This window comes from Nocardia sp. CA-128927 (genome assembly GCF_050955855.1).
Lineage (GTDB): Bacteria > Actinomycetota > Actinomycetes > Mycobacteriales > Mycobacteriaceae > Nocardia.
The window spans coordinates 9820798-9934604 of record NZ_CP192087.1 but is presented as its reverse complement, the minus strand read 5'-3'; the positions used below and the strand labels follow the sequence as shown (position 1 = coordinate 9934604).

General features: G+C 67.1%; 110 protein-coding genes (2 of these 110 only partly in view). 64 read left to right on the top strand and 46 right to left on the bottom strand.

Features of this window, described 5'->3' with window-relative positions; genetic code table 11:
- The 5 genes from ACQPW1_RS46100 to ACQPW1_RS46080 all read left to right on the top strand — a co-directional run.
- Positions 1 to 135, top strand: the end of a protein-coding gene (locus ACQPW1_RS46100) for a CDP-alcohol phosphatidyltransferase family protein (RefSeq protein WP_433660079.1). Its footprint begins 768 nt before the window's first position; 135 of the gene's 903 nt are visible here — the last part of the coding sequence; its start codon lies off the left edge, out of view; its stop codon occupies positions 133 to 135.
- A 63-nt stretch (positions 136 to 198) separates the two neighbouring features.
- On the top strand, positions 199 to 1278 hold the full coding sequence (locus ACQPW1_RS46095) for an RNA polymerase sigma-70 factor (RefSeq protein ID WP_433660078.1): 1080 nt from the start codon (positions 199 to 201) through the stop codon (positions 1276 to 1278).
- Positions 1279 to 1377: 99 nt separating this feature from the next.
- Positions 1378 to 2466, top strand: coding sequence for an NAD(P)/FAD-dependent oxidoreductase (locus ACQPW1_RS46090; RefSeq protein ID WP_433660076.1), 1089 nt, complete (start codon positions 1378 to 1380; stop codon positions 2464 to 2466).
- A 98-nt stretch (positions 2467 to 2564) separates the two neighbouring features.
- The gene (locus ACQPW1_RS46085; RefSeq protein WP_433660074.1) at positions 2565 to 3290 is read left to right on the top strand and encodes a Clp protease N-terminal domain-containing protein; all 726 of its coding nucleotides are present in this window, start codon (positions 2565 to 2567) and stop codon (positions 3288 to 3290) included.
- Between the two features lie 34 nt (positions 3291 to 3324).
- Positions 3325 to 3534, top strand: a complete 210-nt coding sequence (locus ACQPW1_RS46080; protein ID WP_433660072.1) for a hypothetical protein — start codon at positions 3325 to 3327, stop codon at positions 3532 to 3534.
- Between the two features lie 2 nt (positions 3535 to 3536).
- Here ACQPW1_RS46080 and ACQPW1_RS46075 read toward each other — a convergent pair whose 3' ends face one another.
- Both ACQPW1_RS46075 and ACQPW1_RS46070 read right to left on the bottom strand, forming a co-directional pair.
- A complete protein-coding gene (locus tag ACQPW1_RS46075) occupies positions 3537 to 4211 on the bottom strand; it encodes a suppressor of fused domain protein (protein WP_433660070.1) in 675 nt (224 codons plus the stop codon).
- Between the two features lie 92 nt (positions 4212 to 4303).
- Entirely contained in the window at positions 4304 to 6361 is a 2058-nt protein-coding gene (locus ACQPW1_RS46070) for an NAD(+) synthase (RefSeq protein WP_433660068.1), read from the bottom strand.
- An 87-nt stretch (positions 6362 to 6448) separates the two neighbouring features.
- On the opposite strand from ACQPW1_RS46070, the gene ACQPW1_RS46065 reads away from it, so the two are divergent.
- Both ACQPW1_RS46065 and groL read left to right on the top strand, forming a co-directional pair.
- Entirely contained in the window at positions 6449 to 6742 is a 294-nt protein-coding gene (locus tag ACQPW1_RS46065; protein WP_357385170.1) for a hypothetical protein, read from the top strand.
- A gap of 207 nt (positions 6743 to 6949) precedes the next feature.
- Positions 6950 to 8575: a chaperonin GroEL gene (gene groL, locus ACQPW1_RS46060; RefSeq protein ID WP_433660066.1), complete on the top strand. Its 1626-nt coding sequence runs from the start codon at positions 6950 to 6952 to the stop codon at positions 8573 to 8575.
- 153 nt (positions 8576 to 8728) lie between these two features.
- Here groL and ACQPW1_RS46055 read toward each other — a convergent pair whose 3' ends face one another.
- Complete coding sequence (locus ACQPW1_RS46055) at positions 8729 to 9748, bottom strand: SMP-30/gluconolactonase/LRE family protein (RefSeq protein WP_433660064.1); 1020 nt, start codon at positions 9746 to 9748, stop codon at positions 8729 to 8731.
- A gap of 124 nt (positions 9749 to 9872) precedes the next feature.
- Between ACQPW1_RS46055 and ACQPW1_RS46050 the strand changes: the two genes are divergently transcribed.
- The 3 genes from ACQPW1_RS46050 (at position 9873) to ACQPW1_RS46040 (ending at position 12601) form a co-directional block, all read left to right on the top strand.
- On the top strand, positions 9873 to 10337 hold the full coding sequence (locus ACQPW1_RS46050; RefSeq protein ID WP_433660062.1) for a MarR family winged helix-turn-helix transcriptional regulator: 465 nt from the start codon (positions 9873 to 9875) through the stop codon (positions 10335 to 10337).
- A 684-nt stretch (positions 10338 to 11021) separates the two neighbouring features.
- On the top strand, positions 11022 to 11654 hold the full coding sequence (locus ACQPW1_RS46045) for a TetR/AcrR family transcriptional regulator (protein ID WP_379284343.1): 633 nt from the start codon (positions 11022 to 11024) through the stop codon (positions 11652 to 11654).
- A gap of 86 nt (positions 11655 to 11740) precedes the next feature.
- Entirely contained in the window at positions 11741 to 12601 is an 861-nt protein-coding gene (locus ACQPW1_RS46040) for an alpha/beta hydrolase family protein (RefSeq protein WP_433660060.1), read from the top strand.
- Here ACQPW1_RS46040 and ACQPW1_RS46035 read toward each other — a convergent pair.
- The 3 genes from ACQPW1_RS46035 to ACQPW1_RS46025 form a co-directional block, all read right to left on the bottom strand.
- Positions 12598 to 13251: a TetR/AcrR family transcriptional regulator C-terminal domain-containing protein gene (locus ACQPW1_RS46035; RefSeq protein ID WP_433660058.1), complete on the bottom strand. Its 654-nt coding sequence runs from the start codon at positions 13249 to 13251 to the stop codon at positions 12598 to 12600. The two genes, ACQPW1_RS46040 and ACQPW1_RS46035, sit on opposite strands and share 4 nt — an antisense overlap.
- 77 nt (positions 13252 to 13328) lie before the next feature.
- Positions 13329 to 15386 carry a prolyl oligopeptidase family serine peptidase gene (locus ACQPW1_RS46030; protein WP_433660056.1) on the bottom strand — a complete coding sequence of 686 codons (2058 nt, stop codon included), beginning with the start codon at positions 15384 to 15386 and terminating at the stop codon, positions 13329 to 13331.
- A 41-nt stretch (positions 15387 to 15427) separates the two neighbouring features.
- Positions 15428 to 15973 carry an AMIN-like domain-containing (lipo)protein gene (locus tag ACQPW1_RS46025; RefSeq protein WP_433660054.1) on the bottom strand — a complete coding sequence of 182 codons (546 nt, stop codon included), beginning with the start codon at positions 15971 to 15973 and terminating at the stop codon, positions 15428 to 15430.
- A 197-nt stretch (positions 15974 to 16170) separates the two neighbouring features.
- Between ACQPW1_RS46025 and ACQPW1_RS46020 the strand changes: the two genes are divergently transcribed.
- On the top strand, positions 16171 to 17145 hold the full coding sequence (locus tag ACQPW1_RS46020; RefSeq protein ID WP_433660052.1) for a dipeptidase: 975 nt from the start codon (positions 16171 to 16173) through the stop codon (positions 17143 to 17145).
- On the opposite strand, the gene ACQPW1_RS46015 is transcribed toward ACQPW1_RS46020, so the two are convergent.
- The 3 genes from ACQPW1_RS46015 to ACQPW1_RS46005 form a co-directional block, all read right to left on the bottom strand.
- A complete protein-coding gene (locus ACQPW1_RS46015; protein WP_433660050.1) occupies positions 17142 to 17480 on the bottom strand; it encodes an MmcQ/YjbR family DNA-binding protein in 339 nt (112 codons plus the stop codon). The two genes, ACQPW1_RS46020 and ACQPW1_RS46015, sit on opposite strands and share 4 nt — an antisense overlap.
- 103 nt (positions 17481 to 17583) lie before the next feature.
- The gene (locus ACQPW1_RS46010) at positions 17584 to 18639 is read right to left on the bottom strand and encodes an NADP-dependent oxidoreductase (RefSeq protein WP_433660048.1); all 1056 of its coding nucleotides are present in this window, start codon (positions 18637 to 18639) and stop codon (positions 17584 to 17586) included.
- Between the two features lie 167 nt (positions 18640 to 18806).
- Positions 18807 to 19853 (bottom strand): AraC family transcriptional regulator ligand-binding domain-containing protein, encoded by a 1047-nt coding sequence (locus tag ACQPW1_RS46005; protein ID WP_433660046.1) that lies wholly within the window; start codon positions 19851 to 19853, stop codon positions 18807 to 18809.
- Positions 19854 to 19997: 144 nt separating this feature from the next.
- Here ACQPW1_RS46005 and lpdA point away from each other — a divergent pair, with 144 nt between their 5' ends.
- Positions 19998 to 21401, top strand: coding sequence for a dihydrolipoyl dehydrogenase (lpdA, locus tag ACQPW1_RS46000; RefSeq protein ID WP_433660044.1), 1404 nt, complete (start codon positions 19998 to 20000; stop codon positions 21399 to 21401).
- Positions 21402 to 21610: 209 nt separating this feature from the next.
- Entirely contained in the window at positions 21611 to 22315 is a 705-nt protein-coding gene (locus tag ACQPW1_RS45995; protein ID WP_433660042.1) for a polysaccharide deacetylase family protein, read from the top strand.
- Here the strand turns inward: ACQPW1_RS45995 and ACQPW1_RS45990 are convergent, their stop codons facing one another.
- Positions 22316 to 22732, bottom strand: a complete 417-nt coding sequence (locus tag ACQPW1_RS45990) for a PPOX class F420-dependent oxidoreductase (protein ID WP_433660040.1) — start codon at positions 22730 to 22732, stop codon at positions 22316 to 22318.
- A gap of 46 nt (positions 22733 to 22778) precedes the next feature.
- Positions 22779 to 23177 carry a winged helix-turn-helix transcriptional regulator gene (locus ACQPW1_RS45985; RefSeq protein ID WP_433660038.1) on the bottom strand — a complete coding sequence of 133 codons (399 nt, stop codon included), beginning with the start codon at positions 23175 to 23177 and terminating at the stop codon, positions 22779 to 22781.
- 99 nt (positions 23178 to 23276) lie between these two features.
- On the opposite strand from ACQPW1_RS45985, the gene ACQPW1_RS45980 reads away from it, so the two are divergent.
- On the top strand, positions 23277 to 24128 hold the full coding sequence (locus ACQPW1_RS45980; protein ID WP_433660037.1) for an SDR family oxidoreductase: 852 nt from the start codon (positions 23277 to 23279) through the stop codon (positions 24126 to 24128).
- 71 nt (positions 24129 to 24199) lie between these two features.
- On the opposite strand, the gene ACQPW1_RS45975 is transcribed toward ACQPW1_RS45980, so the two are convergent.
- Positions 24200 to 24577: a VOC family protein gene (locus tag ACQPW1_RS45975; RefSeq protein WP_433660035.1), complete on the bottom strand. Its 378-nt coding sequence runs from the start codon at positions 24575 to 24577 to the stop codon at positions 24200 to 24202.
- Between the two features lie 129 nt (positions 24578 to 24706).
- Between ACQPW1_RS45975 and ACQPW1_RS45970 the strand changes: the two genes are divergently transcribed.
- On the top strand, positions 24707 to 25666 hold the full coding sequence (locus ACQPW1_RS45970) for a TetR/AcrR family transcriptional regulator C-terminal domain-containing protein (RefSeq protein WP_433660033.1): 960 nt from the start codon (positions 24707 to 24709) through the stop codon (positions 25664 to 25666).
- Between the two features lie 90 nt (positions 25667 to 25756).
- Here the strand turns inward: ACQPW1_RS45970 and ACQPW1_RS45965 are convergent, their stop codons facing one another.
- Entirely contained in the window at positions 25757 to 26290 is a 534-nt protein-coding gene (locus ACQPW1_RS45965; RefSeq protein WP_433665537.1) for a carboxymuconolactone decarboxylase family protein, read from the bottom strand.
- 317 nt (positions 26291 to 26607) lie between these two features.
- Between ACQPW1_RS45965 and ACQPW1_RS45960 the strand changes: the two genes are divergently transcribed.
- Entirely contained in the window at positions 26608 to 27477 is an 870-nt protein-coding gene (locus ACQPW1_RS45960; RefSeq protein WP_433660031.1) for a nuclease-related domain-containing protein, read from the top strand.
- A gap of 49 nt (positions 27478 to 27526) precedes the next feature.
- Here ACQPW1_RS45960 and ACQPW1_RS45955 read toward each other — a convergent pair whose 3' ends face one another.
- From ACQPW1_RS45955 to urtA, 6 genes are all read right to left on the bottom strand, one after another.
- On the bottom strand, positions 27527 to 28222 hold the full coding sequence (locus ACQPW1_RS45955) for a GntR family transcriptional regulator (protein WP_433660029.1): 696 nt from the start codon (positions 28220 to 28222) through the stop codon (positions 27527 to 27529).
- A gap of 10 nt (positions 28223 to 28232) precedes the next feature.
- On the bottom strand, positions 28233 to 28925 hold the full coding sequence (urtE, locus tag ACQPW1_RS45950) for an urea ABC transporter ATP-binding subunit UrtE (RefSeq protein ID WP_433660028.1): 693 nt from the start codon (positions 28923 to 28925) through the stop codon (positions 28233 to 28235).
- The gene (urtD, locus tag ACQPW1_RS45945; RefSeq protein ID WP_433660026.1) at positions 28925 to 29752 is read right to left on the bottom strand and encodes an urea ABC transporter ATP-binding protein UrtD; all 828 of its coding nucleotides are present in this window, start codon (positions 29750 to 29752) and stop codon (positions 28925 to 28927) included. Before urtD ends, urtE begins: the two co-directional genes overlap by 1 nt.
- Positions 29749 to 30897, bottom strand: coding sequence for an urea ABC transporter permease subunit UrtC (gene urtC, locus ACQPW1_RS45940; protein WP_433660025.1), 1149 nt, complete (start codon positions 30895 to 30897; stop codon positions 29749 to 29751). Before urtC ends, urtD begins: the two co-directional genes overlap by 4 nt.
- Positions 30894 to 31778 carry an urea ABC transporter permease subunit UrtB gene (gene urtB / locus ACQPW1_RS45935; protein ID WP_433660024.1) on the bottom strand — a complete coding sequence of 295 codons (885 nt, stop codon included), beginning with the start codon at positions 31776 to 31778 and terminating at the stop codon, positions 30894 to 30896. The genes urtC and urtB overlap by 4 nt, the downstream gene beginning before the upstream one ends.
- 194 nt (positions 31779 to 31972) lie before the next feature.
- The gene (gene urtA / locus ACQPW1_RS45930; protein ID WP_433665536.1) at positions 31973 to 33211 is read right to left on the bottom strand and encodes an urea ABC transporter substrate-binding protein; all 1239 of its coding nucleotides are present in this window, start codon (positions 33209 to 33211) and stop codon (positions 31973 to 31975) included.
- 369 nt (positions 33212 to 33580) lie between these two features.
- On the opposite strand from urtA, the gene ACQPW1_RS45925 reads away from it, so the two are divergent.
- Positions 33581 to 35407, top strand: a complete 1827-nt coding sequence (locus tag ACQPW1_RS45925) for an acyl-CoA dehydrogenase (RefSeq protein ID WP_433660022.1) — start codon at positions 33581 to 33583, stop codon at positions 35405 to 35407.
- A 67-nt stretch (positions 35408 to 35474) separates the two neighbouring features.
- Here ACQPW1_RS45925 and ACQPW1_RS45920 read toward each other — a convergent pair whose 3' ends face one another.
- A complete protein-coding gene (locus tag ACQPW1_RS45920; protein ID WP_433660021.1) occupies positions 35475 to 36317 on the bottom strand; it encodes a TetR/AcrR family transcriptional regulator in 843 nt (280 codons plus the stop codon).
- A 75-nt stretch (positions 36318 to 36392) separates the two neighbouring features.
- On the opposite strand from ACQPW1_RS45920, the gene ACQPW1_RS45915 reads away from it, so the two are divergent.
- Positions 36393 to 37628, top strand: a complete 1236-nt coding sequence (locus ACQPW1_RS45915; protein ID WP_433660019.1) for an MFS transporter — start codon at positions 36393 to 36395, stop codon at positions 37626 to 37628.
- A gap of 174 nt (positions 37629 to 37802) precedes the next feature.
- Here ACQPW1_RS45915 and ramB read toward each other — a convergent pair whose 3' ends face one another.
- Positions 37803 to 39209 carry an acetate metabolism transcriptional regulator RamB gene (gene ramB, locus ACQPW1_RS45910; RefSeq protein ID WP_357385222.1) on the bottom strand — a complete coding sequence of 469 codons (1407 nt, stop codon included), beginning with the start codon at positions 39207 to 39209 and terminating at the stop codon, positions 37803 to 37805.
- A 93-nt stretch (positions 39210 to 39302) separates the two neighbouring features.
- Between ramB and ACQPW1_RS45905 the strand changes: the two genes are divergently transcribed.
- The 6 genes from ACQPW1_RS45905 to ACQPW1_RS45880 all read left to right on the top strand — a co-directional run bounded on the left by ACQPW1_RS45905 (position 39303) and on the right by ACQPW1_RS45880 (position 44620).
- Positions 39303 to 40814: an ATP-dependent DNA ligase gene (locus ACQPW1_RS45905; protein ID WP_433660016.1), complete on the top strand. Its 1512-nt coding sequence runs from the start codon at positions 39303 to 39305 to the stop codon at positions 40812 to 40814.
- 230 nt (positions 40815 to 41044) lie between these two features.
- Positions 41045 to 42280 (top strand): lipase family protein, encoded by a 1236-nt coding sequence (locus tag ACQPW1_RS45900; protein WP_433665535.1) that lies wholly within the window; start codon positions 41045 to 41047, stop codon positions 42278 to 42280.
- A gap of 113 nt (positions 42281 to 42393) precedes the next feature.
- Entirely contained in the window at positions 42394 to 43653 is a 1260-nt protein-coding gene (locus ACQPW1_RS45895) for an anion permease (RefSeq protein WP_433660014.1), read from the top strand.
- Between the two features lie 11 nt (positions 43654 to 43664).
- A complete protein-coding gene (locus tag ACQPW1_RS45890; protein WP_433660012.1) occupies positions 43665 to 43949 on the top strand; it encodes a hypothetical protein in 285 nt (94 codons plus the stop codon).
- Positions 43950 to 43959: 10 nt separating this feature from the next.
- Positions 43960 to 44295 (top strand): DUF3349 domain-containing protein, encoded by a 336-nt coding sequence (locus tag ACQPW1_RS45885; protein WP_433660011.1) that lies wholly within the window; start codon positions 43960 to 43962, stop codon positions 44293 to 44295.
- Positions 44296 to 44311: 16 nt separating this feature from the next.
- Positions 44312 to 44620 (top strand): DUF3349 domain-containing protein, encoded by a 309-nt coding sequence (locus ACQPW1_RS45880; RefSeq protein ID WP_433660009.1) that lies wholly within the window; start codon positions 44312 to 44314, stop codon positions 44618 to 44620.
- Positions 44621 to 45042: 422 nt separating this feature from the next.
- On the opposite strand, the gene ACQPW1_RS45875 is transcribed toward ACQPW1_RS45880, so the two are convergent.
- Together ACQPW1_RS45875 and ACQPW1_RS45870 are read right to left on the bottom strand one after the other, a co-directional pair.
- The gene (locus tag ACQPW1_RS45875) at positions 45043 to 45423 is read right to left on the bottom strand and encodes a DUF4254 domain-containing protein (RefSeq protein ID WP_433660007.1); all 381 of its coding nucleotides are present in this window, start codon (positions 45421 to 45423) and stop codon (positions 45043 to 45045) included.
- Between the two features lie 128 nt (positions 45424 to 45551).
- Positions 45552 to 45854 (bottom strand): hypothetical protein, encoded by a 303-nt coding sequence (locus tag ACQPW1_RS45870; protein WP_433660006.1) that lies wholly within the window; start codon positions 45852 to 45854, stop codon positions 45552 to 45554.
- A 180-nt stretch (positions 45855 to 46034) separates the two neighbouring features.
- Between ACQPW1_RS45870 and ACQPW1_RS45865 the strand changes: the two genes are divergently transcribed.
- A complete protein-coding gene (locus tag ACQPW1_RS45865) occupies positions 46035 to 46895 on the top strand; it encodes a DUF5753 domain-containing protein (protein ID WP_433660005.1) in 861 nt (286 codons plus the stop codon).
- Between the two features lie 11 nt (positions 46896 to 46906).
- Positions 46907 to 47101, top strand: a complete 195-nt coding sequence (locus tag ACQPW1_RS45860) for a DUF397 domain-containing protein (protein ID WP_433660004.1) — start codon at positions 46907 to 46909, stop codon at positions 47099 to 47101.
- Between the two features lie 329 nt (positions 47102 to 47430).
- Here the strand turns inward: ACQPW1_RS45860 and ACQPW1_RS45855 are convergent, their stop codons facing one another.
- From ACQPW1_RS45855 to ACQPW1_RS45830, 6 genes are all read right to left on the bottom strand, one after another.
- A complete protein-coding gene (locus tag ACQPW1_RS45855) occupies positions 47431 to 48297 on the bottom strand; it encodes a hypothetical protein (RefSeq protein WP_433660002.1) in 867 nt (288 codons plus the stop codon).
- Between the two features lie 260 nt (positions 48298 to 48557).
- Positions 48558 to 49385 (bottom strand): class II fructose-bisphosphate aldolase, encoded by an 828-nt coding sequence (locus ACQPW1_RS45850; protein WP_433660000.1) that lies wholly within the window; start codon positions 49383 to 49385, stop codon positions 48558 to 48560.
- 54 nt (positions 49386 to 49439) lie between these two features.
- Entirely contained in the window at positions 49440 to 50393 is a 954-nt protein-coding gene (locus tag ACQPW1_RS45845; protein ID WP_433659999.1) for a 1-phosphofructokinase, read from the bottom strand.
- Positions 50390 to 51541 (bottom strand): N-acetylglucosamine-6-phosphate deacetylase, encoded by a 1152-nt coding sequence (nagA, locus tag ACQPW1_RS45840; protein ID WP_433659997.1) that lies wholly within the window; start codon positions 51539 to 51541, stop codon positions 50390 to 50392. Before nagA ends, ACQPW1_RS45845 begins: the two co-directional genes overlap by 4 nt.
- Positions 51542 to 51689: 148 nt before the next feature.
- Positions 51690 to 52751: an ROK family protein gene (locus ACQPW1_RS45835; RefSeq protein ID WP_433659995.1), complete on the bottom strand. Its 1062-nt coding sequence runs from the start codon at positions 52749 to 52751 to the stop codon at positions 51690 to 51692.
- A 79-nt stretch (positions 52752 to 52830) separates the two neighbouring features.
- Positions 52831 to 53775: an SIS domain-containing protein gene (locus ACQPW1_RS45830; RefSeq protein WP_433659994.1), complete on the bottom strand. Its 945-nt coding sequence runs from the start codon at positions 53773 to 53775 to the stop codon at positions 52831 to 52833.
- 128 nt (positions 53776 to 53903) lie between these two features.
- Here ACQPW1_RS45830 and ACQPW1_RS45825 point away from each other — a divergent pair, with 128 nt between their 5' ends.
- From ACQPW1_RS45825 to ACQPW1_RS45775, 11 genes are all read left to right on the top strand, one after another.
- Entirely contained in the window at positions 53904 to 55154 is a 1251-nt protein-coding gene (locus ACQPW1_RS45825; protein WP_433659992.1) for an extracellular solute-binding protein, read from the top strand.
- 55 nt (positions 55155 to 55209) lie between these two features.
- The gene (locus ACQPW1_RS45820) at positions 55210 to 56037 is read left to right on the top strand and encodes a carbohydrate ABC transporter permease (protein ID WP_364723854.1); all 828 of its coding nucleotides are present in this window, start codon (positions 55210 to 55212) and stop codon (positions 56035 to 56037) included.
- The gene (locus tag ACQPW1_RS45815; RefSeq protein ID WP_433659989.1) at positions 56034 to 56942 is read left to right on the top strand and encodes a carbohydrate ABC transporter permease; all 909 of its coding nucleotides are present in this window, start codon (positions 56034 to 56036) and stop codon (positions 56940 to 56942) included. The genes ACQPW1_RS45820 and ACQPW1_RS45815 overlap by 4 nt, the downstream gene beginning before the upstream one ends.
- A 143-nt stretch (positions 56943 to 57085) precedes the next feature.
- Positions 57086 to 58483: a lipase family protein gene (locus tag ACQPW1_RS45810; protein WP_433659987.1), complete on the top strand. Its 1398-nt coding sequence runs from the start codon at positions 57086 to 57088 to the stop codon at positions 58481 to 58483.
- 67 nt (positions 58484 to 58550) lie between these two features.
- Entirely contained in the window at positions 58551 to 59204 is a 654-nt protein-coding gene (locus tag ACQPW1_RS45805; RefSeq protein WP_433659986.1) for a TetR/AcrR family transcriptional regulator, read from the top strand.
- A gap of 138 nt (positions 59205 to 59342) precedes the next feature.
- Complete coding sequence (locus ACQPW1_RS45800; RefSeq protein ID WP_433659984.1) at positions 59343 to 60965, top strand: AMP-binding protein; 1623 nt, start codon at positions 59343 to 59345, stop codon at positions 60963 to 60965.
- Between the two features lie 163 nt (positions 60966 to 61128).
- The gene (locus tag ACQPW1_RS45795) at positions 61129 to 63261 is read left to right on the top strand and encodes a CocE/NonD family hydrolase (protein ID WP_433659982.1); all 2133 of its coding nucleotides are present in this window, start codon (positions 61129 to 61131) and stop codon (positions 63259 to 63261) included.
- Positions 63262 to 63448: 187 nt separating this feature from the next.
- Positions 63449 to 64240 (top strand): DeoR/GlpR family DNA-binding transcription regulator, encoded by a 792-nt coding sequence (locus tag ACQPW1_RS45790; protein WP_433659980.1) that lies wholly within the window; start codon positions 63449 to 63451, stop codon positions 64238 to 64240.
- Between the two features lie 81 nt (positions 64241 to 64321).
- Positions 64322 to 64468 carry a hypothetical protein gene (locus ACQPW1_RS45785; protein ID WP_379284390.1) on the top strand — a complete coding sequence of 49 codons (147 nt, stop codon included), beginning with the start codon at positions 64322 to 64324 and terminating at the stop codon, positions 64466 to 64468.
- A gap of 198 nt (positions 64469 to 64666) precedes the next feature.
- The gene (locus ACQPW1_RS45780; protein WP_433659978.1) at positions 64667 to 66208 is read left to right on the top strand and encodes a cytochrome P450; all 1542 of its coding nucleotides are present in this window, start codon (positions 64667 to 64669) and stop codon (positions 66206 to 66208) included.
- An 8-nt stretch (positions 66209 to 66216) separates the two neighbouring features.
- Positions 66217 to 66963, top strand: coding sequence for a TetR/AcrR family transcriptional regulator (locus ACQPW1_RS45775; protein WP_433659976.1), 747 nt, complete (start codon positions 66217 to 66219; stop codon positions 66961 to 66963).
- A 203-nt stretch (positions 66964 to 67166) separates the two neighbouring features.
- On the opposite strand, the gene ACQPW1_RS45770 is transcribed toward ACQPW1_RS45775, so the two are convergent.
- The 3 genes from ACQPW1_RS45770 to ACQPW1_RS45760 all read right to left on the bottom strand — a co-directional run bounded on the left by ACQPW1_RS45770 (position 67167) and on the right by ACQPW1_RS45760 (position 70442).
- Positions 67167 to 68132, bottom strand: a complete 966-nt coding sequence (locus ACQPW1_RS45770; RefSeq protein ID WP_433665534.1) for a sigma-70 family RNA polymerase sigma factor — start codon at positions 68130 to 68132, stop codon at positions 67167 to 67169.
- A gap of 50 nt (positions 68133 to 68182) precedes the next feature.
- Positions 68183 to 69634: an MFS transporter gene (locus ACQPW1_RS45765; protein ID WP_433659974.1), complete on the bottom strand. Its 1452-nt coding sequence runs from the start codon at positions 69632 to 69634 to the stop codon at positions 68183 to 68185.
- 91 nt (positions 69635 to 69725) lie between these two features.
- Positions 69726 to 70442: a nicotinamide mononucleotide transporter family protein gene (locus tag ACQPW1_RS45760; RefSeq protein WP_433659972.1), complete on the bottom strand. Its 717-nt coding sequence runs from the start codon at positions 70440 to 70442 to the stop codon at positions 69726 to 69728.
- Between the two features lie 207 nt (positions 70443 to 70649).
- Here ACQPW1_RS45760 and ACQPW1_RS45755 point away from each other — a divergent pair, with 207 nt between their 5' ends.
- The 4 genes from ACQPW1_RS45755 (at position 70650) to ACQPW1_RS45740 (ending at position 74493) form a co-directional block, all read left to right on the top strand.
- Positions 70650 to 71492, top strand: coding sequence for an ABC transporter ATP-binding protein (locus ACQPW1_RS45755; RefSeq protein ID WP_433659970.1), 843 nt, complete (start codon positions 70650 to 70652; stop codon positions 71490 to 71492).
- A 124-nt stretch (positions 71493 to 71616) separates the two neighbouring features.
- Positions 71617 to 72363: an ABC transporter permease gene (locus ACQPW1_RS45750; protein WP_433659969.1), complete on the top strand. Its 747-nt coding sequence runs from the start codon at positions 71617 to 71619 to the stop codon at positions 72361 to 72363.
- A gap of 58 nt (positions 72364 to 72421) precedes the next feature.
- Complete coding sequence (locus tag ACQPW1_RS45745) at positions 72422 to 73219, top strand: ABC transporter permease (RefSeq protein ID WP_433659967.1); 798 nt, start codon at positions 72422 to 72424, stop codon at positions 73217 to 73219.
- 101 nt (positions 73220 to 73320) lie between these two features.
- Entirely contained in the window at positions 73321 to 74493 is a 1173-nt protein-coding gene (locus tag ACQPW1_RS45740; protein ID WP_433659965.1) for an ABC transporter substrate-binding protein, read from the top strand.
- On the opposite strand, the gene ACQPW1_RS45735 is transcribed toward ACQPW1_RS45740, so the two are convergent.
- Both ACQPW1_RS45735 and ACQPW1_RS45730 read right to left on the bottom strand, forming a co-directional pair.
- On the bottom strand, positions 74490 to 75521 hold the full coding sequence (locus ACQPW1_RS45735) for an XdhC family protein (protein WP_433659963.1): 1032 nt from the start codon (positions 75519 to 75521) through the stop codon (positions 74490 to 74492). The genes ACQPW1_RS45740 and ACQPW1_RS45735 overlap by 4 nt on opposite strands.
- A gap of 13 nt (positions 75522 to 75534) precedes the next feature.
- Positions 75535 to 76134 (bottom strand): nucleotidyltransferase family protein, encoded by a 600-nt coding sequence (locus ACQPW1_RS45730; RefSeq protein ID WP_433659962.1) that lies wholly within the window; start codon positions 76132 to 76134, stop codon positions 75535 to 75537.
- A gap of 150 nt (positions 76135 to 76284) precedes the next feature.
- On the opposite strand from ACQPW1_RS45730, the gene uraD reads away from it, so the two are divergent.
- From uraD to ACQPW1_RS45710, 4 genes are read left to right on the top strand one after another with little or no spacing between them, the layout of a single operon-like run.
- Complete coding sequence (gene uraD, locus ACQPW1_RS45725) at positions 76285 to 76788, top strand: 2-oxo-4-hydroxy-4-carboxy-5-ureidoimidazoline decarboxylase (protein WP_433659960.1); 504 nt, start codon at positions 76285 to 76287, stop codon at positions 76786 to 76788.
- Positions 76785 to 77102, top strand: coding sequence for a hydroxyisourate hydrolase (gene uraH, locus ACQPW1_RS45720; RefSeq protein ID WP_433659958.1), 318 nt, complete (start codon positions 76785 to 76787; stop codon positions 77100 to 77102). The genes uraD and uraH overlap by 4 nt, the downstream gene beginning before the upstream one ends.
- Positions 77103 to 77109: 7 nt before the next feature.
- Positions 77110 to 78015, top strand: coding sequence for a factor-independent urate hydroxylase (gene pucL, locus ACQPW1_RS45715; protein ID WP_433659956.1), 906 nt, complete (start codon positions 77110 to 77112; stop codon positions 78013 to 78015).
- Positions 78003 to 79364, top strand: a complete 1362-nt coding sequence (locus tag ACQPW1_RS45710) for an 8-oxoguanine deaminase (protein WP_433659955.1) — start codon at positions 78003 to 78005, stop codon at positions 79362 to 79364. The genes pucL and ACQPW1_RS45710 overlap by 13 nt, the downstream gene beginning before the upstream one ends.
- Before the next feature lie 48 nt (positions 79365 to 79412).
- On the opposite strand, the gene ACQPW1_RS45705 is transcribed toward ACQPW1_RS45710, so the two are convergent.
- Positions 79413 to 79796: a hypothetical protein gene (locus tag ACQPW1_RS45705; RefSeq protein ID WP_433659953.1), complete on the bottom strand. Its 384-nt coding sequence runs from the start codon at positions 79794 to 79796 to the stop codon at positions 79413 to 79415.
- A 238-nt stretch (positions 79797 to 80034) separates the two neighbouring features.
- Here ACQPW1_RS45705 and ACQPW1_RS45700 point away from each other — a divergent pair, with 238 nt between their 5' ends.
- Positions 80035 to 82920 (top strand): tetratricopeptide repeat protein, encoded by a 2886-nt coding sequence (locus tag ACQPW1_RS45700; protein ID WP_433659951.1) that lies wholly within the window; start codon positions 80035 to 80037, stop codon positions 82918 to 82920.
- 1 nt (position 82921) lies between these two features.
- Here ACQPW1_RS45700 and ACQPW1_RS45695 read toward each other — a convergent pair whose 3' ends face one another.
- Genes ACQPW1_RS45695 through ACQPW1_RS45685 form a run of 3 tightly spaced genes read right to left on the bottom strand, consistent with a single transcriptional unit; the run spans position 82922 to position 84832 of the window.
- Positions 82922 to 83890: a M20/M25/M40 family metallo-hydrolase gene (locus ACQPW1_RS45695; protein WP_433659949.1), complete on the bottom strand. Its 969-nt coding sequence runs from the start codon at positions 83888 to 83890 to the stop codon at positions 82922 to 82924.
- A 14-nt stretch (positions 83891 to 83904) separates the two neighbouring features.
- On the bottom strand, positions 83905 to 84153 hold the full coding sequence (locus ACQPW1_RS45690) for a hypothetical protein (RefSeq protein WP_433659948.1): 249 nt from the start codon (positions 84151 to 84153) through the stop codon (positions 83905 to 83907).
- Positions 84146 to 84832 carry a 2OG-Fe dioxygenase family protein gene (locus tag ACQPW1_RS45685; RefSeq protein WP_433659947.1) on the bottom strand — a complete coding sequence of 229 codons (687 nt, stop codon included), beginning with the start codon at positions 84830 to 84832 and terminating at the stop codon, positions 84146 to 84148. Before ACQPW1_RS45685 ends, ACQPW1_RS45690 begins: the two co-directional genes overlap by 8 nt.
- 615 nt (positions 84833 to 85447) lie before the next feature.
- Between ACQPW1_RS45685 and ACQPW1_RS45680 the strand changes: the two genes are divergently transcribed.
- The 6 genes from ACQPW1_RS45680 (at position 85448) to ACQPW1_RS45655 (ending at position 92970) form a co-directional block, all read left to right on the top strand.
- Complete coding sequence (locus ACQPW1_RS45680) at positions 85448 to 86305, top strand: FAD binding domain-containing protein (RefSeq protein ID WP_433659945.1); 858 nt, start codon at positions 85448 to 85450, stop codon at positions 86303 to 86305.
- Positions 86302 to 89412: a molybdopterin-dependent oxidoreductase gene (locus ACQPW1_RS45675; protein WP_433659943.1), complete on the top strand. Its 3111-nt coding sequence runs from the start codon at positions 86302 to 86304 to the stop codon at positions 89410 to 89412. Before ACQPW1_RS45680 ends, ACQPW1_RS45675 begins: the two co-directional genes overlap by 4 nt.
- A gap of 114 nt (positions 89413 to 89526) precedes the next feature.
- Positions 89527 to 90717 (top strand): DUF6986 family protein, encoded by a 1191-nt coding sequence (locus ACQPW1_RS45670; protein ID WP_433665533.1) that lies wholly within the window; start codon positions 89527 to 89529, stop codon positions 90715 to 90717.
- On the top strand, positions 90714 to 91682 hold the full coding sequence (gene alc / locus ACQPW1_RS45665; RefSeq protein ID WP_433659941.1) for an allantoicase: 969 nt from the start codon (positions 90714 to 90716) through the stop codon (positions 91680 to 91682). The genes ACQPW1_RS45670 and alc overlap by 4 nt, the downstream gene beginning before the upstream one ends.
- A 73-nt stretch (positions 91683 to 91755) precedes the next feature.
- On the top strand, positions 91756 to 92676 hold the full coding sequence (gene puuE, locus ACQPW1_RS45660; protein ID WP_433659940.1) for an allantoinase PuuE: 921 nt from the start codon (positions 91756 to 91758) through the stop codon (positions 92674 to 92676).
- Between the two features lie 102 nt (positions 92677 to 92778).
- A complete protein-coding gene (locus tag ACQPW1_RS45655) occupies positions 92779 to 92970 on the top strand; it encodes a hypothetical protein (protein WP_433659939.1) in 192 nt (63 codons plus the stop codon).
- 54 nt (positions 92971 to 93024) lie between these two features.
- Here ACQPW1_RS45655 and ACQPW1_RS45650 read toward each other — a convergent pair whose 3' ends face one another.
- Positions 93025 to 94158, bottom strand: coding sequence for a lipase family protein (locus tag ACQPW1_RS45650; RefSeq protein ID WP_433659938.1), 1134 nt, complete (start codon positions 94156 to 94158; stop codon positions 93025 to 93027).
- A 490-nt stretch (positions 94159 to 94648) separates the two neighbouring features.
- Between ACQPW1_RS45650 and aceA the strand changes: the two genes are divergently transcribed.
- The 9 genes from aceA (at position 94649) to ACQPW1_RS45605 (ending at position 104568) form a co-directional block, all read left to right on the top strand.
- Positions 94649 to 95938, top strand: a complete 1290-nt coding sequence (gene aceA, locus ACQPW1_RS45645) for an isocitrate lyase (RefSeq protein ID WP_433659937.1) — start codon at positions 94649 to 94651, stop codon at positions 95936 to 95938.
- A 343-nt stretch (positions 95939 to 96281) separates the two neighbouring features.
- Positions 96282 to 97154: a 3-hydroxybutyryl-CoA dehydrogenase gene (locus tag ACQPW1_RS45640; protein ID WP_396991390.1), complete on the top strand. Its 873-nt coding sequence runs from the start codon at positions 96282 to 96284 to the stop codon at positions 97152 to 97154.
- An 89-nt stretch (positions 97155 to 97243) separates the two neighbouring features.
- Positions 97244 to 99547 (top strand): 5-methyltetrahydropteroyltriglutamate--homocysteine S-methyltransferase, encoded by a 2304-nt coding sequence (metE, locus tag ACQPW1_RS45635; protein ID WP_433659936.1) that lies wholly within the window; start codon positions 97244 to 97246, stop codon positions 99545 to 99547.
- Positions 99548 to 99905: 358 nt separating this feature from the next.
- Positions 99906 to 101507, top strand: a complete 1602-nt coding sequence (locus ACQPW1_RS45630; RefSeq protein ID WP_433659935.1) for a DEAD/DEAH box helicase — start codon at positions 99906 to 99908, stop codon at positions 101505 to 101507.
- 190 nt (positions 101508 to 101697) lie between these two features.
- Complete coding sequence (locus tag ACQPW1_RS45625; RefSeq protein ID WP_433659934.1) at positions 101698 to 102033, top strand: WXG100 family type VII secretion target; 336 nt, start codon at positions 101698 to 101700, stop codon at positions 102031 to 102033.
- Positions 102034 to 102069: 36 nt separating this feature from the next.
- Complete coding sequence (locus ACQPW1_RS45620) at positions 102070 to 102381, top strand: WXG100 family type VII secretion target (protein ID WP_433659933.1); 312 nt, start codon at positions 102070 to 102072, stop codon at positions 102379 to 102381.
- Entirely contained in the window at positions 102378 to 103838 is a 1461-nt protein-coding gene (locus ACQPW1_RS45615) for an ADP-ribosyltransferase (RefSeq protein ID WP_433659932.1), read from the top strand. The genes ACQPW1_RS45620 and ACQPW1_RS45615 overlap by 4 nt, the downstream gene beginning before the upstream one ends.
- A 17-nt stretch (positions 103839 to 103855) precedes the next feature.
- Entirely contained in the window at positions 103856 to 104101 is a 246-nt protein-coding gene (locus tag ACQPW1_RS45610; protein WP_433659931.1) for a hypothetical protein, read from the top strand.
- Between the two features lie 44 nt (positions 104102 to 104145).
- A complete protein-coding gene (locus ACQPW1_RS45605) occupies positions 104146 to 104568 on the top strand; it encodes a VOC family protein (RefSeq protein ID WP_433659930.1) in 423 nt (140 codons plus the stop codon).
- A gap of 4 nt (positions 104569 to 104572) precedes the next feature.
- Here ACQPW1_RS45605 and ACQPW1_RS45600 read toward each other — a convergent pair whose 3' ends face one another.
- Entirely contained in the window at positions 104573 to 105304 is a 732-nt protein-coding gene (locus tag ACQPW1_RS45600) for a ZIP family metal transporter (protein ID WP_433659929.1), read from the bottom strand.
- Between the two features lie 79 nt (positions 105305 to 105383).
- Complete coding sequence (locus ACQPW1_RS45595; RefSeq protein WP_433659928.1) at positions 105384 to 105941, bottom strand: TetR/AcrR family transcriptional regulator; 558 nt, start codon at positions 105939 to 105941, stop codon at positions 105384 to 105386.
- Positions 105942 to 106036: 95 nt separating this feature from the next.
- On the opposite strand from ACQPW1_RS45595, the gene ACQPW1_RS45590 reads away from it, so the two are divergent.
- Positions 106037 to 107362, top strand: coding sequence for a phthiocerol/phthiodiolone dimycocerosyl transferase family protein (locus ACQPW1_RS45590; protein WP_433659927.1), 1326 nt, complete (start codon positions 106037 to 106039; stop codon positions 107360 to 107362).
- Here ACQPW1_RS45590 and ACQPW1_RS45585 read toward each other — a convergent pair.
- On the bottom strand, positions 107331 to 108557 hold the full coding sequence (locus tag ACQPW1_RS45585; protein ID WP_433659926.1) for an AI-2E family transporter: 1227 nt from the start codon (positions 108555 to 108557) through the stop codon (positions 107331 to 107333). The two genes, ACQPW1_RS45590 and ACQPW1_RS45585, sit on opposite strands and share 32 nt — an antisense overlap.
- Positions 108558 to 108608: 51 nt before the next feature.
- Positions 108609 to 109661: an NAD(P)-dependent alcohol dehydrogenase gene (locus ACQPW1_RS45580; protein ID WP_433659924.1), complete on the bottom strand. Its 1053-nt coding sequence runs from the start codon at positions 109659 to 109661 to the stop codon at positions 108609 to 108611.
- Between the two features lie 176 nt (positions 109662 to 109837).
- Between ACQPW1_RS45580 and ACQPW1_RS45575 the strand changes: the two genes are divergently transcribed.
- A complete protein-coding gene (locus ACQPW1_RS45575) occupies positions 109838 to 110926 on the top strand; it encodes a S1C family serine protease (protein WP_433659923.1) in 1089 nt (362 codons plus the stop codon).
- Here the strand turns inward: ACQPW1_RS45575 and ACQPW1_RS45570 are convergent.
- The gene (locus tag ACQPW1_RS45570) at positions 110923 to 111489 is read right to left on the bottom strand and encodes a vitamin K epoxide reductase family protein (protein WP_433665532.1); all 567 of its coding nucleotides are present in this window, start codon (positions 111487 to 111489) and stop codon (positions 110923 to 110925) included. The genes ACQPW1_RS45575 and ACQPW1_RS45570 overlap by 4 nt on opposite strands.
- Positions 111489 to 112265, bottom strand: a complete 777-nt coding sequence (locus tag ACQPW1_RS45565) for a DsbA family protein (protein ID WP_433659921.1) — start codon at positions 112263 to 112265, stop codon at positions 111489 to 111491. Before ACQPW1_RS45565 ends, ACQPW1_RS45570 begins: the two co-directional genes overlap by 1 nt.
- Before the next feature lie 215 nt (positions 112266 to 112480).
- On the opposite strand from ACQPW1_RS45565, the gene ACQPW1_RS45560 reads away from it, so the two are divergent.
- Complete coding sequence (locus tag ACQPW1_RS45560; RefSeq protein WP_433659919.1) at positions 112481 to 113341, top strand: LLM class flavin-dependent oxidoreductase; 861 nt, start codon at positions 112481 to 112483, stop codon at positions 113339 to 113341.
- 3 nt (positions 113342 to 113344) lie between these two features.
- On the opposite strand, the gene ACQPW1_RS45555 is transcribed toward ACQPW1_RS45560, so the two are convergent.
- Positions 113345 to 113807: the 3' portion of a polyphosphate kinase 2 family protein gene (locus tag ACQPW1_RS45555; RefSeq protein WP_433659917.1), read on the bottom strand. Its footprint extends 386 nt past the window's final position; the window shows 463 of its 849 coding nt (coding positions 387–849); its start codon lies beyond the right edge, outside the window — the gene reads right to left on this strand; it ends in the stop codon at positions 113345 to 113347.

The window sequence follows — 113807 nt, the reverse complement described above, 5'->3', positions numbered from 1 at the left end:
GCCGAGCGCCGTGCGCAACGCCGGGCCCAGCGTCGGCCGGTGATCCGCCGCCCGGCCATCCGTGGCTCCACCGCCCGTCTGCGTTTGCGCAGGCCAGGCGGCAAACAGCGGGACACCAACGACCTGCCGCGCTGACGCTTGCTTCCTACTGGGATTTCTTAAGGTCTTGGAAAGCCTGGGCGAGAATGCTCTTGCAGCATGGGCACTCTGGCGGCGGTGGGTGGCTTCGGCTTCAGCAGATGGGATGTCGGCGGCTTCGGTGTCGCGCGATTCGGACTGAAGCGGCTGCTCGGTATCTCGGATTCCGCGCGGGGCGAACACGGTCGGTTACCCGCGCGGGCGAGCGGTACGGTCATATCCGGCGGGCGGGCGCGGAAGAAGGTAGCGATGGAGCCGGACGGGTTGAGCGTTTTCGTGACGCATCGTCCCCGGCTGTTCGCGCTCGCGTACCGGATGCTCGGCTCGGCCGGTGAAGCCGAGGACGCCGTGCAGGAGACCTACTTGCGCTGGGATGCCGCCGATCGCAGCAAAATCCGTTCCGCCGAGGCATGGCTGACCACCGTCCTGGTGAATCTGTGCCGCACCTGGCTGGTCTCGGCGCGAGCCCGCCGGGAGACCTACGTCGGGCCGTGGCTGCCCGAGCCGGTGTCCACCGAGCGCGGCGAGCTCGGCCCGCTGGAGACCGTCGAGGAACGCGAGCTGGTTTCGTTCGCGCTGCTCACCGCGCTGGAGCGATTGAGCCCGGTCGAGCGCGCCGTGTTCGTGCTGCGCGAGGCGTTCGGTTACGCCCATCGCGAGATCGCCGACATGCTCACCATCAGCGAGGCCAACTCGCAGCAGATCTACCGCCGGGCCGGGCTGCGCGCGCGGGAAGGCCGGGCGCGCTTCGACATTCCGTCCGAGTACGCGGGCGAGCTGATCAAGCGGTTCCTGAAGGCGGCGCGCACCGGGGACATCGAGTCGCTGGAACGGATGCTGACCGCCGACGTGGTCTCGATCGCGGACGGTGGTGGCCAGCTCAACGCGGCCCGGCGGCCGGTGGTCGGTGCGAAGAAGGTCGCGCGCTACGTGTCCGGGCTGTTCCGGTGGGAGGTCCCCGGTATGGAGATCCTCATCGAGGAGGTCAACGGCGCGCCCGCCGCGGTGGCTCGGGTGAACGAAATGCCGTTGGCGGTGGTCGCGGTGGAGCTGGTCGATGGCGCGGTGGCCACGCTGCGGCTGGTCGTCAATCCCGAGAAGCTGGTCTATTTCGCCAGGTCGGCGGGGTCTTCGAAGTAGGTCGCCGCAAGAGTGACGTGCGTCACGGCGCGTAACTGTCAGGGATGGTGGTGCTGTCCGGTCTGAAGGGTGTCGGCCGATCGAAAAGGAGCCACTCCCATGACTGGACAGCATCGGATCGTCGTCCTCGGCGCGGGATACGCGGGCCTGGCGGCAGCGGGCCGCCTCGCCAGCAAGGCCCGCGGGGCGGAAATCACCGTCGTGGACGCGCGCGACCACTTCGTCGAACGGGTACGGCTGCACCAACAGGCAGCCGGACAACGGATTTCGACATGGGATCTGCGGGAACTCTTGGAGAGCAAGAAGATCCATTTCGTCCGCGCCCGGGCGACGGAGATCGATACCGAGGGCAAGCGGGTATTGCTGCATACCGCAACGGCTCTCGACTACGACACCCTCGTATATGCACTGGGCAGCATCGCGGAATCGAACGGCGTCCCTGGTGTGGCAGAACATGCCTACTCGGTGTCGACGCCCGAGGACGCGGATCGCTTCAAGGCTCCAGCGGGTGCGATCGTTGTTGTCGGCGCCGGGGCGACCGGGATCGAGCTGGCCGCGGAACTGGCTGAGCAGCAACCCGATTCGCGTGTGCTGCTGCTCAGTCCGGAGGAGCCGGGTGCCTGGCTTTCCGCGCGGGCGCAGGCGCATATTCGCCGCGTGCTCGAGCGGCTCGGTGTCGAGATCCGCCCGGATGCCAAGGTGCTCGAGGTGACCGTGGATGGGGTGCGGCTGGCCGACGGCACGCTGATCGAGTGCGCCGCGACCGTGTGGACCGCAGGGTTCGCCGTGCCGGATCTGGCTGCGCGATCAGGCCTTTCAGTCGACGGGACCGGCCGCGTGCTGACCGACTCTTCGCTGCGGTCGATCTCGCATCCTGACGTCTACGCGGCAGGCGACAGCGCCGTGATCGCCGGTCCCGGCGGCCGGGAACTGCGGATGGCCTGCGCGACCGCGCTGCCCACCGGCAAGTACGCAGCCGATGCCGTTGTCGCGCGACTGCGTGGTGCGGAGCCGGAGGAGTTGCGATTCCGGTACATCTTCCAGTGCCTGAGTCTGGGTCGCCGTGATGGCGTGATCCAAGTACTGCACGCGGACGATTCGCCTGCGCGAACCGTGCTGACCGGCCGGACGGCGGCCTGGGTGAAGGAGCTGATCGTGCGTGGCGCGGGTTGGGTGGCGCGGCGCTGAATCACGTTGGCGCCCGGCGGCGGTGGCGTTACCGCACCGCCGTCCGGTTTCGTCAACTCAGGGTTGACGACGGCAAATCGTCAACCTATCGTTGACGCATGACGATTCCTTACCGCCTCGACGATCTGATCGACGGCATCAAGAAAGCTCGCCCCGACAACGTGCTCGACCAACTGTCCGACGCCGTGGTCACCGGCAATCACCTCGGTGAACTTGCCGATCACCTGATCGGCCACTTCGTCGACCAGGCCCGCCGGGCCGGCGCCTCGTGGACCGACATCGGCGCCAGCATGGGCGTCACCAAGCAGGCCGCGCAGAAGCGTTTCGTGCCGAAGGGGCCCGGCGATGTGAGCCAGGCCGCGATGGACCCCAACGCGGGCTTCGCCAGATTCACCGACCGGGCCCGGGCGGTCATCGTGGCGGCGCAGGAAGCCGCGCGCATGTCCGGAAACTCGGAGATCAGTACGTCGCACCTGGTGCTCGGTCTGTTGTCCGAACCCAACGGCATCGGCGCGAAAGAGATCCTCACCAGCGGCGTCACCCTGGAGGCCGTCCGTGCCGCCGCGGCGGCCGCGGTGCCCGCGGGCACCGGCGAGGTGCCGCCACTCATCCCCTTCGACCCGGAGGCCAAGAAGGTGCTCGAGCTGACCTTCCGCGAGGCGCTTCGCCTGGGCCACAACTACGTCGGCACCGAGCACCTCCTGCTCGCCCTGCTCGAGCAGGAGAACGGCGCGGGTCTGCTCACCGGGCTCGGCATGGACAAGGCGAAGACCGAAGCCCACATCGTCGAACTGCTCTCCGCGTTCATCGCCGACAAGCCGTGAGACGCGGGTGGGCGTCGACGGCAGGGGAGGTGCCATGAAGTTCGGTGTGGCCGTCCTCGCGGTGTCCATCCTGGTCGGGTTCACCCGGCTGACATCCCTTCGAGGACGTATTCGACGTGCGCGCAACGGAATCCGTGCGGTGAATGCCGCGCGGGTGCGCAGGCGGCGGCTGGTCCGCTCGCGCGGCGCGTCGAACGGACAGCAGGGCATGCGGCAGTCGCTCGACCTGCCGCAGGCCGCGTGAACTCAGGCCCGTCCGCGCAGCCCGCCACCCCAAGATGGCCACTGCGCTTGGGGTTTCGGCTCGGAAACCAGCGGTGCGCGCTCGATATCGGTGACATACAGCGGCAGCTGAGGCGCCAGTTCCGCCAGTAACGCGAGCGCCTTTCCGCCTTGCGCCGCCCGGTATTCGGGCATGGTCAGCCCGACGAGTTGCAGGAATCGCATGCTGCCATGCGGAGTTTCGATGGTGCCGAGTTCCGGGTCGACCGTGAAGCCGACGGCGTGAATCGTGCAATTCGGCCGGTCGGCGGCGATCGGGCCGTTCGCCTTGATGGTGTGTCCCGGCTCGAACCACTTGCCGGACTGGAAGACATAGCGCGCGAGATTCTGCAGGAAGTTCACCGGCCACACCGGCGGCTCGGTATCGGTGGGCTGGCGAACCAGCCGGAAGGTGAATTCGAAGCCCCAGCCGGACTCGTCGGGGTTGTCCCACTCCTTCTCGTACAGCTCGGTCATGCCGTAACTGATGTAGTGCCAATGCGGTACCGGCTCGGTGCGTGCGTACGCGCTGATCCCGTCGAGTGGCTCGGATCCGCCGAGCGACCAGCGGTGATCGGTCGCCCAATGGAAGGGTTCGATATCGCCGTACAACGGCCGCAGCGCGCCGTCGATGGCATTCCAGCCGGGTGCTTCGCTCACCGATCCACCATATGTGGATCACCTCGGGCCGCGCTGTCCGTGTCGCTCCGGCCATCCCGGGCTCAGCCCGTAATGCCTTGACGGACAGCCGGTTATCCCTCCGGCACGTTCCGGGCGAGCTCGTCCAACCAGGCCGCGGCCGACGCGTCGCTCGGCGCGCGCCAGTCGCCGCGCGGCGACAGCGAACCGCCGGAACCGACCTTCGGCGCATTGGGCAGCGTCGAGCGTTTGAACTGGCTGGTCTGCACGAACCGGCGCAGGAACTCCGCGAGCCACCGCTTGATCGTGGCGAGGTCGTAGGCATTGCGCTGATCGTCGGGAATCAGCTCGGGCCAGCGTCCCAGGCTCGGGTCCGACCACGCGTGCCTGGCCAGGTAGGCGATCCGGCTGGGCAGGTAGCCGAAACGCAGCAGGTAGTAGAGGTGGAAGTCCTGGAGTTCGTACGGACCGACGGTCGCCTCGGAACTCTGACTCGGCGCGGAAGAATCGGTGTCGGGCACCAACTCCGGCGAGATCTCGGTCCGCAGGATCGACGCGAGCACCTCGCCTGCCGCAGGCCCGAACTGCGCGGTGTCGACCGACCAGGCGATCAGATACTTGATCAGCGTCTTCGGCACTGACGCGTTCACGCTGTAGTGCGCCATGTGGTCGCCGACGCCGAAAGTGCACCAACCCAGGGCGAGTTCGCTGAGATCGCCGGTGCCGACGACCAGCGCACCGTGCTGATTCGCCAGCCGGAACAGATGCGACGTGCGTTCGCCTGCCTGCACGTTCTCGTAGGTGATGTCGTACTGCGGCACGCCGTCGGCGGCCGGGTGGCCCAGGTCGCGCAGCATCTGGGTGGCCGACGGGCGGATATCGATTTCCTGCGCGGTCACGCCGAGCGCGTCCATCAGCCGATGCGCGTCGGTGCGGGTTCGGGTGCTGGTCGCGAACCCGGGCATGGTGTAGGCCAACACATTTGCCCGCGGCAGCCCGAGCCGATCCATTGTCTTGGCCGCGACGATCAGCGCGAGGGTGGAGTCCAGCCCGCCGGAAACGCCGATCACCACGCGCTCCGTGCCGGTGGCGCGCAGCCGGGTGCTCAGCCCCTCCACCTGGATGTGCTGCACCTCGGCGCAGCGTTCGTTGCGCACCGCCGGATCGGCCGGAACGTAAGGGAAGCGCTCGATTTCGCGCCGAAGATCGACAGTGCCGGTCGGAATCGGCAGTTCCACCTCGATGCGCCGCAGCCGCGACAGCCGTTCCCGGTGGTCGTGCACATTGTCAGCAAAGCTGGTGGTGCGCAGCCGATCCGCGGCCAGTCGGCGCAGATCGAGATCGGCGGTGACCAGCTGCGGATGATCGGCGAACCGTTCGCCCTCGGCGAGCAGATCACCGTTCTCACACACCAGCGCCTGACCGTCCCACGCCAGATCGGTCGTCGATTCCCCGTGCCCCGCAGCCGAATACAGATACGCGGCCAGGTAGCGCGCCGAATGCGACGTGCACAGCGCCCGGCGGTAGTCGGCCTTGCCGATGACGATATTGCTCGCCGACAGGTTGATCAGCACCGTTGCCCCCGCCAGCGCCGCATAACCGCTGGGCGGCAACGGAACCCACCCGTCCTCGCAGATCTCCAGGTGGAACACGAACCCGTCGAGATCGGCCGCCGTGAACAGCAGATCCGCGCCGAACGGCACCCGCTGCCCCGCGATCGTGACGTGCGTTTCGAGGTTCTCCCTGGCCGCCGCGAACTGCCGCTTCTCGTAGAACTCCCGATAGTTCGGCAGATAGCTCTTCGGCACGGCGCCGAGCACCATGCCGTGGCACACCGCGACGGCGCAGTTGAACAGCCGCCCCTGGGTCCGCACCGGCGCGCCGACCACCAGCACCGTGTCGATGTCGACGCTCTCGGCGACCACCCGCGCCAGCGCCGCCTGCACCGCGTCGTCCAGCGCGTCCTGGTGGAACAGGTCGTCGGCGGTGTAGCAGGACAGCCCGAGCTCGGGGAAAACGGTCAGTACCACCGCGTCGGCGGCCGCCTGCCTGGCCAGCAGCAACGTCTGCTCGACGTTGTACGCGGGATCGGCCACCCGCAGCCGGGGCACGGCCACTGCCACCCGCGCGAAGTCGTGCCGGTAGAGCGATTCGAAGGGCAGTTCGTGCACTGCCGTCCCCCTTCGACGAGGATGCCGGAGATGATCATGATTCCCCTCCGGAACCTACCCTCGATGCTGGCCCGCTAAGCTATAGCAATGGCGGATGAAACGGATTCCGACCTAATCGCGGGGGAACTGCGCGCCGACCTGTTGCGCGCGCTTTCGTATGTGTCCACAGAGTCACAGCCGGACGGCAGCTATGTCGTCAACGGAGACCTTCCCCCCGAGGTGGCGCCCCCGTTTATCAGGGCGATCATGCGGGTCGAAGCGGAGTTGTTGTTGCACGATGCCGAGTTGGTGACCGTGGAGGGCGGCGAGCCCAGGTCCCCGGAGGAACGAAGGACCGACGCGTTCGTCGCGTTGGTGCTGCGCGTCGACGATCGGGCCTAGCCCCCGACCTTGCACTCGGCACTGTCGAGTGCTAGAAATGGCTTTGGCACTCTCTACCCGTGAGTGCCAGGTCGGGACGGTGAGACCGGGTACCATCGACACCCCTGGTCGTCCGTCGCGGGCACCGAGCCTGGCCAGCGTTAATGGGGCGATCCGACGAGCGGTCGTCCTGCGTGTCAGCCTCATTACTTGGAGGATCACCTCGCAATGGCCAAGATGATTGCGTTCGACGAAGAGGCCCGCCGCGGTCTCGAGCGGGGTCTGAACGCCCTCGCCGACGCGGTAAAGGTGACGCTGGGCCCGAAGGGTCGCAACGTCGTTCTGGAGAAGAAGTGGGGCGCTCCCACGATCACCAACGATGGTGTTTCCATCGCCAAGGAGATCGAGCTGGAGGACCCGTACGAGAAGATCGGCGCCGAGCTGGTCAAGGAAGTTGCCAAGAAGACGGATGACGTCGCTGGCGACGGCACCACCACCGCCACCGTGCTCGCCCAGGCGCTGGTGCGCGAGGGCCTGCGCAACGTCGCGGCCGGCGCGAACCCGCTCGGTCTGAAGCGCGGCATCGAGAAGGCTGTCGAGGCCGTCACGGCTCGCCTGCTGGAGTCCGCCAAGGAGATCGATACCAAGGAGCAGATCGCTGCTACCGCCGGTATCTCCGCGGGCGACTCGTCCATCGGCGATCTCATCGCCGAGGCCATGGACAAGGTCGGCAAGGAAGGTGTCATCACCGTCGAGGAGAGCAACACCTTCGGGCTCCAGCTGGAGCTCACCGAGGGCATGCGCTTCGACAAGGGCTACATCTCGGGCTACTTCGTCACCGACCCCGAGCGTCAGGAAGCGGTCCTCGAGGATCCGTACATCCTGCTGGTCGGCTCGAAGATCTCGACCGTCAAGGACCTGCTGCCGCTGCTGGAGAAGGTCATCCAGGCCGGCAAGCCGCTGCTGATCATCGCCGAGGACATCGAGGGCGAAGCCCTGTCGACCCTGGTGGTCAACAAGATCCGTGGCACCTTCAAGTCCGTCGCCGTCAAGGCCCCGGGCTTCGGTGACCGTCGCAAGGCGCAGCTCGCCGACATCGGCATCCTGACCGGTGGCGAGGTCATCACCGAAGAGGTCGGCCTCTCCCTGGAGACCGCAGGCATCGAGCTGCTCGGCCAGGCCCGCAAGGTCGTCATCACCAAGGACGAGACCACCATCGTCGAGGGTGCGGGCGACGCGGAGGCCATCAAGGGCCGCGTGCAGCAGATCCGTGCCGAGATCGAGAACTCGGACTCGGACTACGACCGCGAGAAGCTGCAGGAGCGTCTGGCCAAGCTGGCCGGCGGTGTTGCGGTCATCAAGGCCGGTGCCGCGACCGAGGTCGAGCTCAAGGAGCGCAAGCACCGCATCGAAGATGCCGTGCGTAACGCGAAGGCTGCCGTTGAAGAGGGCATCGTCGCCGGTGGTGGCGTTGCGCTGCTGCAGTCGGCGCCTGCGCTGGACAACCTGAAGCTCGAGGGTGACGAGGCGACCGGTGCCAACATCGTGCGCGTCGCGCTGTCGGCTCCGCTGAAGCAGATCGCCTTCAACGCCGGCCTCGAGCCGGGCGTTGTCGCCGAGAAGGTTTCCAACCTGCCGGCCGGCCACGGCCTCAACGCCGATTCCGGCGTGTACGAGGACCTGCTCGCCGCCGGTGTCGCCGACCCGGTGAAGGTCACCCGCTCCGCGCTGCAGAACGCGGCGTCCATCGCGGCTCTGTTCCTCACCACCGAGGCCGTCGTCGCCGACAAGCCGGAGAAGTCCGCCGCACCTGCCGGCGACCCGACCGGTGGCATGGGCGGCATGGACTTCTGAGTCCAGCCACCCGGCAACACTGTTAGAAACCGAAAGCCGGTCCACCCGCGGGTGGACCGGCTTTCGGCGTCTGCGGAGTCCCTTCCGCTTGCTTCATTGCCGACTGTACAGGTTAGCCTTACCTATCTTCAAGTCGGGTTGCGGAACCGGGGATCAGATTCCGTCGACCGCCAGGATGGTGAAGGGCTTCGGGGTGCCCGGTCCCATCGGTCCACCCTTGTCGAATTGCGAAGCGACGACCAGGGTTTGGTTGTTGCTGCGGACCAATGTGGTTGGCAGGCCCAGGGATTCGTCGGTGACGCGCTGGTTCATGGTCGCGGTCGTGCCGTCGTCGGTGAGGGTCCAGCGGGCGATGGCGTTGTCGGTGTTCTGCACCACCCACAGGGTGTTGTCGTGCAGTTCCAGTCCGTCGCCATGCATCAGGTTGCCGCCGCCCAGGGTGACCTTGCGGATCGGGTCGGCGGCGTTGGGGGCCACGGTGATTCGGTACAGCTCGCCCGCGTTCATGTCGACGACGTAGAGGTAGCGGCCGCTGGTGTCGGCCACGATGCCGTTCAAGGTGAAGCTGTCCGGGGCGTGCGGCGCGACGACCGTGCTCAGATCGAATTGCGCTGTCATTTGGGCCCGTCCGCCGTGCGCTGCGGCATCCGCCACCTGAGCCGCGGTGACGCGGTAGACGACGCTGCGCGAGGAGTCGGTCAGGTACGCGGTGCCGTCCGGTGTGATCGCCAGATCGTTGACGAAGCGCGCCGCCGAGCCCGGCACGTCGAAACGGGCGAGCAGGGCGCGGGTTGCGATGTCGTACACGGCAACTCCGGCGGTCGAGTCGGTCACCCACAGCCGTCCCGCCGGATCGACCTTCAATCCGTTGGCGGTCTTGCGTCCGTCGGCGCCCTCGGGCAGGAAGACCTCCGCCGTCTTCGCCCCCTGCGCCGCCCGGTAGACGGCCCCGGTGCTGAACGAGCCGACATAGGTGTCGCCATTGCGTGCATCGGCGGCGATGCCCTCGGGGTAGGTGCGCTCGCCGGGCAGGTCGTAGGCGGTGCTGATCCGCACGGACTGTGCGGCGGGGGCGGGTTGCGCCGCGTCCTCGGTGGTGCCACAGGCCGCGACGGCGGTGCAGGCCGCCGCGATGGCGAAGGTCGCCATGTGGCGGCGCGTTGCGTGGGACATGGTCATGCCTCTCATCAGGTCTATCTCTCGGATGTACTCACATCTAAGAATGAACTCGAAGATAGATTAGAGTTCTAACATCAGTCAAGAGTCTAATGACAGGTCGGGCAGATACCATGCGGTTATGACGTCCCTGCATTCCACCGAGCGCCTCGGCTCGTACGTGAAGCGCGCCGAGCAGGCACTGCAAACGGCGAAGCATGCGGCGCTGAAGCCCGCGGGCGTCACCGTCGCGCAGTACGCCGCCCTGCTCCACCTCGACGAGAACCCCGGCATCTCGGCCGCCGCGCTGGCCCGCCTGTGCGGCGTGACGCCACCGACGATGAACACCGTGCTGACGAATCTGCAAGACCGCGGCCTCATCGAACGCACGCCGCACGCCTGGCACAAGAACATCCTGGAAACCCGTCTCACGGAAGCGGGTGCCGCCGTCATGAAAGACGCGGATGCCCGCGCGGTCCGGGTGGAACGAGCGGTGGCCGCCGGATTCACCGATGCCGAACGTGCCACGCTGCAGGAGCTGCTGACCCGCTGCGCGGACCTCTTCGACTCCGTCCGCCCCGAAACCCCCACGGCCCCAAAGAAATAGGCCGAATGTCCGGCGAGCAGGTGCTGTCAAGGGCGCGGGATCGTACCGAGAAGTGCTGTCGCGGTAGCTATTTCGATCTACTGGCCACCTTGGCTGACTGCCTCGCCGTCAGTAGGCTTTCGAGGGGTCGCCCGGCCCGCTGACGCCCGCGCCGAGCAGCCGTCCACTGCGGCACCGAGCCTGCGGCTCGCGCAATCGGCATGCGGCTCACCCTAATAGCGCGGCTCGACGAACTCCGTGGTCAGCCGCGGTTGCGCGGGCGCATCCGGGGGTACGCCTATGTCGTCTATTCGACGCACTAAACGGTACTACCGGTACTCCGCGAACTCCCCTGGCGGACAGGACGAATCAGGCATAACCAGTGGTCCAGTTCGGTTGAAGATTATTCTACGAATTCCCGTCAAAATCGCGCACGCACATCTCCGTCCATCGGTATCGTCTGTTTCGGCAAACAGTCAGTGACAATGGATTTGGTCGATGCTTATCACAACTATCGATGTCCCAGAGGACTATCGAGCGTGCATGCGAACCTGCTGTCGATGCAAAGCGCAAACTGCCGAGTGCGCGAACGATGAGTAGGTAAGAACTCTGCCAACTTTCGGCTAACGCCTGGTCAGTTGCGGGTTGATATCAAGGGCCCGATCCATGTCAGGCGCTTCTTGGGCTTCTGTATTGTCTGGCCCAATGTCACAGGATGCGAATACGGGTCGAATGTATGCCGGGCAACCCGTCGAGGACCGGCAGCGTCAGCGGCGTGCGCGTTTTCTGGAATCGGGCCTGACGGTCTTCGCGCGCGACGGCTACGCCAATAGTTCGGTCGGCGCCATCTGTAAGGACGCCGGACTCTCCTCACGACAGTTCTACGAGGAGTTCACCGGACGCGAGTCCCTACTACTCGAGCTCTACGAGCAGATCGATCGCGAGTCGCGCGACGCGGTCGCCAAGTCATTGGAGAGCAAGGCCGACGCGAGCGCGCTCGAGATCATCGACGCGTCCACCCGCGCCTACGTCGAGTCCATCGGATCGGATCCGCGCAAGGCGCGCGTCGCACTGGTCGAGGTGGTCGGTGCGGGCCCCAAGGTGGAGAAGTTCCGGCTCGAATTGCGCCGGGTATGGGGTTCGCTGCTGGCGGGTGCCGCCGAGGACGCGGCCATGCACGGCGAGATCCCGACCGGCGACTACGAGATGCGGGTGCTCGCGATCATCGGCGCGGTCAACTACGTGGTCGATTCCTGGAGCGGGGCGGATCCGCGCCCGCCGCTCGACGACGTGATCCGGGTGCTGAGCCGGGTGATCATGGGAGCGGTCGGCGCGTAACCTTGGAGCGCTTGCGAGTCGCGAATGCGCGAGGCCGCGCGGATCGGCCGAGGCGCGGTGCTCGTGGGACCGGTAGCGTGCGCATGATGGAGACGGTTCCGATCCAAATGCCGGACGGCAGCACGGTTCCGGTGCGGCTGATCCCGGCCGGCGGCGCGCACCGGCACCCGGTCACGCCGGACGCGCCGCGCCCGGTACTGGTGATCGCGCCCGGGCTCGGCGTACCCGCCGGGTACTACGAGGGATTCGCCACGAAGCTGGCGGCGCGCGGGTTCGACGTGGCGATCGGCGAGCTGCGCGGCAATGGCGACAGCACGCCGAAGCCGAGTGCCGCCAGCAGCTACGGCTACCACGAGCTGGTCTCGGTCGACTTCCCGGCGATCTTCGAGGTGGTGCGCGACCGGTTCCCGGCCAGCACGCCATATCTGCTCGGGCACAGCATGGGCGGCCAGTTCGCCGTCATGTACGCCTCGCGGATTCGCGGCAGGCTCGGCGGGCTGATCCTGATCGCCTCCGGAACGCCGTATTACCGTGGCTACCCGGGACTTTCGAGCCCCGGCATCCTGGTCGGCACCGCGGCCGCCTCGCTCACCGCCAGCCTGGCCGGCTTCTGGCCCGGCGACCGGATCCCGGCGGGCGGCTTCGGCCGCCAGTCCAAGGTGCTGATCTCGGATTGGGCGCGGCTGGCCCGCACCGGCCGGTTCCAGCCGGTCGGCGCGGACATCGACTACGAGGAGCGGATCGCCCGCCTGAAGCTGCCGGTGCTGTCCATCACCATGACCGACGACGACCTCACGCCGCCGGGTTCCGCCGAGCATCTGCTGGAGAAGCTGCCCAAGGCCGACGTGACAACGTGGCATCAGCCGGAACCGTTGGGGCACAACGGCTGGATCCGCGAGTACACCACCACCATCGATCAGATCGAGAAGTGGCTGCGCGACCGTTAGAGGTGTCGGCCGAGGTCGAGATGGCGACTGAATCCGTCGAGCATCGCGTCCAACCCGATGTCGAAATGGTCGGTGTCCGTGGCCTGTTCCGGTTGCTCGGCCCGCTGGGCGGCGACCGTGGCGATGGCGTGGCTGAGGATGTGGCCGATCGCGTACTCGCGCAGGCAGCGGGTCAATTGCAGCGCGATCCTCGCCGAAAAGCCGTGACTCTGAAGGTGTTCCACCATCCAGCTACCGGTTTCGACGGCCAGCTCGCTGCGCACCGGACGAGTCGCGAAGACCGGCACCGCATTCGGGTGCCGCCGCAGCGTGGAACGCAGCCGGTGCGCGTAGGCGCGCATCAGGTCGCGCCAAGGTTCCTGCCACGGTAGGGATTCCATGTCCAGTTCGGCGAACATCGCGTCGGCGATACCGTCGAACAGCTCCTGCTGGTCGGTGAAGTGCCGATACGCGGCCATCGGGTCGGCGCCGAGCGCCGACCCGAGTTTGCGCATCGAAAATCCGTCGACACCGGTCTGATCGATGAGGGTCAGCGCGACCGCGGCGATATAGTCGCGGTTCAACGTGGTCCGCGTCGTCGGCGCCGGACTCGCGCGCCGGGTACGGGCCCGTCGCGCGCGAGACACCTCGATGACGTTTTCGGAATCCACGACCGCTCTCCTCCCGGGGCCAGGTCTACGACGTAGACGACATCTACACCGTAAGCCCCGGGCCCCGGATCCTGCGGTTATCCGCGCCGTTCGATCAGCATCTGGGTGAAGAACTCGTAGATCAGGCCCGCCTGGAAGGCCGACTGCTTGTTGTCAGCCGCGCCGCCGTGGCCGCCCTCGATGTTCTCGTGGTACCAGAACTCGTGGCCCTGTTCCTCGAGCAGCGCGGCCATCTTGCGGGCGTGGCCGGGGTGCACGCGGTCGTCGCGGGTGGAGGTGGTGAGCAGGATCGGCGGGTAGGCGACGTCGGCCTTGGCGTTCTGGTACGGCGAGTACTTGCTGAGGTACTCCCATTCCTCGGGCTTGTCCGGGTCGCCGTATTCGGCAATCCACGAGGCGCCCGCGAGCAGCAGGTGGTAGCGCTTCATGTCCAGCAGCGGCACCTGGCAGACGATGGCGCCGAACAGCTCCGGGTAGCGGGTCAGCATCACGCCCATGAGCAGCCCGCCGTTGCTGCCGCCCACCGCGCCGAGTTGATCGGCGGTGGTGATGCCGCGCGCGACAAGGTCTTTCGCGATCGCGGAGAAGTCCTCGTACACCTTGTGCCGGTTGGCCTTCTGCACCGAGGTGTGCCACTGCGGCCCGTATTCGCCGCCGCCGCGGATGTTGGTCATCACCCAGGTGCCGCCGCGTTCCAGCCAGCCCATCCCGGACGCGCCGCTGTAGGCGGGCGTGCGCGAGACCTCGAAGCCGCCGTAGCCGGACATCACCGTCGGGCCGGGCGTGCCCTTGCGGTCACGATGGCGAATCACGAAGTACGGCACCTGCGTTCCGTCGTCCGAGGTCGCGAAGAACTGCTCGGTCTCGATGCCGTCGGCGTCGAAGAAGCCGGGCTCCTGCTTGAGCTGTTCGGTGTCGCCGCCGACCGAGCTGGCCAGCAGCGTGGCGGGGGTGGTGAATCCGCTTGTGGTGAGCATGAATTCGTCGCCGCCCTCGAGCGGGTCGAGATTCAGCACGCTGGTGGTCGCCATCGGCGGGGTGTCGGCCAGCGACTCCTGGCGCCAGCCGTCCGCGCCCGGTGTCACCACGTAGAGCTTGGTCTGCACGTCCTCGAGGGTGATGAGCAGCAGATGGTTCTCGGTCCAGCCGTACCCGTGCAGCGAGGTGTGCGCGTCGGGGGTGAAGATGACCTCGAATTCCCTACTGCCGGAGAGGAACTTGTCGAAGTTCATGGCCAGCAGCGCGCCCGCGGGGTAGGCGTTGCCGCCGACCTCCCACGGCGACTTCAGCCGGACCAGCAGCCAATCCTTGTACCAGGATTCGCTGGCATCGGTGGGGGTCTCCAGATGCCGTAGCGTGCCGTCGTTTTCGAGCAGGTACACGTCTTCGTTGAAGAAGTCGGTGGCGCGACCGATGTAATGCCGCTCGTAGCCCGGGGTTCGGTCGTAGCCCGCCGAGACCGCGACGTCACCGGCTTCGCCCTCGAAAACGGTGACCGCGTCGGCCAACTCGGTGCCACGCTGCCAGCGCTTGGCGATGCGCGGGTAGCCGGAGTCGGTCAGTGAGCCGGGGCCGAAGTCCGTGCCGATGTACACCGAATCGATGTCGATCCAGCGCATCTCGGACTTCGCCTCGGGCAGGAAGAAGCCGCCGTCCGCCGGGTCGATGAATTGCCTTGTCGCCATGTCGAACTCGCGCACCACCTTGGCGTCCGCGCCGCCGCGTGACAGGCTGATCAGCGCGCGCGACTGCTCCGGTCGCAGCACCCCGGCGCCGCCCCACACCCAGTTCTCGTCCTCGGCGGTGGCCAGCGCGTCCAGGTCGATCAGCACGTCCCAGTCCGGCGACTCCTTGGCGTACTCGGCGAAGGTGGTGCGCCGCCACAGGCCGCGCGGATGTTCGGCATCGCGCCAGAAGTTGTAGAGCAAGCTGCCGCGCCGGCCCGGGTAGGCGATCTTGGTGTCGGTGTCGAGCATGTCCAGAATGCGGTGTTCGAGCTCGCTGAACCGGTCCGAGGAGGCGAATCGCTCGACGACCACACTGTTGTGCGCACGGGCCCAGTCGAGGGCCCGCTCATCGGTCACTTCTTCGAGCCAGAGGTAGGGGTCAGTCACATTCTGCTCAACGCCGCTCATGCCCTCATTGTTGCCGACCAGCGCAAATCGGGGCGTCGGGGTCACCAGAAGTGCGCTACGTCCACCACGACGCGCGACCCGCCGCCCGGGCCGTCCAGGGTGAACACCCGCATGGGCAGCCGGGCGCGGACGCCGAGGCCGACCGTGGTCTGCCCCTCGAACGTGCCGCCCCACGCCACCTGGCGGAAGGTCTGGTATCCGGCCACGTCGACCAGTTCGTTCCGGTTCCCTGGCCGGAAGGTCTCCTGGCCTGCGTCGTTGTGCGCGGGCGCGAGGATGACGACATTCAGCACCGCGCCGCCGCGCAGTGGCACTAGCTTCCCCGACCCGTCCAGCGTCATCGCATCGACGTATCCGACGCGATAGCCCGCGCCCGAACCGGCGACATCGACGACCAGCCGATCGAAGCATTCGTGCTGCCCGGACCGGATTCCGGTGATCGGTGCGGCTGTCATGGCCGGACTCGTCTTGTCCAGCGAACCCCACACCAATCCGCAATAGGAGGGAGTCGCGGCGGCCGGTCCGGGAATGATCCAGAGGCCGATCAGAGTCGCGACGGAGGCGATCAGAACAAATATGCGACGCATGCCGCACCCGCCTTCGGGCAGTAAGGATTAAGCATTCAGTGAATCGGGCGAATTGGACACGGCGTTACCAAGCGTCGAAGCCCGAAAAGGTTTGTTGACCTTGGTCGATCGGCTCGACACCGCGCGCGGCGGCGGCCCGTCGGTGGACCGGCTTAGTAGGATCGCGAGTTCGAGGCTGATCCGACCAGGAGGTTTCTTTGCCGCACTTTCTCTGGGAGCAGCATTGCTGTCTACCGTTGGTGCCGTCGGCGCGGATCGCGGACCTCGCGCGCTATCCACTCGGGTCGTATCTGTCGGTGAATGTCGGGTATTCGCCGCATTCGACGGAGGATTCGGTGAAGCTGACCCGTCAGTACCGCGCGGACGCGGCGGCTGACGGGCGATTTCGCTTGGTGCACAGCCACTCCGACATCGGCGATCCGGAAACCATCGCGCTGGCCTTCGATCTGGAGGACTCGGGCCCGCTCGGTGGCGATTTGGACAACGTGGAGCTGTTCTACGAGTTGGGCGTCCGCTCGATGCTGCCGACCTACAACAGCGCCAACAAGGCGGGCTGCGGCTGCCTCGATACCGACGACACCGGACTCACCGCCTTCGGCCAGGACCTCGTGCGCAAACTCAACGAGGTCGGCATGTTCGTCGACGGATCGCACTGCTCGCGGCGCAGCGGGCTAGAGCTGGCCGAGCACACGCAGGTGCCGATGATCTACAGCCACTCCAATTTCGCCGCGCTGCGCGACCATCCGCGCAACATCACCGATGAGCAGGCGAAGGCCTGTGCCGCGACCGGCGGTGTGATCGGACTCAACGGCGTGGGTATCTTCCTGGGCCACAACGGAGTCGAAGATGCCGCCGCACGAGTGGAGGCGATGGCCGACCACGTCGAATACGGCGTCGGATTGGTCGGCATCGAGCACATCGGGATCGGTTCGGACTACTCGTTCGACGCCGAGGACTTCAACGGCATGCTCGCGGACCATCCGGAACTGTTCCCCGAGTCGTACACCAAATGGGGCCCGCTGCAATGGGTTCCGCCCGAAGACCTGCTCGGCACGAGCGGAGTGACCGGCCTCGACGAGGTGCTGGCGCGGCGCGGATTCGGCGAAGCGGATCGCGCGGCGGTGTTCGGCGGCAACTTCTCCCGGGTCGCCGCGCAGGTGTGGCGCGACTAGCCGAGGTGTTCGGCGGCCACTCGCTTGGGCACGCACATCCGCCACGCTTCGACGATGAGCTCGGTCAGTTCCGCCTCATCGATGGCGTCCAGCCGCACCCGGACCCAGTTGTACCGCTCGTCCGACGGGCGCGGCATCATGAACTTGTCCGGCTCGGCCTCGACCAGCGCCACTCGCTCGGCCTTGGGAAACGCGAAGCCCATGCGGGTTTCGTCCGGGGACAGCGCCAGGTAGACGATCCGGCCGATCCGATACTTGACCCGGTCGCGAACCAGCGCCTCGGTTGTCCGCGGCAGGCTCATCGCCACCCGCCGCACGTCATCAGCTGTCACCACCGGCCCAGTATCGCGCCGGGGTACGACATCTCAGCCTGGACCGAATGAAACAGGTGTGGCGCGACCGAATCGGTCGCGCCACACACCCCTGAACAGGGTGAGTTCACCCGAGACGAACCAGCATCTTGCCCGTGTTCGCACCGGAGAGCACGCCGAGGAAGGCGGCCGGTGCCTGCTCGAGCCCCTCGTAGACCGTCTCCGTGGTGCGGATCGTCCCGTCGGCCAGCCAGGCGGCGGCCTTCCCGACGTACTCGCCGAAGATCGGGAAGTAGCTGTTCACCAGCATGCCGCGCAGCGAAACCTCCCGTGTCGCAGCCTTGTACAGGTCGGGGCCCGTCGCGCCGGTGCCACCGTTGTAGCCGCTGATCGCACCGACCAGCGCGACCCGGCCCTTCGGACGGATGGCATCGACGGCGACCCGCAGATGTTCGCCACCGACGCTGTCCAGGTAGACGTCGATGCCGTCGGGCGCGGCCGCGGCGAGCTGCCCGGCCAGGTCACCCGCCCGGTAGTCGATCGCGGCGTCGAAGCCGAACTCGTCGAGCAACAGCCTGGTCTTGGCCGGCCCGCCCGCGGAGCCGATCACCTTGGCCGCGCCGAGCGCCTTGGCGATCTGCCCGGCCACGCTGCCCACCGCGCCCGCCGCCGCCGAAATGAACACGGTGTCACCGGGATTCACCCGTGCCACGTCGGTCAGCGCCGCGTACGCGGTGAGGCCGGTGGTGCCGAGCGCGCCGAGGAAGTGGTGCGTCGCGGCGAGCGAGGTGTCGATCGGGGTCACCACGGCCGCGTCGAGCACCGCGTACTCCCGCCACCCCGCGAAGTGCGAGACCGTGCTGCCGACCGCGATGTCCGCCGACTTCGAGGCGATCACCTCGCCGACCGCCGAACCCTCCAGCGCCTCGCCCAACTGGAACGGTGCGATGTAGGACGGGCGATCGTCCATCCGGCCCCGCATGTACGGATCCACCGACATCCAGGTGTTGCGCACCAGGATCTGCCCGTCGGTGAGCTCCTGAATCGGCTTCTCCACCAACGAGAAATGCTCCGCGGTCGGTGCTCCGGTCGGTCGCGCCGCCAGCTGGATCTCCCGCGAGGTACGCGGCAGCCCGCCGTTTTCCGGAGTGGTGCCCGCTGCCTGATCGGTCTGAACGCTCATTGCTCTGCCTCTTCTTCGGTGACTCTGCCGAACCGCTTCGATCCGGTACGGCTAACGCTATGAGCCCGAAACCCCCGCTCCCAGGTCCGCAAACGCCACCACCCGGTCCAAACGCGACACGTCTGATCTGCCGCTGGCGCATCCGACCATGTCTCGTTCGGCGCGGGTCAGCTGGTCCTGAGGTTGGTGGGGGAGGCGCCGGTCCAGCGGTGGACGGCCTTGCGGAGGGCCCGGTCGTCGGTGAAGCCGAGGCGGTCGGCGATGGCGGCGGTGGTCAAATGCCCTTCGGCGAGTAGGGTTTTCGCCTGTTCGTAGCGGACCTGGTCGTATTCGGCGCGCCAGCTGGTGCCGTGTTCGGCCAGCTGACGTTGTAGTGTGCGCGGGCTGACGGCCAGCCGACGGGCAACCGTAGCCAGCGACGCGTCACCGGTGGCGATGGCGGCGGCCAGCGCACCGCGGAAGGCTTCCATCGGGCCGGGGATCGTCCGCGCCGTGGCCAGCACCATGTCGGCGTGGCTGCGCAGCAGCTCCGCCAGCATCGGGTCGGCGCGCGGCAAGGTGGCGGTGGCGTCCGCCGCGGTGAAGGTGATGGCGTCGGCGGGCGCGTCGAATTCGATGCGGTCGGTGCCGAAGGCGTCGAGGAGCGCGTCGTGCTTGCTCGGTGCTGCGCGGCTGAAGGCGACGCGGGCCGGGATCACGTGTCGGCCGGTGGCTTCGCGAGCGCGCCGTAGGTAGTAGGCGAGTACGTACTCGTTGATCACCGCCGCGACCGCCGGGTCGCCCGCGGTGGTGCGGAAGCCGACCGTGAGATCTCCGTCGTGCTCGAGATCGAACCCTTCCGCGGCCGCGGTGACCAACCGGTGGTACGGCTGCGCGCTGCGCAACGTGTCGGCGAGCGTCGGCCCGTTCGTGACGAGGTAGTCCCAGGTGGTCAAGGTCCCGAGCGGCGCGGCGTCGACCACCGCGAGCCCCGCGCCCGGCTCCGGCCTGACCTCCGCGAGCAGCTCCCAGAGCCGTACCAGTGAGCTCAGCGGAATCCGATTGAGCTCCCCGGCCAGCGCCGCGTCATCGATCCCGTGGATGGCGGCCAGCCGATCGTCCCCGACCCCGGCCCGCCGGGCGGTGTCGCGGACCAAGCGGATCAGATGCGTCGAAGCGGTGTTGTCGATGGGGGACGCGAGCGCGTCACTGCCCGCCGATCGACTCCCAACCACGGCCCAACACTAGCGAGTCGAATTGTCTGATTCGCCACTCGCGCCGTCTCGTGAACACCGAACATGCGGCCAGGTGTGGCCCACGGCTCATTGTTGTGGGGGACCGGTGGGCCAACTCCCAGCGACAGAGTTAGGCTCGGTGTCGTGACTTCCCATTACGACGTTGTCGTTCTCGGTGCCGGTCCTGGCGGTTACGTCGCCGCCATCCGTGCGGCACAGTTAGGCCTCCGTACCGCGATCGTCGAGCAAAAGTACTGGGGCGGTGTGTGCCTGAACGTCGGCTGCATCCCTTCCAAGGCGTTGCTGCGTAACGCTGAGCTGGCGCACATCTTCACCAAGGAAGCCAAGACCTTCGGGATCTCGGGCGAGGTGAGCTTCGACTTCGGCGTGGCGTTCGATCGCAGCCGCAAGGTGGCGGACGGCCGGGTCAAGGGCGTCCACTTCCTGATGAAGAAGAACAAGATCGACGAGTTCGACGGCAAGGGCACCTTCACCGACGCGAACACCCTCACGGTCGAGCTGTCCAAGGGCGGCAGCGAGACGATCACGTTCGACAACGCGATCATCGCCGCGGGTACCGTCACGAAGTTGCTGCCGGGCACTCAGCTCAGCGCCAACGTGGTCACCTACGAGGAGCAGATCCTCACCCGCGACCTGCCCGGCTCGATCCTGATCGTCGGCGCGGGCGCCATCGGCATGGAGTTCGGCTACGTCCTCAAGAACTACGGCGTCGACGTGCGCATCGTGGAGTTCCTGGACCGCGCGCTGCCGAACGAGGACGCCGACGTCTCCAAGGAGATCACCAAGCAGTACAAGAAGCTCGGCATCACCATCACCACCGGTGCCGCCGTGCAGTCCATCGACGACGACGGGTCCAAGGTCACCGTCGCGATCAAGGACAACAAGTCCGGCAACGTGGAGACGGTCACCGTCGACAAGGTGCTGCAGGCCGTCGGCTTCGCGCCCCGCGTCGAGGGCTACGGCCTGGAGGCGGCCGGCGTCCAGCTCACCGACCGCGGCGCCATCGCGATCGACGATTACATGCGCACCAACGTGCCGAACATCTACGCCATCGGCGACGTCACCGCGAAGCTGCAGCTCGCCCACGTCGCAGAGGCGCAGGGTGTCGTCGCCGCCGAGACCATCGCGGGCGCGGACACCGTCACCCTCGGTGACTACCGGATGATGCCGCGCGCCACCTTCTGCCAGCCGCAGGTCGCCAGCTTCGGCCTGACCGAGCAGCAGGCCCGCGACGAGGGCTACGACGTGAAGGTCGCGACCTTCCCGTTCACCGCCAACGGCAAGGCGCACGGCCTCGGCGATCCCACCGGTTTCGTCAAGCTGGTCGCCGACAGCAAGTACGGCGAACTGCTCGGCGGCCACCTCATCGGTCCGGACGTCTCGGAGCTGCTGCCCGAGCTCACCCTGGCGCAGAAGTGGGACCTCACCATCAACGAGCTGACCCGCAACGTGCACACCCACCCGACGCTCAGCGAGGCACTGCAGGAAGCCTTCCACGGGCTCGCCGGCCACATGATCAACTTCTGATCCCCACTGCTCAGCCGAACGGTGGCGGCCAGACCAAACGGTCCGGCCGCCACCGTTTTTCGTGCGCCGAGTATGCCGGTCCTGCCTCGCCGCGCAGGTTTTCGCCTGCCGCGCGCGGAATCGATGACGAAACAGTGCGCGGCAGGCGAACTAGTGCGCGGCGAGCGGATTCAGGTCTGGTGGTGTGGTCGCAGGTTTGCTAGACAGCGATGATGCGTAAGTGGCTGATCGGCGGAGCGCTGGTACTTGTCGTGTTACTGGTGTCGGCAGTCGGCGGGTACTACCTGATGAACTCGCGCAGTTTCCAGCTGGCCGGGCGGCTGGTGAACCGGGTCGATACCAGCGACAAGGTGGTTGCGCTCACTTTGGACGACGGGCCGACCGACCGCGCGCCCGGTGTCTTGAAGATGCTTGCCGAGCAGCAGGTTACGGCCACCTTCTACCTGGTCGGCGGTGATCTCGCGGCGCACCCCGAATACGGCAGGGCGATCGCCGAGGCCGGGCACGAGATCGGCAACCACAGCTACCACCACCGCCGGATGGTCTTCAGCTCCGCGAGTACCGTCCGCGACGAGATCGAACGCACCGACGCCGAAATCGCGAAAACCGGCTACCGGGGCCCGATTACCTTCCGCCCGCCCTATGGCAAGAAGCTCTGGTCGCTGCCGAAGTACCTGTCCGATCACGATCGCACCTCGGTGACCTGGGATGTCGAGCCCGACTCCGGCGAGACCGCGACCAGCGACGAGATCGCGGCACAGGCGGTGCGCGAGGCGCGCCCCGGCTCGATCATCCTGCTGCATGTCATGCACGAGTGGGCGGCGCCCGCGCTGGCCGCGATACCCCGGATCGTCAGCGAATTACGTGCTCAGGGTTACCGATTCGTCACCGTCTCGGAGCTGATGCAGCACTGATCAGAGCATCCCGTACGCGTGCGTCGGGGTGAGCAGTGCGAGGGCGCGGCGGTCGGCGACCATGGCGCGGCGATAGTCGTCCCAGTCGGGGTGTTCGCCGTTCGCGGTGCGGTAGTAGTCGACGAGCGCTTCCACCGTGTCGTCGTGCGGGTCGGCGGCCACCGGGGTGACCGAGGCGATGGCCTCCACCACGGCGTAGGCGAAGAAGTCCTCGCGACTGACGTGGATGGCGGCCCACGGCTCACGGACCAGGTTGTGATACTTGGCGCGGTCGGCGGTGATGGAGACGCGGATGATGCCGTCGCCGCCGATCACGTGCAACACGTTGGACAGCTGCGGGCGGCCGTTGCGGCGGATGGTGGTCAGCACGGACCGGCGATGGTCGCGGGCGAAGTCGACTGCTTGGGCGAGTTCCATGCCGCTATTCAACCGGTAGTGATCCGGGTCTCTTCCCCGGCGCGCCTCAGTCGCGGTGGTAGGCCGCCTGGGCCTCGCGGACCTGCGGCATGCTCCGCTCCACCAGCTGGATCAGCGATTCGAGATGGTCGGCGACCTGGGCGCCCAGCTCGGTCACCGTGTATTCGACGCGCGGCGGGATGGTCTCGTGCACCTCGCGATGCACCATGCCGTCGCGTTCCAGGGCCTGCAGGGTTTGCGACAACATCCGCTCGCTGACCCCGTCGACCCGCCTGCGCAGCGCGCTGAACCGGTACGGACCCTCGCGCAGCGCGACCAGGGCGAGGATGCCCCAGCGGCTCGCCACATTCTGCAAAACCGGCCGTGACGTGCAGTTCTTGGCGAATACGTCAGGTTCCAGCGTCGGATCGTCCAGGTCTGGCGACGATGTGCGCTGCGTACTCATGAAATCAATAGTACCCAACTTGACCGCAGTGGTGTATGAATGCATAGTACTTACTAATAGTTAGTGCTTAGCGAACCGTACGAACTCGTGGAGGTAGTTATGACCGTTGCCGTGACCGGTGCCAGTGGACAGCTGGGCCGTCTCGTCGTACAGGCGCTGCTGCGCGAGGGCGCCACTCCGGTGGTCGCGATCGTGCGCGATCCGCAGAAGGTCACCGATCTGGCCGAGCAGGGTGTCGATGTCCGGCAGGCGAGCTACGACGACGCCGACTCGCTGGACCGCGCGCTCGCCGGAGTCGACCGGGTGCTGCTGGTCTCCGGCAATGAGTTCGGCGCCCGAGTAGCCCAGCACACCAACGTCATTCGCGCCGCCGAGCGCGCTGGCGTCGAACTGCTCGCCTACACCAGCATTCCGCAGGCGACGGAGAACCCGCTGATCCTGGCGCAGGAGCACATCGGCACCGAGGCGGCACTCGCGGCTTCGACTGTCCCGCACGCGATTCTGCGCAACGGCTGGTACTGGGAGAACTACCTCGGCGGCCTGGCGAGCGCCGTCGAATCCGGCGTCCTGTACGGCGCCGCGGGCGAGGGCCGGGTAGCGGGCGCGGCGCGCGCCGACTACGCCGACGCGGCCGCGAAGGTGCTCACCACCGATGGGCACGCCGGGCAGGTGTACGAGCTGGGCGGCGACGAGCGCCTCACCTATGCCGAACTGGCCCAGGCGATTTCGGATGCCGCCGGCAAGCCGGTCCGCTATCAGGATCTGCCCGAGGCCGACTATGCCGCCGCCCTCGAGCAGTCCGGACTGCCTGCCGCCGACGCGAAGGTGCTCGCCGACGCGGATGCGGGCATCACCAAGGGCATCCTCGATGTGACCAGCGGCGATCTGCAGAAGCTGCTCGGACGGCCGTCGGCCACCGCCGTCGAGGTGTTCCGCGCATCGCTCAGCTGAGATCCGCACGGCTGCAACCTTTTTGATGTCCCGCACGCCGAAACGGTGTGCGGGACATCAGGTATGTGCGGCTATACCCACTGGACCAGTTGCAGGATGATGCCGTTCGGATCGCGCATCTGGAAGTAGCGCTCACCCCATTCCTCGGTCTCGATCGGCGTGACGATCGGTACCCCCTCGCCCTGCAACCTGGCGTACTGCGCGTCGATGTCTTCGACGACGAACACGACGAGCAGTCCCTCGCCCGCGCTGCCCGCGGCGCTCTTCGGCTTGAAGGACTTCAGCCCGGTGCGCAGGTAGATCACGTTGAGCCCGGCATCGGGCCGATCCAGCGAGACGAACCCGTCGGCCGACATCTTCTCGGTGAAGCCGAGGTGGTCGATCAGGAACTTCGCCGAGGCCGGCGGATCGGTGACGTTGAGGGAGATGGCGGAAGCGGTGATGTTCATAGGTGCTCCTCGAGGCCGTGAATTAACTCTATACTTAGTACGCCGTACTTTGTAGAAGAATTCCCGGGCGGCCGCACTATGACCTGCGTCACGCCGATACGATTCGGGGCGACCAGGTGAGGAGGCAGGGTGGACGACGGTTCGGCGCATCGCTCCAGCGACGAGAAGTCGCAGCGCTCCGACGAAGAGGCAACGCATCGCTCCGGCGAACGGAAGGCATCTCGCTCCGGCGAAGCGAAGTCACCTCGCTCTGGCGAAGCGAAGTCACCTCGTTCCGGCGAGCAGAAGACACCTCGTTCCGGCGAGCAGAAGACGCAGCGCCGCGGCAAGCAGGATCGCAGCAGCGCGGGCGATCCCGTTCGCACCCTGGAGTTGCTGTGGCGGATGTCCAGCAGCCCGGCGCCGGTGCGCGGACCGAGGCAGAAGAGCAGCGTGGATGCCGTGGTCGCGGCGGCCATCGAGATCGCCGACGCGGAGGATATCGGCGCGCTCACCATGCGCGCGGTCGCCTCCAAGCTAGGACTGACCCCGATGGCCACCTACACCTACGTGCCCGGCAAGGCCGAGCTGATCGATCTGATGGTCGACAAGGTCTACGGCGAGATGGACCGCGCGAATCTGTCGAATCTGCCCTGGCGCGAGCGCGTCGCCACCATCGCCGTCGAGAACCGCACCATGCTGACCCGCCATCCATGGGTCGCCTACCTGCCGACCACCCGCCCGCCGCTCGGGCCGGGCATGGCCGCCAAGTACGACCACGAGCTCCGCGCGTTCGAGGGTCTCGGCCTGGACGACGTCACGATCGACGCGTCGCTCACCTACGTCCTCGGCTTCGTCACCTCGGTGGCCCGCATCGCCATCGACACCGCGCGGGCCGCTGCGGACAGCGCGATGTCCGATCACCAGTGGTGGGAGCGTGCGGCCCCGCTGCTGGCGCAGGTCTTCGACGCGAAGCGGTTCCCGGTGGGCGCCCGAGTCGGGTCAACCGCGGGTCAAACCTACGACTCCGCCTACAGCGCCGACCACGCCTACGAATTCGGCCTCGCCCGAGTACTCGACGGCCTAGCCCAGCTCATCGAAAAACACTGAGCACCAACCCGACTCGCGCACACCTTCTGATTTCTCGCATATGAAATCGCATGCGAATCCCTGTGCGGGAAATCAAGAGGTGTGCGCCTGCTAGACCCCGTCGCGCTGGATCCGGAGGGCGGTGATGGTGGAGGCCAGCCCCTCGTACTGGTTCACCAGCAGGACTATCTCGATGAGGCTGCGCTCGTCGTAGTGCTCGGCCAGTGACGTCCAATGCGCGTCGTCCAGGTCGCGGGTCTGCACCAGCTGGTCGACGGCGGCGAGCAGCGCGCGATGCTTGTCCGACCAACCCGGTGCGTCCGGCCCGGTGCGCAGCCGCTCGAGGATCTCCGAGGTCACCCCCGCTCGCTTGCCGAGCCGAACGTGGTGGTCCATCTCGTATTCGCAACCACTCAGGTGCGCGACGCGAATGATGACCAGCTCCGACTCGTGCCGTGGCAGCCGCCCGCCGGGCATGAGTTTGCCCGAGTAGTGCAGCCAGCCGCGAAACAGTCCCTTGGTGCGACCGAGGGTGCTGAACAGGTGCGCGTCATCGGTGCCGGCGGCCTTGGAAAGCACCTGCCAGACAACCCAGTTGATCGGACCCAGCTCCCGGAGGCGTCCGGGCGAAATGCGTGGTCGCAGCGCTGAAACCATGCTTGGTCGGCTCCTCCGCGTGAGGGGGTGGGCGGCCAGGCGGTGCCGGGCCGAGTCGTCAGCCTACCGGCGAGTACGCGCCGGATCGAGGGCTGCGATCGAGACCAAGCGGTCCGCCGGTCAGCGCGGTGTCGAATTGCCTGCGCACGCTGGCGATTACACCGTTACGATCGATTTCGTGCGGAGATGGGTAACTCGTGGGGGCACCCAGAGCTCGCCATGCACTCGACCGCAGGTCAGCAGCGCAGCGTTCGCGGCGCTCAGCTAGCACGGCCTGACGACGTGGAGAGGCGGACGAGCTCGACATGCTGGTGAGGGTCAAGCCGGGGGCGCAGCTCTCCGGTGCTGAACAAGAATTCGTCGAATGCCTGCGCTCCTACCCATCGGCCGCCCTCGCCATGATCGACCTGCAGGTCGGCGACCGGCAGATCGATGCGGTGATCTGGACGCCGCGCGGGCTCACCGTGCTCGAGGTCAAAGGCTTCCGCCGCAGACAGAGCGGCATTCTCAGCATCGCCGCGGACAGCCCGTGGAAGATCAGCGATGCGGACGCGGACCTGGACGAACCGTCCGGCAGCCCGTCCGATCGGCTGGAACACGGCATCTCCGCGGTGAAGACCACGCTCGAGCGAGCGCTGCTCGATCCGGGCCACGTCTGCGGCGCCGTTGTTCTGGTTCCGTTCCGCGGCGCGGTGGTGCGGCCGTCGCGCACCAACCTGCGACCGGGCCTGGATGTTGTGGTCGGCAATGTCGCCGACGCCACCGAACTGCGCATCTACCTCGAAGGTTTCTCGGCCGGACCGCGGAAATGGACGGCCGACCGGGTGATCGGCGACTGCACCGCGCTCGGCCTCGCCGAGCTCGCGCCGTCCCGCGCCGACCTGGTCGCCGCCGGGTTCGAGCAGGTGGCGCAGGAGTCACCGAGTGTTATCCCGCGCCCGCCCAAGCCGCGGGTCGACCCGATGCCGGGCGTCCCGACGAAACGACACTCGTACGCCGGGTGGGCCGTCGTCGGCCTGGCGATCGTCGGAATGCTCGCGGTGATCGGCGTGATCGCCAACTCGCTGGCCCATGACTCCTCGCATCCCAAGCCGCAGGAAACGAGCGTCACGCCGACCACCACGCCGCCCCCGACGTCGTACCACGCCTGCTGGCCGTTCCAGCAGGACTGCTGAGCGCATCGATCGTCCACTGCCCGAACGTGTTCGGGGGCGGACGTGCAGCTCAATCCCGCACGGCCCGAGCCAGTTTGGTGAGTTCGAGCGCACGCTGAGCGCGGGCGAGCACGTGGGCGCGAGAGATGTCGATGTGCGTGGTCAGGGTGTGCAGCGCGGCCTTCACGTTCCCGGACAGGAGTTGTTCGGCGATCGTGATGTGCTCGGCGGTCATGGTGGCGATGCGATCCGGCGTCGGCACGTCCAGGGTGCGGACCGGGCGCACCCGGGTGTGCACCGCGGTGAGTGCGTCTGCCAGTGCGATATTGCCCGCGGCCGCCAGCAGGGTGGTGTGGAACTGCTCGTCGGCCACAAGCGCAGGACCGGGCTCCGGCGGGTTGTCCCGCAGCGTGCGCCAGGTATACAGCTCGGCTCGAATCAGGTCGAGATCGTGTGCGGACCTGGCAGAGTCGCTACCGGAACGTTGAATTCCTCTGGCCTCCAGCACTATTCGCAGTTCATAAAGGTGGTCGAGCTCATCGAGTCGCGGCCGATACGGGTACAGCCCGTCGGAATGCCGCACGACCAGCCCATCGGCCTGTAACCGGGCGAGCGCCTCCCGCACCGGCGTGCGCGATACCCCGTAGATCTCCGCCAGACGTTCCTCGCCGAGCCGTTCGGTCGGCACGAAGACGCCGGTGGCGAGATCCCGGCGCAGCGAGTCGTACACGCGCTCGCGCAACGGGATCCGCCCCCCGCGTGGCATGGTGGTCAGCTCAGATCGCCATCGCCGAGCGAACCGCGGTCTCCGCGCCGGCGCCGCCCGCGCCCGTGGAGGTGACCTGACCGGACGCCAGGATGTAATAGCGCTGCGCCGCCTGCAGCGCGAAGCCGATGTGCTGCTCCACCAACAGCACGCTCAACCCGCCGCGCTGCGTCAGATCGATGATGGTGCGCTCGATTTCGGCGACCACGGACGGCTGGATGCCCTCGGTGGGTTCGTCGAGGATGAGCAGCTTCGGCTCGGTGATCAGCGCGCGGGCGATCGCCAACTGCTGGCGCTGCCCGCCGGAGAGCAGACCGGCCTTGCGGCTCAACAGTTCTCGCAGCGCGGGAAACAGGTCGAGCGATTCGTCGATCAGCGCCTTGCCGCGCTTGCGGCCGTCGGCGACCACCTGCAGGTTCTCCGCGGTGGTCAACTGCGGGAAACTCTGTTGGCCCTGCGGCACATACGCGAGACCGCGGCGCACCCGCCGCGACGGGGACAGCTTGGTGATCACCTCGCCGTCGAACTTGATCTGACCCGACTTGGTCCCGATCAGCCCGACCGCGGTACGCAACAGCGTGGTCTTGCCCGCGCCGTTGTGTCCCATGATGGCGACCACGCTGTCGTCCGGAACAGTCACCGACACACCGTGAATCACCTCGGTGCGGCCGTAGCCGGAGTGGATATCGGTGAGCTCGAGCATCAGACAGGCTCCTTAACCGTTGATTCGACTTCGAGGGCGGTCCCGATCGCCGCGGCGGTGCCGAGATAGACCTCCTGCACCTTCGGATCCGCCTGCACCTCTTCGACGGTGCCCTCGCTGAGCACCTTGCCGCCGGCCAGCACGGTCACCGAGCTGGCGAACGAGCGCATGAAGTCCATGTCGTGCTCGACCACGACGACGATGCGTTCGCCGCCGATGCGCCGCAACAGGTTTCCGGTCTCCTCGCGCTCCTCGGCGCTCATGCCCGCGACCGGCTCGTCGAGCAACAGCACCGACGCGTTCTGCACCAGCAACATGCCGATCTCCAGCCATTGCTTCTGTCCGTGCGCGAGCACACCGGCGGGCTTGTCCCGCAGGCCGCCGAGCCCGGTGATCTCCAGTGCGTCCTCGATGCCGGGCAGCACCGACTTGCGCCGCCGCAGCATGGTGAGCGCCGAACGGCCCGCACCGGCGGCGATGTCGAGATTCTGGAGCACGCTGAGCTGTTCGAACACGCTCGCCGTCTGGAAGGTGCGGCCGATGCCGAGCCTGGCGATCTGGTGCACCTTCTTGCCGAGCAGCTCGACGCCGGTCTTCTGCGCAGACCCGGTCGCCGAAACCAGGCCGGTGATGGCGTCGATGAGCGTCGTCTTGCCCGCGCCGTTCGGGCCGATCAGAAAGCGCAGATCGCCTTGCAGCACGGTGATATCGACATCGGTCACCGCCTTGAAGCCGTCGAAACTCACCGAGAGACCGCGGATTTCGAGGTACTCGCTCGACATTCCGGCATTGCCGCCGAGCTTCGGCTCGGGTGTGGTTGTGGTCATCGGGATTCCACCTTCTCCGGCTCGATCTCGGGTTGCGGTTCGACGACTACCGATGCGGGCACGGCGGGCGTCGGCCGACGGAATCTGCTGTCCAGCAATCCCTTCAGCATCGGCCACACTCCGGCCAACCCGGCCGGGATGAAGCCGATCACCACGATGAACAGCACGCCTTGCAGGTAGGTCCACCCGGACGGGAACTCCTCGGAGAACGCCGTCTGCGCCCAGGCCACCCCGATCGCACCCAGTACGGGTCCGAGCAGGGTTGTCCGGCCGCCGATCGCGACGCCGATGAGGAACGCGATGGATGGCACCACGCCGATGTCGGCGGGCGAGATGATGCCGACGATCGGCGTGAACAGCGCACCGGCGATCCCGGCGAAGAAGGCCGCGACGACGTACGCGACGATCTTGACGTTCGCCGGGTCGTACCCGAGGAAGCGCACCCGCTCCTCCTGATCCCGCACCGCGACAAGCAGTTCGCCGTACCGGCTGCGCATCAGCTGACGCACCAGCGCGACCACCACCAGCAGCGTGCCCGCCGCGATGAAGAACAGCATCTTCCGGTTCGCCGGATCGGACAGCTTGAATCCGAAGAAGGCGCGGAAGTCGGACAGCCCGGTGAAGCCGCCGATGGCCTGCTGCCCGGTGAGCAGGATCGCCAGCGCCGCCGCCAGCGCCTGACTCAGGATGGCGAAGTAGGCACCCTTGACCCGACGCTTGAACACGCCGTACCCGAGCACCGCCGCCACCAGCGCGGGCAGCACCAGGATGCCGATGATCGCCACCGGCCCGGACGCGAAAGGCTGCCAGAACGAGGGCAATTCGCGAATGCCGGAGATCTCCATGAACTCCGGCACGTCGTTGCCGAGCCGCGCGGCATCGGCCATCTGCAGATGCATCGCCATGATGTACGCGCCGATGCCGAAGAACACACCCTGGCCGAGCGTCAGCATTCCGCCTCGGCCCCAAGCCAATCCGATGCCCACCGCAACGATCGCGAAGCAGAGGAACTTGGTCAGCAGGTTCAACCGGAAGTCACTGAGCGCGGCCGGTGCGACCGCGAACAGCAGGATCGCGGCGACACCGAAGCCGCCCAATGCGGTCAGGGTCGAGTGCGCGCGCCACCGTTCAATCAGCGTGGTCATGCGAGACTCCTTGTGCGGACCGTGAACAGACCTTGCGGACGAACTTGCAGGAAGATGACGATGACGACGAACACGATGACCTTCGCGATCGACGCGGTCGTCGAGTACTCGATGTAGGAGTTGAGCAGGCCGAGCGCGAACGCCGCGATCACCGTGCCCTTGATCTGGCCGAGCCCGCCGATTACCACCACGAGGAAGGCGTCGATCAGATAGCTCTGCCCGATGGTCGGGCTGGTCGAACCGATCAGCGTGAGCGCGACACCGGCGACACCGGCCAGGCCCGAACCGATGAAGAACGTGCTGATATCGGTGAAACGACTTGATACACCGCTGGTTTCGGCCAACCCGCGGTTCTGCACGACGGCCCGGATGCGGCGCCCCATCGGCGTCGTCTTCATCACCGTGGCGAGGATGATCACCGCCGCCACCGCGAGCACCAGAATGAAGATACGGCTCTTCGGCACCACCGCGCCGAGAATGGTGACCCCACCGCTGAGCCATTCCGGCGCAACGACATTCTTGGCGGGCGCGCCGAAGATGTCACGGGTGAGCTGTTGTAGCACCAACCCGACACCGAAGGTGACCAGCAGGGTGTCCAGCGGCCGGTCGTACATCCAGCGGATCAGACCCATCTCCAACGCCGCGCCGAGCAGGCCGCCCACCAGGAAGCCGACCAGCAGCGACACCACCAGCGACACACCGGCCGACGAAATGACCTTCTGCACAACATAAGTCGTGTAGCACCCGGCCATGATGAACTCGCCGTGCGCCATATTGATCACGCCCATCTGACCGAAGGTCAGCGACAGACCGAGCGCGGCGAGCAACAGAATTGATCCCAGACTCAGCCCCGTGAAGAGCTGGCCGATCACGACGTCCATACGGACTCCTGTGTTATTGGCCGCGCGGGCGCGGCGTGTTCGCGGCCCCCCGGCGCGCCCGCATCGCGCAGCGATTCGATGAGGGGTGGCGGTCGGGCGACGGGTGGGCCTCGCGTCCGAGCTGTCGAGACTCGCGCCTGCGGCGCATGCGCTTCGACAGCTCGGACGCGAGACGGGCCGCGAACGGGTTCGAATTACTTGAGGCCCTTGGCCCAGTCGTACGACTTCAGGTACGGGTCCGGCACAACGGCCTTGCCCGAGTCCCACACGGTGTAGATGAGCCCGTCCGGCCGGATCTCACCGATCCGGGCGGTCTTGGTGATGTGATGGTTCGAGCCGTCGACGGTGACCAGACCCTCGGGCGCCTCGAACGTCACGCCGTCGGCCGCGGCCTGAATGTCGGCCACCGCGAACGACTTCGCCTTCTCCACGGTGTTCTTCCACAGGAAGACCGAGGCGTACGCGGCCTCCATCGGGTCCGAGGTCGGCTTGTCCGCGCCGAACGCGGCCTTGTAGTCCGCGACGAACTTCTTGTTCACCGGGCTGTCCACGGTCTGGTAGTAGTTCCACGCGGTCAGCTGGCCGGCGACGTTCTGCGCGCCGATGCCCGCGACCTCTTCCTCGGCGATGGACACCGAAACCACCGGCATCTCAGCGGCTTTCAGGCCCGCGTTGGTGTACTCACGGAAGAACGCCACGTTCGAGTCGCCGTTGAGCGTGTTGAACACCGCGCCCGCCTTGGCATTACGCACCTTGTTCACGATGGTGGAGAAGTCGGTCGAGCCGAGCGGAGTGTAGTCTTCGCCCTTGATCTCGATGCCGTTCGCCTTCGCGTACGCCTTGATCTCGCGGTTGGCGGTCTGCGGGAAGACGTAGTCGGAGCCGACCAGGTAGAGGGACGTGATGCCCTTCTGCTTCAGGTAATCCAGGGCCGGAATGATCTGCTGATTGGTGGTCGCGCCGGTGTAGAAGATGTTCTTGCTGTCTTCCAGGCCCTCGTACTGCACCGGGTAGTAGAGCAGCGAGTTCAGGCTCTCGAACTTCGGCTTCATCGCCTTGCGGCTCGACGAGGTCCAGCCGCCGAATACCGCCGCGACACAGTCGGAGCTGACCAGCTTCTCGGCCTTCTCGGCGAAGGTCTTCGGATCCGAGGCGCCGTCCTCGAGGACTAGGTCGATCTTCTTGCCGAGGACCCCGCCCGCGGCGTTGATCTGGTCGACCGCCAGCTTGGTCGAGTTGGCGACGGTGACCTCGGAAATGGCCATCGTGCCGGACAGCGAGTGCAGCGAACCGATCTTGATCGAATCCTTCGACGTGTCGACGCAGGAGGCGGCGTTCGAGCCGGTCGTGGTGGCGTCGTCCTTGGCGCCACAGGCGGTCAGCAACAAACCGGCGAGCGCCACTGCGGTAGGTACCGCCACCGCCTTGACCATGCGCCGGGAGCGGTGTCGATGGATGGCACGGGAATCTGACATGGGGCGGGACCCTTCTCACTTCATCAGGTAGTTCGGCGGCGCGACGTGCACCGCGGCGAATACCTCCGCCTTTGCCCCGGTCAGAGCTGTCGACCGGGATGTATACAGGCGGTGTATCCGTGGTGCGAACGTTAGACAGAAGTTGTTGCGCCGGAATATCTCTCGATGACGAGTCCATTTCGTCTGTTTCGACCGTGTGAACGTTTGCGGTTACCGTCTGGTGAACCCCGGTGAGGTGGCGGCGAGCCTACGGTTGCGTAGCGTCGCCGCGGTACGGCAGGCTGCGTTTGTACAACGTCAAAACGGCCGAAACCTGGGAGGACCGTCGTGGGTCACTACAAGGCGAACGTGCGTGACATCGAGTTCAATCTGTTCGAGGTGTTCGGGCTGGACAAGCTGCTCGACACGGGTGCCTACGGCGATCTCGACTCCGATACCGTGCGCGAGATCCTGGCCGAGGTGAAGCGGCTGGCCGAGGGGCCGATCGCGGAGTCCTTCGCGCCCGCCGACCGCGATCCGGTGGAATTCGATCCGGCCAACTACTCCGTCACGGTGCCGGACCCGCTGCGCAAGACCATCACAGCCGTGCGCGACGCCGACTGGAGCAGGCTCGGACTGCCGGAGGGCATGGGCGGCACACCCGCGCCCGCCGCGGTGGTGTGGGCCGTCCAGGAGATGATCATGTGCGCCAACCCGGCGGCGAGCTTCTTCAACATGGGCCCGGTGATGGCCTCGGTGCTCTACAACGTCGGCAACGAACAGCAGCAGCACTGGGCCACCGAGGGTTACGAACGCGGCTGGCAGGGCACCATGGTGCTGACCGAGCCGGACGCGGGCTCCGATGTCGGCGCGGGCCGCACCAAGGCGATCGAACAGCCCGACGGCACCTGGCACATCGAGGGCATCAAGCGCTTCATCTCCGGCGGCGATGTCGGCGACACCGCGGAAAACATGTTCCACCTGGTGCTGGCCCGCCCCGAGGGTGCGGGCCCCGGCACCAAGGGCCTTTCGCTGTTCTACGTGCCCAAGTTCCTGTTCGATGCCGAGACGCTGGAGCTCGGCGCCCGCAATGGCGTGTACGCCACCAATCTCGAGCACAAGATGGGCCTGAAGTCCTCGCCCACCTGTGAGCTCACCTTCGGCGGCGACGTACCCGCGGTCGGCTGGCTGGTCGGCGACGTGCACAACGGCATCGCGCAGATGTTCCAGGTGATCGAGAACGCGCGCATGGTGGTCGGCATCAAGTCCACCGGCACGCTGTCCACCGGGTACCTGACCGCGCTCGAGTACGCCAAAGAGCGCATACAGGGCGCCGATCTGACCCAGATGACCGACAAGGCCGCACCGCGCGTGCCGATCACCCGGCATCCGGACGTGCGCCGCAGCCTGGCGTTGCAGAAGGCGTACGCCGAGGGCATGCGCGCGGTGTACCTGTACACCGCGGCGCATCAGAATCCCGATGTGGCGCAGCTGGTTTCGGGCGCGGACGCCGAATTGGCGCACCGGGTCGACGATTTGCTGCTGCCGATCGTCAAGGGTGTCGGTTCGGAGCGGGCCTACCAGTACCTGACGGAATCGCTGCAGACGCTGGGTGGTTCGGGTTACCTGCAGGACTACCCGATCGAGCAGTACATCCGGGACGCGAAGATCGACTCGCTGTACGAGGGCACCACTGCGATCCAGGCGCAGGACTTCTTCTTCCGCAAGATCATTCGGGACAAGGGCGTGGCGATCGGGCACGTCACCGGACAGATCGCGGCGTTCCTGGACACCAAGAGCGGGCGGTTCGAGACCGAACGCGAGCTGCTGCGTACGGCTTTGGGCGATGTGCAGGCGATGGCGGCCACGCTGACCGGCTTCCTGATGGCGGGCCAGCAGGATCCGGCCGAGCTGTACAAGGTCGGCCTCGGCTCGGTGCGCTTCCTGCTCTCGGTCGGTGATCTGCTCATCGGCTGGCGGCTGCTGGTGCAGGCCGAGATCGCGGCCGCCGCACTGGCCGCCGAAGCGCCGGAGAAGGATCGGGCCTTCTATGCCGGAAAGGTCGCTGCGGCAAGCTTCTTCGCGAAGAACGTGCTGCCGGAGTTGACCGCGAACACGGCGATCATCGCCGCGCTCGACAACGACATCATGAAGCTGGACGAAGCGGCGTTCTGAGCCGCGGCCTGCTTCGATCGAAGGCGTCCTGTACTCGGCCGGACCGGGTGAGGGCGCCTTCGGGCATTCAGTCGGCGAGCAGTTTCAGCACCACCGGGCGCGAGAGCGTGCCCGACACATCGCGGGCGAGCTGGTTGGCGCTGGTGCCTTCGGCGTGCGCGTCGCGCAGGGCGGCGGCCAGTTCGTCGCGGGCCGCGTCGGCCGCTGCCTGAGCTTCGCGTAGGCGTTGCGCTGCTCGGTCGACCCTGGTGGACTGGTCGACCGGGGTGGTCAACTCATTGACCGGTGTGCTTTCCGGTGCTGCGACCGACCCGCGCTGCTTCATCGCGGGCGGGAGGTTGCGCATCGCCGCCATGGCGAATTCCTGCATGAACTCGCGGGTCGCGTCCTTGTCTTCGGCGGCGTTGCCGAGCAGCAGCCGGGTGGTCTGCGGCACGGCGAGGCTCCAGTTGGACATGCCACACAGCGCGAGCAACAAGCGACCGGCGTACTGCGCGTCGATGCCGAATTGTTCGATGGCCCTGTCGAACTTCTGCTCGTAGTGTTGCGCGCGCCAGCCGTCGATGTCGTGCGCGTCGACGCCACGGTGCAGGCCCTCCCACAGCAGCAGCCGCAGCAGTTGCGGGTTGTTGTTGTGGTAGTCGAACAGCTTGCCGACGTACCGGGCGGGGTCGGTCTCGGTCAAGGGTTGGACCACGTCCATGAACTCGCGCATGGTGTCGATCAGGATGACGTCGAACAGCTTGTCCTTGCTGCCGAACAGGCCGTAGATGCGCTCTTTGTTCACTCCGGCCGCCTCGGCGATGCGATCGACGCGGGCGCCTGCCAGGCCGTATTCGGCGAATTCGGCACGCGCGGCACGCAGTAGCGCCTGTTTGGTCGCGTCGCTGCGTTTGATGGTGGCCGTCATGGCTCCGACTTTACCATCACTTTAAACCAACTATTTGGTTGACAACTGATCTGTCGCAGACCTAATGTCGTCTCCATGGCAACGCCGACTCTTCCGCTCACGACCGGTACTCCGGCCGCCGCGCCCACCCTGAGCGCATCCCCGCGCGCACACACCGCGCGCACCGTGCCTGTTTTCGTGCTGTCCGCCCTGCTGGCGACCGGCCAGATGTACATCCCGATACCCCTGTTCACGGCCATGAAAGCGGACTGGAACGTCGGCGCGGGCGCGATGACTTGGATCATCAGCGCGTTCGCCTTCGGCTACGCGGGCGGCTTCGTGCTGTTCGGGCCGCTGTCGGACCGCTACGGACACCGCCGGGTGCTGATGACCGGCATGCTCGTCGCCGCAGTGGTCACCCTGTTGACCGGTATGGCGTTCAGTGCGCCGATCGCAGTCGCCCTGCGGATCGTGCAGGGCCTGGTCGTCGGGTCTATTCCGCCCGCGATCATGGCCTATGTCGCCACCCGGATCACGCCCGCGCATCGTGCCGTGGCGACCATGTCGGTGGCCACCTCGTTCTTGGCCGCGACGGTGATCGCGCAGATCGTCTCGCAGGCCGTGGTCGCCTCGTTCCCGTGGCGCACCATGTTCATCGGTTCCGCCGTCGTCTTCGCGGTGCTCGCGGTCGTGCTGCGCCGGGTGATGCTCGAGGACGAACCGACGGGGCGCGATCTTCCGTTGCGGCACAGCTACGCCGCCATCCCGGCGGTGCTGCGCATCCGTCCGTTGCTGCCGATGCTGGTGGCCGGCTCGATGAGCATGGCGGTGATGGTCGGCGTCTACACCGGTCTCGAACTCACCGGTGTGGTCAAGGGTTCCGGCGAACTGCTCGCGCTGCGTGCGGGCGCCCTGCCGGTGATGGTGGCGCTGCCGCTGCTGGCGATCCCGCTGGCCCGGTTGACCAAGCACTACCAGATCATGCTCGGCGTCCTGGTCGCGGCGGCCGCGATGGTGGCGGCCACCTTCGAGGGATCGCACCTGGCGGTTCTGACGATCCTGCTCGCCGTCCTGGTGGGCGGCCTCGGCGTCATCGGCCCCGCGGTGCTGCAGAGCGCGGGCGAGCTCGGCGGTGAATCTCGTGCCGCCGCAATGTCGGTCGCGATGTTCACCTTCTACGTGGGTGCCACGGTGGGCCCGCTGGTCGCGGCAGCCGCTGCGCCGCACGGGTTCTCGGCCCTCGCCTGGACCCTGGCCGTGCTGTTGGTCATCGCGCTGGTCATGACTCTGATCGGACTGCGCGTCCAAAGGAGGGCACTGGCCGTGGCATGAGCCGACGCCTTACCAGGCTCAACGGCGAAGGCCGACACGCGATACAGCGAGTCGGCCTTTGTCATGCGTTGGGCTATCAGTAGACGGCGTAGTTGGAGCCGAGCCAGCACGCCGGAGTGCGGCCACGCAGGTCCGAGACTGGGATGGCCGCGCCGATCTGGTGTCGCGTTGCGATCACTTCAGCACGTACGGGGAGACCGAGCTGCGGTGTTCGCTGATGTCGAGGACCTTGCCCAGGGGCGGGAAGGCGCGCTGGGGGCAGTTGAGGCGTTCGCATACCCGGCAACCCGCGCCGATGGGGGTGGGCTGCACCTCGTCGAGGTCGATGCCGTCGGCATAGATGACCCGGCCCGCGTGCCGCAGTTCGCAACCGAGGCCGATGGCGAAGGTCTTGCTGGGCTGTCCGTAGCGGGTGGCCCGGCGCTCGACGGTACGGGCGACCCATAGGTACTTGCGCCCGTCGGGCATCTGGGCGATCTGCGTCATGATCTTGCCGGGGTAGGCGAAGGTCTCGTAGACGTTCCACAGCGGGCAGGTGCCGCCGCTGGCGGAGAAGTGGAAACCGGTGGCGGACTGGCGTTTCGACATGTTTCCGGCCCGGTCTACCCGGACGAAGGAGAACGGCACGCCGCGCAGTTTGGGCCGCTGCAACGTCGAAAGCCGGTGGCAGATCGTCTCGTAGCTCTGCGTGAAGAACGCCGAAAGGCGCTCGATGTCGTAGCGGAAATCCTCGGCGACCTCGTGAAAGTGCGTGTAGGGCAACACGGTCGCCGCCGCGAAGTAGTTCGCCAGCCCCAGCATCGCCAGCTTACGGGTGTCCTCGGAGGCGAAATTGCCCTCCTCGACCAGCTTTTCGAGCAGGTCGCCGCACTCGAAGTAGGCGAGCTCGGCGGCGAGTTTGAAGGTGCGCTGGCCGCCGGACAGGTGCGGCGCGATCTCCAGCCGCTGGGTGTCCTCGTCGTAGCGGTGCAGCACGCCCTCGCCGAGGTCGATGCGTTCGACGATCCGCACGTCGTGCGCGCGCAGGATCCGCGCGACCTCGCTGTTCACGTCGCCGCCGTGGAATCGGATGCGCGCGGTGAGTTCCTCTGCGGCGGTGTCCAATTCGTGAATGTAGTTCTGCCGCTGATAGAAGAAGTCGCGCACCTCCTCGTGTGGCTTGCTGATCGCCGCGCTGCCCGAACCGTCGGCGAACCGGTCCTCGGTGGCGGCGGCCAGCTGGGCGGAGGTGTTGCGGTAGCGGTTGTGCATGTTGACGAGCGCGCGCGCCATGCTCGGGTGCGCAGAAACCATGTCCGCGATCTCCTGGGTGTCGGCCTCGATGCCCAGCTCCTGGTCCATCACGACTTCTTGGAGTTCGGCGATGAGCCTGGTGTCGTCCTGGGAGGAGAAGAAGGTGGCGTCGACCCCGAACACCTCACTGATCCGCAACAGCACCGGAACGGTGAGCGGACGCACGTCGTGTTCGATCTGATTGAGGTAGCTCGCCGAGATCTCCAGCTTCTGGGCGAGTGAGACCTGGCTCAGCCCCCGTTCGGTGCGCAGCTGACGAAGCCGCGCCCCGACGTAAGTCTTGGCCATCCGTCCAGTTTATGGCCGATTTCGCAACCGTGCCAATGGGGAATTAGCACTAGTGTTGAGCTTTATGTCACAGGCACGCGATACCGTCGACGGGTGTTGTTCTCGCATGTCGTCCAGGCTTCGGAGACGGTCCGCGCGACCAGGTCACGCAAGACGAAGATCGCCGCCTTCGCCGAGCTGCTGACCGCCGCCGCGCCGGACGAACTCGCGCCGGTGGTCGCCTGGGCATCCGGCGAGCTACGCCAGGGGCGGATCGGCACCGGGTGGCGCACCCTCACCGCAGTGGACACTACTCCGGCACTCGTTGCGACGCTGACGGTTTCGGCGGTCGATGCCGCGCTCACCGAATTGGCCGCGACGTCCGGCACCGGATCGGCGGCGCGGCGCAAAGACTTGCTCACCGCGCTGTGGACCGCCGCGACCGCGGACGAGCAGGCGTTCCTGCTGCGCCTGCTCACCGGTGAGCTACGCCAAGGGGCGCTCACCGCGATCGTCAGTGAGGCCGTCGCCGTGGCCGCCGGGGTGCCGATCGAACTGGTGCGTCGGGCGTACATGCTGTCCGGACGGCTGCCGATGACCGCGATGGCGGCGCTGACCGGCGGTGTCGAGGCGTTGAGCGAGTTCCGCCTCGAGGTGGGGCGACCGATCCAGCCGATGCTCGCGTCGCCCGGTGCGACGCTGGACGGGGCGTTGACCGAGTTCGACGGTGAGGTGAGCGTCGAGATCAAGATGGATGGCGCACGGATTCAGGTGCATCGCGACGGTTCGCGGGTGTGGGTGTTCACCAGGACGCTGCGCGACATCACCGCGAGCGTGCCGGAACTGGTCGAGCTGGTCGCGGGGCTCGATTGCACCAGCGTGGTGCTCGACGGTGAAACTCTGGCGCTCACCGATGCCGGACGACCACGCCCCTTTCAGGAGACGATGAGCCGTTTCTCCGAGGTCAACTCCACCCGAGAACTGTTGCTACACCCGTATTTCTTCGACTGCCTACACCTGGACGGCGCGGATCTACTCGATGCCCCGCTGTCCGAACGCCGCGCCGCACTCGCGAAAGTGGCTGCCGCACACAGCATTCCCGCACTGATTCGCCCCGATGAAGAAGCGGCCGCGGAGTACTTCGACGACGCACTCGCCGCAGGCCACGAAGGCGTGATGATCAAGTCGCTGTCCGCGCCCTACGCGGCGGGCAGGCGCGGCCGAGCCTGGCAGAAGATCAAGCCGACGCACACCCTCGACCTGCTGGTCCTCGGTGCCGAATGGGGCTACGGACGCCGCACCGGCTACCTATCGAACCTGCACCTCGGCGCCCGCGACCCGGAAACCGGCGACCCCGTCATGGTCGGCAAGACCTTCAAGGGCCTCACCGACGCCCTACTACAATGGCAGACAACCGAATTCCCGCGCCACGAACGCGACCGCGACGAGCACACCGTCTACCTGCGGCCCGAACTCGTCGTCGAGATCGCCCTCGACGGAGTACAGGTCAGCCCGCGCTACCCCGGCGGCGTGGCCCTCCGCTTCGCCCGGGTGGTCCGCTACCGCCCCGACAAGGAACCCGCGGAAGCCGACACGATCGACACTGTCCGTGCCCTCCTCCCGTAACCCGTTCCCCGCGCGGGACATGATGGACTGCCACTCGCGATTCGCCGCTGCTGTTTCCTGTTCGCCGTCGACTCGCGGGAGTCTCGGCGATGTCGAGCGGTTGGCGGCGGGTGGTGCGAGGATTGTTCTGCCACTGCAAGTGAGGGCTCCTCAGGGGTGAGGGGGCGAGACCAGACTGCAGTGGGTTCGGCAGGTATCTGCTTCGGGATCGGGGAAGACGGTTGGGTTCTATGGTGTGGCGGCTGCGCGCGATGGCGCTGGCCGCGGTCGTCGCGGTGAGCGCGGTGCTCGGCACGTTCGCGCACGCGAATCCGATCGATGATCTGCTCTTTCCGTCCCGCGAGATCGCCGACGCCATGCCGACGCCGCTGGGCGATCCGTTCTATACACCGCCGACCGGCTTCGAAACCCGGACCCCGGGAACGGTTCTCGCGTCTCGTCCCGGCGGCACCGGGGTAACCGGGGTCGCGCTGAACTCGACCGAGCTGCTGATCCGGTCGACCGATGCGAAGGGTAACCCCGTCCCGGTCGTCGCCACCCTGCTGACACCGGCGACGCCGTGGACCGGCGAGGGACCGCGTCCGCTGGTGACCCTGAATCCGGCGATCGACTCCCTCGGAAACCAGTGCGCGCCGTCCTACGAGCTGCGCATGGTGTCGAGCAAGTTGTGGATGGCGCAGATCCCGCTGTCCAAGGGCTTCGCGGTGCTGGTGCCCGATCACCAGGGGCCACGTCAGGCGTACGCGGCGGGCCTGATGGCCGGGCACGCCGTGCTCGATTCGATCCGGGCCGCGGTGCGCACCCCGGAGCTCGGCCTGCGGCCCGAGTCGCCGACCGCGATCACCGGCTATTCCGGCGGTGCCCTCGCCTCGGCCTGGGCCGCGCAGCTGGCACCGCGCTACGCGCCGGAGCTGAATCTGGTCGGCGTCGCGTTCGGCGGTGTGCCCGCCGACTTCGACATGCTGCTGCACACCATGAACGGCAAGGACGTCGCATCCGGCATCTTCCTCGCCGCGACCTTGGGTCTGGCGCGCGAGTACCCGGAGATGCTCGGCCTGATGAACGACAACGGCTGGCGCCTCGCGCGGATCGGCAAGGACTTCTGCATGGCGCACGAGGAGTCCGTCGGGATCGTCGCGCCCATTCCGGTGCAGGCGCTCACCGATGTGCCCGCACCGACCGAGCTGCCGTTCATTAGGGAGATTCTGGCCGAGAATCGGCTCGGCGCGCTGCCGCCGACCATCCCGGTGTTCATGTATCACGGCCTGAACGAATGGTGGGTGCCGCTGGCCGGGGCGGAGAACCTCTATCGGGACTGGTGCCGGGGCGGGACCCAGGTGGATTTTCAGGTATATCTCGGTGAACATTTCATCGTCAGCACCAGCGGTATTCCGGGCTCCTACGCCTGGATCGAAGATCGATTTGCGGGCAAACCAGCGACTCAGGGCTGCACCCGATTCGGCTGATAGACGACGGAATCCGGGCCGATAGAGGACAGGATCCAACTTAACGCACCGACGACTCGCGGTGAACTGCAACCACCTGGCAATCGTATTGACCTGTGCCGCACACTGGACACGTGACCGTCGAATTACTGGTTCTCCTGATCGTCATCGTCACAGCACTCGCATTCGATTTCACCAACGGCTTTCACGACACCGCGAACGCCATGGCGACTTCGATCGCCACCGGCGCGCTGCGGCCTCGCGTCGCGGTGGCGTTATCGGCAGTGCTGAATCTGGTCGGCGCATTTCTCTCCGTGGCGGTTGCCGCCACCGTGGCCAAGGGCATCGTCCGGCTCGATGCGGTGCAAGGCCATGACCTATTGATCATCGTGTTCGCCGGTCTAGTCGGTGGCATCCTCTGGAACTTGCTCACCTGGCTGTTCGGCCTGCCGTCGAGTTCCTCGCACGCACTGTTCGGCGGCCTGATCGGTGCCACTCTCGCCGCGCTCGGCTTCAGCGGGGTGATCTGGGCCGCCGGCTCGGACGGGGTGCTGACCAAGATCATTCTGCCCGCCGTCCTCGCTCCGATCGTCGCGGCGGGTGTGTCGGCCCTCGGCACCTGGCTGGTCTATCGGATCACCAAGAAGTCCGATCCCGAGAAGGTGGAAACCGGCTTTCGCTGGGGTCAGATCGGCTCGGCCTCGCTGGTCTCGCTGGCGCACGGCACCAATGACGCGCAGAAGACGATGGGCGTGATCTTCCTGGCCCTGGTCGCGCACGGCACGCTCACCAAGAACGCCGACATGCCGATATGGGTGATGGCCGCGTGTGCGCTCGCCATCGCGGCGGGCACCTACCTCGGCGGCTGGCGCATCATCCGGACGCTCGGCAAGGGCCTGGTGGAGATCGAATCGCCGCAGGGTCTCGCGGCCGAAACCGCGTCGGCGGCCATCATTCTCAGCTCCGCCCACTTCGGGCTGCCGCTGTCGACCACGCAGACCGCGACCGGCTCGATCCTCGGCACCGGGCTCGGCAAGGGCGCCGAGGTGCGCTGGGGCGTGATGGGCCGCATGGTGGTCGCGTGGCTGCTCACGCTGCCGCTCGCCGGTCTGGCCGGTGCCGCGTGCTGGGCGATCGCGCACTTCATCGGCGGACTGCCCGGTGTGCTCGTGGTGTTCGCGATCCTGCTCGGGTTGTCGGGTCTGATGTACGTGCGGTCGCGCCGGGATCCGGTGGACACCAGCAACGTCAACGAATGGCCGGATGACACGCCGGGCGGCCCGACCGATCCGGTCGATGTGGTGCAGCCGAGCGGCGCGGCTCGCGAAGATGGTGCAGAATCCGGCACGGCGGCCGCGGAGCCGGGCAAGTCGACCCGGTCGGCGCAGGTTTAGGAGGAGTAGACGTGCATACGCTCATCACGAATCTGAACGCGCTCTGGAAAGTCATGCTCGCCGGTTTGATTCTCGGCGCCGGGCTACCGCTGGTGTTCGCCGTCGGGGTGCGGTTCTGGTCGGCTGGCGACACGGTCGCCGCGGACGGCCGTGTCGCGCAACGCAATTACCCGGCGCTCGGCGTCGCGGTGGTGTGCTTCGGGCTGATCATCGCCGCGATCGTCACCGGAATTCTCTATACCGCAAAGGCTTTCATTGCCGCCAAGTTCGGCATCCATCTGTTCGGACAGGCCTGAAGGGCGAGATGTGACCGATCAAGCGAAATCCGCAGAGATTCGGCCGAGCGTGCTCGGCCGAATCATCGGCTGGCTGCGCGCGGGCTACCCGCAGGGCATCCCGCGTTCCGACTATGTGGCGCTGTTCGCCGTGCTGCACCGGCACCTCACCGAATTCGAGGTGGTCGCGATCGCCGAGGAGTTGGCGGCGTCGAACCCGGACAGCGAGATCACCCGCGCCGAGATCGAGGACGCCATCGCCCGGGTCGCGAAGGAACAGCCGGCCGACGTCGACGTCGCCCGGGTGGCCTCGCACCTCGCCGCAGGCGGCTGGCCGCTCGCCACCCCGCCACCCGACATCGACTGAGCGACACCCGCCGCCGATGCCACCCTTCCTGAACGCCATCATCGACTGGCTGCGGGCCGGATATCCGGACGGTGTCCCGGAATCCGACTACATCCCGCTGCTCGCCCTGCTGCGCCGCCGCCTGTCCGACGACGAGGTCCGCCAGATCGCCGCCGAACTGGCGGGTTCCGGCGACCTACCCGCCGACCGAACCGACATCCAGGTAATGATCACCAAGATCACCAACGAGATGCCCTCGGAGGCAGACGTGTTGCGCGTCCAAACGCGCCTGGAGGCACACGCCTGGCCGCAAGACGGTTCCGCACCGTCGGCCGACGACCTCTGAACTCCCCTCCTGTTCAGCGGAACTCGTCGATCGAGCGCACCGGGACACCGGTGCTGGCTGAACTGCCTACCGCTGAACTGCCTGCCGCTGGGCTGGCTGGCGCTGAACTGCCTACCGCTGGGCTGGCTGGCGCCGAATGCAACCGCGTAGACCTACCTACCCCGCCGCACCGGCGTCGACCTCGTCGGCACCGGCTCCTGGGACCGCGCTCGCTTTACCGCTACGACTCCTGGCTGGTTCACCCTGACCTGGTCGCCGTTCGCTTAACCGCTGCGGCACCGAGCCCGCTGCATCAGAGCTGCTGCGCACGGTTTCGCCCGACGCGCACAGAATTGCTGGCAAATTCGTGCGCGGCCGGAGAATCGGTGCGCGGCAAGACAAGCAATGCGCCGAATTCGGCGAAGGCGTTGTTCGGGTTGGGGTTACCGGGGTGGGGTGGAGGTTCGGGGGCCGCCGAGGTAGGGGAGGCGGCGGAAACCTGCGGAGACTTCGAAGGCCAGGTCGTGGTAGCCGAGGGCGAGTTCGGCGAGGCGCTCCCAGGCGATGTGTGCCGCCCATTCCGGTGCGCTGAACAGGGTTTCGTGGGCGCTGACGGAGAACTGGGCGAGTCGGTCGACCACCATGCCGACGGTCTCGGTGTGCATGTGCGCGCCGCCGTGTGCCGGTGGCATTTCGGTGGCGATCCACCGGTCGATGGCGAGGACCAAGCGGGCACGGTGCGCGTCGATGTCGCCGGTCGCGGCGAGGGTGATCCGGGCGCGCCGCTCGTGTAATCCGGCGAGTAGGTGGGTGGATTCCAACACTGGATGACCTAGGTGTGGTGCGGTCCGGCAGGCTTCGAGGATCAGAGCCTTCGAAGGAAGCGGTTCCATTGCGATAACCCCCTGCTGTGAATGCTGTTACTGGACAAGAGATGTGGTGCTGCACGTGGTCAACGGTGGTGCCGACCACCTGGCCGGGGTACCAACCGGAGTCGCTTGGGCGCTGGTGTCTCCCAAGGCTTTTCCGTGACGGCCAGCCCGATCGCCTCCAACACCGTGAGCCCCATCCGCCGCGCCAGCACATCCACCTCCGAAACCGCTTCCGCCGCTTGCATAGCCGCCGTCGCCTGCTCCGTGGTCAGCATCCGACCCCGCAGATAAGACACCACCCAAGCGTCGTCACTGACTCGTCGCGCCTGATGCGCCGTGCGATCACTGACCATCCAGGCCCTACCGATGACATGCACAGACACGCGAACCCCCTCGATCCCACCGTGCGAGCCCGCCAGGCGAGGTCCCGCGTGTGATGTGTGACACAACGAGGCTAGGTCGATATCGGCGGATAAGTCAAGTTGACCTATCGCTAACACTAGACGTGACCTATTCTGATCAGAGGTACGGTCTCCACCCATCGCCCGAGCCGGAAGGACACCATGGCACCACTCTCGCCAGCGGTCGCCCGCTGGGAGCTCATGCTCCGAATCCGCCGTCGCCGCAACGAGTTCGACGTCAACGCCTCGGTCATCGCCAAGGAACTCGGCTTCACCCTTTCGTACTGGTCGAAGGTGGAGAAGGAACGAATCCTGGCCGAGGACAAGCTGAAGAAGCTGATGTCCCTACTCGAGTTCGACCCTGCCGAGCGGGAGGAGATGCTCCGGTTGCGCGAGGTCGCCAAGCAGCGCGGATGGTGGTCGAGCTATGCGGGATTGCTCCCGGGTGACATCACGCGGTTGTACGGCCTCGAATTCGGTGCGCAGAGCGTCCGGACCTACGAAAGTGTGCTGGTCCCAGGCTTGTTGCAGACGGCCGACTACGCGCGTGCGTTGATCGCCAACGATATCGCGCGAATTCGGCAGGTGGAGATCGACCGCCTGGTGGAGGTGCGGCTGCGCAGGCAGGAGCGGCTGACCGGACCGGATCCGTTGCAGCTCACCGCGATTGTCAACGAGGCGGCGCTGACGCAGCAGATCGGTGGCCGCGAGGTGCTCGAAGGACAGCTGCGCCACCTCGCCGCCATGGTCGAGCGGCATCCGGAGACCATCGATATCCGGGTCATCCCGTTCGAGGCCCGCGGCGGTTCGTTGCTAGGCGGTGCGACCTTCCATCTGCTCGGCTTCGACAGCACGCTCTTGCCGGATATCGCCTGGACGGAAACCTTGATTCACATGGGCCTGATCGAAGACGCAGAACCGGTGCGCCATCTCAACACCCTCTTCGCCAACGCGATGGCGGACATCGCACTACCGCGCGCAGAGTCGCTCGCGCTGATCGAGCGCAAAGCATCTGCTGGGTAAGCTCGGCGAGCATGAGCAGCGAGACGCCCAACTCCACCGGCTGGTTCAAATCGTCGCACTCCAGCGACGCCGCGGCCTGCGTCGAGATCAAGTTCGACGACGCCCGAGTCCTGGTGCGCGACAGCAAATACCAAGGCGCACCATCCTCCCAACCCACCCTCACCTTCAGCACCACGGCTTGGTCCACCTTCATCGCCACCCTCTGACGAACCCACGTTCAGTGGCACATGGCTGCGGCAAATCGCAAGAAGACCTCTCCATGGTGTGCCACTCATGAATTCGTCAGCGCGCAAAGCTCCCAGCTGACTCCCAGCTGAACTGGGGCCACCATTCAGGTGACCCGAGCAAGCTAAGGGCTGTCGGAATCCCCTGACTACTCCGACAACCCGCCTGGTGGGCCACTGCCCGTGCCCACCACCCCGCCGGTCGGCGGCGCCGGTCCCTCGCCCGCGCCGCCGACCGCCCACTCCCACGCGAGTGGCACATGGCTGTGGCGAATCGCGAGAAGACCTCTCCATGGTGTGCCACTCACGCGTCAGAGGTCGGCGTTGCGGGAGCGGAGGGCGCGTTCGACGCGCTCGATGATGATGTGGGGGCGGTTGGTGAGGAGGGTGGCGCTGACGCGGATTAGGATCCAGCCGAGGGATTCCAGGGCTGCGGCGCAGTCGATGTCCCACGAGCGTTGGTTGCGGTCGGTCCAATGGTGGGCGCCGTCGTATTCGACGGCCACTCGCCAGCGCCGCCAGCCCATGTCGAGGCGGGCGGCCGTCAGGCCGTGGGGGTCGAGTATTCGGATCTGAGTCTCGGGTGTGGGCAAGCCTGCCTGCACGAGTACCAGCCGGGTGCGGGTTTCCGGGATGGATTCGGCGCCGCCGTCGACGTAGGGCAGTACGTTGCGCAGGTTGGTGCGACCGCGGGCACGTGGCAGTAGTTCGGCGACATACTCGACTTCTTTCGGCTCGAGGCCCGCCGCATTGCAGAGGGCATCCAGCACCTCGATGGCTTCCTTCGGCTCGAGGCGTCGTGCGAGGTCGAATGCGGTCCGGGCCGGGATGGTGCAGCGGAAACCATTGACCGTGCATACCTGGTCGGCTCGGATCGTGTCGCGGTACGCCAAGATGCCTTGTGGCGGTCGGGCCCGGTTCGTCAGCGTGATCTCGGCCGGCTTGTCATCTAGCCATCGGGTGCCGTGCATTGCCGCCGCCGAGAAGTCGACCAGAATGCCCTCGCCTTTGGCCCAATGACCGGCTGCTTGCGCGCGCCCTCGTGCATCCAGTTGAACGCCCTTGCGAACGTAGACATCTGGATGGATCCGCTCGAAGTCCTTGCGCAGTTCCCATGCGCTGACCCGACCGGCTGCTACCGCCCAACTACCCGGAAATGGCTCGTCGAAGTCCCCCATGCGCACGATCCTGCCGCCCAGCGCAATCCGACCCGGCCGCTCAACCCCGAGTTATCCACAGAAATCTCGCTATCCCCAGCCTTCTTCGTGAACGAGGTTCCTAGGGGACTCTCAGGTCGGGTGGGGGGTAGTGCTCAGGCGCGGCAGGCAGGGTGAGGTTGTCGAGCTTTGGTGGATCGGCTGCCCCGGTTCACCCCTCCCCGCGGTCGGCGGCGTTACTCCTGGCGTCGCCGACCGCATACTTCTGTTTGCCTCTGGGGTCAGCGGGCTAGCAGGTGGAGGAAGTGTTCTACCTCGGATTGGATTGCGGTGCGGGCCGGGGTGAGGTACTTGCGGGGGTCGGAGAGGGTGGGGGTGGCGGCGAGGGTGGTGCGGATTGCCTCGGTCATCAGGACGTTGAGGCGGGTGGCGATGTTGACCTTGGTTATGCCGCTCTCCACCGCGGCTCGGAGGCCTTCGTCGGGGACGCCGGAGGAGCCGTGCAGGACCAGGGGGACGGGGACCTTGGTGGCCAGGTGGGCGATCAGGTCGTTGTCGAGGGTGGCAGTGCGGGTGTGCATGGCGTGCGATGAGCCGACGGCTACGGCCAGCGCGTCTACGCCGGTGGTGGCGACGAATTCGACGGCTTCGTCGGGGTTGGTGCGGACACCGGGGGCGTGGGCGCCGTCTTTGCCGCCTACCTCGCCGAGTTCGGCTTCGACGTGCACATCACGGTCGTGGCACCAGCGGGTGATGTCGGCGGTGGTGGCTACGTTGGCGGCGTAGTCGAGGGTGGAGCCGTCGTACATGACCGAGCGGATGCCGAGATCGACTGCGGCGCGGACCAATTCGGGGGTGGTCGCGTGGTCGAGGTGGACGGCGATGTCGGCGGTGCTGTCCGCCGCGATGCGCAGGCAGGCGAGGGCGAGTGGGGCCAAGTTGCCGTGGTAGCTCGCGGTGTTCTCCGAAAGTTGCAGCACGACAGGCCGTTTCGCCGATTCTGCGGCCGCCGCGATGGCTTCGGCATGCTCCAAGGTGATTACGTTGAACGCGCCGAGCCCACCGGGTCTGGCGGCGGTGATCAAGTCGGAAACGGGCGTCAGCGGCATCGGTATCTCTCCTGAAGGCTCAGCACGCGCGCCCGTCGGACAGGCACGTTCGGCTCATGGTGCGGATTCTTGGCGGGTGGGTAGGTCGAGCTGGGTGACGCGGACGGTGGGGGCAATCCGCGTGCGGAGGCAGCGGTCGATCTCGCCCGCGACGGGGATGACCACGGCGGCGGCGGAGGTGGCGACGGCGTCGGTGAGGATGGCGGGCCAGTCGGGTACTTCGTCCGCGGTGAGCGCGGCGATCACCGCCGCGGTCGCGGAATCGCCTGCGCCGGTGGGATTTCCGGCCAGCGGCTCGGGCAGGGTAGCGAACCAGGCGCCGTCGGCGGTGACGGCGACCATGCCGTCGGCACCCCGGGTGGCGATGACGGCGCGAACACCGCTCTCGATGAGGGGATAGGCGGCGGTGACGACCTCGTCGGCGGTGGCGGGCTTGATGCCGGTCAGGCGGTGCAGCTCGTCGCCGTTGGGCATGAGGATGACGCCGGGGATCTGCGCGGCCAGGCGCAGCGACTCACCGTCGACATCGCAGATGGTCGGGATGTCGGCCGCGATGGCGGTGCGGGCGATCTCGGCGGGCAGCGAGGCCGCGATGCCGCCGGGCAGCGAGCCGGAGATGACGAGGCCGTCGATGTCGGGCAGCATGCCCGCCACGCGAACCGCGAGCTGTTCGGCGGCGTGTGGGTTGGAAACGCGCGCGCCGGGCTCCCACAGGGCGGTGGCGGTGCCGTCCTCGGATTCGCTGATCACCACGGTGCGCCGGACCCAGGGCAGCGCGTGCACGAAGTCGACCGGCATCTCCAGCTCGGCGGCGGCCGCGAAGGCGTGGTCGGAGAAACCCGTCGCCCTGGCGTACTTTCCGAGCTGATTCAGCACCCGCGTGACATTGATGCCTTTACCGCCGATGCGTTGTTCGACCGAGCGGACTCGATGCGCCTGGCCTCGTTCGAAGTGCTCGACACGATAGGTCATGTCGTAGGCGGGATTCATCGTCACGGTGAGGATCACGACAACCACTGTCCTCGCCTGAGCACCCGGCGCAACTGGAGGCCCTCACCGACGATCAGTAGGTCGGCTAAGTAGCCCGTCCGCAGGTCACCGACCTCGGCGAGGCCGAGTGCCGCCGCGGGCGTCGACGTCGCCGCCAGCACCGCGTCGGCCAGCGCCACACCCGACTCGCGCACCGCTCTGGCCACGCAATCGAGCAGCGTGCTGATGCCGCCCGCGATCGAACCGTTTGCGATCCGGGCGACCCCTTGCCGCACCGTCACGGACTGCGGACCCAGTTGATACTCGCCGTCGGACAGCCCGGCCGCCTGCATGGCATCGGTGATCAGCGCGACCCGACCGGGCGCGGTCGCGAACACCAGCGCGGCGAAACCGGGGTCGACATGCACGCCGTCCCCGATCAGCTCGACCGTCGCCTGCCCGGCCGCCGCGGCGACCAGACCCGCCCCGACCGGACCCGGATCGCGGTGGTGCAGCGGCGGCATGCCATTCGCCAGATGAGTGACCAGGGCCCCGAACCCGGTGGGCCGCAAGGCCTTCAAAAACGAGGAGTAGTCGGCGTTGCTGTGCCCCAGCGAAACCACCACGCCATGCTCGGTGAGCCGTTGCGCGACAGCGTCATAGCCGGATCGCTCCGGCGCCAGCGTCATCACCCGCAGGTGCCCACCCCCGGCGGTGAGCAGCTGATCGGTCAGCTCGAGATCGGGATCGCGCAGGAACCGTGGATCCTGTGCCCCGCACCGCGCCTCCGACAGGAACGGCCCCTCGGCGTGAATGCCGCCGATCAGCCCTTCCTCCGCAAGCTCCCGCAACACCGCGGTCTGGTCGACCATGTCCGACGCCGCCGCCGTAACAATGCTCGCGACGACCGTCGTGGACCCGCTCGCGTGATGAAACTCCGCAGCCGCCCGTGCTTCCGCCACATCGACGGTGTCGAACCGATGCCCGAACCCGCCATGATTGTGAATGTCGACCAGCCCGGGCAGCAGCGTCCCCGAGAAGGCAGGCTCCGGCGAATCCGGATGCGCCGCAACCCACTCCGCGAACGGCAGCACTGCCTCGATCCGATCGCCGACGATCGTGACCACACCGTCGTCCAGCTGCGTGGTCGCCGAGACGATGCGACCGCGGACCGATTCGGTCACCATGCGAACACCTCCCCGCCTCGAGTGCCGCCGAGTTCGTGCCGGTGCACCCGTTGGGGCGCCGGTCCGCGTTGCCGATCCGGCTCGGCACTAGCTGATTTCATAAGCATCGCGTCGATGCGGTGCGCAACGAGCGGCAGTCCGGCGCCGATCATTCGAGCGCCCCCTGCCTGGCGAAGAGGGCCGCGCCGGTCAGCCCGGCGCGCGCCCCGAATTCGCCGACCACCACGTGCGGAGCCGGCACCAGCCGAAGCCGATCGGCAATGGCTTGATGGAGCGGATCGGTGAGTGCGGCCCCCGCACCCGCCAGTCCACCGCCGAGGATGATCAGCTCGGGGCAGGCAGCGTGCACGATGCCGATCAGCCCGTCGGCGAGGGCGTCGACGGCGTCGGCAAGAACCGCCTTGGCATCGGCGTCGGTATCCACCAATGCGAATACCTCTGCCGCGCCACTGATTTCACGTCCCGTCCGGCGCGTGTAGGCACGAGCGATCGACGCACCGGAGGCGATGGTCTCGACGCAGCCGGTATTGCCACACGGGCAAGGCAGCCCGTCCGCGCGAACCGGGATGTGGCCGTACTCGCCGACCTGGCCATAAGTACTGCGGACCAAGCGCCCGCCGACGGAGAGGGTGCCGGAGATGCCGGTGCCGAGGATGACCACGCAGACGTTGTCGTAACCACGTCCGGCCCCGACGCGCCATTCAGCCCAACCCGCCACGGCGACATCGTGTTCGAGCAGTACCGGGATTCCCCAGCGATCGAGGAACCGGTCGCCGACCTTGAAGTCCCGCCAGCCGATGTTGCTGCTGAACACGGCGATCGACCGGACGGTGTCCACAATGCCGGGCACCACCACGGCGGCTCGGCCGACACGGCCGCGCTGCTCCTCGGTCAGCTCGGCGAGCAGTTGGTCGCCGAGCGCCCCCATCGCCTCGAACGCCGCATCGCCCTGCGGCGTCAGCATGGTGCCGGCGGCAAGCACGGTGCCCGCCGCATCGGTGATCTCACCTTTGATGGTCGTCCCGCCGACATCGAGGCCGAGTACCAGCGCCTCCTCGGACAACGCGTCCGGCTGCGGCAGTACCGCAGCCGAACGCGTCGGTGTGCCGCCGCGGTGTGCCGCGGTCGACCCGGCAGTCTCGGCCGCCGGCCGGGCGGCACTGGTCGAGGACGTCTCGTTGTCGGCCGTCGGGTCCGGCACCACTCCCATGCTTCGCACAGTAGTTCCCGGCGCGTCGCGCAGTGCGGCGCCGGCTAAAGCTGGGTCGCGTTTCACCGGGCCGGTCCGATCACTGGTCGAGGACGACCGAGCGATTGAGCCCACGCGGGTGGTCGGGGTCGAGGCCGAGATCGGCCGCGCGCAGCACGCAGAGCTGGTGCACGCGGAGCAGGTCGGCCATCGGGTCGATGTCGCGGTGCTCGAAGTGCGCACCGGTGCTGGCGATGTCTCGTTCGAAGTTCGGCACCAGCGGGCCGAAGGCCCAGACCGCGCGACCGGGCGCGGAGATGGCGACCGGACCGTGCCGGTACTCGGTGGCCAGGTAGGACTCGGTCCAGGACTGGCAGGATTCGCGCAGCTTCAGGCCGGATTCCTCGGCGATGGCCGCGGCGAAGCCCATGCCGACGAAGCTGATCTCCTCGGCATGCCGGACGTCGGCGAGCGACTCCGCCGGATCCTCGGCGAGCACCTTGCGCGCCTGCTCGATCACCGGGGCGAGGTCCTCGCCGAGGTGCCAGCGCAGGATCGCCAGGGTGGTGGTGGCGAAGCGGGTCTGCACCACCGACTCCTCGTCGACCTCGTCGATCAGGATCGGGTCGCCCAGTTCGAGCACCGGGGTGCCGGGACTGGAGCAGATGACGGTGCGTGGAATGTGTGCTGGGATGTCCCGCATGGCATTGACCACCTCGGTGGTCGTGCCTGACCGGCAGATAACCAAGTAACGGTCATATTCGCGGCTGGAGCGGACTTCGCTGGCGGGCCAGGCATCGGTGAGACCGTGGCCTGCGCCCTCGCGCAGCGCCGCAATCGCTTTGGACATGAACAGGGAAGTGCCGCAACCGATCACGGCGACTCGCTCGCCCTTGTGGGGGAGGATGTCGCGATGTTCGGCAGCGATCGTTTCGGCGCGCGCCCAGTCGTCAGGCTGGGTGGCGACCTCGTTGGCCAGATGGGTGACGGGCGTGGGTTCGGCGGAGATCGGCACACCAACAGAATCCGCCCGGTGATCGTTCATGTCAAATTTACGAGCGAATCGGTCACATATGATCAAGCTTGGGTCTATGTTGATAGTCGGTCGATCAGTTCGATCCCATCATCGGCTGTCCAGTGGCGCCCGGTGTGCAAATTTGAAAGGTTCTACTCGTGAAAAGACCACTCCACGGCGTGCTTGCGGGGGTCGCGATGGTCACCGGCGTTGCGCTGGCGATCTCGTCCTGTGGGTTCGGCTCGAAAGATAACGCCGACTCCGACACCACGATCAACTTCTTAGCCCCGGCCTACAGTGACGGGGCCAACGGTACGAAGGCGCTGTGGGACGGGATCATCGCGGACTTCCAGAAGACGAACCCCGATATCAAGGTGAACCTCCAGATCGAGTCCTGGAACTCGATCAACGATGTGGTGCGTACCAAGCTCCAGTCGAAGTCGACCACCCCGGACATCCTCAACATCGATGCCTACGCCAGCTTCGCCAGCGACGGACAGCTCTACCCTGCCTCCGAAGTCGTCTCCCCGCAGGTGCTTTCGGATATCCAGCCCGGCTTCGCGAAGAACGCGTCGCTGAACGGCACCCAGTACGCGCTGCCGCTGTTCGCCTCCACGCGCACCCTGTTCTACAACACCGACCTGTTCACCAAGGCGGGCATCACCTCGCCGCCGAAGACGTGGGCCGAGCTCACCGACTCGGCCAAGAAGATCCAGGCGCTCGGCGGCGGTGTCTCCGGCTACGGTCTGCCGCTCGGCAGCGAGGAAGCCCAGGGCGAGACCTCCATCTGGACCTTCGGCGCGGGCGGCCAGTGGGCCGAGGGTGACAAGATCACCGTCGATACCCCGGCCAACCTGGAGGGCGTGCGCGCGATGCGCGAGATCGCCGATGCCGGTGTCACCCAGCCGAATCCGGGTGCGACCGACCGCAAGGACGTCATCAACGCGTTCATCCAGGGCAAGATCGGCATGATCGAGGGCCTGCCCCCGACCATCAGCCAGATCGCCGCGAAGAACCCGGCGCTGAAGTACTCGACCGCGCCGACGCCGACCAAGTCCGGCACCCCGGTGACCCTCGGCGTGGCCGATCACCTGATGTCGTTCAAGAAGGACGGCAAGAAGACCGAGTCGATCAAGAAGTTCCTCGACTTCTTCTACGGCGCCGACGTGTACTCGAAGTTCGTCTCGACCGAGGGCTTCATCCCGATCACCAACAGCGCGGCCGCCAAGCTGGCCGGCGACCCGGTGACCAAGGCGTTCGGTTCGACACTCGCAGTGGCCCAGTTCTACCCGAGCAACAACGCGAAATGGGCTGCGGCGCAAGGCGCCATCCGGCAGCAGATGGGCACCATCGCACAGGGCACCGACCCGGCCCAGGTGCTGCAGCGCATACAGGAAGCCGCGAAATAGCGTGCGACGGAAAGGAACTCTGGCGGCGATACCGTGGATCGGACCCTCGCTGGTCTTGATCGCGGCTATCGTCGCCTTTCCCGCCTGCTACATGCTGTGGACCAGTACTCGGGATCTCAGCGCCTACGGTCAAGACCGGGGCGCGGCGGGTCTGGAGAACTTCCGCACGCTGTTCGGGATTTCGGAGCTGGGATCGGTTCTCGCGCACACGGTGATCTGGGTTGTCGCCGTCGTGCTGATCACCCTGGTGATCTCGGCGGGACTTGCCCAGTTCCTCAACAAGGATTTCCCAGGCCGTACCGCGGTGCGGATGGCGATCCTGGTGCCGTGGGCTGCCTCGGTCGTGATGACGACGACGATCTTCTACTACATGCTCGATCCCGACGTCGGCATCGCCAACCGGTTCCTGGTCGATATCGGCCTGCTGGACCGGGGTTACGGCTTCACCAAGCAGCCGACGCCCGCGTTCCTGGTCGCGATCGGGGTCGCGGTGTTCGTCTCGATCCCGTTCACCACCTACACGATTCTGGCCGGGCTGCAATCGATTCCGGCCGAGATCAATGAGGCGGGCCGGGTCGACGGCGCGAGTGCGTGGCAGCGCTACCGCTTTCTCACCCTGCCGCAACTGCGTCCGGCCATCGCGGTGGCCACCATCATCAACATCATCAACTCGTTCAACTCGTTGCCGATTCTGCAGGTGATCACCGGCAGCATCGCGGGTTTCCAGGCCGACACCACAACCACGTTGATGTTCAAGCTGATTCGGCAGAACCAGCAGATCGACACGGCCGCGGCGATGAGCGTGCTGAACTTCGTGCTGATCATCGTGATCATCGCGATCTATGTGAAAGTGGTCCGGCCGACTCAGGAGGTCGACGGATGACGGCGGCGGATGTGGCGCACATCGAAAAGATCACGGGTGCAGGGGAAGTGGCCGATTCGGCCGAGCGTCCCGGCCCGCGGACGAAGCGGCGTCGCTGGGAACTGACCGCGGTCGGTGTGGTGCTTGCCGCGCTGTTCCTGCTGCCGTTCATCGTGATGGTGCTCGGCTCGCTCAAGAGCCGTGCCGAAATCCTGCGCATCCCACCGACTTACCTGCCCGAGTCGTGGCATCCGGACAACTACGCCACCATGTGGGACACCCCGGAAACACCGCTGCCGTTCAACCTGGCCAGCACGGTGATCATTTCGGTGTTCGCCACTGTGCTGGTGCTGCTCGTCGCCATCCCGGCGGCGTATTACACGGCGCGGCACAAGTTTCCGGGCCGCGCGGTGTTCCTCGGCCTGGTGCTGGTCACCCAGATGTTGCAGCCGACCGTGCTGGTGACCGGTCTGATCCGGGAGTTCTTCGCGGTCGGCATCAACGACACCTGGCTGGCGATGATCCTGGTGAACGCGGCGTTCAACCTGTCCTTCGCGGTGTGGATTCTGCACAGCTTCTTCGCCTCCATTCCGGTGGAGATCGAGGAGGCCGCGATGCTGGACGGGCTGAGCCGCTGGCAGATCCTGGTCCGGGTGAGCCTGCCGCTGGTGTGGCCGGGCATCGTCACCGCGACGATCTTCGTCATCGTCTCCTGCTGGAACGAGTTCGCGGCCAGCCTGGTGGTGCTGACCACCCCGGAGAACCAGCCGCTGTCGGTGGCGCTGACGAAGTTCGTCGGCCAGTACGACACCTCATGGCAATACGTGTTCGCTATATCTACGGTCGGCATCATCCCGGTCGTGATCCTGTTCGCGTTCATTGAAAAGCGCCTGGTAGCGGGTCTTACCGCGGGTAGCGTCAAGTAGGTCGACCCGGCGGGTGGTGTTTCGCACCACCCGCCGTTGGCGCGTTGTGAACCGACACACTGTCTGAGTCTGGACTTCTTGCTCGTCATCTGAAAACATCCCTTACCAATATCGGTCACGAGCGGTAACGGGAAGGCACTTCGATGAACGTGCGCAATGGTGGGCGCGTCGTCGTCCTCGGCGTCATCGCGCTGATGGCGGCGTGGACGGCATTCGGTTCGGGGCAGGCGGCGCCAGGGGAGCAGGAGAGTGTCCTGATCGAACCGGCACCCGCGCTCACCCTGCCACCGGAACTCGACGACTTCTATCGGCCCGCGGCGGGGGTGGTCGCCGCGGCACAGCCGGGCGAGATCCTGCGCGCGCGGGCGATCTATCCGGCGTTCATGGGCATCCTGCAGCTGAATGTCGATGCGTGGCAGTTGCTTTACCGCACCACCAACAGTCACGGCGAGCCGATCTCGACGGTCACCACGATCCTGAAGCCGCGCGGCCCGGCGCCCGCGGGTGGGTCGAAGCTGCTGTCGTACCAGATCGCCGAGGACAGCGTCGCGCAGTACTGCGCCCCGTCGTATGTGGCCAAATCCGGTGCCATCCCGGTGGATTACGTGAATGCGGCGGAGACGCTCATCCCAATCGCGGGCGGCCTCGGGCAGGGCTGGACGGTCGCGATGCCCGACTATCAGGGCCCGAATTCGGCGTACGGCGCCTCGAGGATGAACGCCCAGGCCACCCTCGACGGCATTCGTGCGGCGGAGAACTTCGCGCCCGCGCAGCTGAATGGGCCGGATACCCCTGCGGCACTGTGGGGTTATTCGGGTGGCACTATTCCGTCGGCCTTCGTTCCGGAGATCAAGGAGAGCTACGCGCCCGAGCTGAATATCGTCGGCATCGCGGCGGGCGGTGTCGCGGCGGGCGACTACGCCGGGGTGGTGCGGCACAACAACGGTGGCGTCTATGCCGGGCTCATCTCGGCCGCGATCGTCGGTATCTCGACCGAATACCCGGAAATGCAGCGGGTGATGCGCGAAAGGGTCGATCTCCTCGGGCAATTCGTGATGGGGTCGAAGAAGGTGCTGTGCCATCCGCAGGGCGCCATCCTGTTCCCCGGATTCAACTACTTCGGCACTTTCCAGGGCGGTGATCCGCTGACCCTGCCGGAGATTCGGGAAGCGATCGCGGATAACTCACTCGGACAGCAGAAGCCGACCGTGCCGATCTACTTCTATCACGCGCAGAACGACGAGCTCATTCCGATCGCGGGCACCGACGCGACGGTGCAGAAATACTGCAATGAGGGCGCGCCGAGCGTGACCTATGTCCGGGAATTCGCCGCCGAACATATCTCCGGTGTCCTCTCGCATCTGCCGGGCGCGTTCAATTGGCTGCGAGACCGGCTCAACGGTGTCGCCGCACCGCAGGGCTGCTCGATTACCAGCCCGGTGAGCACCATCACCGAACCGCAGTTCGGGCAGGCATTGTCGGAGATTCTGCCGCCCATGGCGCAGGCCCTCGTCGGATATGCCATCGGCCAGCACAACTAGCCCTCGACCCCGGCCCGGACCGATGTCCGTGCCGGGGTTACGGCGGGTCAGCGGGTAGCATCGAACGGTGGCACGGCGGGAAGAGGAATCGAAGGACGGTCGCAGCTACGGCGGGCTGTCGAGAGAACAACGGGTGGCTCAGCGGCAGACCCGATTGATCGATGCCGCCCTCGAATTGTTCGGGACGCAGGGTTACGCGGGCACTTCCATCGAGCGCCTGTGCGCGGTCGCCAATGTTTCCACGCGCAGTTTCTACGAAGATATGGGCAGCCGTGAGGCTTTGCTGATCGCGTTGGTCAACCGGACCACCTCGCACGCGGTCGAGCGGGCCTTGGAGGCGCTGGCGAAAACCGAGAACGAGCCGCTGTCCACCAGGGTGGTCGAGGGCTTCCGCGCTTATCTCGCGGTGACCTGTGCGGATCATCGATCGGCCAGGGTCTGTTATGTCGAGGTGGTCGGCGTGAGCCAATCGGTCGAGGAGTGGCGCAGAGATCAGCGGCGGCTGCTTTCCGCATTGTTGATCAGCGAAGCCGAGCGCGGTGTCGAGCGCGGCGAGGCCAAGCCGCGGCGTTTCGACCTATTCGCGCTCGCGGTGATCGGCGCGGTGAACTCGCTCGCCCAGGAATTGGTGCAGAGCACGCTGCCCGATTCGGTGCTCAGCGTCGACGAAATCTGCGAGGAGATCGCGTTTTTCGTGAACTCCGGGCTCGCTCTCACCTGATCTGAATCCGGCGAAACCGGCTATTGGTTCGGCCGGATATGCATCTGAAAAGATGTCTTGCCGAATGTTGCGGAATCTCCTACAGTCGAGTCGACTCCCTTGTTCGAGGGAGTCGACGATTCTCTGGACGGAGTGTTCATGTCCTCCATCGGAAGTGCCGTTCGCGCGCTGGTGGTCAATCTGCATTCGGTGGGTGTGCTGCAACGTGCGGGCGTGCTCAACCTGCTCGCCCCGGCCGAGCTGGTGCGCGCCTCCCGTGCGGTCCGGCAGTTCGGCGGCATCGCCGGGCCGGTGCGGATGTCGGCGCGACGCGAGCCCGATCGGGTGGCGGTGATCGACGAACTCGGCCCGCTCACCTACCGGGAGCTCGAGGCCCGCGGCAACGCGCTGGCCCGCGGCTTCACCGCGCTCGGCCTCGGGCCCGGCGACACGGTCGCCGCACTCATCCGGGACCGGCGCGAGTTGGTGGACACCATGCTGGGCGCCGCGAAGATCGGCGCGCGACTGGTGTTGCTCAATACCGGGTTCGCCGGTCCGCAGCTGGCCGATGTCGCGGCGCGCGAAGGCGTGCACGCGGTGGTGTACGACCAGGAATTCACCGAACTGCTCCAGGTATTGCCACCGGAGGTCCGGCGGGTGCTCGCCGTGCACGACGGTGTCGGAGTCGACGGCATCGCGACCGTCGCCGAGCTGATCGCGGGCAATGACGCGGCCGAACTCGCGCCGCCGCCGCAGCAGGGCGGGTTCGTGCTGCTGACCGGCGGGACCACCGGGACGCCGAAGGGCGTGCCGCGCGAGGTGAAGTCACCGCTCGCGGCGGCCGCGCTGCTGGAGCGGATTCCGTTGCGGCGCAATCAGACTCTGGTGCTGGCCGCCCCGCTGTTCCATGGCACCGCGCTGAACCAGTTCATCCTGGCGCTATCGCTGGCCTCGACGGTGGTGCTGCGCAGGCGATTCGACGCCGAGGCGACCCTCGCCGACGTCGCCGATCATCAGGCGCAGGTGCTCGTCCTCGTGCCGACCATGCTGCGCCGGATACTCGATCTCGGCCCCGAGGTCTTGGCGAAGTACCGCACCGACAGTCTGCGCATCGTCTTCAGTGCGGGCTCGGCGCTGCCTGCGGCGCTGGGTGATTCGGCCACCGCGATGTTCGGCGACGTGCTCTACAACTTCTACGGCTCGACCGAGGTCGGTGTCGCCGCCATCGCCACGCCCGCGGATTGGCGAGCGGCGTCCGGGACGGTCGGCAAGCCGCCGACGGTGTGTACGGTCCGGCTCTACGACGAAGACGGCAAGGTGGTCACCGAACCGGGCGTGCGCGGCACCATCTACGTGCGCAGCCTGCTGTCGTTCGCCGGGTACTCCGGCGGCGGCAACAAGGACATCATCGACGGATTGCTGTCCTCCGGCGATGTGGGGCACTGGGATTCGGGCGGTCGGCTGTTCATCGACGGGCGCGACGACGACATGATCGTCTCCGGCGGCGAGAACGTCTTTCCCGGTGAGGTCGAGGAGCTGCTGTATGCCCATCCGGCCATCGCCGAGGCGGCGATCGTCGCGGTGCCCGACGACGAATTCGGCCAGCGGCTGGCGGCTTTCGTGGTGCGGCACCCCGATCGGGAACTGGATGCCGATGCGGTTCGCGCTCATGTGAAGGCGAACCTGGCCCGGTTCAAGGTGCCGCGCGATGTCACCTTCGTCGACGAACTTCCGCGCACCAGCACCGGAAAACTACTGCGGCGAGATCTCACCGCGAACTGAGCCAAATCGTCTGGGACAGATCGTAGACAACCTGTTCTTTATCTGAAAAGATTACTTACCAATATGGCAGGTCGGGACCGTCGGCGGTCCACGCCGCCGTCGAACCGGAAAACGATCGTGAGCAGGCGCGACCGCCGCTCGCGGGATCGATGGGTGATCAATGATGATGACCGATAGTTGGCTGCGGCGGCGCGTCTCGCGCCCAAAGTCGCGCGGGGTCGCCACGGCCACTTCGACCGCGGCCCGAATCGTGGTCGCGGTCGGCGTGCTCGCGGTTTCCTCGGTGCTGCCGATGGCCGCGCCGTTCGCGCTCGCGGATCCGTTGCCCGCCAGCGACTTTCCGAAGGCCGACGCGCGCACCGGATTGCCCGAGGGGTGGAATCCGGGGCCGGAGATCTACGGTGTCGGTGAGCAGAAGAACGTCGAACTGCCGATGGCGGACGGCGTGGTGCTGCGCGCGGACGTGCGGTATCCGACCGATGCCTCCGGCGCACCGGCACCGGGTCCGTTTCCGATCACGTTGACCCAGACGGCATACGGCAAGGACAGCGCGGGGTTCGTGCGGCTGCTGTCCTACGAGAGGCTCGGCCCGCTGTTGCAGAACGCGCTGCCCAGCGTCATCGACGTGGCCAAACAGATCAGCGACGCGGCCGGTTACGGCGACTACTTCGTGAAACGCGGCTACATCAGCGTGATCGTGGACATCCGGGGCACCGGATCGTCGGGCGGTCAGTGGAGCATCCTGCAACCGCAGGAGCGGCAGGACTCCAAGCGGGTGATCCATTGGGCCGCCGGACTTCCCAACTCGACCGGTGAGATCGGCCTGTGGGGTCTGTCGTATCTCGGGATGAGCGAACTCCTCACCGCCGGTGTGCTGGAACCGGATTCGCCGGTCAAGGCGCTCTTCCCGCTGATGCCGGGCAACCACGCGTTCCAGGATCTGCTCGACCACGACGGGTTCTACAACATCGCCTTCCTGGCTTCTATGTTGCAATTCCCGATTACTCTGCTGCCGCAGATCGATCCGATTCTCGGGCTGTATCGGGAGCCGGACAAGATGGCCAGCGTTTTCGTCGACCACCTGATCGCGCACTTCCGGGCGGACGGCACCTGGCATTCGGTATTCAATGCGCTGCTCGATGGCGACAAGGCATACAACAGCCCGTACTGGGAGTCGCGCGCGATCGACAATGTGGTGGAACAGATTGCGGCGAACGACATTCCGACCTACCAGATCGGCGGTCAATACGACCTGCTACAGGACGGCACGCCGCGCACCTTCGCCGGATTGCAGAACGCCTACGCCGGGCGCTCGCACAATGGTCCGATGCCCGCGGACGCGCCGTCCAGCGGCCGCTTCCAAATGCTCACCGGCCCTTGGTTCCACGTGCAGCCCGGGGTGCAGCGCAACACCGACATCGATATGCACTCGATCCAGTTGGCCTGGTTCGACCGGTGGTTGAAGAACGACCGCAACGGCATCGACGAGACGAAGACGCCGCTGCATGCGATCGACGTCAACGGCAACGTGATCGAGAGCGCCACCTATCCGGTGCGCGAAACTCCCACGCAGAACCTGTATCTGGCGGCCGGCGGTCGGCTCACCTCGGAACATCCGGTGGCGCAGTCGGGTTCGGACCGGGTGACCTTCAGTCCGGTCAATGGTGGCACCATCTGCAACTCCTCCTTCTCCCGCAACTTCTCCGGCGTGTACGAGCTGCTCACCACGATGGCCGGTATCGATGACCCCTGCGGCCAGTTCCCCGCGCATCCGGATGTCCCTGGGCTGATAGACAATCCGCAATACACGACCGATGCCTTCACCGAGCCGACCGTGCTGGGCGGGCCGATCGGCGCCACCCTCTTCGCCGTCTCGAACACGCCAGCCTCGGCGTTCAGCGTGACAGTGCAGGACATCGCGCCGGACGGCACGGCCATCGCGCTGACCGATGGGCAGCTCGCCGGAAACTTCCGTGCGCTGGACGAGGACCGGACCTGGCGGGCGCCGGACGGCAGCGTGCTCGGCGCGTTCCATCCCGGCACGCGGGAGTCGATGTTGCCGGTGGTCCCGGGGCAGGTGACCGAGTACAACGTTAAGGTCCGCCCGGCCTTCCACGTTTTCCAGCCGGGCCACCGGTTGCAGGTGACGATCGGCTCCGGTGACGCGCCGACGCACATCTTCAACCCGAAGGACTACCCGGCGCTGCTCGGCGGCGTCTACGACGTGCAGCGCACCGAGGGCGCGGCCTCGTTCCTCACCGTGCCGTTGGCCAGTGCCGCCGCCATGCATCGCTGAGACGGCGCCGCTTGGCATTGCCGCACCGGAATCTCTACGGTCGGCAGCGTGCCTGTGATCAGATTGTTCGCGTGCCCAGAAAAACAGCAGGTCGGCGTGTTCGATTGGCGGCGTTCGCGGGTCCCTCCGTGGTGACGCTTCGCTACCTCCTCCGGGCCCGTCGCGAACGCCGCCGGGGCGGTGTGAGATGACCGGACCGACCGACCGCCCCCAGCGGTGGAACCGGCTGCTCGAACTGCTCGCCGAATCCGGGCGGCTCTCCGTGGAGGAGGCGGCCGAGCGGCTCGGCGTGTCCTCGGCGACGGTCCGCCGCGACTTCACCGCGCTCGCCGAACAGCAGCTGGCGACCAGAACGCACGGCGGCGTCGTGGCGACCTCGGTCGCCTACGACCTGCCCGCCCGCTACCGGCAGACCAGCGGCGAGGCCAAGCAGCGGATCGCGGAACACGCTGCGTCACTGGTGGATCCGCGCGCGGTGATCGCGATGAACGGTGGCACCACGACCACCGCGGTGGCGCGGGCCCTGGCTGGGCGCACCGATCTCGGCATGACCGGCGACGAACAACTGACCATCGTCACCAACGCGCTCAACATCGCGGGCGAGATGGTGCTGCGCCCGCACATGCGCACCGTCGTCCTCGGCGGCGTCGCCCGCCGCGAGTCCTACGAGTTGCACGGCCCGCTCGCCGAACGCGCGCTGGCCGAGCTTCGCCTGGACGAGCTGATTCTCGGCGTGAACGCCATCTCCGCCGAGGGCGGCGCGCAGTGCAGGCACATCGACGAGGCCGGCGTCACCACCGAAATGGTGCGCCGCTCCGGCCACGTCATGGTCGTCGCCACCGCGGACAAGCTGGAACGCACCGCCCTGGCCCGAATCTGCAGCATCGAACAGGTCCACGTGCTGGTCACCGACACCGACGCGGACCCGTCGGCGGTCGCGGCGATTCGCGCGACAGGAGTGCGCGTCGACGTGGTGTAGGCGCGTCCGCCCTATTCCGATGACCAACGTGCAGTTACCCGCGCCGGTTTGAAGGTGGTTAAGCGGGGCATGCACCTGGCCATGACCACTGAACCCGGTACGGACCGTTCCGATGACACCGAAGTGGACCGCGACGACGTCGATCAGCCGGATTCGACCGAGGATGCCGCGGCAACCACGGAAGATCAGGCGGCGGATATGGACTACGAGGGCGATACGCCCAACTGAACGAGTGCGCCCGACGTGAGTTCGGTTGTGCGCCTCTAGCCGTTTCGATCAGTCAGAACAGCCCGGTAGGCCGTGGATGGCCTGCCGGGCTGTGCTGTTTTCGACTAGATCAATCACCCATTGACCGAGTCACGGTGTCTCACTAGTCTGAATGGGACAGCACGTCCCACATGAGTGTGTAGGCAAGGTGAGCCCGCTATGGCCGATGTCGATTCCGTTGATTCCGCCGTTGATTCGAAGTTGCACCCGCCCCGTTGGGCGCCGACGTTCATCCGCTGGCACAACACGCCGGTGACCTGGTGGGAGTCGGTGAAGTTGTCGTTGGGGATCCTGCCGAGGGTGCGCGACCACACCGTGTTGGATTACGTGACCAACTTCCCCGGGCAGGACGACGTGCTCGTCGCCCGGGTGCCGTTCGCGAAGTTCGTCATCGTGCGCAGCCCGGAGTTGGCGCGGCATGTGCTGGTGACCAATCAGAACAACTACACGAAGAGTCCGGACTACGACATGCTCGCGGTGGCCTTCGGGCGCGGGCTGGTGACCGACTTGAATGATGAACTGTGGCAGCGTAATCGGCGGCTGGTGCAGCCGATCTTCGCCAAGCGCAACGTGGATGGGTTCGCGCCGGTGATGGTCGAGGCGGCGCGGGATGCCGTGGCCCGGATCCGGGAGCTGTCGGCGGGCGACGGTGTCGTCGATGTGAACGCCGAAATGAACCGGCTCACTTTGGATGTCACGTCGCGGACGATGTTCGGCACCGATATCACCGGGCCGATGTCGGAGGTGGTGCTCTTCCGGCTGTTGCGGTTCTTCGGCCGTGGCTTCATGACCAACCTCAGTCATCCGCTGCATCATGTCGCGACCTGGCTGCACAAGCACGGGCGGCATCGCGACGATGCCGGGAATTCGCGGTTGCCGATGCGGGTGATGCGGGCGGCGGGTTGGATGATCGAGCCGCGCAGCATGCGCGATCTGCGGCATGCCGAGGGCGTGGTCGACGGATTGATCGCCGATCATCGCGCGGGCCGGATCACCCGCAAGGACAACCTGCTCGCCGCGCTGATCGATGCGTCCGATCCGGAAACCGGCTACAAGTACACCGACCAGGAGATCCACGACGAGCTGATGACGTTCATCGGCGCGGGCATGGAGACCACCGCGACCGCGCTGACCTGGGTGTGGCAGATGCTTTCCGAGCACCCGGAGGCCCGCGAGCGACTGCGCGACGAGGTGACCTCGGTGCTCGGCTCGCGTCCGGCCACCGCCGCCGACCTCGATCAGCTGCCGTGGACGCAGGCCGTGGTCGCCGAGACCATGCGGGTGTTGCCGCCGGTGGTCGGGCTGGCCAGAACGGCGAAAGAAGCGGACGCGATCGGTGGTTACCTGATCAAGCCGGGCACCACGGTGATCACGCTGATCCACGGCTCGCACCACAATCAGCGGGTGTGGGATCGGCCGGACGAGTTCGACCCGAGCCGATACCTGCCGGAAAACGTAGCGCGCGAACACAAGCGGGCCACCATGCCGTTCGGCGCGGGCAAAAGGATGTGTGTCGCTTCGGGATTCGCGAACATGGAGGCCGCGCTCGTGGTCGCCACCTTCGCCCAGCAGCTGCAATTCGACGCGGTGTCGGATCAGCGCGTGCGCAGGCAGATCTCGTTCACCGGCGGTCCGGACGGCCCGCTGCCCATGCGGCCTCGGTTCCTGCCGGAACTGGAGCGCGCGGACACAGCCGTATAGTCGGATCCGTGAAACCGCCCGCCCACATGCGCAGCCATCGCAGGCGCTCGGGCGGACAACGCTGGGACGAACACAACTCGACCAGGCAGGCGCAGATCCTCGAGGCGGCCATCGCGTTGATCGAGGAGAACGATCCGAACGTCGAGGTCTCGATCCAGCAGATCGCCGAGCGCGCCGGACTGGCCCGCTCGGTGGTCTACCGGCAATTCGACAATCGGGAAGACCTGGACTCCCGCGTCCGGGAGTTCATCGTCGAACGGTACGTGGGCGAGGTCGAGCGCGTCCTGACGCTCGATCCGACCAAGACCCTCGAAGAGATCATCCTCGACGTGATGCGCACCGTGGTGCACTGGGCCGCAGAGCATCCGAAGCTGTACCGGTACGGCCAGAGCGGTTGGGCACACGGGCACGCGGCTGGGGAAACCAGCTTGACCATCGGCAGGCATCGGGTCGCCGAGACACTGTGGCAACAGGTTTCGTCCTGGACCGGGATGCTCGGTATCGAGGTGCTGCCGTACCGGCCGGTCGTGTACGGGATAGTCGGCCTCGTCGAGGGCATCGTCACCCAATACATCGGTACCCCAGACGATTCCGAGCGGCCCGATCAGGAAGCCATTGCGCGCCTGCTCGCTTCGTCGGTGTGGCACCTCTACGCGGGCCATGCCGCCGATCGTGGCTATCACTTCGAACGCTCGGCCACCATGGGGGAGTCCCTCGCCAAGCTCCTCGCCGACGCGGCGGCGCAGCGCGACTAGCCCTGCTGGACAGGCACAATCGGCTTCGCGACCGCAGGCTGGACACCGCGGCGATCGCTGGCATGAATACGCCACGACATCGGCCCGGCGGACGTGGCCAAGTTGATGACACTCCAGATCTCGCCTCGCCCAGGCGAATCCCACAGCGAGGCGGTCGATCCGGTCGTCGACATCATGCTCGACGGGCTGCGCGCTCGCTGAGTTCAGTGGGTCAGGGGTAATCCGAAGAGCGGGAACAAGTCCGGGCCGAGGAAGACGGTGATGCGTTCGATCGCCGCGCCGGTGGTGCCGAGCACATGGATGGAATGTGCTTGGTGGACACCGTTTTCGTCGCGCAGGTAGTACGCGACGGCCGGTTGGGTGTTGGCGGCGGTGGGAATCGCCCGCCAGGTGTCGCTGCCCCGGTTCGCCTTGCCGGTGAAGAACTCCAGGACTTGCGTGCGGCCCGCGAACCACAGCAGGGCAGGCGGCATTTCGAGGATGACGTCGTCCAGCAGCAGCTTGCTGAGCCCGTCCATGTCGCTGTTGCCGAAGGCCGAGACATAGCGGTCGATCACCGCTCGTTCGGCGGGACTGAGGGATTCGGACATCTGATCGATCATCGGCGCGGCCTTGTCGAGCTGGGTACGGGCGCGTTGCAGCGCGCTGTTGACGGCGGCGGGCGAGGTTTCGAGCAGGTCGGCGACCTCGGCGGCGGACCAGGCGAGGACGTCGCGCAGGATCAGCACGGCGCGCTGTCGGGCGGGCAGGTACTGCAAGGCGGCGACGAAGGCCAGCCGGATGCCGCTGCGAGCGGCCACCACCGTCGCCGGGTCGTCGGCCGAATTGCCGAGCAGCGCATCGGGAATCGGTTCCAGCCAAGGCAGTTCGGGACGACGAACCGGGCGGGTCTGCATCGTCTCGGCGGGCCCGCCGAGGTCGACCGGCAGTGCCCGCCTGCCGCGCTGCTCGAGCGCGGTCAGGCAGGCGTTGGTCGCGATGCGGTACAGCCAGGTGCGCAGCGCGGCGCGCTCGGGATCGAACCGGTCGGCCGCGCGCCATGCGCGCAACATCGTCTCCTGCACCAGATCCTCGGCGTCGTGGATGGAGCCGAGCATGCGGTAGCAGTGCGCGAGCAGCTCCGGGCGATGCGCCATCGCCCTGGCCGTGAATTCCGCGCTTACCGTCATGCCTGGATAACCTACTGAGCTCGCGCCGATCCGGCTTTCGTCCGTGCTGGTCATGCGACAGTCTCCGAGCGGGACAGGTCCGTCGGCTCGGCGAGCGCGGCCGCGCGAGGTCGAGCACTCGGCGCACCGGCAGTGACCGGAGTGCCCGCGGGAATGAGCGCGCCGATCACCGCTCCCACCAGTGCGAGCAAGGCGGCCGTCCCCATCGCCGCCGCGAACCCATCGCTGAACGCCCGCGCCGATTGCAATCCGCCCACCGCCGCGAATACCGCTGCGGGCAGCGCGACTCCGAACGTGATACCGAGTTGGCGCATCGTGTTGTAGGTGCCCGATGCGGCGCCGACCGCCGTCATCGGCACCGCCCGCAGCACCGCGCTCTGTGCGGCGGGAATCGTTATCGAGATACCGATGCCCGACAGCACGAACGGCGCGATCATCGCCTGATAGGACAGATCGGTGTCGGCGATCAGGCTGATCCAGCCATAGCCTGCCGCCTGCATCGACAACCCGAGTACGACGAGCGGGCGCTCACCGAACCGGTTGACCTGCCGTCCCACGATCGGCGCGACCAGGAACAGCGTCACCGTCCACGGCGCCAGCCGCAGACCGGCGCCGAGCGGATCGGTGTGCAGCACGATCTGCAGGAACTGGGCGAAGAAGAACGCTCCGCTCGAAATGGAGGCGGACAGCAGGAATCCCACCGCATTTCCGGCCGCGAAGGCCCGCGACGCGAAGAAGCGCATCGGAATCAGCGGGGCGTCGGTCCGCAGCTCCCAGCGAACGAACCCGACGAGTGCCAGTGCGCCTGCCCCGAAGCCCGCCACCACTTCGGCACTCGCCCAACCGGTTTCATTGCCCCTGAGCAGACCCCACACCAGGCCGAGCGCGCCGATGCTCACCAGCAGAATGCCGAGATAGTCCAACTTGCGTGCGAGACCGAAACTTTCATCGATCCGGGTGCGCAGCAACGGAATCAGCACGACCGCGATCGGAATGTTGAGCCAGAAGATCCACTGCCACGCCAACCCCTGCACCACCGCCCCGCCGACCAGCGGACCACCGGCGGTCGCCAATCCTGTGACGGCAGCGAACAATCCGAGCGCCTTGCTCCGCTGTTCCGGCTGGAACGCGGCCGACAGCAGTGCGGTCGCCGTCGGCATGATCGCCGCGGCGCCGACCCCCTGCACCGCCCGCGCGGCGATCAACCACTCGAGATCCGGCGCCAGCGCACACGCCGCCGACGCCACCCCGAACACCCCGAGGCCGATCGCGAGCACCCGCCTGCGCCCATACCGATCACCAAGCGCCGCACCCGCCATCAACAGCACCGCGAAACTCAGCATGTACGCGTTGATCGTCCACTCCAACTCGGCGATCGAGGCGTGTAGATCCAGCTGAATGGCATGCAGCGCGGTGGTGACCACCAACGCGTCCAGCACGGTCATCAACGCGGCCACCGACGTCACCGCCAGCACCCAGCGCTGTCCAACAGTCATTTTCATGGCGAAAAGCCCTCCTCCGACAGGTTCGCCAGTACCTACCGGCGGCGGAGCGCCGATTCATCGGAGGTCGCGATATTGCTTCGCGGAGTTTCTAGGGTGTCGAAGCCAGCGGCATGGCATCGGGCGTGATCGCCGGGCGAATGCTTCGCATCCAGACCACGAAACCCCAGGCCACGAAGCCCGCGTAGACGAAGTACAGGGTCGCCGACGGGTAGTAACCGGCCTTCACCAAGAGTGGGGTGCCGACGATATCGACGGCGATCCAGATGAGCCAGAACTCGGCGAGGCCGCGGGCCATGCCATAGGTGGCCAGGACGGAGCCGGTGAAGATCCAGGCCTCGGCCCACGGGCCGTAGGAGCCGATGAGGTCGAAGAGTTGGGCGAAGGCGGCGGTGCCGAGGAACATGGCGGCGACCAGGACGAGGCGTTCGCGATTGCTGGCCCAGCGTGGCTCGACACCACGATGTTCGAGGCCGGTTTCGTTGGCGTGCCGGTGCCGGCTCCACCACCCGTAGACGCTGACCGCGATGAACATGAGCTGGCGGCCGGCCTGGCCCGCCATGTTCAGGTGCTGCGGGGTGTTGAAGACGCCGCCGACGAAAACGGTGAACAGCAGCGCGTTCCCGGCGATGCCGATCGGCCAGGCCCAGACCCGCCGTCGCATGCCGCCGAGCGCGGAGGCGAGGCCGAAACCGTTGCCGATCACCTCGCGCCAGAGGATCTCCGAGCCTGCGATGTGCAGCTTGGCGTCGAGCAGCGCGTAGATCGGGTTCACCTGTGGTGCAACCAGCGCACGGACCGATGTCATCCACCGGCGGGATATCCGCTCGCAACGATCGAAAAACCGGCGCGGACGCGGGTTCGCGTAACGATTGCGAAATCTGGGGTCGCGATTCGCAATATCTGTGCAATGGACCCCTTCTAGGGTGACGTTTATGAGGGAGCGTAGCGAGCGAACAATCGGCACAGCTGTGGTCACAGTCATGCCGGAGCCGAGCGTCAGCGAGGCGGAGGCATGAGTGTGGAAAGCAGTACTGGGGGGACCGGAATTCACATCAGCGGGTTGACCAAGACCTTCAAGGTCGGTCGGAAGACGGTGGAGGCGCTGGACTCCGTTGATCTGCATACCGAACAGGGGACCTTCCTGTCGCTGCTCGGCCCGTCCGGCTGCGGCAAGTCGACCGTGCTGCGCATCCTCGCCGGACTGGAAACGCCGAGCGCGGGCAAGACGCTCATCGACGGTCAGACGCCCGCCGAGCTGGTCCGCAGGCACGAACTCGGCATCGCGTTCCAGGACTCGGCGCTGCTGCCGTGGCGCTCGGTGGAGTCGAACATCAAGCTGCCGTTGCAGGTGGCCGGTCTCACGCCGGACCCCGCGCTGATCGCGGACCTGATCCAGCTGGTCGGCCTGGAGGGCTTCGAGAAGGCCAAGCCCGCACAGCTGTCGGGCGGCATGCGCCAGCGCGTCTCGATCGCTCGGGCGCTGGTGGTGAAGCCCACCGTGCTGCTGCTCGACGAGCCGTTCGGCGCGCTGGACGACATGACCAGGCAGCGCCTCAATCTGGAGCTGCTGCGGATCTGGACGGAGAAGCCCGCGACCACGCTGATGGTCACGCACGGCATCGCCGAGGCGGTGTTCCTCTCCGATGTGGTCGCGGTGATGAGTCCGCGACCGGGCCGGGTGCTGGAGCTGGTGGAGATCGATCTGCCGCGCCCGCGCACCCCGGAGATGATGCGCACCCCCGAATTCCACAGGCTGCACGACTACCTGTCGGAGCTGCTGTTCGGGAAGTCGGGCACTGGCGGCGCCCTCGGCACCGCGGCCGGGAAGTCGAGCACGGGCGCGGTGCAGGCATGAGTGGGGAACAGAGACCGGCGCGCTGTCAGTGGCAGGCCAGGCCGGGTTGGCAGCGGTTGCGTCCCTACGGACAGCCGATGCGATCGGTCGCGATCTGCGTTCGACGTGGTCAGGGAGGCCAGGCATGAAGCGCATCGGCGGATTGCTCGGCGTCGCCGGGCTGATCGCAGTGTGGTGGCTGCTCGCCGCGCTCGGTGTCGCGGGCGGCACCGTGCCCAGCCCGTGGACGGTGCTGCACACCATGTACACCGACGGGTGGGGGCTCTACGGGCCGAACTTCCGGATCACCGCGCTCGGCGCGCTGAAGGGATTCGTGTGGGGCAACGGGATGGCCATCGCGCTGGCGATTCTCATCATGCTGATCCCGCAGATCGAATCGCTGGCCACGCAGCTGGCGATTCTGAGTTACTGCACGCCGTTGCTCGCGCTCGGACCGATCATCCTGGTCGTGTTCGGCGGGCGCACCCCGACGGTGTTCCTGGCCGCGATGTACTGCTTCTTCACCACCATGGTCGGCACCGTCACCGGGTTGCGCTCCGCCGATAGAACAAGTCTCGATCTGGTACGGGCCTACGGCGGCGGGCGCTGGCAGCAGCTGTACCGGGTGCAGTTGATCTCGGCCTTGCCGAATACGTTCGCGGCGTTGAAGATCGCGGCGCCCTCGGCGGTGCTCGGCGCGATCATCGGCGAGTACCTCGGCGGCGTCGACAGCGGCATCGGTGTCGCGCTGACCGCCGCGCAGACGGCCTACAACGTGCCGCGCACCTGGGGCATGGCGCTGGCCGCCGCCGCGCTGGCCGGTCTCGGCTACGCGGTGGTCGCATTGGGCGCGCGCGTCGTCGCGCCGTGGACCACCCAGGAGGCGCGATGACCACGCGGACGAAACAGCTTGGCGCGCAAGGCTTCGCCTGCGGTGCGGAGGAGGGGCGATGAAGGTTGTCTTGCGGATCGGGAAGTTCCTGTTCCCGTTGTTCACCTCGCTGCTGCTGATGCTGCTCATCTGGTACGTCTTCTTGAAGGCGTTTCCGCAGGTTGGGCCCCGGGTGGGCAAGTCGCCGGAAGACATCTGGCGCTACCTGGTGACCTCGCGCGGCGCGAGTGCCGCGCGCGCGGTGATCATCGACGATTTGCAGATCACGTTGCGGGACGCGGCAATCGGCTTCGTGCTCGGCATGGTGGCCGCGTTGGTGGTGGCCGCGCTGTTCGTGTCGTTCGCCGCGGTGGAGCAGACCTTCCTGCCGGTGGCGATGCTGCTGCGCTCGGTGCCGCTGGTGGTGCTGGCCCCGATCATCGTGCTGGTGTTCGGTCGCGGGCTCGGCGGCGTCACGGTGCTGGCCGCGATCGTGGTGTTCTTCCCGGCGCTGGTGATGATCATGGCGGGGTTGCGCAACGCGCCACGGGAGGCGCTGGACCTGGTCGCCGCGTATGGCGGGTCCAAATGGACCGGATTGCGGATGGTCGCGGTGCCCGCCGCGCTGCCCTCGGTGTTCGCGGCGGCGCGGATCTCGGTGCCCGGCGCGCTGATCGGTGCGCTGCTCGGCGAATGGCTGGGCAGCGGAACGGGGCTGGGCGCCAGCCTGATTCGGGCCATCCCGACGTTCCAGTACAACCAGCTGTGGTCGTCGATCGTCATCGTCACGATCGTGTCGGTCCTGCTCTACGCGATCGTCGGCGTGATCGAGAACCTGGTGCTGGCCCGCTTCGGGGCCGATGCCGGGCGATCCTGAGCCCGGTGTCCAGGCTCGGAAAACCGGGCGAAATTCGAGCAAATCAATGCTCGGAACGTCAAAGTAAAGAAAATGAAACGCAACCGACCTAGATTCGGCGCATGACAACAGAGTTTGATTTCGCGGCGTTCCCGGGGCCCTACGTGGTTACGCAGGCTGCCGCCTCCGGGCCCGTCGTGAACGCCGCGGGGCAACGCTCTTCGTTCGGGCCTTCACTGAACCGACGGTCTCTCCTTCGCTACTCCGCGCTGGCCGGCGCCGCACTCGGCGGCGCTGGCCTGCTCGCCGCCTGCGGCGACGACGCCTCCGACTCGTCGGGCGGTTCCACCGCGGACGGCTCCAAATACGGCACCGTCGCGGTGCAGCTGTCCTGGCTGAAGAACATCGAATTCGCCGGCGAGTACTTCGCCGACAGTAAGGGCTACTTCAAGGAAGCCGGTTTCGGCTCGGTCAACCTCATCGCCGGCGGCGCGGCGAGCACCTCGGTGGAGGCCGGGCTGGACACCGGCAAGATCTGGCTCGGCCTGTCCGCCCCGCAGACCACCGCCAAGGCGGTGCTGGAGGGCCTGCCCGGCAAGATCATCGGCACTACCTACCAGAAGAACCCCTTCGCGATCGTCAGCTCGGCCGCCAAGCCGATCAAGACGCCCGAGGACATGAAGGGCAGGAAGATCGGTGTGCAGGACACCAACCAGCTGATCTTCAAGGCCCTGCTCACCGCCAACGGCATCAAGCCCAACGAGGTCACCATCGTGCCCGCGCAGTTCGATCCGTCCCCGCTGGCCAACGGCGAGGTCGACGGCTGGGTCAGCTACGTGACCAACGAGCCGATCACCTTGACGGCCAAGGGATTCGCCAACACGCACTTCCTGTTCGCCGACTACAACCTGCCGCTGGTGGCCGAGACGCTCACCGTCAAGCAGGCCACCATCGACAAGGAGCGCGACAAGCTGAAGGCGTTCCTGGTCGCCGAGATCAAGGGCTGGAAGGACGCGGTGGCCAATCCGGCCGAATCCGCGCGGCTCGCGGTCGAGGTGTACGGCAAGGATCAGAAGCTCGACCTGGCCGAGCAGACGTTGGAGGCGAAGGCGCAGAACGATCTGGTCACCTCTGCGGACGCGACCGCCAACGGGCTGCTGACGATGACCGACAAACTGATCGAGCAGAACATCACCGCGTTGCGGGCCGCCGATCTCGATATCAAGGCCGACGAGCTGTTCGACCTGTCGGTGCTGCGTGAGGTGTATGCGGAGAACCCGGGGCTGAAGGCTTAGTTACTCAGCCCGACAACGGTTTTCAGCGGAGCCTGGGTGTTGTTGTGGAGCGAGTGCCGCCCGGACTGTTCGGTCTTGGCGGCAATCAGCTCGGCGGCGATCGCGACGGCCATCTCGGTGGCGGTGCGCGCGCCCAGGTCGAGTCCGGCGGGCGAATGCAGGCGGGCGAGCGTAGCTTCGGAGAAGCCGCCCGCCCGTAGGTCTTCCATGCGCTGGGTGTGCACGGTGCGCGCACCCATGGCGCCGAGGTAGCCGAGCTCGGGTAGTCGAAGCGCGACGGTGAGCAGCGGGATCTCGAACTTCGGGTCGTGCGAGGCGACGACAATGCCGGTGCTGCTGTCGATTTCGCCCGCCGCGGACAGCGTGTTCAGGTACCGGTGCGGCCAGTCGACGACCACCTCGGCGCCGGGGAACTTCTCCGGTTTCGCGAAGTTCTCCCGGGAGTCGCAGATGGTGACGCGGTAGCCGAGCAGCCTGGCCTGCACGGTCAGCGCCGCGGCAAAAGAGTTGGCGCCGAAGATGATCAGCCGCGGCGGCGGGGCGAACGACGCGACGAACACATCCGAATCCGGCAGCGCGAGCAGGTCGGTGCTGTGCTTCTTGTCGGTGACCAGGTGCTGGCCGATCAGGTCCGCGTCGGAGTTCCACACGACGGTGAACACGGTGATCCGCCGGTGCGCCGCTATCTCCGCGGCGACGAGGGGAAACTCGGGAAAGTGCCTGCGCGAGAACGGTTCGGTGAACACATCCATCGTGCCGTCGCGGTCCGCGACACCCTCCACACCGGTTGCCACACCGTAGCGGTGCATCGCACGGCGGCCCGTGCGCGCGGCCTGCAGGACGGCCTCGTAGGCGATCTCCTCGAGTCCGCCGTCGGTGACCGCGCCGTAGACGCCGCCGTCCGGATCGACCAGCATCGCCGAGCCGATCGGCAAGGACGCGGAGCCCATGGTGCGCACGATCGTGGCCAGCCCGCCGGTACGCCCGGAATGCCAAACCCGCAGTAGGTCATCGACGATGTCCCGCATCAGCTCGCTCCGATCAGCGTGCGGACGAGGCCGGGTAATCACGATCGACGCCCGTCGCCAAATCGTCGCACGTGACGCACACCATATCTGTCTTGCGTGACAAATAGTTGCGCGCGCCCGAATCTCCTACGGCCTCCTGACATATCGAGGTCCAGTGCTTGTGGGCGAGCACAACGGGGTGCCCAGGTGTGTTGTGGAACACAGCTCGGGCGAGACCGCTGGACGCGGCGAACGCGGCGGCGGTGACCCGGGCGACCACATCGGCGCCGACGTCGGGGGTATCCACCGGCATGATCGCGGCGTAGCGCGCGGGGGTGCGCGCGGCGGCGATCAGCCCGGCCCGGACGGACGCGCCGAGCCCGGTGGCCCAGTCCGCTGCCCATACGTGTTGGACGCCGGCGGGAAGGTCGAGGAGGGCCGGATCGGGGCCGGTGGCGCCGAGCACCACGATCACCGGATCGCACCCGCCGTCGCGCAGCGCGGCCACCGCGCCGCGCAGCCAGGCGCCGCCCTCGGCCAGGGCTTTGGGCCGTCCGTAGCGTGTTCCGGCACCCGCGGCGAGCACGATGCCCGCGCAGGCGGGCGGGACGGCCGGGCGATCGGGTACAGCCATGGTTACGACGGTAGTCCGGAACCGCTGCGCGCGCGTGCCGGAAGAATGCTGCTCGTGGACCTGCCGGGCCGCTTTCGTTGCGGCGACACGCCGAGGGTGATCCATCTCTTTCGGGTGGCGGCCGGGCGGGTCGTATTCGATGCTGTACCGATGACAGACGACGAGGCGGGCCTCGCCGGGTTCGACGCGCTGCCCGGCAGCGCGGCTACCGAGGCATTGCTCGCGTGTTGCTCTTCGCCCGAATGGGCGCGGGCCCTCGTCGCGGGGCGGCCGTATCCGACCGTCGACGCGCTGCTCGAGGCGGCCGACACCGTGCTGGCCGGGCTGTCCGAGGCCGAGATTGATCAGGCGCTCGCCGGGCATCCCCGGATCGGCGAGCGACCGGACACGGCGGCCTCGGCCCGTGAGCAAGCCGGGGTCGCCACGGCCGCGGACGCGGTACGGTCGGCGCTCGCGGACGGGAACCGGGCCTACGAGGCGCGGTTCGGCCACATCTACCTGGTCTGCGCGAGCGGCAGATCGGGCAGCGAGCTGCTCGCGATCCTCGAAGCACGACTGGACAACGATGCCGAGACCGAAAGGCGGGTCATGCGAACAGAACTGGCGAAGATCAATCGAATCCGGTTGCGCGCGTTGCTGGCGGCGGCCCGATGAGTTCGCTGAGCACGCACGTGCTGGACGCGGTGCGTGGCGCGCCCGCGCGGGAGGTCGCGGTGACGCTGTATCGCGGTGCCGAGCAGCTGGATTCGGGGACGACCGATGCGGACGGCCGGATCGGCGCGCTGGGCGGCGATCTCGCGGCGGGCACCTATCGGCTGGTGTTCGACACCGGCGGCTACTTCGCCGGACAGCAGGTCGACACCTTCTATCCCGAGGTCTCCGTGGCTTTCGCGGTCACCGAGGAGCGGCACTATCACGTCCCGTTGTTGTTGTCGCCGTTTGCCTTTTCCACCTATCGAGGGAGCTGAACCGAGCATGGAACTGACCGGGCCGATCGTGCTGTCCGACCATCGATACGGCAAGGCCGAGAACCGGATCGTCCGGATCTGGCGGCAGACCGCGCGCCACGAGATCCGCGACGTGAACGTGTCCACCGTGCTGCGTGGCGATTTCGCCGACGCCTATGTCGCCGGTGATCAGCGCAAGGTGCTACCCACCGATACGCAGAAGCAGACGGCCTACGTCTACGCGAAACAGCCTGGGCTACAGACGATCGAGGACTACGCGCTGGCGCTGGCCGGTCATTTCGTCGACGATGTCGAGCCGGTGACCAGCGCGCGGATCGAGATCGACGAGTATGCCTGGCAACGGGTTTCGGTCGACGGCCGCGAACACGACCACACCTGGGTCCGGCAAGGCCCCGAGGTGCGCACCGCGGCGGTCACCGTAGCTGGCAAGGGCGCCGACCGGCAGGCCTGGGTGATCGGCGGGGTGAAGGACCTGACCATTCTGAAGTCGACCGGTTCGGAGTTCGCCGACTTCCTGACCGACGAATTCACCGTGCTCGCACCGACGCACGACCGGATGCTGGCCACCTCGCTCGTTGTGGAATGGCGTTTCGCGGGCACCACCGACATCGCCTGGGACGAGGTGTACGCGGGCATCCGGGCGCGGTTGGTCGAGACGTTCGCGACGCAGCACTCGAAGGCGTTGCAGCAGACGCTTTTCGAGATGGGCAAGGCCGCGCTGGAGGCATACCCGGTGCTCGCCGAGATCCGGCTGGCCGCGCCGAACAAGCACCACTTCGACTATGACCTGGCACGCTTCGGCATCGAGAACAACGGCGAGGTGTACAACGCCGCCGACCGCCCGTACGGCCTGATCCACGCGACCGTGCAGCGGGCCGACGCACCGGAGGCAGGGCCCGCATGGACGCAGTGACGATCATCGAGGGTTGTGCCGTCGCGACCGTAGATGCTGTCGGTACCGAATACCGCAACGGCTATGTGGTGTTGCGCGGCAGCAGGATCGAAGCCGTCGGCGCGGGCGAGACACCCACCGCCGATGGCCCGGTGCAGCGGATCGACGGTCGTGGCTGTCTGCTGACTCCCGGCCTGGTGAACACGCACCACCACCTCTATCAGTGGATCACCCGTGGTCTCGCCGCGGACAACACGTTGTTCGAGTGGCTCACCACGCTCTATCCGATCTGGGCGGGCATCGACGAAGAAGCGGTGCGGATTGCGGCGACCGGCGGCCTTGCCTCGCTGGCCCGGACGGGCTGCACCACCACGACGGACCATCACTACGTGTTCCCGCGCGAGGGCGGCGACCTGCTCGGCGCCGAGATCGCCGCGGCGGCTGAGGTGGGCTTGCGCTTCCACCCGTGCCGCGGCTCGATGGATCTGGGTGCCAGTTCGGGCGGACTACCACCCGACCACGTCATCCAGACGCTGGACGAGATCCTTACCGATAGTGCGGCAGCCATTGCCCGCCACCATGATTCGTCGTTCGACTCGATGCTGCGCATCGCCCTGGCGCCGTGCTCGCCGTTCTCGGTGACGCCGGAGCTGCTGCGGGAATCTGCCGTGGTGGCGCGCGAGTCAGGGGTGCGGCTGCATACCCATGTCGCCGAGACCATCGACGAACAGGACTATTGCGCAGAAACATTCGGCTGCACGCCCGCGCAGTACATGGAGCAGCTCGGCTGGGTCGGCTCCGACGTCTGGTGGGCGCACGCGATCCACCTGGACGACTCCGCGATCGAGACGATGGCGAAAACCGGTACCGGAGTGGCACATTGCCCCACCTCGAATGCACGGATCGGCGCGGGTATCGCGCGCACCGCGGACCTGGTGCGCGCCGGTGTGCCGGTCGGCCTCGGGGTGGACGGTGCGGCGAGCAACGAGTCCAGCTCGATGATCGAGGAACCGCGCAATGCCCTCTTCTTCGCGCGGAACAAGGGCGGTCCACGCGCGATGACCGTGCGAACGTCGTTGGCGCTGGCCACGATCGGCGGCGCGCGGGTACTCGGGCGCGCCGCCGAGATCGGCTCGATCGAACCGGGCAAGCTGGCCGACCTGGCGCTGTGGCGGCTGGACACCCCGGCGCACGCGGGCATCGACGATCCGGTGACCGCGCTGGTGCTCGGATCGGCGCCGCCCCTCGCGGCACTGATCGTGAACGGGCGCGAGGTCGTTCGTGACGGTCGGCTGCGCACCGTCGACGAGGAGACCGTCGGGGCGCAGGTGGCCCGGGCGCAGGCGGCATTGGTTGCCAAGGCCGGATAGGTGGAGCACGTTGTGCTCGAAAAGCGCACCCGGCCAACAAGATCAGGCTTACGCGGCGAAGCAGGACGCGCCGTGCATCAACGCCCAGGCGGATCTCAATCGCTCGTCGGTCGATTCGCAGGACGCGTCCGGCTCGGCTGATTCAGGTGCGCGCAAAGCCAGCAGGCTCATGATGTCGTGCAGCGTGAGGCCCAGTTCGATCGCGTGCAGCTGGGCGATCTCCTGATTCAGTCCGGCCGGGTGCAGGTGGTCGAGCAGGATCATCTCGGCGAGCACCATGCCGGTCAGCGCCTGGTTCTTGGTCAGCCGCCGGTTGGTCGGCAAGTACGACAGCACCCATTTCCCCCGGTCTTCCTCGGGAAGATCGACCCGGAACGCCGCCTCGTGCGCAACGTCGCTCGTGATCAGCCAGTCGGTGGCTTTGATCGCCATCGTGGGACCCCCTTTCATCCACTGCGACTTGTCACATTGTTCAGGTGACACCTTTCATGGTGTCAGTTCTGCCGGGCGCGGCGCGATCCCAGCGGACGCAACGTTTTATCGGGTTCGCCCATTTACTTGACCTGGGAAAACAGCACTGCTACCAAGGGATTAATCACAATCAGCGTCTCGATTCTCCGGCTCCGGCGCGCACCAACGCCGGACACATCGCGCGCGGGAGGGTGGCGGGATGGATCGATCCGGCCGAACCGACCGCTGGCGTCCCGGTGGCAATCTGACCGCCGAGCAACGGCGGCGGCTGCGTGATCGGCTGGCCGACTTGGGATTAACCGAGTTACAGCTGCTCGAGCCGCTGGCGGCGGAGTTGCGGCAGCGCGGCTACCGGCCGCGGGCGGCCTGGCGCTACGCCAACGGACTGACCCAGGCCGCGGTCGCCGAGCGCTACAACGAGGTGACCGACAGCGCGCGGGCGGCGATGAAGGCCAGCCGGATCTCCGAATACGAGGCGTGGCCCTTCGCCAGGGAAGGCGCGGACCCGGACGACGAGCACCATCGGCCGAGCGGTGCCCGGCCGACCATTCGAGTGCTGAAAAACCTTGCCGCCATTTACGGTACGGTCTGGGACCAGCTGGTCGACGTCGCGGATCTGGCGTACATGCCGCACAGCGAGCGGATGGAATATCACGAGGCGGTGGCCAGGCGATCCATCGGCCGGCAGCCGGTACGGGCCGGTCGGGATCTACCCGCGGAGGTGCCGCACTTCACCGGCCGGGAAGGTCCGAAAGCGCAACTGCGCGCGCGGGTTACCGCGCACCTGCGCAGCGGGACGGTGGCCGTGCACGTCATCGTCGGGCTCACCGGGATCGGCAAGACCGCGTTGGCCAGGTACGCGGTCGCGGTCTTCGGCAAGCACTACCCGGACGGCACCATCTGGATCGACCTGCACGGCTACACCCTTGGGCGTGAGCCACGCGAACCGGTTGATGTGCTCGAGCAACTGCTCCTGCAGATCGGTGTGCCCCGCGAGACCATCGACACCGACCTGGCCGGGCGGGCCGATCGCTGGCGCACCGCGACTCGGCAGCGCCGGATGCTGATCGTATTCGACAACGCGCTCGACAGCGCCCAGGTGAAACACCTACTGCCGCAAGCTCCCGGCTGCTTCGTGCTGATCACCAGCCGCAGCAAGCTCACCGGCCTGGCCGAGGCGTCACCGCTGCGCCTGGACGTGATGGAGTGGGACGAAGCGGAGGAACTGCTCGTCAAGCTGGGCAATCTGCGGTCCGGCTACGACCGGGGTGCGGTGCGCCAGATCCTGCAGACCGCGGGTCGGCTGCCATTGGCCATCCGGCTGATCGGCGGTCAGATCGCGCATCACGGCGAGGCCATGCTGGCCGACAGCGCGGCCGATATCGCGCAGCTGACGGAGCGGATCAAGCGCGCACCCGCCGACCGCACGAACGGCTCGGCGGCCGAACACCTGCTGGATCGGTTCGCGGCCGAGGACGAATCACTGCGGGCCGCGTTCGAGATGTCGTATCAGCGGTTGCCGGATGCCGGGCAGCAGCGCGCCGTCCGGCTGCTCGGCTGGTTCCCCGGACCGGAGATCACCGCCGAGGCGATGGCGACGATGGCCGCGGTACCGCTGCGTGACGGGAAAATGTTGGTGCGCAGGCTATTCGAAGCAGGCTTTCTCGATCCCTCACCCGGCGGTCCCGGCGGTCCGCGCTATCGGATGCACGACCTGACCCGATTGTGTGCGCGCCTGCACGCCGAGCGGGAGGACTCGCCGGTGGAATACGCGGCGGTGATCGATCGTCTCGTCGACGACAGCCTGGCGGTGGCCCGCCGCGCCAACACCCACCAGCTCTTCGATCCCGCAGGCAGCGAACATCTTTCGAATCCATCGGCGGACGCGGCACGGGCGCGGGCCTGGTTGACCAGAGAGCGCGAGATGTTGGTCGGCTGCTTGCGGGATGCCGAACCCACCCCGGCAGCAGTGGAATTGGCCACCAGACTGGGCTCGCATCTGTCGGGTACCGGCCATTGGTCGGTGGCATTGCGCCTCTACGCAAGGGCATTGGATATCGCCACCCAAATCGGCGACCGGCGGGCGCAGGCCTGGGTGCTGGTCGGCAAAGGCCGGGTCGATCGGTTGATCGGACAGCACGAACAGGCGTGCACCGGCTTCCGGCTGGCCCGCAAGATCGCCGTCGGGTTGCGTGATCAGCAATGTCACGCGGCCGTGCTGTGTGAGCTGGGCCAGACGGCACGAGTCACCGGAGATCACAGCGCGGCACGACGCTACTTCAGCGAAGCCCTCGGTATCGCAAGGGATATCGACGATCGGCCGACCGAATGCGATGCCCTGGACGGGCTTGCCCATGTCGAACGCGCCTCGTCCGAATACCGGTCCGCCTGGAACTGTTCGGCGCAGGCCCTAGCCATCGCGGAGGCAATCGACGATCCGGTGCGGATCGCCAGCGCGCAGTGGGGATTCGCGGAAGTGATCCGGCGGCTGGGTGATCCCGAGGGTGCCGAGCGCCGGTACGCCGAGGCGCTGGACATCGCCAGGGGCCTCAATCATCAGAAGTTGGAGGGCGATGCCCTGCGCGGACTCGGGCACATCGAACGGCTGGTCGGCGATCACGACACCGCGCGGCGCAACTTCGATGACGCACTCGGGATCGCCCGCCGCATTCACGACCGGTACGGCGAAGGCTGGACCCTGTGGGGGCTCGGCAATCTCGCGCGTAAAGCGGGGGACTACGTCGAAGCGCGCGACATGTTCCAGCGGGCCTACGACATCGCGGTCGAGATCAACGATCCGCTCGGGCAGGTCGACGCGCTGCGCGGGCTCGGGCATATCGACCGCCAGTTCGGTCGATTCGACGACGCGCGCCGGTACTACATCGAGTCGATGGCGGTAGCGAATCGGATCTGCGATCCGCTGGGGCAGGCGGACGGGCTGCGCAGCCTGGCGGGCGTCGAGACGGCAACAGGCTCCCCAGCGCAGGGGGAGGCGCTACTCGCGCAGGCGCTCGCGCTGTACAACGGCATCGGTTCGCAGCTGTCGGCCCACGTACGGGCCGAATTGCGCACCCGCGGACGGTGATTCACCCGCAGCGGCGGGCCGCCAGTAGCGCGAGAGTGTCTGCGCAGGCGCGCATTTCGCTGATCAGGACGTGGTGTTCGGTGTCAGGTGTATCGCCACGCGGCCCGAACAGGCAGCATTCGATGCCTGCTCGGCTCAGGTGGGTGGTGTCGTTGCCGCAGTAGGAGTAGGGCAGTGCCAGCCCGGTCTCCTCGACCTGGAAGTCCGACACCTGGGGCAGCAATTCGGCGATGTCGCGAACCACCGCGCAGTCGGCGGGCATGTCCATCGGCGGCATATCGGTGCCGCCGACCCGGAACTGCGGATCGACCGGATGCTCCATGGTGATCTGCGCTTCCGGGAAGGCGTCCCGGGCCCGGTCCAACAGCGAGTCGATGGCCTTGCTGACATGCTGCGGCTCGTATGGCGGCGGATAGCGCAGATCGACGAGTGCGGTGGCCTTGTCCGAGCAGTAGCTCACCCCCGACAGGTCATGACCTTCGCCGCGTCCCGCGATCAGACTGGCCACCTGAAGCCTCGGCAGTGGCGGGAATTCGTCGTTGTGCAGGCCGAGGTCGGCGGTGTCGAGCAGGTCGAGCACCCGGCGCAGGATCGCTACCGCGTCGACCCCCTCGTGGTGCCTGCTGGTGTGCGCGGTGGTGCCGCGCACGACGATGGCGAACTTGTGCACTCCCGCGGTGCGGGTGATCACCCTGCGCACCGAATACGGTTCGGGGACAACGGCGGCGTCCGCGGTGAGGCCGCTGCGTAAGGCGTGGCGAGTCCCGACGCCGCCTTGTAACTCGCCGACCACGAACTCCAATAGCAGCGGCCGCTCGAGTCCGATGCCGCTGCGGCGCAACGCTATCGCCGCGCCGAGGATTGCCGCGAGACCGCTCTTCATGTTGTGCAGGCCCGCCCCGTACAACCGGTCGCCGTCGCGGCGGACGGCGAACGGCTCGCCGGGGAAGTCCCGGCCGAGCGGATCCATGTCGAGGTGGCCGTTCAGCAGCAGCGCCGGGGTGCCGTGCTCCGGGCCGAGGCGCGCGATCGTCTGCAGTCGGCCCGGCTGTACCTCTTGGTGGTAGGCATGGATGTCGTTGCGGCGAGGGTGTTCCGGACGTGGAAGGCCAGCGGCGTCTCCTGTCCGGTGAAGGAGGGTACCGCGGTGAGCCCGGCAGCAAGCTGCACCAGCTCGTCGTCGGGCAGCAGCCGGGGCAGCTGGTCGACGAAGGTCGTCGTGGAACTATTCACGCTCTCTGAATCCGATCAGCAGGACATCGCGTAACCCGGCGCCCGCGTCGGGATCGGTCACCGTGATTGTCGTCGTGTAATGCAGTACCCGCTCGTCGTCGAACACGTAGGAGTCGAGTGGGTTCGCCAGGACGAAGCCGCACAGCTCCCGTTCCGGGTCGTAGCGATCGTAGAGGGCGGACCTGCCGCCGGTGACGTTGGTCCGCTGGATCAGGTGCGCGGAGCCCGCGATGAGGCCGTCGCGATGCTTGCCCTCCGGCGCGGGGTGGCCCGGCGCGATGAGCCGCATGTAGTGGGCGTCCACGAGGCAGTGCGGCGTGGTGGCCGCGGACAGCACGCCGTTGGCGGCGAGCAGCCGGGCGACGGCGGTGGCGATCTGCTTGGTCGGCTCGGTCGCGGGATGGTCCGGCGGGATCAGCTTGAAGGTGCGTTCGATATCGCCCGCCACCGCGTTGACCTGCTTCGACTGCACGTAGGGCGGTGGCGGGTCGATGGCGGTGAGTGCGTCGGGACCGTCCTCGGCCAAGCGGGCCGTGTCCAGGACAAAGCATTGGTACGCCCGCCGCCGGTACTGCTCGCCACCGGGCAACCAGTGATCCAGCTCGGTGTGGTCCCGGAACGTGCGACGGAGGACATGCAGGTCGCGGTCGGTGAGGGGGAAGTCGTCGGCCGTCATCATCCAGGAGGACGGTGTGTCCTCGGAGCGGGGCGCTGGCAACTCGTGGTCGGCTGTCGCCGCCCGCTGGTTGGCGTTTATCGGTGGCCCTTCCGCGTCGGGACATGGGCCGCCGACAGCGGGGCCGTCGGTGGCACACATCAGTAAGGGATGGCCCGCGTATGCGTGGGAAATGTCACACAGGGCGGGCCGCGATGGACATTAATCCGGCAGCCGCCCGGTTGTCGAGTGTGTGACGTGCTCGATCTCGCGTGTCGAGAGCGCGTCGTGGACCGGGGGCTCGGCGTGTTGCGCGAAGGGCGCGTTCGCGTCCTGTCGCCGCGCTGGTTTCAGTGCTTGCGCGGGAGAGCCGCAGAAAATAGACCGGCAGGTATTGAATCAGCATTGGGCCAGTTCAGGGGCTATGCGGGATACTGGAACAGAGCCGCCTCTGACTGGATGGAGTCGGACAGGACGGACGTCGAGTGTCGCGGGGCGCGCGGGCGATCCGAGGGAGTGGAGTAGGCCGGTCGGACGCCGGCCAGGTAACGGCCGCGCAATCTGGGGCGGAAGTTGTGCAACATCGCGGCAACTCCCCGCTCCTAGGGTGGCCGCAAATGCAGCGGAGTGAGGTGAGACGTGGACCTGGACACGATCCGGGAGGTGGTGTCGGCGCGGGAGCGGGCGGACCTCGGCGCAGTCGGCGGTTCGTGCGCGGTGCTCGCGGGCGGGACCTTTCTCTTCTCCGAGCCGCAGAACCATCTGGACCGGTTGGTCGACATCACCGCGCTCGGCTGGCCCGCATTGGCCGTGGTGCCGGACGGGCTGGAGATCGCGGCTACCTGCACGCTGGCGGAATTTGCGGGTTCGGTGCCTGGGCGTGAGCTCGGTGCGGCGGTGTTGCGTGAAGAGTGGCCGGGGACAAGGTTGTTCGCGCAGGGGTGCCGGGCATTGCTTGCGTCGCACAAGATCTGGCGTACCGCGACGGTGGGCGGAAACGTCTGTTTGTCGCTGCCCGCTGGTGGGGTGCTCGCTTCGCTGGTTGCCCTCGATGGGGTCGCGCTGGTGTGGGGGCCGGATGGCGTGGATCGTCGGATTCCGTTGCGAGAGTTCGTGCTCGGGCCGGGGGCCAATGTGTTGTTGCCCGGTGAGGTGGTGCGGTCGATCACTGTGCCGACGTCGAGTCTGCTGGCGCACACCAGTTTCCGGAAGGTGGCGCTCGCGCCGCTCGGTCGGTCGGGATCTGTGGTGATGGGGCGGCGCGATCCGGATGGTCGGTGCGTGGTCACCATTAGCGGTGCCACCGGCAGGCCCGTCGTGCTGGATTTCGCTGCGGCGCCGAGTGATGCAGAGATCGATGCGGAGGTCGCCGGGATCGATCCGTCGCTATGGTTCGACGACCCGCACGGTGCACCCGACTGGCGTCGACACGTCACCGGCGTCCTCGCTCGCGAGGTGGCCGCTGAGCTACGCGCCCCTGATGAGGTGCGACTATGAAGTTCGAAGTCGACGGCCGACCAGTCGAAGCCGAACCGCGACCAGGTCAATGCCTGCGCACCTTGCTTCGCGAGCAAGGCACCCTGTCTGTCAAAAAAGGTTGTGACACAGGAGATTGCGGAGCCTGCTCGGTACAGGTCGACGGAATGACCGTGCACTCCTGCCTGATTCCGGCCCACCGCGCTGCCGATCGCGCGATCACTACTGCGGCCGGGTTGGGCACCGCCGATGAACCGCACCCGGTGCAGCGCCGATTCGTCGAGAATGCCGCCTTCCAATGTGGTTTCTGTACAGCGGGAATGGTGGTGACCGCCGCAGGCCTCGGCTGCGGTACCTCCGCGAATGGATCGGCGGCTGCCTCATACAGCGATGCTGCCGACAACTCACACCTGCCAGGTGAAGAGGCGGAGACGGTCGTGACTGCCGCTGGCCCAGGTTGCGGTACCGCTGCGGATGGATCAGCGGCGGCGTCACGCGGCGACGCTGCCCGTTGCACGGACCTGCGGGGCGAGTCGTCAGGTTCTGATGCCGCCACGGTGCCGGTCGACGGTGCCGTGCCAGATGGTGCTCTCTCGTCGGCCGCCGCGGTGCCGAGTTCGTTCGCTACGGCTGATCGCTCCGACGCCGAGTTGGCGGAGCTGATGAAGGGAAACCTGTGCCGCTGCACGGGTTATCGATCGATCGCCGAGGCGCTGACCGGTGGGCGAGCTGACGCCGCTGACCAGAGTGGGGTGGTATCCGCCGGAACGCGCTCGGGCAGTGGCGGTTCGGACAGTGCGGTCGCCGGGCGAGCCGGTAGTGGCGTCGGCGCACCCGCTGGGCCGCGGATCGTGCGCGGGATGGAGCCGTTCACCTTCGATATCCGGCCCGGCGCAGGCACAGCGCGGACGGGCCCGATAGACGCGAGTTCGCCTGGAGAGCTGGAGGTTTCGCCGCCCACCGCACCGCTGCACATCGCGGTACTGCCGAGTCCACACGCGCATGCGCGCATCGTGTCCATCGATACATCGGCTGCCGAGGCGCTGCCCGGCGTGCACGCGGTGCTCACCTACGCGGACGCGCCCGAGGTGGCGTTTTCCACCGCACGGCACGAGTTGCGAGCCGATGATCCGGACGACACCTATGTGCTCGATCGGACAATGCGTTTCGTCGGGCAGCGGGTCGCCGCGGTGGTCGCGGAAAGTTCGGCCGCCGCGCGAGCAGGGTGCCGCGCGTTGCGGGTCGAGTACGAGGTGTTGCCCGCGGTGTTCGATCCGGCCGCGGCGCTGGCCCCGGACGCACCGAAACTACATGGGGAGAAACCGGATTCGGCGCGAATCGCGGACGCCGAGCGCAACCTGATCGCCGAGGTGCACGGCGAGGTCGGCGATGTGGCGACCGGTCTGGCCGCGGCGGCGAAAGTGGTACACGGCGTGTGGCATTCGCCGCGCGGACAGCATGTGCACCTGGAGACCCATGGCGGAATCGGCTGGCTCGACGCGGACGACAGGCTGGTCATTCGGTGCAGCACGCAGGTGCCGTTCCTGGTGCGGGACGAGCTGTGTCAGGTGTTCGGGCTGCGGCGCGAGCAGGTGCGGGTGTTCGCCACCCGGGTCGGTGGCGGGTTCGGCGCCAAGCAGGAGATGCTGGCCGAGGATCTGATCGCGTTGGCGGTGCTGCGGACCGGGCGGCCGGTGCAGTACGAATTCACGCGGGCCGACGAATTCGCCTCCGCCACTTGCCGTCATCCGATGCGGGTCGAGGTGACCGCGGGCGCCGACGCGGACGGCGTGCTGACCGCGCTGGTGGTCGACGTGCTCGCCGATGCGGGCGCGTACGGCAATCACAGTGTCGGCGTGATGTTCCACGGCGTCGGGGAATCGGTGGGCGTCTACCGCTGCGCCAACAAGCGGGTGGACGCGCAGGCCGTGTACACCAACAACATTCCCTCCGGCGCGTTCCGCGGCTACGGCCTGGGGCAGGTCATCTTCGGAATCGAGTCGGCGCTGGACGATCTCGCGCGCGAGCTCGGCATCGACCCGTTCGAATTCCGGCGACGCAATGTGGTGGTGCCCGGCGACGAGTTCGTCGGCGCCGAAGTGGACGAGAGCGACCTGACGTTCGGCAGCTACGGCCTCGACCAGTGCATCGACCTGGTCGAACGAGCGCTCTTGCGGGGCAACGGAGTACCGGCCCCAGGGCCGGAATGGCGGGTCGGCACGGGTATGGCGGTGGCGATGATCGCGACCATCCCGCCGCGCGGACACGCGGCGGACGCCACGATCACCCTCCTGCCCGACGGCCGGTACGAGCTCCGCGTCGGCACCGCGGAATTCGGCAACGGCACCACCACCGTGCACGCCCAGCTCGTGGCCTCCGCATTGGAAACCGATGCCGCGCGCATCGTGGTCCGGCAATCCGACACCGACCTGATCGGACACGACACCGGCGCGTTCGGCTCCACCGGAATCGTGGTGGCGGGCAAGGCAACCTACGCGGCGGCGCTCGAATTACGCAGACTGCTGCTGGCCAGAGCGGCGAAGCTGGCGGGGTTACCCGAGCGCGATTGCGTGCTGGAATCCGACGGAGTCCGTTGCGGCGACCAGATATTCGGTGTCACCGAACTGCTGGCCGACGGCGAGCTGACCGCGCACGGGGAGCACTCGGGCACCCCTAGATCGGTGAGCTTCAATGTGCACGCCTTCCGCGTCGCCGTGCACCCGGACACCGGCTCGCTGCGCATCCTCCAATCGATCCAAGCCGCCGACGCTGGGACCGTGCTCAATCCGGTGCAGTGCCGCGGTCAGGTGGAGGGCGGCGTCGCGCAGGCCATCGGCACGGCGCTCTACGAGGACATGCGCAGCGAACTCGGCGTCGTCACCACCCAGTCGCTGCGGCATTACCACATTCCGCAGTTCGCCGACGTCCCGCGCACCGAGGTGTACTTCGCCGACACCGCCGACGAGTTCGGCCCGCTCGGCGCCAAGTCGATGAGTGAATCCCCGTACAACCCGGTCGCCCCCGCCTTGGCGAACGCGATACGGGATGCTGTCGGGGTGCGGCCGGATCGGCTGCCGATGACCGCCGATCGGATCTGGCGGTCCATGCAGGAAGGAGACCAGCGGTGACCGAGCGTCGTGAGCCTCAGGACCGGAGGAGGCAGCTTGCGTAACCACGGAGGTCCGGCGAACGACGCCAATCGGACGCAGTTGCCGGAGAATGTCCGCGCGGGGATCGACGCGATGCTGGACACCGTCGATGCCGAGCTGCGCACGCGCTACCCGGGACCGGACGGACGAGCACAGCCGATTCACACGGCGTATGTTCCGGCCGACCGGATTCGCGAGGACACGCCACCTGTATGGGGTGCGGCGGCGATCGAATTGCTCGACCGCCATTACGACCTGCTGGCCGAGCTGGATTCGACCGGATCGCTGCCCGATGTGCGCAAGCGCCTGGAGCACGATCCGATTCAAGATCTGCGCATCGACTTCGAGGACGGTTACGGGTTCCGCACCGATTCGGAAGAGGACGAGGCGGCAACCGCGGCGGGTGCGGTGCTGGCCACCTGGGCGTACACGCCGTACCGCCCGCAGAGCTACGGCATCCGGACCAAGGGTTTGGCGATCGGCGAACGCAACCGCACCCTGCGCACCCTCGAACTGGTGCTGGCGGCCATGGTCGACGTGCCTGCGGGATTCGTCTTCACCGTGCCCAAGATCCGTGCGGCGGAGCAGGTTCCAGCACTGGTCGCGTTGTGCGAAGGACTGGAGAACGGCTACGGTCTCGCCGCGGGCACACTGCGCTTCGAGCTGCAGATCGAGAGCCCGCAGGCGATCATCGCCGCCGACGGCACCGCGCCGATCGCGCGCATGCTCGGGCTGGCCGACGGACGTTGCAGCGCATTGCATTTCGGCACCTACGACTACACCGCCGCGTGTGGTGTCGCCGCGCCGGATCAGGCCCTCGATCACCCGGCCGCGGATTACGCGAAGGCGGTCATGCAGGTCGCCGCGGCGCAGACCGGCGTGTGGGTGTGTGACGGCTCCACGCAGATCGTCCCCGACAGCGAACCGGAAGCGGCGTTGCGCAATCACCATCGCCTGGTCAGCCGGTCGCTGCAACGCGGCTACTACCAGGGGTGGGATATGCACCCCGGCCATCTGATCACCCGATGGCTGGCGACCTACGACTTCTTCCGGCAGGCAATCGACGTGGCCGTTCCGCGATTGCAGGCCTACCTGGACCGTCGGTCGGGCGGTGTCATGGACGAGCCCGCCACCGCGGAAGCCTTGGCGTCCACCGTTTTACGCGGTGTCGAGTGCGGCGCGCGCACCGCCGAAGACCTCGCCGCCCGAGCGCCCGAGTTGTCGCCGGCGGTATTGCGTGCGCTGGTCACGCGTTCGCCGATTCCCCAGGAGGTGCGGTCGTGACCGACCAGCCAGAGTTCACACTGCTGCCCGACCTTGCGGTCCGCCCGCTCGGCGGTTCGGTCATCTGGGCCAACGACGAGTTCTTCGCGGAGAAGGAGAATCTGGTCAACCCGGGCCCGGCCGAGTATCAACCCTCGACCTTCGGGCACAAGGGTCAGGTCTACGACGGCTGGGAAACCCGCAGGCACCGTGGACGACCCGGCGACGACTCCGCCATCGTGCGACTGGGCGTGCCCGGCGTGATCCGCGGCATCGTGGTCGACACGGCCTGGTTCAAGGGCAACTATCCGCCCGCGGTCTCGGTGTCCGCGCTGGAGGTGGTGGACTATCCGACGGCCGAAAGCATTGCCGCACGTGATGATTGGGAGACCCTGATCGATCACGCGCCGGTCGAGGGGGACAGCCGTAACCCGTTCGCGGTCGACAGCGAACGACGGTGGACCCACGTCAAACTCACCATGCATCCGGATGGCGGCGTGGCTCGGCTGCGGGTACATGGCGAGGGCAGCCCCGATCCGCGTCTGCTCGGCCTCGGACCGCTCGACCTGGCGGCGCTGGAAAACGGTGCGCTGGTGCTGGATTGCTCCAACCGCTTCTACAGCTCACCGAACCAGTTGCTGTACCCCGGCCTGGCCCGGAAGATGGGCGACGGCTGGGAGACCGCGCGCCGCCGCGACGACGGCAACGACTGGGTGCGCATCCGGCTCGCCGGACCCGGCCTGATCCGGCTCGCCGAGATCGACACCTCCTACTTCCTCGGCAACAGCCCCGGTGCCGCCCGGCTCACCGGCCGCACCAACGACGGCACCGAGCTCGAATTGCTGCCGCGCACCGAGCTTTTGCCCGACACCAGGCACCAGTTCGCGATCACGCCGGTCGCGGCCTCGGTGGAGGAGGTCCGCTTGGACATCTACCCCGACGGTGGCCTCGCCCGGCTGCGGCTCTACGGAGAACTCGGCGGATGAGCGAGCGCAGCGAGCGAATCGTGTGCCAGTGCGCCTCGCGCATGCCGGAGCCGAGCGCTAGCGAGGCGGAGGCATGAGCGAACCCTACGAGCCTGCCCGCGAATTCATCGGCTACGGCCCGACGCCGCCCGACCCGCAGTGGCCGGGCGGTGCGCGGATCGCCGTGCAATTCGTGCTGAACTACGAGGAGGGCGGCGAGAACAACGTCCTCGACGGCGACCCGGCGTCGGAGACCTTCCTCTCGGAAATGACTCCGGCACAAGCCTTTCCGAACCGGCACATGAGCATGGAGTCGCTCTACGAGTACGGTTCCCGCGCCGGACTGTGGCGGGTGCTGCGCGTCTTCGAGCGCCGCGGCCTGCCGCTGACCATCTTCGCCGTCGCGCACGCGATGCAGCGAAACCCGGAGGCGGTGGCCGCTTTCCGGGAACTCGGCCACGAGATCGCCAGCCACGGCCTGCGCTGGAAGTCCTACCAGCTGACCGATCGGGACACCGAGCGCGCGGACATGGCCGAGGCGGTGCGCATCCTCACCGAACTCACCGGCGCGGCACCGCTGGGCTGGTACACCGGCCGCGACTCCCCGAACACCCGCGAGCTGGTGGTCGAGCACGGCGGCTTCGTCTACGACTCGGACTCCTACGCCGACGACCTGCCCTACTGGGTCACGGTGCACGGCAAGGATCATCTGGTGGTGCCCTACACCCTGGACACCAACGACATGCGCTTCGCCTCGTCCGCGGGCTTCCCGACGGGCGAGCAGTTCTTCGCGCACCTGCGTGACGCCTTCGACGTGCTGTATCGCGAAGGCGCGGAAGGCAATCCGAAGATGCTGTCGATCGGCCTGCACTGCCGCATCGTCGGCCGCCCGGCCAGGACCGCCGCGCTGGAGCGCTTCCTCGACCACGTCCAATCCCACGATCAGGTCTGGATCACCCGCCGCATCGACATCGCCGAACACTGGCGCAAGGTCCATCCGGTGAAGATCACCTGAACCTCGGCCGACTCAGTTGAGGGACAACATAATTCGGGTCATGCCATGCGGATGATCGCCGATTTGGGTTCGGCCGTCTACCCGATGCACGAGGAGTTCTGAATGTTCGCATTACGTGGAATCGCCGTCGCCGCCCTGATCGGCGCCGCAACCCTGGTCGGTAGCGGTGCCGCCATGGCCGACACGATTCGGCTCGAGCCGTCCACCCCGGCTGAATCGGTCGCCAAGGACTGCACCGGCGTGATCCACCCCCTCGCCCAGCTGACCTGCACGCTCAGCAGCCTGTCCGGCTAGCCGCAATGCGCGGCCGGTTTCGGGGAACCGGCCGCACCCTCGTCCGGTGGGGGATCAGCCGAACAGACCACGCACGAACGGGATCGAGTCCGGCAGCGACGCGTTGACCGTCCCGCTGTGGTCGTCGGGGTATGTGTGCAGCTGCACCGGCTGCCCGTTCGCCTTCAGCACGGCCGCGAACCGCAGCGTCTCCGGCGTGATGACGTCGGTGTCGCGCAGCCCCTGGCCCATGAACACCGGCTTGTCGTAGCCGGATTCGGGCAGTCCGAGATAGCGGGTGAGCAGTCCGTGCAGATCGGGGATCTGCGCCAGCGGCTTGCTGAACAGGTTGCCGACCACCACGCCGCCTGCGCCGAGCTCGTCGCCGAGCGGAACGAGGCACTCCTCGCGCGCCTTGGCCAGCCACGAGCGGCCCGCGTCGGTGAGGTAGGACTCGATGTTCAACTCCGGGTACGTGGTGCGCAGCCCGTTGAGGATGTAGAGCACGTAACCCGTGCTGTGCGGGCTGAGTTTCACCGGCGGCATATTCGGGCCGAGCGGTACCAGAATGTCCTCGATATAGGCAGGTACACCGGTGCCGACCGCGCCGCGGTAGTCGAGTCCCGGACCACCGAATTCAGTGGCGTAGCGCGCGGTATAGACGGCCGCGCCGCCGCCCTGTGACTGGCCGACCACCACCCACTCCTTGGCCAGCGACGAGTACTGCTCGGTCGCCGCTTTCACCGCGTCGACCACGTTGTGCGCCTCGACGACCCCGTTGAGATAGGGATGCTCACCCGGCGTGCCGAGTCCGGCGTAATCGGCGGCCACGATCGCGTAGCCCTGCTGTAGCCAGGTGCCGAGGTAGGCCCAGTCCCGTTCGACCGCGCCCGGCCCGGCGATGCTGTACGCGCAGTCGTCGCCGAGGCCGACGGTGCCGTGCGCCCACGCGATGACCGGCCAGCCACCCGGCGGCGGCGCGCCCGGCGGGAAGTAGACGGCCGCGCTCGCGGTGGTCGGCACGTCGTTGGCCGTGGTCGAGCTGTACAGAATGCGGGTCGAATTCACCGCGCCCGGTGGCGTGGCGACCGGCGCCAGCGGCGCGACCGACTCGATCGTGCCCGCGGGCGCGGCCGTCGCGACGGGCAGATTCAACAGGCCGGCGGTGCAGGCGAGGGTGAACGCCGTGGCGATGACCGATTTCCGCATGGGATCTCCTGTCCGGGTGCGCAGTGCGGGCTTCCCGAGGGGAGCCGGACGCATGTCCAAGTTCAGATTCGACCCAGTCTGCCCGAAGCCGCACCCGCCGCCCACGCGCGGGTGGCGTAGGCCACACGGGCGGCACTTGCCCGGACTTGTGAACGTCCTCACAACCCGGAATGGATGGCCGACACGATGGCCGATGGCCCGCCGATCTCTAACAGTACGAGCGTTACGCTAAAACCGCATGTCAGGGCTACTTGCCGGTAGGTTCCATCTTTGCAATTTGCTCGCAAATTTCGCAGAGTTAGCAAACGGGGATCGAAACCTAGCTTAGATTCACATTAGCAACAGGTAGACGGCCATTTCGCATTGTGCAATCGTGTGGAAGTACACCCCATGGGCCTAGCAAGCCTGCAAATTGCCGCTCCAGCAGTTCGAGCTGTTTCACCGCTCGGCCGTGGGGCAATCGACTTAAAACGAGGAAGTGGAGTCAGAGATGTCGAACGCCGGCACCCCGAAGACCGCTGCGGAAATCCAGCAGGATTGGGACACCAATCCCCGCTGGAAGGGCGTCACCCGTAACTACACCGCCGAGCAGGTGTCGAAGCTCCAGGGCACCGTCGTCGAAGAGGCAACTCTTGCTCGCCGCGGTTCGGAGATCCTCTGGGATCTCGTGAACAACGAGGACTACATCAACTCGCTGGGCGCCCTCACCGGCAACCAGGCGGTCCAGCAGGTCCGCGCCGGCCTGAAGGCCATCTACCTGTCCGGTTGGCAGGTCGCCGGTGACGCGAACCTGTCCGGCCACACCTACCCGGACCAGAGCCTCTACCCGGCCAACTCGGTCCCGAGCGTCGTGCGTCGCATCAACAACGCGCTGCTTCGTGCCGACGAGATCGCCAAGGTCGAGGGCGACGATTCGGTCAAGAACTGGCTCGCCCCGATCGTCGCCGACGCCGAGGCCGGCTTCGGTGGCGCGCTGAACGCCTACGAGCTGCAGAAGGCCATGATCGCGGCCGGCGCCGCGGGCGTGCACTGGGAAGACCAGCTCGCCTCGGAGAAGAAGTGCGGCCACCTCGGTGGCAAGGTGCTGATCCCGACCCAGCAGCACATCCGCACGCTGACCTCCGCGCGTCTGGCCGCCGACGTCGCCGACGTGCCGTCGGTGATCATCGCCCGCACCGACGCCGAGGCCGCCACCCTGATCACCTCCGACGTGGACGAGCGCGACCGGGAGTTCCTGGACGGCACCCGTACCGCCGAGGGCTTCTACGGTGTGAAGAACGGCATCGACCCCTGCATCGCGCGGGCCAAGGCCTACGCCCCGTACTCCGACCTCATCTGGATGGAGACCGGCGTGCCGGACCTCGAGGTCGCGCGCAAGTTCGCCGAGTCCGTCCGTGGCGAGTTCCCGGACCAGCTGCTGGCCTACAACTGCTCGCCGTCCTTCAACTGGAAGGCCCACCTGGACGACGCGACCATCGCGAAGTTCCAGCGTGAGCTCGGCGCGATGGGCTTCAAGTTCCAGTTCATCACCCTCGCAGGCTTCCACTCGCTCAACTACGGCATGTTCGACCTGGCCTACGGCTATGCCCGCGAGGGCATGACCGCCTTCGTCGACCTGCAGGAGCGCGAGTTCAAGGCTGCTTCCGAGCGTGGCTTCACCGCCGTCAAGCACCAGCGTGAGGTCGGTGCCGGCTACTTCGACACCATCGCCACCACCGTCGACCCGAACACCTCGACGGCAGCGCTGAAGGGCTCCACCGAAGAAGGTCAGTTCCACTGATTGGGAGTTGATTGAGTTGACCGCAGCGTCGACCACAATCCACCACCCACGCGCGATTCTTACGAGCGCCGTTCGCGGCCCGTCTCGCGTCCGAGTGGCCGAAGCGCATGCGCCGCAGGCGCTAGTTTCGGCCACTCGGACGCGAGACACCCAGGGGCCGCGAACACGCGGTGCCGTATGCGCCGCAAATCAGATAGAGCCCCCTGTAGGGGTGTACCGCCCTCCCCGCTGAACAGCCCCAGCGGGGAGGGCATCCCTATACCTTGGACCATCGAGGGGCCGCTCACACCAGAGCACACCCCCTCCAGCCACCGACTAGCCAGACCAACAGCAGGAGCGGGACGTGAGCAGCGAGAAGATTCAACGCGTCGGCATCATCGGTGCCGGACAGATGGGTGCCGGAATCGCGGAGGTGTGTGCGAGGGCGCACGTCGACGTGCTTGTTTTCGAGCAGACCAGGGAGCTGGCCGCAGCAGGCCGCTCACGCATTCTTCGCTCCCTCGACCGCGGCGTCAGCAGCGGCAAGATCACCGAGCGGGAGCGCGAGCAGGCCGCCTGGCGACTGCGGTTCACCTCCGACCTGAGCGACTTCGCCGACCGCCAGCTGGTGGTCGAGGCGGTGCTCGAGGACGAGAAGGTGAAGACCGCCATCTTCGCCGAGCTGGACAAGGTCGTCACCGACCCGGCCGCCGTGCTGGCCTCCAACACCTCCTCCATCCCGATCATGAAGATCGCGGTCGCCACCACCCAGCCCGAGCGCGTGGTCGGCATGCACTTCTTCAACCCGGTGCCGGTGCTGCCGCTGGTCGAGCTGGTCACCACGCTGAAGACCAGCGAGGACGTGTCCAAGCGCGCCGAGGCGTTCGCCGGTGACGTGCTGGACAAGCAGGTCGTCCGCTCGGCCGACCGCTCCGGTTTCGTGGTGAACGCGCTGCTGGTGCCGTACCTGCTCTCGGCCATCCGGATGGTCGAGTCGGGCTTCGCCACCAAGGACGACGTCGACAAGGCGATGGTGCTCGGCTGCGCGCACCCGATGGGCCCGCTGGCGCTGACCGACCTGGTCGGCCTGGACACGGTCAAGTCGATCGCCGACTCGATGTACCAGGAATTCAAGGAGCCGCTGTACTCCGCTCCGCCGCTGCTGATGCGTATGGTCGAAGCCGGGTTGCTCGGCAAGAAGACCGGCGCGGGTTTCTACCAGTACAACCGGGCCTGAGCTCGTTTCGATTCAACCCAGGCGCTTAGCGTGCGGCGTCCATTGTTCCTAGTGGGCGCCGCACAGCCATCGAAGGGAGCAGCGCGCTCATGGTGAACGTGACCGACGGCTACGGGTCGAGCATCCTCGGCTACCCGCGAATCGGGCCGCATCGAGAACTCAAGCGGGCACTCGAGGCCTATTGGCGCGGAGCGATTCCCCGCGACGAATTGCTCGCGGTGGGCCGTGACATTCAGGAACGGCAGTTCAACGAACTCGCCGCCACCGGGTTGACCCAGGTCCCCGGCAACACCTTCTCGTTCTACGACCACGTGCTGGACAACGCCCTGCTGTTCGGCGCCGTGCCCAAGCGGTTCGAGCAGTATCGCGACGAGCTCGACCCGCTGGATTTCTATTTCCTGATGGCGCGCGGCAATCCGGACGTGCCGCCGCTGGAACTGGTGCGGTTCTTCGGCACCAACTATCACTACCGGCAGCCGGAATTGGATGCCGACAGCGAATTCTCGCTGCACCCCGAGGCGCTGCTCGACGAATTCGACCGGGCCAAGGAACGCGGCATCGAGCTGCGGCCGGTCGTGCTCGGCCCGCTGTCGCTGTTGTTGCTCTCCAAGGCGGGCCAGATTCCCGGTCAGGACGAGTTCGACACGCTGAAGCTGCTCGACAAGTTGCTCCCCGCGTACGAGCAGCTGTTGGAGATCCTGGCCAAGCGCGGCTCGACCTGCGTGCAGCTGGACGAGCCCGCGTTCACCAGCGAGCGCACGCCCGCTGAGCTGGCCGCGTTCGAGGCTGCCTACCAACGACTTTCGAAGGCGCCGCTGCGGCCGCGGATGCTCGTCACCGGCCAGTACGGCGATTTCGGTGAGGCGCTGCGGATCCTGGCGGCCAGCAATGTGGAGGCGATCGGCCTCGACCTGTCCAGCTACCGCATCTCCCCGGAGGACCTCGCGGAGATCCCCGGCATTCGTCGCAAGCGTCTGTACGCCGGTGTGATCAGCGGTCAAAACGTCTGGCGGGCCGACCGTTACGTCACGCTCGAGTACCTGAACCGGCTCGCGCAGGTGTGCCCGGACCTGGTCGTCTCGACCGGCACCACGCTGCTGCACGTGCCCTACGACCTGCTCATCGAGTACGACATCCTCGGCAACGTGGCCGACCGGCTCGCCTTCGCGAAACAGAAGGTGGGCGAGGTGGTTTCGCTCGCCAAGGCACTCACCGACGGCCCGTCGGAGAGCTGGCGCAAGCGGCCGACCGAGGTGCACTTCAAGCAGAAGCACGCAGTGCGGCAACGGGTTTACGCGGTCACGCCGGATATGCGCGAACGCGAGCCCTACGCGCAGCGCCGCACGGCCCAGCAGGCCAGGCTGAACCTGCCGCCGGTGCCCGCGACCACGCTCGGTTCGTTCCCGCAGACCAACAAGATTCGGCAGGCGCGCTACGAGCTCGGGCAGGGCCGACTGCCCTTCGACGACTACAAGAAGCGGATCGAAGCCGAGATCGAGGCGACGATCCGGTTGCAGGAGGACATCGGCCTCGACGTGCTGGTGCACGGCGAGCACGAGCGCAACGACATGATCCAGTACTTCGCCGAGCTGCTCGACGGCTTCGCGACCACCCACTTCGGCTGGGTGCAGGTGTACGGATCGCGATGCGTGCGACCGCCGATCATCTACGGCGACGTGTCGCGGCCCGCGCCGATGTCGGTGGAGTGGATCAGCTACGCCCAGTCGTTGACCGACAAGCCGGTCAAGGGCATGGTCACCGGGCCGGTCACCATGCTCGCCCGTTCGTTCGTCCGGCAGGACCTGCCGCTGCACGAGACCGCGGACCAGGTGGCCCTGGCCATCCGCGACGAGGTGGCGGACCTGGAGAAGGCGGGCATCGCGATCATCCAGGTCGATGAGCCCGCGCTGCGCGAGATGCTGCCGCTGCGGCCGGAGGGCCGGGCGGAGTACCTGCGCTGGGCGGTCGGCGCGTTCCGGCTGGCCACCTCCGGGGTCAAGCCGGAAACCCAGATCCACACGCACATTGGGTATTCCGGCCGGGCCGAGGTGGTCGAGGCGATCGAGGAGCTCGACTGCGACGTCACCGCGATCGTGGCGACCCGCTCGATCGAGTGGGTGGTCAAGGCGCTCAAGGCGGACAGCGGCACCGATCACGGGCTGAGTCACGGCGTCGGCCCCGGTGTGTACGAGAGCCGGTCCGCGCGCATCCCGGACATCGACGAGCTGGACGAATTGCTCACCGCCGCAGCGGAAGCCATCACGCCGGACCGACTATGGGCGAATCCGGACGGTGGGCTGAAGACGCGGCACTACTGGCAGCTGGAGCCGTCGTTGCGCAATCTGGTCGCCGCGGCGCGCCGGGTGCGCAGACGCGCGCTCGACAGCGAGTAAGCGAACTACGTTGGCCGCCCCCCTGTTTTCGCAGGGGGCGGTTTTCGTTCGGGCCGTGTTGTCGGGTCGGCGAGTGGTGGCGATGTGTGGCCCGTGCGACAGTGGCAGTTATGCCTCGTCCGGGGCGTGGTGATGTAACCCACTTGCGGACCTCTCGGTCTGAAGGCGAGGAATACGTCAGGTTGCGGTAGAGTTACCAAAGGCAAGCGTTGATCTTCACGCTCCCTCTCGATCCGTCGTGGATGTCTTACCTTTCGCGTCGGCGCCTCAGCTGGGTGTCATAACACCGAACGCACGGACCACAATCCTGCGCAGCGCTGGGGTACACCCCGATGCCTGGAAGGCACACCCACCACATATGACAAGCCCTGTTTCGAGCTCTGCCCCCACCACGTCGTTCGCCGCTCTCGGAGTCGGCGCGAAGCTGGTCGGCGCCCTCACGGCGAGCGGCATCACCGCTCCTTTCCCCATCCAGGCGGCTACGCTGCCCGACACCCTGGCCGGTCGCGACGTGCTCGCGCGCGGCAAGACGGGTAGCGGCAAGACGCTCGCCTTCTCCATCCCCATGGTCGACCGCCTCGCCGGTGGCGAGCAGCGGCCCGGCCGCCGTCCCCGCGGCCTGATCCTCGCGCCGACCCGTGAGCTGGCGACCCAGATCGCCGCCGCGCTCGAGCCGATGGCCACCGCCGCCGGGCTGAAGGTGACCACCATCATGGGTGGCGTCTCCCAGCATCGGCAGGCCAAGGCGTTCTCGGCCGGTGTCGATATCGTCGTCGCCTGCCCCGGCCGGCTCGAGGACCTGATGCGTCAGCGTGTGGTCTCGCTGCAGGACGTGCAGATCACCGTGCTGGACGAGGCCGACCACATGGCCGACCTCGGCTTCCTGCCCGCGGTCACCCGCATCCTCGCGGCGACCCCGAGCGGCGGCCAGCGGCTGCTGTTCTCGGCGACGCTGGACAACGGCGTCAACAAGCTGGTCAAGCAGTTCATGCGCAACCCGGCCAACCACTCCGTCGACACGGCGGACTCGCCGGTGCCCGCGATGACCCACCACGTCTTCGAGGTCGGTGGCGCCGAAGCCAAGCGGATCCTGGTGGAGACCCTCGCCGCCGGATCCGGACGCCGGATCCTGTTCATGCGCACCAAGCACCAGGCCCGCAAGCTCGCCAAGCAACTGTCCATGGTCGGCATTCCCGCGACGGACCTGCACGGCAACCTGTCGCAGGTCGCCCGCGACCGCAACCTGGCCGCCTTCACCAACGGCTCGGCCCGGGTGCTCGTCGCGACCGATATCGCGGCTCGTGGCGTGCACGTCGACGACGTCGAGCTGGTCGTGCACGTCGATCCGCCCGCCGAGCACAAGGCTTACCTGCATCGCTCCGGGCGTACCGCTCGCGCGGGCAGCTCCGGTGACGTCGTCACCGTCGTGCTGCCCGAGCAGCGCCGGGACGTCGCGGCACTGCTGCGCAAGGCCAATATCAATGTCCCCTCCCAGCGGGTCACCGCCGATTCGGCACCGGTGACGGTGCTGGTCGGCACCGTCGCGCCGCGGGTCGCGCCCAGCGCGGTGCCCGTCAGCTCGAACGCCGACACCCAGGGCAACCGCAACCGACGCGCCGGTGGCGATCGTCGCTACGGCGCGCCCGCCGGGCAAGTACGTAGCCGTGGCGAGCGTGGTCCGCGCGACGGCGCCGCAGCCGGTGGACAGCCGCGTACCCGCGCCGCGCGTGGCACGGATGATGCCGCTCGCGGTGGTCGCGGTGGACGTGGTGCGGCTGACGCCGCGCCGCACGCTGCCGGTGGACAGCCGCGTAGCCGGAATGGACGTGGCGCGAATGGTGCCGCGGCCCATGGCTTCGACAACGCAGGCCGCCCGGCTACTCGTTCCGTTCGTGGCGGAGCGCCCCGGACTCGCGCGACCCGCGAGCAGGCACCTGCCGCCCGCGCCGGACGCCCCTGAGCTCGATAGCTGAAAGACTAAGGCCGCCTTCCCTCCGGGAAGGTGGCCTTCGTTGTTATGCACGGGGTTAGCCTGCGATGCTGTGCATAGACCGTTGTTGGACGACGTCATTTCAAGATGGAACCGTCAGCCCGGTTGGTGCGTCAGAGTAGGCAAGACCAACCTGCTTAGGGGACACCTGAGGAGTTCGATGTCAGATACAGCAACACCATCAGCGGTTTCACCAGGCACCTTAACGGTCGTACCCGAGCAGGTCAGCGCCGCCGGACACTATGTGCAGAACACCGCCCAGAGCCTGATCAACGGCCTCCGGACCACGTCATCGGAGGTCAATGCTCTCGAATCGAGCTGGCGCGGTGCCGCGGCCACCGCTTACGCCAACGCCTGGGACGAGGTGCACCGCGGTGCCGTGGAGGTGTTCGAGGCCCTGGCGGACATGGCCGATCTGCTCGGTGTCGTGGTCGACCGTACCGTGGCCACCGACATCGACACCGCCAACACGGTAAGCTCACTGACCCTGCCCTAGCCCGCCGATCGCCGAACCTGTTGGGGGACAGTGCAAATGACCTACCAATACCGCGTCGACCTGAACCACCTCGACGCCGTCACGGCCAAGGTGGCCGCGCTCAATTCGTTCGTGGCCGATTCGCTGGCCGAGCTCGACCAGCGCATTGCCACCGTGCAAGGGAGTTGGCACGGCGCGGCGGCCGACGCGCACGCCGCCGCACATGCCGAATGGACCGCGGCCGCGGCGACGATGGCCGACGGTTTGGCGAAGATGCGCGTCGCGGCCGCAGCGGCGCACGCCTCCTGCCAGGATGGGACCGCGGCCAATCTGTCGATGCTGGGCCGTAGTGGGCAGGGCACGCAGTGACCGGAGCGGTTCTCGATATCGATACAGCCGTTTACTACGACACCGCGACCAAGCTGGCCGCGGGTGCGGCGGCCTGGTGGGCCGATGTTGATGCGCGCTGGCCGGAGCTGGAAAAAGCGAACCACATGGCGGGCAGCTACAGCGACGCCATCGACTGGGCCAAGTCCTACGACGCGCGCGCGACCGAGATCTTGAAAATGGTCGAGAAGGTGGCCACGGCCGCGCACGCCTACGCGGTCGTGCTCAACGAGATGGGCTACCAGCGGGCCCTAGGCGAGCACGGCGCGACGATCGACGCCGGTCCGGCCCCTGTCCAGCCCCCGGCCCCGATGTACCCGGTACTGGCGTGCAGGGTGCCGCTGCCCTCTGCCGGTGGGCCCGGTCAAGGCTTGGTCGATGAGGGGCTCGGCCTGGTCGAAAAGATCGGCCTGACCGTTCCCGACGGCAACGCCACCACGATCAGCAACGCCGCGCTGACCTGGGACGGCGCGCGCAACTCTGCCGGGGCGGCCGGATTCCCCGCGATCCTCGAGGCGGGGGCCGCCGCGTTCGGTGACGTGATCGCCCCAGAGGCAGCGTTCATCGATGAGGATCTGCGCGCGCTGAAGGCGGCCGCGGAGTCGACCCTGACAGCCATGGGTGAGCTGGCGCAGTCGTGCCGCGATCACCGCATCGCGCTCGATGAACTGCGTGAGCTGCTGAAACAACAGCTCGAGATGGTGCGCGACGCGCTCATCCAAGAACTGGCGATCACCGCCGCCATCTCGGTCGCATCCTCGTTCATCACGTTCGGGGCCGGTGCCGCGATCGGCCTGGCCGGTGCCGCCGCGATCTGTGCCCGCTACGCGCGCCCCATGCGCGTCATCATCGAGACATGGCGCACCAACCGCAAGATCAGTGCCGGAGTGCGCTTCGATCAGGATCTAGCACGCGCCAAACGCGAATGCGAACGCCTCGCACCGGGCGGGAAACTCAAACCCAAACCCGACCCGCCCGTCGCGCCGGTCAAACCGACCCTTTCCCCCGCCGACCAGGCGGCGATCGATGACTACGCGAATCTTGGATACGGGCTGAATCGCGGGCTACGAGAAGGCTCGGTCACCGAAGCACAGCAATCGCGTATCGACAGCATCACCAAGGCACTGGACAATCTTCCCAATCATGAGGGATACGTGGTCCGGCGCACCGACCTGCCCCCGGAAGTACTTGCCCGATACCAAAAAGGCGAGACGATCGTAGAGGAAGCGTTCACCAGCACGTCTACCAATGTGAATCGATTCAGCGGCCCGGTCGAATTTCAATATATTTCGAAAACAGGTAAAGAGATCTCGGACTACGCCCCCGATATATATAAAGAATCCGAGGTGCTGTTCCGGCCGAATACGGCATTCCAATGCAGCAACAGATACACCGACCCGAACACCGGGCGTACCATTATCCAAATGCGCGAAGTATGAAATAAGGAGCACGGGAAATGCCGAGAAGAATAGCGGGCAAGATATTTTACGAGCCCGGCGAGCCCGGCGCGGCCCCCCCATTGACCGACGCCGAACAGGCCGAGGTCCAAAAGGGATTCGACGCATTCAACGCAAAGGTTCGAAAAACCGACGGCCAGCCACCCACCGAGGAGCGCACCGAGGAAAATCGCCGATTCTGGGATGACCTGTCCGGCACCGAATACGAAGGCTGGACACCGGAACGCGGAAGCGAGCAGGAATGACCGAGCCCGCCTCGGTTACTGATGACCGTGTCGTATCGTCGAATGTGGGAACAGACGACACGTGGCCCGATGCGTTGCCGGTGGCGCAGGTTCGGATCGCCAGGCAGACGGATCAACTCGATGAGGTGGTGCGGTTCTACGTCGAAGGTCTCGGGCTGCGTGAGCTCTTCCGATTCGAGGGCCACGAGGGCTACAGCGGCGTGATGGTCGGATTGCCGGGTACTGGATACCACCTGGAGTTCACGACGCATGTGGACGGTAGCCCCGGTGCCGCGCCGAGTGCGGAAAACCTACTGGTGCTTTACTTCTCCGACGCGGCGCAGATGTCCGATGTTGCGCGGCGGCTCACCGAGTTCGGTGTCGAGCAGGTGGCGGCGGCGAATCCGTACTGGGTTGCCAACGGGGGCTTGACCTTTCCCGATCCGGACGGCTGGCGGGTGGTGGTGATGCCGCAGCCGGTGTTCTGACGGCTCAGTGGTTCAACGCGGCGACGCCGAGCATGAGGGCCGCGCCCGCCACGGTGCAGGCGAGGGTGAGGCGGGACGGGTGTACGGCGTGCGCCTCGGGCAGGATGTCGGCGGTGGCCAGGTACAGCAGGAAACCCGCGAAGTAGCCGAGGTAGAGGCCGACCACGCTGCCGGGGACATGGATCAGGCTGCCGAGTACCGCGCCGACGACGGGGGCGATCGCGTCTAGGGCGAGCAGCGTCAGGGCCCGCTTGCGGGCGTTGCCGTAGAGGGTCGAGATGGTGAAAGTGTTGAAGCCGTCGGCGAAGTCGTGCGAGATGACCGCGATGGCGACCGCGGCGCCGACGGTGGCGCCCGCCTGGTAGCCGAGGCCGATGCCGAAGCCGTCCAGCAGACTGTGAAAGATCAAGCCTGCCGCGGCAAGTAGGCCGACGGATTCGAAACCGTGTGTGTGCGTGCCGAATTCCTGCTCGTGCCCGGTGTGGATGGCGACCGCGCGCTCGATGACGTGGATGGTGAGAAACCCGCCCACCGCGGTGATCAACGCGGCGGGCACGCCGAGCACATGTTGAGTGGACTGTTCCAGCGCCTCCGGCAGCAGGTCGAAGAAGACCACGCCGAGCATCACGCCGGCGGCCAGGCCGAGCACCAGGTGTTTGCGGTCGCCGATGCGTACCGCGACGAAACCACCGACCAGCGTGGCGCACATGGACACCAGCGCCAGCAAGATCGCCATCGTTCCAGCATGGGTGATCGGCACGGGCGGGAACGTTAGCACGGGGCGACGTGTTCGCCGGATGGTCGCCCGGTACCGGTCAGGCGGCGGCGAGCCCCTCGGCCAGCGCGCGCAGGCCCGCGGCGATGGTCTCGGCGGAGGGTGCGTTGGCCGGGTCGATCAGCCATTGGATGAGCAGTCCGCCGATCATCGTCTGCAATACCGCGCCGACGGCGGGATCGGGCGTCGCGCTGTCGAAGACGTGCGAAAGTGCCTGGCGCGCTTGGCCTTGCGCGGTGCCGAGTTCGGTGCGCAGCTCGGGGGAGTGCAGCGCCTGCACGAAGCTCTCGATATTGGCGGACCAGAGCAGCCGTTCCTCGGTGAACGAGTTGATCAGCTGCTGGAGAAACGCGCGCAGCCGGGCGGCCGGATCGGCGGTGTCGTCGGCGGGCAGCGAGTCGAGGATCGCCTGCACCGCGGTCGCGCTCGACTCCAGCATGGCCTGGCTGAGCAGCTTGTCGCGGGTGCCGAAGTGGTAGTTGATCGCGGCCAGGTTGGTGCCGGAGGCGGCCACGATATCGCGCACGGTGGTGCGCGCGTAGCCGCGCTCGGCCAGGCACTGCTTGGCCGCGGCGAGGAGATCGTCTCGGGTTCCCACCTCCGCACGATAGCAGCAGGACATACGTGTGTTTGTGACGAGCGTTTCAAACATTCGTCTGTGACAAGTGTTTGAAACGTGCGTATGGTCGAGTCATGACCGCACAGCGACCTATATCCCCCTTCGAATCCACCTTCTTCGGCACGGATACCAAGCTCGGTAGCGTGCCCACCGGCGGCATGCCGCTGTTCATCGGCTCCACCGTGCACGGTGCGATCGACCCCGAGACCCTGCGCCGGGTACTCGGCGAACTGGCCGCCATCCATCCGCTGCTGCGCAGCAAGGTGGTGACCACTGCCGACGGCACGATGCACTTCCACCGCGACGACGACTACCGCCCGCGCCTGGACATCGCGGACGGCGACGAGGCCGACTATCTGCGGTTGGTGAACGGCCCGCGCGATTGGACCGACGGGTTGTTCCGCGCCCAGCTCCTGCGCGCCGGTGCGCGTCAGCAGCTCGTGTTGATCATCCATCACGGAATCTCCGATGGCCGTTCGGCTTTCGCGTTACTCGCGGAGCTGTGGCGGCGATACACCGCGCACATCGCGGGAAGCCCACTGCCGGTGGGTGAATCGGATCAGTCGTTGCCGGAGGCGATGGATACCCGCCTCGCCGAGGTGTTTTCCGATGCCGAGGTGGCCGAGTTCCTGGAACTCGCCCGCATGGGCGTGACGATGATCGACCCGGCGGCGGCCCCGCGTCAGCTGCCCTACGACAGGGACGGCAACGGCAACGATCCGCTCGGGCGATTCGCGGTGCGGCGCATCGAGTTGGATGCCGCCGAGACCAGGGCACTGGTCGATTCCGCTCGTGCGCAAGGCATCTCGGTCAACAGCTTGCTCACCGGCGCCGCGCTAGTCGCATTCCGGGCGCAGCTCGAACCGGACGCCGGTGCGCTGCCGATGATCTGCGGACACGCGGTGGACGTCCGCGGCGAGCTGAACCCGCCGCTGCCCGCGAACACCATGCTGAATTTCGCATCAGGCGTCGGCACCGTCGCGGAGGTCGAGCCGGACCACAGCCCGATCGGTCTCGGCCTGCTGGTGACGGCAGGCATGCAGGCCGCCGCGGAACGGCACGACGCGGGCCGATTCCTGCTGGCCGCCCAGCGCGTCACCGATCCGGCGACGGCCGCCGCGTTCGCCGCGCCGCCCACCCTGGCCATGTCCAATATCGGTCGCCTGCCCGCATATTCGACATCGGCGGGCGTCCGGCACGTTCGCGACGACGTCTTCGCCATGGGGCCGGGCATGCCGCCGAAGCTCACCGTGTTCACCGTCGGCGACCGGCTCACCATCCAGGTCGAGCACGACACCGCGGAGCACAGCCGCGCGCAAATGGGCAAGGTCACGCTGGCGCTGATCGAGCAGATCCGCTTGTGCGCGGCTACTCGCCCTTCGGCCGATCAGCTCCGATGAATCGAATGGTCAACTGGCGGGCCCATTTTCGATGTGGCTTCGGCGGTGGTGGCGGCAGCGGGGCGTCGTGGTCGACATCGGTCTGCACCTCGTAGCGTCGGATGTAGGCCCCGGCGAAGGCCTGCACGGTCGCGGTGACCGGAATAGCCAGCAGGGCACCGGTCGCGCCGAGTAGCGCCGCGCCCGCCAAGACCGCGCCGAAGGCGACGGCGGGGTGCATGTCCAGGGTGGTCGCGGTGATTCTCGGTTGCAGCACATAGTTTTCGAACTGCTGATACACCACGATGAAGCCGAGCACCCACAGCGCGTCCGAGGGACTGTGCACCAGCGCGACGATGATCGGCAGCGCACCCGCCAGGTAGGTGCCGACCGTCGGAATGAACTGCGAGACAACGCCGACCCACAGCGCGAGCGCGAAGGCCGACGGCACATCGAGCACCCGCAACGCGACATAGTGCGCCAATGTCGAAGCGAGCGCGAGCAATCCGCGCGAGTAGATGTAGCCGCCGGTCTTCTCCACCGCGATATCCCAGGCGCGCAACACATGTCGCTGTTTACGCGGCGGCAGCAGCGAGCACACGGCGTTGCGGAAGCGCGGGCCGTCGGCGGCGAAGTAGTAGGTGAACAGCAGGATGCCGAGGGACTGGAAGACCACGCTGATCGTCCGCGTGCCGATGTCCCAGGCGTTTCCGGCCGCGCCCTCGAGATACTTGCTCCAGTTGCTGGTGTACTTCTCGATGTCGGTTCCGGACAGGTGCGTCTTGAAGGTGCTGTTGATCCAGTCGATGCCTTGATCGGCATACTGCGGCGCGTTGTTGACCAGGGTGGTGACCTGATCAATCAGCAACGACCCGAGCGTCCAGAAGAATCCGAAGACGACCGCCGCCAAGACGAGGAACACCAACCCCGTGGCGAGTCCGCGCTTCATCCCCCGTCGCGCGAGCGCGTTCACCGCGGGCTCGATCGCGAACGCCAGGAACAGCGAAACCAGCAGAATGGTAAGCAAACCCTGCAACCGGGTCAGCATCCAGAACCCAGCGAACAGCCCGGCCACCGTCGCCGCGGCGAGCAGGAACGCCCGCAACAGCCACGGCGGCGGACCGGTCGTCATCTCCGCGGTGACCACGGCCTCGCCGACGGGTACCGCCGGTACATCGGTGGGCCGTGTCGCGTTGTCGTCTTCATCCGAGGCCACATCGCCAACGTACCCACGCTGGGGCGGGTCTACCGGTCAACCCGCAAAGCGCTAGATGGTGGACACGTCGATGACGAAGCGGTAGCGGACGTCGCTGGCGACCACGCGGTCGTAGGCGCCGTCGATCTCGTCGGCCGAGATCACCTCGATCTCCGCGCCGATGCCGTGCTCGGCGCAGAAGTTCAGCATCTCCTGGGTTTGCGCGATGCCGCCGATCGATGAACCGGCCAGCGAGCGCCGAAAGCCCGCGAGGGTGAACGGCTTGACGCTCATCGGGCTTTCCGGAAGCCCGAGGATCACCAGGGTGCCGTCGAGATTCAGCAGCTTCATGTAGTGATCGATCGGCAGATCGGCCGAGACGGTGTTGAGGATCAGGTCGAACCGGCCGCGCAGTTCGCGGAAGGTCTCCCGATCGCTGGTCGCGTAGTAGTGGCTCGCGCCGAACCGCTTGCCGTCCTCCTGCTTGCTCAGCGAGTGGCTGAGCACGGTGACCTCGGCACCGAGCGCCGATGCGATCTTCACCCCGACGTGCCCGAGGCCGCCCATGCCGATGATGGCGACCTTCTTGCCCGGCCCGGCGTTCCAGTGCCGCAGCGGCGAGAACAGGGTGACGCCCGCGCACAGCAGCGGCGCCGCCTGGTCGAGCCCGATCCCCTCGGGAATGCCGACGACGAAGTTCTCGGTCACCACGATCTGGGTGGAGTAGCCGCCCATCGTGTACCCGTTGGCCTGGACCGCCGGGTCGACCTTGGCGTTGTAGGTCATGGTGGCGCCGCGGGTGCAGTACTGCTCCTCGTCGGCCAGACACGGGCCGCACTTACCGCAGGAATTCACCATGCAGCCGACGCCGACGCGGTCGCCGACCTGATACTTGCTCACCTCGGAGCCGACCGCGGCGACTAGGCCCGCGATCTCGTGACCCGGCACGCAGGGGTACTTGGTGCCACCCCATTCGTCGCGCGCGGTGTGAATGTCGGAATGGCAGATGCCCGCGTACTTGATGTCGATCAAGACATCGCGCGGACCGAGATCCCGGCGCTCGATCGTCACCTTCTCGAACGCGCCGTCGGATGCGGATAGGGCGTACGCGGCAGCTGTTGTCATGCATACATGCCTACCGCCGCATGCCATCAGTTGCCAAACACGACACATAACGGACATGCCTGATTTCCGGACACGCGGGTATATCGGCGGTGATCGGCTGCCCCTCGGACCGTTTTCTGATCTACGGTGAAGATCTCCGGCCACAATGGAATTCGCAGGCAGCGAGGCGGAGAGCGATGAATGAGCAACGGTTCGGAGGTCGCGCGCTGGCGATGATCGTCGCCGCGCTGCTTGCCGTGGCCGGATTCCTCGGCTACCGCGGTGAGCTGCCCGGTTGGCCGAGCGGGGCGAGCGAGGTCGCCGCGCCGATCATCGAGCCCGCCCCGCCACCGCTGGATCCGCTGGCCGTCGCCGCCGTGGTCGACCCGGCGCTGGTGGACGTCAGCGCCTCGACCAAGCCGTTCGGGCTCGGCGCCGCCGGGTCGGGCATCGTGCTCACCGCGGACGGTCAGGTGCTGACCAGCCATCACGTGGTCAAGGGCGCGGACACGGTGACCGTCACCGATGTCGGCAACGGCCGGGACTACGACGCCGTCGTGCTCGGCTACGACTCCGACGCCGATATCGCGCTGCTCGCGCTGTCCGGCGCGACGGGGTTGCCGACCGCCCGCATCGGCAGCTCGGCCGACGCGCGGGTGCGTGACGAGGTGCTGGCGATCGGCAATGCCGGTGGGGTCGGCGGTACCCCGACCGCGATCCAGGGCACGCTCACCGATCTGGACAGCACCATCGCCGCGCTCAATTCCGCCGACCTGTCCCGCAAGGCACTCACCGGGATGCTCGAGGTCGCCGCCGCGGTCACCTCCGGGCAGTCCGGCGGGGCGCTGGCCGATCGCGAGGGCGCGGTGATCGGCGTGATCGCGGCCGCGTCCGGCGATCCGGCGCGCACGGTGAACCGGCCGCCGAACGGCTACGCGGTGCCGATCGACACCGCGATGCGGGTGGTCCAGCAGATCCGTTCCGGCACGCCGACCGACACCGTGCACGTCGGGCCGACCGCGACGCTCGGCGTGCTGACCACCGACGCGAAACCCGCTGGGGCACGGATCGATATGGCGATCTACGGACTACCCGCCTACGCGGCCGGGCTGACGCACGGCGAGGTGATCACGTCCGTGGACGGTCGCGCGATCAGCACCGCCCGCGCGCTGCACGCCGCGATCAACGTGCACAAGCCCGACGACACCATCCAACTCGAAATCCTCGACACCGCGGGCGCCCGGCGCACGGTCACCCTGGTGCTCGCGCTCGGCACGCCGAACTAGAACAGCGACAGCCAGTAGTCCTGGAACCGCAGGAAGATCAGCAGCAGCACCACCGCGTAGAACAGCGCGACGATCGTCCACCGCCACTCGGCGAGAATCCGCAGCGGGCCGCGTGACCCACCCCAGAGCTGATCGGTGACCACCGCGAGCACCGGCGTGATGATCGCCCACACCACCATGCAGTACGGGCACAGCGCGTTGATCCGGTACAGGCTCTGGAAGATCAGCCAGCCGACGAACCCGACACCGGCCAGCAGGCCGAGCCACAGCCCACCCCAGATCCAGGTCGGGAACCCCACCCCGGCCACCGACAGCACGGCGAGGGTGACCAGCACGGAGAAGCCGACGATGCCGATGATCGGGTTGGGGAACCCGAACACCGCGGCCTGCTTGGTCACCATCACCGAGCCGCAGGACAGGATCGGATTGATGCTGCACGACGGGGTGTAGCCCGGATCGGTGAACAGCTTGAACCGTTCGACGGTCAGCGCCACCGACGCCAGCCAGCCGGCCAGCCCGCCGATCAGCAGTATCCAGGCGGCCCGGGGTGGGGCGGCCTTGATCACTGCGCCGCGGCGGCGGCGATCACGGGTGCGAGGCCGCCGGAGCCCATGAGCTCCTGGCTCGACTGGATCTGCTTGCCGTTGACGAAGACCGACGGGGTCTGCTTGATGCCGCTGTTGAGCACGTCGGTGGTGCGGGCCTGGATGTACTTGTCGTACTTCACGTCAGTGATGCAGCTCGCCACCGAATCCGGGTAACCCGCCGCCTTCGCGATCTCGACCAGCTTGTCGTTGGTCAGGCCCGCACCGCCCTCGGCGGGCTGCTGGGCGAACATCGAGGTCACCCAGGCCATGTACTTGGCCGGATCCGCCTCGGCGACGCAGTACGAGGCGTTCGCCGCGCGGGTCGAGTAGCGGGTGGTCGATCCCTTGTCCAGGAACGCGATCACGTTGTACTCGACCGCGATGGTGCCGTTCTTCACGTTGTCGTCGAGCACCTGGGCGTTGGCGGCCTCGAAGCTCTTGCACGCGGGGCACTGCAGGTCGGCGACCACCCGGACGGTGACCTTCGCGTCGGGCTTGCCGATGCGGATCGAGCCGTTGTCGGTGATCTTGCCGGTGATACCGGCCGCGTTCTGGTTCGCGGCCGCCGGAATGGCCGGGGTCGGGCCGGGGTCGTCCCTGCGGGCCTTCTTCACCGCGACACCGATGCCGATCGCCGCGATGAGCGCGATCAGTACGGCGGCCACGGCCACCTGGATGAAGATCTTGCGGTTGCGGTCGCTGCGATCCGCCGCCAGCAGCGGGTTCTTCTTCCCACCCGGGTTCTTGCTCACCGTGCGTTCACCACGCCTTTCGCTCGACTGCCGGTACCTGCCGCCACGATGGTAGAGCCGGAAACTGAACCCCGCGTGGGCGGCCTCGCGCATGCGCGGCTCGCAAGCGCTCTAATCGGGCCACGGCCACATCATCCTGGGTGAACCTGAGAGATTCCGAAATATCGGGCGTGGACGTGGCCAGGATGTCGTACCCACCGGGTAGGAATGGTCGGATGACTGTTCTCGGTGCCGTATTTCGTCCACAGAATCCGCCCGAGCGACTGCGCGCCGTGGCCCGGGTCGCGGAGGAGTCCGGGCTGGAGCAGCTGTGGCTCTGGGAGGACTGTTTCCTGGAGAGTGGGATAGCAAGTGCCGCAGCGGTTTTGGCCTGGACCGAGCGGGTGCATGTCGGCATCGGACTGCTGCCGGTGCCGCTGCGGAACGTGGCGTTGACCGCGATGGAAGCGGCGACCCTGGACCGGTTGTTCCCCGATCGGGTGGTGCTCGGCGTCGGCCACGGTGTGCAGGACTGGATGGGGCAGGTAGGCGCGCGAGTCGATTCCCCAGTCACGTTGCTGGGTGAGTATCTGGATGCGTTGCGCGGGTTGCTCGCGGGCAAGCGGGTCACCACCTCGGGTCGCTACGTGCACCTCGACGATGTGGCGCTCGACTGGCCGCCGCTCGCGCCGCCGCGGGTTTTTGCCGGTGCCCGTGGTCCGCGCTCGATTCGCCTGTGCGGTTCGCATGCCGATGGGACGCTGCTGGATTCGATCACCGACGCGGATGGCGTGCGTGCCGCGCGGGCACAGATCGATGCGGGACGAGCCGAGGCCGGACGCACCGATGCGCACGTGATCGTCGCGAATCTGCTTGCGGTCACCGGTCCGGACGCGGCGGCACGGCTGGCCGCCGAACGGACACCGCGGCACGCACCGGGCGCCGGAGTCGCCGGTGACGCGCATGCCGTGGCCGCCGCTGTACGCGAGTTGGCCGAGGCCGGTGCGGACACCGTCGTCATCCAGCCGACCGCGGACGAACCGGACCCCGAAGGCTTCGTCCGCTTCGTTGCCGAAGAAGTCCGCCCGCTGGTGTAGGCGTCAGGCCTCGGCGAGGCGGCGCTTCTGCTCCTCGACATCGAATTTCGCCGGGGGCCATTCGAGGTCGAGGCGTTCCAGGGCGTCGATGAGTAGTTCGGTGATCGCGAGGCGGGAGAACCATTTACGGTCGGCCGGGATCACGTGCCACGGGGCGTAATCGGTGTCGGTGCGATCGAGCATGGCCTGGTAGGCCTCTTGATAGGCGGGCCAGTAGGCGCGCTCATCGATGTCGGACGGATTGAACTTCCAGTACTTGTCCGGCCGCTCCAGGCGTTCCATCAGCCGCTTCTTCTGCTCGTCGAGCGAGACGAACATGGCCGCTTTCACCACCGTGGTGCCCTCGTCCACGAGTTCCCGCTCGAAGGCGTTGATCTCGTCGTAGCGCGGCTCCCACTCCTTCTTCGGGACCAGGTCGTGCACGCGCACCACCAGCACGTCCTCGTAGTGCGAGCGGTCGAAGACG

Excerpts from the sequence above, each read along its gene's own strand:
- ACQPW1_RS46090 (WP_433660076.1), top strand. The coding sequence starts at position 1,378 with ATGACTGGACAGCATCGGATCGTCGTCCTCGGCGCGGGATACGCGGGC.
- ACQPW1_RS45955 (WP_433660029.1), bottom strand. The coding sequence starts at position 28,222 with ATGCCACGCGGGGGGCGGATCCCGTTGCGCGAGCGCGTGTACGACTCG.
- ACQPW1_RS45830 (WP_433659994.1), bottom strand. The coding sequence starts at position 53,775 with ATGAACGATCACCGGGCGGATTCTGTTGGTGTGCCGATCTCCGCCGAA.
- ACQPW1_RS45630 (WP_433659935.1), top strand. The coding sequence starts at position 99,906 with ATGACAAGCCCTGTTTCGAGCTCTGCCCCCACCACGTCGTTCGCCGCT.
- urtD (WP_433660026.1), bottom strand. The coding sequence starts at position 29,752 with ATGACCACAACCACACCCGAGCCGAAGCTCGGCGGCAATGCCGGAATG.
- ACQPW1_RS45785 (WP_379284390.1), top strand. The coding sequence starts at position 64,322 with ATGACCACTGAACCCGGTACGGACCGTTCCGATGACACCGAAGTGGAC.
- ACQPW1_RS45850 (WP_433660000.1), bottom strand. The coding sequence starts at position 49,385 with ATGCCGCTGACGCCCGTTTCCGACTTGATCACCGCCGCCAGACCCGGT.
- ACQPW1_RS45810 (WP_433659987.1), top strand. The coding sequence starts at position 57,086 with ATGAACGTGCGCAATGGTGGGCGCGTCGTCGTCCTCGGCGTCATCGCG.
- ACQPW1_RS45655 (WP_433659939.1), top strand. The coding sequence starts at position 92,779 with ATGTTCGCATTACGTGGAATCGCCGTCGCCGCCCTGATCGGCGCCGCA.
- ramB (WP_357385222.1), bottom strand. The coding sequence starts at position 39,209 with ATGGCCAAGACTTACGTCGGGGCGCGGCTTCGTCAGCTGCGCACCGAA.
- ACQPW1_RS45670 (WP_433665533.1), top strand. The coding sequence starts at position 89,527 with ATGCTGGACACCGTCGATGCCGAGCTGCGCACGCGCTACCCGGGACCG.
- ACQPW1_RS45600 (WP_433659929.1), bottom strand. The coding sequence starts at position 105,304 with ATGGCGATCTTGCTGGCGCTGGTGTCCATGTGCGCCACGCTGGTCGGT.
- ACQPW1_RS45650 (WP_433659938.1), bottom strand. The coding sequence starts at position 94,158 with ATGCGGAAATCGGTCATCGCCACGGCGTTCACCCTCGCCTGCACCGCC.
- uraD (WP_433659960.1), top strand. The coding sequence starts at position 76,285 with ATGACAGACGACGAGGCGGGCCTCGCCGGGTTCGACGCGCTGCCCGGC.
- ACQPW1_RS45730 (WP_433659962.1), bottom strand. The coding sequence starts at position 76,134 with ATGGCTGTACCCGATCGCCCGGCCGTCCCGCCCGCCTGCGCGGGCATC.
- ACQPW1_RS45575 (WP_433659923.1), top strand. The coding sequence starts at position 109,838 with ATGAATGAGCAACGGTTCGGAGGTCGCGCGCTGGCGATGATCGTCGCC.
- ACQPW1_RS45770 (WP_433665534.1), bottom strand. The coding sequence starts at position 68,132 with ATGACGGTAAGCGCGGAATTCACGGCCAGGGCGATGGCGCATCGCCCG.
- ACQPW1_RS46010 (WP_433660048.1), bottom strand. The coding sequence starts at position 18,639 with ATGAGCGTTCAGACCGATCAGGCAGCGGGCACCACTCCGGAAAACGGC.
- ACQPW1_RS45755 (WP_433659970.1), top strand. The coding sequence starts at position 70,650 with ATGAGTGTGGAAAGCAGTACTGGGGGGACCGGAATTCACATCAGCGGG.
- ACQPW1_RS46025 (WP_433660054.1), bottom strand. The coding sequence starts at position 15,973 with ATGCGTCGCATATTTGTTCTGATCGCCTCCGTCGCGACTCTGATCGGC.
- ACQPW1_RS45960 (WP_433660031.1), top strand. The coding sequence starts at position 26,608 with ATGCTGGTGAGGGTCAAGCCGGGGGCGCAGCTCTCCGGTGCTGAACAA.
- ACQPW1_RS45735 (WP_433659963.1), bottom strand. The coding sequence starts at position 75,521 with ATGCGGGACATCGTCGATGACCTACTGCGGGTTTGGCATTCCGGGCGT.
- metE (WP_433659936.1), top strand. The coding sequence starts at position 97,244 with ATGGTGAACGTGACCGACGGCTACGGGTCGAGCATCCTCGGCTACCCG.
- ACQPW1_RS45800 (WP_433659984.1), top strand. The coding sequence starts at position 59,343 with ATGTCCTCCATCGGAAGTGCCGTTCGCGCGCTGGTGGTCAATCTGCAT.
- ACQPW1_RS45760 (WP_433659972.1), bottom strand. The coding sequence starts at position 70,442 with ATGACATCGGTCCGTGCGCTGGTTGCACCACAGGTGAACCCGATCTAC.
- ACQPW1_RS45705 (WP_433659953.1), bottom strand. The coding sequence starts at position 79,796 with ATGGCGATCAAAGCCACCGACTGGCTGATCACGAGCGACGTTGCGCAC.
- ACQPW1_RS45855 (WP_433660002.1), bottom strand. The coding sequence starts at position 48,297 with ATGGGGGACTTCGACGAGCCATTTCCGGGTAGTTGGGCGGTAGCAGCC.
- ACQPW1_RS45745 (WP_433659967.1), top strand. The coding sequence starts at position 72,422 with ATGAAGGTTGTCTTGCGGATCGGGAAGTTCCTGTTCCCGTTGTTCACC.
- ACQPW1_RS45685 (WP_433659947.1), bottom strand. The coding sequence starts at position 84,832 with ATGATGACGGCCGACGACTTCCCCCTCACCGACCGCGACCTGCATGTC.
- ACQPW1_RS45780 (WP_433659978.1), top strand. The coding sequence starts at position 64,667 with ATGGCCGATGTCGATTCCGTTGATTCCGCCGTTGATTCGAAGTTGCAC.
- ACQPW1_RS45695 (WP_433659949.1), bottom strand. The coding sequence starts at position 83,890 with ATGGATCCGCTCGGCCGGGACTTCCCCGGCGAGCCGTTCGCCGTCCGC.
- ACQPW1_RS45560 (WP_433659919.1), top strand. The coding sequence starts at position 112,481 with ATGACTGTTCTCGGTGCCGTATTTCGTCCACAGAATCCGCCCGAGCGA.
- ACQPW1_RS45975 (WP_433660035.1), bottom strand. The coding sequence starts at position 24,577 with ATGAACATCACCGCTTCCGCCATCTCCCTCAACGTCACCGATCCGCCG.
- ACQPW1_RS45620 (WP_433659933.1), top strand. The coding sequence starts at position 102,070 with ATGACCTACCAATACCGCGTCGACCTGAACCACCTCGACGCCGTCACG.
- ACQPW1_RS46045 (WP_379284343.1), top strand. The coding sequence starts at position 11,022 with ATGTCACAGGATGCGAATACGGGTCGAATGTATGCCGGGCAACCCGTC.
- ACQPW1_RS45860 (WP_433660004.1), top strand. The coding sequence starts at position 46,907 with ATGAGCAGCGAGACGCCCAACTCCACCGGCTGGTTCAAATCGTCGCAC.
- ACQPW1_RS46055 (WP_433660064.1), bottom strand. The coding sequence starts at position 9,748 with ATGTCCCACGCAACGCGCCGCCACATGGCGACCTTCGCCATCGCGGCG.
- ACQPW1_RS45920 (WP_433660021.1), bottom strand. The coding sequence starts at position 36,317 with ATGACGGCCACCATCAAACGCAGCGACGCGACCAAACAGGCGCTACTG.
- ACQPW1_RS45710 (WP_433659955.1), top strand. The coding sequence starts at position 78,003 with ATGGACGCAGTGACGATCATCGAGGGTTGTGCCGTCGCGACCGTAGAT.
- ACQPW1_RS45675 (WP_433659943.1), top strand. The coding sequence starts at position 86,302 with ATGAAGTTCGAAGTCGACGGCCGACCAGTCGAAGCCGAACCGCGACCA.
- ACQPW1_RS45740 (WP_433659965.1), top strand. The coding sequence starts at position 73,321 with ATGACAACAGAGTTTGATTTCGCGGCGTTCCCGGGGCCCTACGTGGTT.
- ACQPW1_RS46095 (WP_433660078.1), top strand. The coding sequence starts at position 199 with ATGGGCACTCTGGCGGCGGTGGGTGGCTTCGGCTTCAGCAGATGGGAT.
- ACQPW1_RS45580 (WP_433659924.1), bottom strand. The coding sequence starts at position 109,661 with ATGACAACAGCTGCCGCGTACGCCCTATCCGCATCCGACGGCGCGTTC.
- ACQPW1_RS45795 (WP_433659982.1), top strand. The coding sequence starts at position 61,129 with ATGATGACCGATAGTTGGCTGCGGCGGCGCGTCTCGCGCCCAAAGTCG.
- ACQPW1_RS45750 (WP_433659969.1), top strand. The coding sequence starts at position 71,617 with ATGAAGCGCATCGGCGGATTGCTCGGCGTCGCCGGGCTGATCGCAGTG.
- ACQPW1_RS45900 (WP_433665535.1), top strand. The coding sequence starts at position 41,045 with ATGGTGTGGCGGCTGCGCGCGATGGCGCTGGCCGCGGTCGTCGCGGTG.
- nagA (WP_433659997.1), bottom strand. The coding sequence starts at position 51,541 with ATGGTGACCGAATCGGTCCGCGGTCGCATCGTCTCGGCGACCACGCAG.
- ACQPW1_RS46085 (WP_433660074.1), top strand. The coding sequence starts at position 2,565 with ATGACGATTCCTTACCGCCTCGACGATCTGATCGACGGCATCAAGAAA.
- ACQPW1_RS45790 (WP_433659980.1), top strand. The coding sequence starts at position 63,449 with ATGACCGGACCGACCGACCGCCCCCAGCGGTGGAACCGGCTGCTCGAA.
- ACQPW1_RS45980 (WP_433660037.1), top strand. The coding sequence starts at position 23,277 with ATGACCGTTGCCGTGACCGGTGCCAGTGGACAGCTGGGCCGTCTCGTC.
- pucL (WP_433659956.1), top strand. The coding sequence starts at position 77,110 with ATGGAACTGACCGGGCCGATCGTGCTGTCCGACCATCGATACGGCAAG.
- aceA (WP_433659937.1), top strand. The coding sequence starts at position 94,649 with ATGTCGAACGCCGGCACCCCGAAGACCGCTGCGGAAATCCAGCAGGAT.
- urtC (WP_433660025.1), bottom strand. The coding sequence starts at position 30,897 with ATGACCACGCTGATTGAACGGTGGCGCGCGCACTCGACCCTGACCGCA.
- ACQPW1_RS46030 (WP_433660056.1), bottom strand. The coding sequence starts at position 15,386 with ATGAGCGGCGTTGAGCAGAATGTGACTGACCCCTACCTCTGGCTCGAA.
- ACQPW1_RS46040 (WP_433660060.1), top strand. The coding sequence starts at position 11,741 with ATGGAGACGGTTCCGATCCAAATGCCGGACGGCAGCACGGTTCCGGTG.
- ACQPW1_RS46065 (WP_357385170.1), top strand. The coding sequence starts at position 6,449 with ATGGCGGATGAAACGGATTCCGACCTAATCGCGGGGGAACTGCGCGCC.
- ACQPW1_RS45625 (WP_433659934.1), top strand. The coding sequence starts at position 101,698 with ATGTCAGATACAGCAACACCATCAGCGGTTTCACCAGGCACCTTAACG.
- ACQPW1_RS45700 (WP_433659951.1), top strand. The coding sequence starts at position 80,035 with ATGGATCGATCCGGCCGAACCGACCGCTGGCGTCCCGGTGGCAATCTG.
- ACQPW1_RS45915 (WP_433660019.1), top strand. The coding sequence starts at position 36,393 with ATGGCAACGCCGACTCTTCCGCTCACGACCGGTACTCCGGCCGCCGCG.
- ACQPW1_RS45815 (WP_433659989.1), top strand. The coding sequence starts at position 56,034 with ATGACGGCGGCGGATGTGGCGCACATCGAAAAGATCACGGGTGCAGGG.
- urtE (WP_433660028.1), bottom strand. The coding sequence starts at position 28,925 with ATGCTCGAGCTCACCGATATCCACTCCGGCTACGGCCGCACCGAGGTG.
- ACQPW1_RS45880 (WP_433660009.1), top strand. The coding sequence starts at position 44,312 with ATGCCACCCTTCCTGAACGCCATCATCGACTGGCTGCGGGCCGGATAT.
- ACQPW1_RS45865 (WP_433660005.1), top strand. The coding sequence starts at position 46,035 with ATGGCACCACTCTCGCCAGCGGTCGCCCGCTGGGAGCTCATGCTCCGA.
- ACQPW1_RS46050 (WP_433660062.1), top strand. The coding sequence starts at position 9,873 with ATGACGTCCCTGCATTCCACCGAGCGCCTCGGCTCGTACGTGAAGCGC.
- ACQPW1_RS45765 (WP_433659974.1), bottom strand. The coding sequence starts at position 69,634 with ATGAAAATGACTGTTGGACAGCGCTGGGTGCTGGCGGTGACGTCGGTG.
- groL (WP_433660066.1), top strand. The coding sequence starts at position 6,950 with ATGGCCAAGATGATTGCGTTCGACGAAGAGGCCCGCCGCGGTCTCGAG.
- ACQPW1_RS46080 (WP_433660072.1), top strand. The coding sequence starts at position 3,325 with ATGAAGTTCGGTGTGGCCGTCCTCGCGGTGTCCATCCTGGTCGGGTTC.
- ACQPW1_RS45835 (WP_433659995.1), bottom strand. The coding sequence starts at position 52,751 with ATGGGAGTGGTGCCGGACCCGACGGCCGACAACGAGACGTCCTCGACC.
- ACQPW1_RS45985 (WP_433660038.1), bottom strand. The coding sequence starts at position 23,177 with ATGAGTACGCAGCGCACATCGTCGCCAGACCTGGACGATCCGACGCTG.
- urtB (WP_433660024.1), bottom strand. The coding sequence starts at position 31,778 with ATGGACGTCGTGATCGGCCAGCTCTTCACGGGGCTGAGTCTGGGATCA.
- puuE (WP_433659940.1), top strand. The coding sequence starts at position 91,756 with ATGAGCGAACCCTACGAGCCTGCCCGCGAATTCATCGGCTACGGCCCG.
- ACQPW1_RS45995 (WP_433660042.1), top strand. The coding sequence starts at position 21,611 with ATGATGCGTAAGTGGCTGATCGGCGGAGCGCTGGTACTTGTCGTGTTA.
- ACQPW1_RS45610 (WP_433659931.1), top strand. The coding sequence starts at position 103,856 with ATGCCGAGAAGAATAGCGGGCAAGATATTTTACGAGCCCGGCGAGCCC.
- ACQPW1_RS45590 (WP_433659927.1), top strand. The coding sequence starts at position 106,037 with ATGACCGCACAGCGACCTATATCCCCCTTCGAATCCACCTTCTTCGGC.
- uraH (WP_433659958.1), top strand. The coding sequence starts at position 76,785 with ATGAGTTCGCTGAGCACGCACGTGCTGGACGCGGTGCGTGGCGCGCCC.
- urtA (WP_433665536.1), bottom strand. The coding sequence starts at position 33,211 with ATGGTCAAGGCGGTGGCGGTACCTACCGCAGTGGCGCTCGCCGGTTTG.
- ACQPW1_RS45990 (WP_433660040.1), bottom strand. The coding sequence starts at position 22,732 with ATGGAACTCGCCCAAGCAGTCGACTTCGCCCGCGACCATCGCCGGTCC.